Source organism: Pseudoalteromonas sp. P1-25 (assembly GCF_001401805.1).
Taxonomy (GTDB): Bacteria; Pseudomonadota; Gammaproteobacteria; order Enterobacterales; family Alteromonadaceae; genus Pseudoalteromonas.
Window position 1 is genome coordinate 1 of the sequence record NZ_LKDW01000003.1, and the last position, 115,343, is coordinate 115,343.

At 41.3% G+C, this 115,343-nt stretch carries 97 protein-coding genes, 1 tRNA gene and 1 pseudogene (2 of these 99 only partly in view); 64 read left to right on the forward strand and 35 right to left on the reverse strand.

From position 1 onward, the window contains the following. The 9 genes from AN393_RS03175 to AN393_RS03215 form a co-directional block, all read left to right on the forward strand. The coding region (locus tag AN393_RS03175; RefSeq protein WP_055017292.1) for a hypothetical protein at window positions 1–8,844 on the forward strand (8,844 nt) is incomplete at its 5' end. Then, a complete protein-coding gene (locus AN393_RS03180; protein ID WP_055017293.1) occupies window positions 8,841–10,961 on the forward strand; it encodes an ATP-binding cassette domain-containing protein in 2,121 nt (706 codons plus the stop codon). The genes AN393_RS03175 and AN393_RS03180, both read left to right, overlap by 4 nt. Then, the gene (locus AN393_RS03185) at window positions 10,961–12,268 is read left to right on the forward strand and encodes an HlyD family type I secretion periplasmic adaptor subunit (protein WP_055017294.1); all 1,308 of its coding nucleotides are present in this window, start codon (window positions 10,961–10,963) and stop codon (window positions 12,266–12,268) included. The genes AN393_RS03180 and AN393_RS03185 overlap by 1 nt, the downstream gene beginning before the upstream one ends. A 12-nt stretch (window positions 12,269–12,280) precedes the next feature. Further along, the gene (locus tag AN393_RS03190; RefSeq protein ID WP_055017295.1) at window positions 12,281–13,582 is read left to right on the forward strand and encodes a TolC family outer membrane protein; all 1,302 of its coding nucleotides are present in this window, start codon (window positions 12,281–12,283) and stop codon (window positions 13,580–13,582) included. Window positions 13,583–13,584: 2 nt separating this feature from the next. Further along, entirely contained in the window at window positions 13,585–14,163 is a 579-nt protein-coding gene (locus tag AN393_RS03195) for an OmpA family protein (protein ID WP_055017296.1), read from the forward strand. A gap of 118 nt (window positions 14,164–14,281) precedes the next feature. Further along, complete coding sequence (locus AN393_RS03200) at window positions 14,282–14,866, forward strand: YqaA family protein (RefSeq protein ID WP_055017297.1); 585 nt, start codon at window positions 14,282–14,284, stop codon at window positions 14,864–14,866. A gap of 270 nt (window positions 14,867–15,136) precedes the next feature. Beyond that, on the forward strand, window positions 15,137–15,994 hold the full coding sequence (locus AN393_RS03205) for a GGDEF domain-containing protein (protein ID WP_055017392.1): 858 nt from the start codon (window positions 15,137–15,139) through the stop codon (window positions 15,992–15,994). A 153-nt stretch (window positions 15,995–16,147) separates the two neighbouring features. Continuing rightward, on the forward strand, window positions 16,148–17,509 hold the full coding sequence (locus tag AN393_RS03210) for a hypothetical protein (RefSeq protein WP_055017298.1): 1,362 nt from the start codon (window positions 16,148–16,150) through the stop codon (window positions 17,507–17,509). A gap of 131 nt (window positions 17,510–17,640) precedes the next feature. Continuing rightward, on the forward strand, window positions 17,641–20,346 hold the full coding sequence (locus tag AN393_RS03215) for a DUF2339 domain-containing protein (protein WP_055017299.1): 2,706 nt from the start codon (window positions 17,641–17,643) through the stop codon (window positions 20,344–20,346). Window positions 20,347–20,416: 70 nt separating this feature from the next. Here AN393_RS03215 and AN393_RS03220 read toward each other — a convergent pair whose 3' ends face one another. Further along, window positions 20,417–23,857: a PAS-domain containing protein gene (locus AN393_RS03220; RefSeq protein ID WP_055017300.1), complete on the reverse strand. Its 3,441-nt coding sequence runs from the start codon at window positions 23,855–23,857 to the stop codon at window positions 20,417–20,419. A 390-nt stretch (window positions 23,858–24,247) separates the two neighbouring features. Here AN393_RS03220 and AN393_RS03225 point away from each other — a divergent pair, with 390 nt between their 5' ends. From AN393_RS03225 to AN393_RS03280, 12 genes are all read left to right on the forward strand, one after another. After that, window positions 24,248–24,511 (forward strand): DUF4212 domain-containing protein, encoded by a 264-nt coding sequence (locus AN393_RS03225; RefSeq protein WP_004586074.1) that lies wholly within the window; start codon window positions 24,248–24,250, stop codon window positions 24,509–24,511. Between the two features lie 10 nt (window positions 24,512–24,521). Continuing rightward, on the forward strand, window positions 24,522–26,246 hold the full coding sequence (locus AN393_RS03230; RefSeq protein WP_055017301.1) for a sodium:solute symporter family protein: 1,725 nt from the start codon (window positions 24,522–24,524) through the stop codon (window positions 26,244–26,246). A 114-nt stretch (window positions 26,247–26,360) separates the two neighbouring features. Then, entirely contained in the window at window positions 26,361–28,199 is a 1,839-nt protein-coding gene (locus AN393_RS03235) for a DUF294 nucleotidyltransferase-like domain-containing protein (protein ID WP_055017302.1), read from the forward strand. A gap of 15 nt (window positions 28,200–28,214) precedes the next feature. Beyond that, complete coding sequence (locus AN393_RS03240) at window positions 28,215–28,838, forward strand: 3'-5' exonuclease (RefSeq protein ID WP_055017303.1); 624 nt, start codon at window positions 28,215–28,217, stop codon at window positions 28,836–28,838. Window positions 28,839–28,976: 138 nt separating this feature from the next. Continuing rightward, window positions 28,977–29,705 (forward strand): SIMPL domain-containing protein, encoded by a 729-nt coding sequence (locus tag AN393_RS03245; protein WP_055017304.1) that lies wholly within the window; start codon window positions 28,977–28,979, stop codon window positions 29,703–29,705. 78 nt (window positions 29,706–29,783) lie between these two features. Next, window positions 29,784–30,443, forward strand: coding sequence for a peroxiredoxin-like family protein (locus tag AN393_RS03250; protein WP_055017305.1), 660 nt, complete (start codon window positions 29,784–29,786; stop codon window positions 30,441–30,443). A 181-nt stretch (window positions 30,444–30,624) separates the two neighbouring features. Further along, window positions 30,625–31,635: an erythrose-4-phosphate dehydrogenase gene (gene epd / locus AN393_RS03255; protein WP_055015099.1), complete on the forward strand. Its 1,011-nt coding sequence runs from the start codon at window positions 30,625–30,627 to the stop codon at window positions 31,633–31,635. Between the two features lie 63 nt (window positions 31,636–31,698). After that, window positions 31,699–32,874 (forward strand): phosphoglycerate kinase, encoded by a 1,176-nt coding sequence (locus tag AN393_RS03260; protein WP_055017306.1) that lies wholly within the window; start codon window positions 31,699–31,701, stop codon window positions 32,872–32,874. A gap of 208 nt (window positions 32,875–33,082) precedes the next feature. Continuing rightward, window positions 33,083–34,147 carry a class II fructose-bisphosphate aldolase gene (gene fba / locus AN393_RS03265; RefSeq protein ID WP_055015101.1) on the forward strand — a complete coding sequence of 355 codons (1,065 nt, stop codon included), beginning with the start codon at window positions 33,083–33,085 and terminating at the stop codon, window positions 34,145–34,147. A gap of 898 nt (window positions 34,148–35,045) precedes the next feature. Further along, window positions 35,046–35,735, forward strand: coding sequence for a phosphate regulon transcriptional regulator PhoB (phoB, locus tag AN393_RS03270; RefSeq protein WP_004586083.1), 690 nt, complete (start codon window positions 35,046–35,048; stop codon window positions 35,733–35,735). A 58-nt stretch (window positions 35,736–35,793) separates the two neighbouring features. Then, window positions 35,794–37,101 carry a phosphate regulon sensor histidine kinase PhoR gene (gene phoR, locus AN393_RS03275; RefSeq protein ID WP_055017307.1) on the forward strand — a complete coding sequence of 436 codons (1,308 nt, stop codon included), beginning with the start codon at window positions 35,794–35,796 and terminating at the stop codon, window positions 37,099–37,101. A 115-nt stretch (window positions 37,102–37,216) separates the two neighbouring features. Then, window positions 37,217–38,182 carry a PstS family phosphate ABC transporter substrate-binding protein gene (locus tag AN393_RS03280; RefSeq protein WP_055015103.1) on the forward strand — a complete coding sequence of 322 codons (966 nt, stop codon included), beginning with the start codon at window positions 37,217–37,219 and terminating at the stop codon, window positions 38,180–38,182. 91 nt (window positions 38,183–38,273) lie between these two features. Here the strand turns inward: AN393_RS03280 and AN393_RS03285 are convergent, their stop codons facing one another. The 8 genes from AN393_RS03285 to sfsA all read right to left on the reverse strand — a co-directional run bounded on the left by AN393_RS03285 (window position 38,274) and on the right by sfsA (window position 44,616). Next, window positions 38,274–38,510: a hypothetical protein gene (locus AN393_RS03285; RefSeq protein WP_055015104.1), complete on the reverse strand. Its 237-nt coding sequence runs from the start codon at window positions 38,508–38,510 to the stop codon at window positions 38,274–38,276. Window positions 38,511–38,540: 30 nt separating this feature from the next. After that, the gene (gene panC, locus AN393_RS03290) at window positions 38,541–39,389 is read right to left on the reverse strand and encodes a pantoate--beta-alanine ligase (protein WP_055017308.1); all 849 of its coding nucleotides are present in this window, start codon (window positions 39,387–39,389) and stop codon (window positions 38,541–38,543) included. Then, complete coding sequence (gene panB / locus AN393_RS03295; protein WP_055015106.1) at window positions 39,389–40,183, reverse strand: 3-methyl-2-oxobutanoate hydroxymethyltransferase; 795 nt, start codon at window positions 40,181–40,183, stop codon at window positions 39,389–39,391. The genes panC and panB overlap by 1 nt, the downstream gene beginning before the upstream one ends. A gap of 30 nt (window positions 40,184–40,213) precedes the next feature. Continuing rightward, window positions 40,214–40,699 (reverse strand): 2-amino-4-hydroxy-6-hydroxymethyldihydropteridine diphosphokinase, encoded by a 486-nt coding sequence (gene folK / locus AN393_RS03300; protein ID WP_055017309.1) that lies wholly within the window; start codon window positions 40,697–40,699, stop codon window positions 40,214–40,216. 4 nt (window positions 40,700–40,703) lie between these two features. Continuing rightward, entirely contained in the window at window positions 40,704–42,035 is a 1,332-nt protein-coding gene (gene pcnB, locus AN393_RS03305; RefSeq protein ID WP_055015108.1) for a polynucleotide adenylyltransferase PcnB, read from the reverse strand. 234 nt (window positions 42,036–42,269) lie between these two features. Continuing rightward, entirely contained in the window at window positions 42,270–43,214 is a 945-nt protein-coding gene (gene gluQRS / locus AN393_RS03310) for a tRNA glutamyl-Q(34) synthetase GluQRS (protein ID WP_055015109.1), read from the reverse strand. Between the two features lie 16 nt (window positions 43,215–43,230). Beyond that, on the reverse strand, window positions 43,231–43,674 hold the full coding sequence (gene dksA / locus AN393_RS03315; RefSeq protein ID WP_004586092.1) for an RNA polymerase-binding protein DksA: 444 nt from the start codon (window positions 43,672–43,674) through the stop codon (window positions 43,231–43,233). A gap of 225 nt (window positions 43,675–43,899) precedes the next feature. Next, window positions 43,900–44,616: a DNA/RNA nuclease SfsA gene (gene sfsA, locus AN393_RS03320; RefSeq protein ID WP_055017310.1), complete on the reverse strand. Its 717-nt coding sequence runs from the start codon at window positions 44,614–44,616 to the stop codon at window positions 43,900–43,902. Between the two features lie 120 nt (window positions 44,617–44,736). Between sfsA and pepB the strand changes: the two genes are divergently transcribed. Then, the gene (gene pepB / locus AN393_RS03325) at window positions 44,737–46,032 is read left to right on the forward strand and encodes an aminopeptidase PepB (RefSeq protein ID WP_055017311.1); all 1,296 of its coding nucleotides are present in this window, start codon (window positions 44,737–44,739) and stop codon (window positions 46,030–46,032) included. Between the two features lie 182 nt (window positions 46,033–46,214). Beyond that, entirely contained in the window at window positions 46,215–46,781 is a 567-nt protein-coding gene (locus tag AN393_RS03330) for a phosphoribosyltransferase (RefSeq protein WP_055015112.1), read from the forward strand. Window positions 46,782–46,917: 136 nt separating this feature from the next. Here the strand turns inward: AN393_RS03330 and AN393_RS03335 are convergent, their stop codons facing one another. Then, a complete protein-coding gene (locus AN393_RS03335) occupies window positions 46,918–47,574 on the reverse strand; it encodes a Crp/Fnr family transcriptional regulator (RefSeq protein WP_055015113.1) in 657 nt (218 codons plus the stop codon). Between the two features lie 438 nt (window positions 47,575–48,012). Here AN393_RS03335 and AN393_RS03340 point away from each other — a divergent pair, with 438 nt between their 5' ends. After that, on the forward strand, window positions 48,013–48,249 hold the full coding sequence (locus AN393_RS03340) for a YgjV family protein (protein WP_055017312.1): 237 nt from the start codon (window positions 48,013–48,015) through the stop codon (window positions 48,247–48,249). Between the two features lie 43 nt (window positions 48,250–48,292). On the opposite strand, the gene AN393_RS03345 is transcribed toward AN393_RS03340, so the two are convergent. From AN393_RS03345 to AN393_RS03370, 6 genes are all read right to left on the reverse strand, one after another. Further along, window positions 48,293–48,970, reverse strand: a complete 678-nt coding sequence (locus tag AN393_RS03345) for a FlgO family outer membrane protein (protein WP_055017313.1) — start codon at window positions 48,968–48,970, stop codon at window positions 48,293–48,295. 120 nt (window positions 48,971–49,090) lie between these two features. Continuing rightward, the gene (locus AN393_RS03350; RefSeq protein WP_055017314.1) at window positions 49,091–50,746 is read right to left on the reverse strand and encodes an amidohydrolase; all 1,656 of its coding nucleotides are present in this window, start codon (window positions 50,744–50,746) and stop codon (window positions 49,091–49,093) included. A 130-nt stretch (window positions 50,747–50,876) separates the two neighbouring features. Beyond that, window positions 50,877–51,113 (reverse strand): calcium-binding protein, encoded by a 237-nt coding sequence (locus tag AN393_RS03355; protein WP_055017315.1) that lies wholly within the window; start codon window positions 51,111–51,113, stop codon window positions 50,877–50,879. Between the two features lie 11 nt (window positions 51,114–51,124). Next, the gene (locus tag AN393_RS03360) at window positions 51,125–51,361 is read right to left on the reverse strand and encodes a calcium dependent protein (RefSeq protein WP_024033183.1); all 237 of its coding nucleotides are present in this window, start codon (window positions 51,359–51,361) and stop codon (window positions 51,125–51,127) included. 157 nt (window positions 51,362–51,518) lie between these two features. Further along, the gene (locus tag AN393_RS03365) at window positions 51,519–51,746 is read right to left on the reverse strand and encodes a hypothetical protein (protein ID WP_055017316.1); all 228 of its coding nucleotides are present in this window, start codon (window positions 51,744–51,746) and stop codon (window positions 51,519–51,521) included. A 24-nt stretch (window positions 51,747–51,770) separates the two neighbouring features. Continuing rightward, on the reverse strand, window positions 51,771–52,004 hold the full coding sequence (locus tag AN393_RS03370) for a cag pathogenicity island protein Cag25 (RefSeq protein WP_055017317.1): 234 nt from the start codon (window positions 52,002–52,004) through the stop codon (window positions 51,771–51,773). 301 nt (window positions 52,005–52,305) lie between these two features. Between AN393_RS03370 and AN393_RS03375 the strand changes: the two genes are divergently transcribed. From AN393_RS03375 to AN393_RS03390, 4 genes are read left to right on the forward strand one after another with little or no spacing between them, the layout of a single operon-like run. After that, on the forward strand, window positions 52,306–53,757 hold the full coding sequence (locus AN393_RS03375; protein ID WP_055017318.1) for a HAMP domain-containing sensor histidine kinase: 1,452 nt from the start codon (window positions 52,306–52,308) through the stop codon (window positions 53,755–53,757). A gap of 4 nt (window positions 53,758–53,761) precedes the next feature. Beyond that, complete coding sequence (locus AN393_RS03380) at window positions 53,762–54,283, forward strand: hypothetical protein (protein WP_055017319.1); 522 nt, start codon at window positions 53,762–53,764, stop codon at window positions 54,281–54,283. Between the two features lie 2 nt (window positions 54,284–54,285). After that, window positions 54,286–55,635 carry a sigma 54-interacting transcriptional regulator gene (locus AN393_RS03385; RefSeq protein WP_055017320.1) on the forward strand — a complete coding sequence of 450 codons (1,350 nt, stop codon included), beginning with the start codon at window positions 54,286–54,288 and terminating at the stop codon, window positions 55,633–55,635. Window positions 55,636–55,655: 20 nt separating this feature from the next. Next, on the forward strand, window positions 55,656–56,096 hold the full coding sequence (locus AN393_RS03390) for a DUF1543 domain-containing protein (RefSeq protein ID WP_055017321.1): 441 nt from the start codon (window positions 55,656–55,658) through the stop codon (window positions 56,094–56,096). On the opposite strand, the gene AN393_RS03395 is transcribed toward AN393_RS03390, so the two are convergent. After that, on the reverse strand, window positions 56,097–56,324 hold the full coding sequence (locus AN393_RS03395) for a hypothetical protein (RefSeq protein ID WP_055017322.1): 228 nt from the start codon (window positions 56,322–56,324) through the stop codon (window positions 56,097–56,099). It abuts the gene before it with no gap. Between the two features lie 125 nt (window positions 56,325–56,449). Here AN393_RS03395 and AN393_RS03400 point away from each other — a divergent pair, with 125 nt between their 5' ends. Next, on the forward strand, window positions 56,450–57,700 hold the full coding sequence (locus tag AN393_RS03400) for a multifunctional CCA addition/repair protein (protein ID WP_055017323.1): 1,251 nt from the start codon (window positions 56,450–56,452) through the stop codon (window positions 57,698–57,700). A gap of 8 nt (window positions 57,701–57,708) precedes the next feature. On the opposite strand, the gene AN393_RS20410 is transcribed toward AN393_RS03400, so the two are convergent. The 3 genes from AN393_RS20410 to pdsR all read right to left on the reverse strand — a co-directional run bounded on the left by AN393_RS20410 (window position 57,709) and on the right by pdsR (window position 60,839). Next, on the reverse strand, window positions 57,709–57,873 hold the full coding sequence (locus AN393_RS20410; protein ID WP_024033174.1) for a hypothetical protein: 165 nt from the start codon (window positions 57,871–57,873) through the stop codon (window positions 57,709–57,711). Window positions 57,874–58,014: 141 nt separating this feature from the next. Continuing rightward, window positions 58,015–60,150: a proteobacterial dedicated sortase system histidine kinase gene (gene pdsS / locus AN393_RS03405; RefSeq protein ID WP_055017324.1), complete on the reverse strand. Its 2,136-nt coding sequence runs from the start codon at window positions 60,148–60,150 to the stop codon at window positions 58,015–58,017. Next, a complete protein-coding gene (pdsR, locus tag AN393_RS03410) occupies window positions 60,150–60,839 on the reverse strand; it encodes a proteobacterial dedicated sortase system response regulator (RefSeq protein WP_055017325.1) in 690 nt (229 codons plus the stop codon). The genes pdsS and pdsR overlap by 1 nt, the downstream gene beginning before the upstream one ends. A 200-nt stretch (window positions 60,840–61,039) precedes the next feature. Between pdsR and pdsO the strand changes: the two genes are divergently transcribed. From pdsO to AN393_RS03425, 3 genes are read left to right on the forward strand one after another with little or no spacing between them, the layout of a single operon-like run. Continuing rightward, window positions 61,040–61,771 carry a sortase-associated OmpA-like protein PdsO gene (gene pdsO, locus AN393_RS03415; RefSeq protein ID WP_055017326.1) on the forward strand — a complete coding sequence of 244 codons (732 nt, stop codon included), beginning with the start codon at window positions 61,040–61,042 and terminating at the stop codon, window positions 61,769–61,771. Window positions 61,772–61,817: 46 nt separating this feature from the next. Beyond that, complete coding sequence (locus AN393_RS03420) at window positions 61,818–63,821, forward strand: marine proteobacterial sortase target protein (protein WP_055017327.1); 2,004 nt, start codon at window positions 61,818–61,820, stop codon at window positions 63,819–63,821. Beyond that, window positions 63,818–64,417 carry a class GN sortase gene (locus tag AN393_RS03425; RefSeq protein WP_055017328.1) on the forward strand — a complete coding sequence of 200 codons (600 nt, stop codon included), beginning with the start codon at window positions 63,818–63,820 and terminating at the stop codon, window positions 64,415–64,417. Before AN393_RS03420 ends, AN393_RS03425 begins: the two co-directional genes overlap by 4 nt. Here the strand turns inward: AN393_RS03425 and AN393_RS03430 are convergent. Then, on the reverse strand, window positions 64,306–65,271 hold the full coding sequence (locus AN393_RS03430) for a DMT family transporter (protein WP_055017329.1): 966 nt from the start codon (window positions 65,269–65,271) through the stop codon (window positions 64,306–64,308). The two genes, AN393_RS03425 and AN393_RS03430, sit on opposite strands and share 112 nt — an antisense overlap. Before the next feature lie 116 nt (window positions 65,272–65,387). Between AN393_RS03430 and proB the strand changes: the two genes are divergently transcribed. From proB to AN393_RS03455, 5 genes are all read left to right on the forward strand, one after another. Next, window positions 65,388–66,491: a glutamate 5-kinase gene (proB, locus tag AN393_RS03435; RefSeq protein ID WP_055017330.1), complete on the forward strand. Its 1,104-nt coding sequence runs from the start codon at window positions 65,388–65,390 to the stop codon at window positions 66,489–66,491. Window positions 66,492–66,628: 137 nt separating this feature from the next. After that, the gene (locus AN393_RS03440) at window positions 66,629–67,603 is read left to right on the forward strand and encodes a GGDEF domain-containing protein (protein ID WP_055015124.1); all 975 of its coding nucleotides are present in this window, start codon (window positions 66,629–66,631) and stop codon (window positions 67,601–67,603) included. A 54-nt stretch (window positions 67,604–67,657) separates the two neighbouring features. Next, entirely contained in the window at window positions 67,658–68,017 is a 360-nt protein-coding gene (locus AN393_RS03445) for a glutaredoxin domain-containing protein (RefSeq protein WP_004586118.1), read from the forward strand. 45 nt (window positions 68,018–68,062) lie between these two features. After that, window positions 68,063–69,547: a glutamate--tRNA ligase gene (gene gltX / locus AN393_RS03450; protein WP_055017331.1), complete on the forward strand. Its 1,485-nt coding sequence runs from the start codon at window positions 68,063–68,065 to the stop codon at window positions 69,545–69,547. 161 nt (window positions 69,548–69,708) lie between these two features. Continuing rightward, window positions 69,709–70,008 (forward strand): hypothetical protein, encoded by a 300-nt coding sequence (locus AN393_RS03455; RefSeq protein ID WP_055017332.1) that lies wholly within the window; start codon window positions 69,709–69,711, stop codon window positions 70,006–70,008. Between the two features lie 4 nt (window positions 70,009–70,012). Here AN393_RS03455 and AN393_RS03460 read toward each other — a convergent pair whose 3' ends face one another. Continuing rightward, complete coding sequence (locus AN393_RS03460; RefSeq protein WP_055015127.1) at window positions 70,013–70,405, reverse strand: hypothetical protein; 393 nt, start codon at window positions 70,403–70,405, stop codon at window positions 70,013–70,015. Between the two features lie 168 nt (window positions 70,406–70,573). Between AN393_RS03460 and AN393_RS03465 the strand changes: the two genes are divergently transcribed. The 3 genes from AN393_RS03465 to AN393_RS03475 all read left to right on the forward strand — a co-directional run bounded on the left by AN393_RS03465 (window position 70,574) and on the right by AN393_RS03475 (window position 73,652). After that, on the forward strand, window positions 70,574–71,275 hold the full coding sequence (locus tag AN393_RS03465; protein WP_055017333.1) for a DUF3581 domain-containing protein: 702 nt from the start codon (window positions 70,574–70,576) through the stop codon (window positions 71,273–71,275). Window positions 71,276–71,368: 93 nt separating this feature from the next. Continuing rightward, complete coding sequence (locus AN393_RS03470) at window positions 71,369–72,619, forward strand: DEAD/DEAH box helicase (protein ID WP_055017334.1); 1,251 nt, start codon at window positions 71,369–71,371, stop codon at window positions 72,617–72,619. 55 nt (window positions 72,620–72,674) lie between these two features. Then, window positions 72,675–73,652, forward strand: coding sequence for a sensor domain-containing diguanylate cyclase (locus AN393_RS03475; protein WP_055017335.1), 978 nt, complete (start codon window positions 72,675–72,677; stop codon window positions 73,650–73,652). 76 nt (window positions 73,653–73,728) lie between these two features. Here the strand turns inward: AN393_RS03475 and AN393_RS03480 are convergent, their stop codons facing one another. Continuing rightward, window positions 73,729–74,685: a methylenetetrahydrofolate reductase gene (locus tag AN393_RS03480; protein WP_055017336.1), complete on the reverse strand. Its 957-nt coding sequence runs from the start codon at window positions 74,683–74,685 to the stop codon at window positions 73,729–73,731. Window positions 74,686–74,944: 259 nt separating this feature from the next. Between AN393_RS03480 and AN393_RS03485 the strand changes: the two genes are divergently transcribed. Beyond that, entirely contained in the window at window positions 74,945–77,824 is a 2,880-nt protein-coding gene (locus AN393_RS03485) for a pitrilysin family protein (protein WP_055017337.1), read from the forward strand. A gap of 79 nt (window positions 77,825–77,903) precedes the next feature. Here AN393_RS03485 and AN393_RS03490 read toward each other — a convergent pair whose 3' ends face one another. After that, the gene (locus tag AN393_RS03490; protein WP_055015133.1) at window positions 77,904–78,218 is read right to left on the reverse strand and encodes a helix-turn-helix transcriptional regulator; all 315 of its coding nucleotides are present in this window, start codon (window positions 78,216–78,218) and stop codon (window positions 77,904–77,906) included. A gap of 1 nt (window position 78,219) precedes the next feature. Then, the gene (locus AN393_RS03495) at window positions 78,220–78,627 is read right to left on the reverse strand and encodes a hypothetical protein (protein ID WP_055015134.1); all 408 of its coding nucleotides are present in this window, start codon (window positions 78,625–78,627) and stop codon (window positions 78,220–78,222) included. A gap of 305 nt (window positions 78,628–78,932) precedes the next feature. Between AN393_RS03495 and AN393_RS03500 the strand changes: the two genes are divergently transcribed. The 3 genes from AN393_RS03500 to AN393_RS03510 all read left to right on the forward strand — a co-directional run bounded on the left by AN393_RS03500 (window position 78,933) and on the right by AN393_RS03510 (window position 81,525). Next, entirely contained in the window at window positions 78,933–79,862 is a 930-nt protein-coding gene (locus AN393_RS03500; protein WP_055015135.1) for a diguanylate cyclase, read from the forward strand. Window positions 79,863–79,985: 123 nt separating this feature from the next. Continuing rightward, entirely contained in the window at window positions 79,986–80,804 is an 819-nt protein-coding gene (gene cysE / locus AN393_RS03505) for a serine O-acetyltransferase (protein ID WP_055015136.1), read from the forward strand. 40 nt (window positions 80,805–80,844) lie between these two features. Beyond that, window positions 80,845–81,525 (forward strand): hypothetical protein, encoded by a 681-nt coding sequence (locus AN393_RS03510; RefSeq protein ID WP_055015137.1) that lies wholly within the window; start codon window positions 80,845–80,847, stop codon window positions 81,523–81,525. Between the two features lie 11 nt (window positions 81,526–81,536). On the opposite strand, the gene xseA is transcribed toward AN393_RS03510, so the two are convergent. After that, on the reverse strand, window positions 81,537–82,868 hold the full coding sequence (xseA, locus tag AN393_RS03515) for an exodeoxyribonuclease VII large subunit (protein ID WP_055015138.1): 1,332 nt from the start codon (window positions 82,866–82,868) through the stop codon (window positions 81,537–81,539). A gap of 146 nt (window positions 82,869–83,014) precedes the next feature. On the opposite strand from xseA, the gene guaB reads away from it, so the two are divergent. Together guaB and guaA are read left to right on the forward strand one after the other, a co-directional pair. Continuing rightward, a complete protein-coding gene (gene guaB, locus AN393_RS03520; RefSeq protein WP_055015139.1) occupies window positions 83,015–84,484 on the forward strand; it encodes an IMP dehydrogenase in 1,470 nt (489 codons plus the stop codon). Window positions 84,485–84,580: 96 nt separating this feature from the next. Beyond that, entirely contained in the window at window positions 84,581–86,158 is a 1,578-nt protein-coding gene (gene guaA, locus AN393_RS03525) for a glutamine-hydrolyzing GMP synthase (RefSeq protein WP_055015140.1), read from the forward strand. Window positions 86,159–86,258: 100 nt separating this feature from the next. Here the strand turns inward: guaA and AN393_RS03530 are convergent, their stop codons facing one another. Further along, entirely contained in the window at window positions 86,259–87,842 is a 1,584-nt protein-coding gene (locus AN393_RS03530) for a BCCT family transporter (protein WP_055017338.1), read from the reverse strand. Between the two features lie 434 nt (window positions 87,843–88,276). On the opposite strand from AN393_RS03530, the gene AN393_RS03535 reads away from it, so the two are divergent. The 3 genes from AN393_RS03535 (at window position 88,277) to rimI (ending at window position 89,177) form a co-directional block, all read left to right on the forward strand. Continuing rightward, window positions 88,277–88,353: transfer RNA gene (locus AN393_RS03535), tRNA-Trp, on the forward strand. Between the two features lie 64 nt (window positions 88,354–88,417). Then, entirely contained in the window at window positions 88,418–88,723 is a 306-nt protein-coding gene (locus AN393_RS03540; protein WP_055017339.1) for a hypothetical protein, read from the forward strand. Continuing rightward, window positions 88,710–89,177: a ribosomal protein S18-alanine N-acetyltransferase gene (gene rimI / locus AN393_RS03545; RefSeq protein WP_055015143.1), complete on the forward strand. Its 468-nt coding sequence runs from the start codon at window positions 88,710–88,712 to the stop codon at window positions 89,175–89,177. The genes AN393_RS03540 and rimI overlap by 14 nt, the downstream gene beginning before the upstream one ends. Before the next feature lie 3 nt (window positions 89,178–89,180). On the opposite strand, the gene AN393_RS03550 is transcribed toward rimI, so the two are convergent. After that, a complete protein-coding gene (locus AN393_RS03550; RefSeq protein ID WP_055015144.1) occupies window positions 89,181–91,853 on the reverse strand; it encodes an ATP-binding protein in 2,673 nt (890 codons plus the stop codon). 510 nt (window positions 91,854–92,363) lie between these two features. On the opposite strand from AN393_RS03550, the gene prfC reads away from it, so the two are divergent. The 4 genes from prfC (at window position 92,364) to AN393_RS03570 (ending at window position 97,691) form a co-directional block, all read left to right on the forward strand. Further along, window positions 92,364–93,953, forward strand: a complete 1,590-nt coding sequence (prfC, locus tag AN393_RS03555; protein WP_055015145.1) for a peptide chain release factor 3 — start codon at window positions 92,364–92,366, stop codon at window positions 93,951–93,953. A gap of 62 nt (window positions 93,954–94,015) precedes the next feature. After that, window positions 94,016–95,767 (forward strand): arginine--tRNA ligase, encoded by a 1,752-nt coding sequence (gene argS / locus AN393_RS03560; protein WP_055017340.1) that lies wholly within the window; start codon window positions 94,016–94,018, stop codon window positions 95,765–95,767. A 505-nt stretch (window positions 95,768–96,272) separates the two neighbouring features. Then, a complete protein-coding gene (gene pdxH, locus AN393_RS03565; protein ID WP_055015147.1) occupies window positions 96,273–96,911 on the forward strand; it encodes a pyridoxamine 5'-phosphate oxidase in 639 nt (212 codons plus the stop codon). Between the two features lie 12 nt (window positions 96,912–96,923). Then, window positions 96,924–97,691 carry a TatD family hydrolase gene (locus AN393_RS03570; protein WP_055017341.1) on the forward strand — a complete coding sequence of 256 codons (768 nt, stop codon included), beginning with the start codon at window positions 96,924–96,926 and terminating at the stop codon, window positions 97,689–97,691. Here AN393_RS03570 and AN393_RS03575 read toward each other — a convergent pair. Further along, complete coding sequence (locus tag AN393_RS03575; protein WP_055015149.1) at window positions 97,658–98,278, reverse strand: AhpA/YtjB family protein; 621 nt, start codon at window positions 98,276–98,278, stop codon at window positions 97,658–97,660. The genes AN393_RS03570 and AN393_RS03575 overlap by 34 nt on opposite strands. A gap of 151 nt (window positions 98,279–98,429) precedes the next feature. On the opposite strand from AN393_RS03575, the gene serB reads away from it, so the two are divergent. Continuing rightward, window positions 98,430–99,446 carry a phosphoserine phosphatase SerB gene (gene serB / locus AN393_RS03580; RefSeq protein WP_055017342.1) on the forward strand — a complete coding sequence of 339 codons (1,017 nt, stop codon included), beginning with the start codon at window positions 98,430–98,432 and terminating at the stop codon, window positions 99,444–99,446. 21 nt (window positions 99,447–99,467) lie between these two features. Here serB and AN393_RS03585 read toward each other — a convergent pair whose 3' ends face one another. Then, entirely contained in the window at window positions 99,468–101,945 is a 2,478-nt protein-coding gene (locus AN393_RS03585) for a PilZ domain-containing protein (protein WP_055017343.1), read from the reverse strand. A 357-nt stretch (window positions 101,946–102,302) separates the two neighbouring features. Here AN393_RS03585 and radA point away from each other — a divergent pair, with 357 nt between their 5' ends. The 4 genes and pseudogenes from radA to AN393_RS20520 all read left to right on the forward strand — a co-directional run bounded on the left by radA (window position 102,303) and on the right by AN393_RS20520 (window position 105,740). After that, a complete protein-coding gene (radA, locus tag AN393_RS03590) occupies window positions 102,303–103,688 on the forward strand; it encodes a DNA repair protein RadA (RefSeq protein WP_055015152.1) in 1,386 nt (461 codons plus the stop codon). A 75-nt stretch (window positions 103,689–103,763) separates the two neighbouring features. After that, window positions 103,764–104,696, forward strand: coding sequence for a hypothetical protein (locus AN393_RS03595; protein WP_055017344.1), 933 nt, complete (start codon window positions 103,764–103,766; stop codon window positions 104,694–104,696). Between the two features lie 192 nt (window positions 104,697–104,888). Further along, window positions 104,889–105,137, forward strand: a pseudogene (locus AN393_RS20695) (sel1 repeat family protein); the annotation flags it as partial. 51 nt (window positions 105,138–105,188) lie between these two features. Next, complete coding sequence (locus tag AN393_RS20520) at window positions 105,189–105,740, forward strand: tetratricopeptide repeat protein (RefSeq protein WP_235575950.1); 552 nt, start codon at window positions 105,189–105,191, stop codon at window positions 105,738–105,740. Window positions 105,741–105,853: 113 nt separating this feature from the next. Here the strand turns inward: AN393_RS20520 and serA are convergent, their stop codons facing one another. From serA to metK, 5 genes are all read right to left on the reverse strand, one after another. Continuing rightward, window positions 105,854–107,083 (reverse strand): phosphoglycerate dehydrogenase, encoded by a 1,230-nt coding sequence (gene serA / locus AN393_RS03605; RefSeq protein WP_055016904.1) that lies wholly within the window; start codon window positions 107,081–107,083, stop codon window positions 105,854–105,856. A 9-nt stretch (window positions 107,084–107,092) separates the two neighbouring features. Further along, window positions 107,093–107,746, reverse strand: a complete 654-nt coding sequence (gene rpiA, locus AN393_RS03610; RefSeq protein WP_055016905.1) for a ribose-5-phosphate isomerase RpiA — start codon at window positions 107,744–107,746, stop codon at window positions 107,093–107,095. A 37-nt stretch (window positions 107,747–107,783) separates the two neighbouring features. Further along, window positions 107,784–108,380, reverse strand: a complete 597-nt coding sequence (locus tag AN393_RS03615) for a 5-formyltetrahydrofolate cyclo-ligase (RefSeq protein WP_055016906.1) — start codon at window positions 108,378–108,380, stop codon at window positions 107,784–107,786. Window positions 108,381–108,399: 19 nt separating this feature from the next. Next, a complete protein-coding gene (locus AN393_RS03620; RefSeq protein WP_055017346.1) occupies window positions 108,400–108,942 on the reverse strand; it encodes a hypothetical protein in 543 nt (180 codons plus the stop codon). A gap of 147 nt (window positions 108,943–109,089) precedes the next feature. Next, a complete protein-coding gene (gene metK, locus AN393_RS03625) occupies window positions 109,090–110,241 on the reverse strand; it encodes a methionine adenosyltransferase (RefSeq protein ID WP_004586168.1) in 1,152 nt (383 codons plus the stop codon). A gap of 304 nt (window positions 110,242–110,545) precedes the next feature. On the opposite strand from metK, the gene tkt reads away from it, so the two are divergent. Next, on the forward strand, window positions 110,546–112,537 hold the full coding sequence (tkt, locus tag AN393_RS03630; protein WP_055017347.1) for a transketolase: 1,992 nt from the start codon (window positions 110,546–110,548) through the stop codon (window positions 112,535–112,537). A gap of 290 nt (window positions 112,538–112,827) precedes the next feature. After that, complete coding sequence (locus AN393_RS03635) at window positions 112,828–113,142, forward strand: pyrimidine/purine nucleoside phosphorylase (protein ID WP_055016910.1); 315 nt, start codon at window positions 112,828–112,830, stop codon at window positions 113,140–113,142. A gap of 178 nt (window positions 113,143–113,320) precedes the next feature. Beyond that, a complete protein-coding gene (gene hpf, locus AN393_RS03640) occupies window positions 113,321–113,677 on the forward strand; it encodes a ribosome hibernation-promoting factor, HPF/YfiA family (RefSeq protein ID WP_024033129.1) in 357 nt (118 codons plus the stop codon). 142 nt (window positions 113,678–113,819) lie between these two features. Further along, complete coding sequence (locus tag AN393_RS03645; protein ID WP_055017348.1) at window positions 113,820–115,055, forward strand: NRAMP family divalent metal transporter; 1,236 nt, start codon at window positions 113,820–113,822, stop codon at window positions 115,053–115,055. Window positions 115,056–115,156: 101 nt separating this feature from the next. Beyond that, on the forward strand, window positions 115,157–115,343 hold the 5' portion of the coding sequence (locus AN393_RS20700; protein WP_327077722.1) for a hypothetical protein. The gene runs 38 nt beyond the window's last position; the window shows 187 of its 225 coding nt (coding positions 1–187); it begins with the start codon at window positions 115,157–115,159; its stop codon lies off the right edge, out of view. Then, window positions 115,335–115,343: the 5' end (the start) of a GNAT family N-acetyltransferase gene (locus tag AN393_RS20705; protein WP_327077723.1), read on the forward strand. 231 nt of this gene lie beyond the right edge of the window; 9 of the gene's 240 nt are visible here — the first part of the coding sequence; it begins with the start codon at window positions 115,335–115,337; its stop codon lies beyond the right edge, outside the window. Before AN393_RS20700 ends, AN393_RS20705 begins: the two co-directional genes overlap by 47 nt.

The following is a 115,343-nucleotide window of genomic DNA, read 5'->3' on the forward strand; positions in this document are numbered from 1 at the left end:
GATTTAGCGGGTAACCCTGTTACAGCTGAGGATACAGTTGAACTTGATAACACCGCAGCGATCACAACCAGCATTGATAAAACAGCCGATGGCGTGATTAATGGCAATGGTGAAAGCGCCGCCATGGTCGTGCGCGGTACAGTAACCGATGTAGAAGATGGCCAAACCGTGACGGTGACCATCAGCGATGGTACAAACCAAGTTGAAACCACGGCGCTTGTGCAAAACGGCGAATACGTTACCGATCCGATTGATGCCAGTAGCCTAGATGATGGTACGCTCAGCGCTACAGCTACGGTAAGTGATATTGCAGGCAATAATGTAACAGATACAGATACAGTGACACATGATAAAACAGCTGTGACCAGTATTGATGTGGCAACCGGTGATGATTCATTTATTAATACCGCAGAGCAAGAAAGCGTGGTAGTAAGTGGTGTGATAGAAGAAGCTGATGCTAACCAAACAGCCACCGTGGTGTTTACCGATGAGAACGGAGATAAAGTCACAGTTGAAAACGTCGCGATTAATGACGAAGGTGAGTGGGCAATCAACGCCACGGATATTTCAGGCCTTGCTGATGGTGAAATTACAGCGAGTGTTAGCGCATTAGACGTTGAGGGTAATTTAGCCACAAACGAAACCACCTTTACTAAAGACACTACAGTTGCAATAACAGTTGATATTAACGATACAAACGATGGCGTAATTAACGGCAATAGTGAAAATTTAAGTGTTGAAATTACAGGTACAACAACGGGTGTTGAAGACAATCAAACCGTAACAGTGGTAGTAACAGATGAAGCAGGTAATGAGCGCAGCTTTGAAGCCACTGTTATTAATAATGCTTACACAATCACAGGTGCAGATTTATCAGGGCTTAACGATGGTACATTAACCGCCACAGCCACAGTAAGTGATATAGCAGGTAATACGGCAACCGATACAGACACCGCCATTCACGATAAAACGGCGGTAACCAGCATTGATGTAGCAACAGGTGATGATGCCGTTATTAATACTGCAGAGCAAAGTAATGTAGTTGTAAGTGGCGTAATAGAAGAAGCTGATGCTAACCAAACAGCCACTGTTGTATTTACCGATGTAAACGGAGATAAAGTCACGGTTGAAAACGTCGCCATTAATGACGCAGGTGAGTGGGCAATCAACGCCACTGATATTTCGGGCCTTGCTGATGGCGAAATTACAGCAAGTGTTCGCGCATTAGATGTTGAGGGCAATTTAGCCACAAATGAAACCAGCTTCACCAAAGACACCACCATTAATATTGATATTGATACAGGTGAAAACGGCATTAACAGTAGAGCCTTTAAAGCGGGTGAAGTAACCACGCTAAACGGTACAACCGATGCTGAGCTAGGTTCTACCGTTACACTTACCATTTTTGATGGCACAACTAGTGAAATAGTGACTGCCGCAGTCGCAAATGATGGAACTTGGACCGTTAACGGTATAGATGTATCTGAGCTTGTTGATACACAGCAGTGGACTATTACGGCAACTGTTACTGATTCTGCAGGAAACACAGCGCAAGATGTCGCACCAACACTCGATGCGCTTGATAGCCAATCATTAAATGAAAGTAATACTGCAAATGGCGGCACAAGCTCAGCGACTAGTTCGATAGAAATAGATAACGCTGACCTTACATTAAGTACAAACCAATCTGGCCTTGAAGGGTTAACGGTAGATGGCAGCCCTGTTTCGGTTACCTTAGCAAATGATGGTTTATCTTTAGAGGTAAAAGACTCGCAAGGTAACTTAGTGCTAAGTGTGTCGCTTACAGGTGGAGAACTTACTACTACGTTACATGCACCTATTGATCACGAAAGTGAAAGTTTACTTACTGATATTTTTGTTGATGCACTACAAACAGATGCCGATGGCACAACCGAACTAGTCGTTGTACCAACAGGCGTTACTATTACCGACTCTGCCCCACAAAGTAGTGACGACAGCTTTACAGTTACAGAAGCCGACACTGATGCGGGTAGAGTATCAACAGGTAGCTTAGTCACAAACGACAGTGTAGTAGAGGGCGCACCAATCGTTACAAGTGTAACATTTAATGGCACTGATTATGATGTAACAACAAATACACCAGCTACGATAGAAACCGATGAAGGCACATTAACGGTTAACAGCGATGGAAGCTGGAGCTTTAACGCGCTTGATAATCGAGACTCAACTCCTTCACCACAGTTTACGATTGAATACACAATAGAAGATCGCGACGGAGTTGGCAGCTCAACCAGTACAGCCACATTTACAGTACAAGATGGCAGTGCGGGCAGCTTTACAAATCAAGCCGCTACTTATACAGAAAGCGATTATGGTGTTATTACCACGAATAACAAATCCTTTAGTGTTGCTGCAGGTTCTGATGCACTTGTTGCTGATTCAATTACCTTTGATGACACTATTGCAAGCTTAAATTCTTTGAATCTAACTAGTTCTGGTTCTGCTATTAGCTTTGTTTTAAGTGGTGATGGTAAAACAATTATAGGCTCTGCAAATGGCAGCGAAGTAATCCGCTTTAGCGTAAGTGCAACGCAAGATGCCAATGGCAAAGATTTAGATGCTAGGGTTCAAACAACAGTCAGCTTACCGCTTGATAATCCTGATGGAGAAAATATCGATTTTGCGCTTTCTGTTAATGGTGAGGATAGTGATGGTACGGTAATTAGCGGTAATGGCAATGTAACCATAACCCTTGTAGATGGCACAGGACCACAGCTTACCAATATAGACTCAGCAAACCTTGATGAGTCAGGTTTAGCGTCCGGCTCAGATACATTTAGCGGTACATTAGATACTGTTATTGGCAGTGATAGCTTTTCGTCGTTAACCTTTGCTGTTACAGGCTCGCAACCTGCACTAACCTCTGGTGGCGAGGATATTCAATATACTTTAAGTGAGGATGGCTTAACGCTTACAGCACATACAGGTGATATAAATAACCCTGTATTTATTGCTACTTTACCTGAGATCACAAACAGCACAAGCAGCCAAGCAAACTTACAATATACAATTGAGCTTATTCGCCCTATTGATAATAACGGTAATAGTAGCTTTAACCTTGCAATTGAATTGAAAGATCAAGATGGCGATATTGATGAAGAAAATATTACTGTAAACGTTACAGATAGTGCTAATGCAACGCAAACCTCGCCAACGTTCAATGTCGCAGAAACCCCAGAAACAGGCAGTACTGGTCAGTCCGATACACAGAGCATTACTATTACGGCTGGCGGTGAGGCTGTTAAATCACTTGGTATGAATGTAGCTTCAGGTGAGGCGGTACTTGATAGCAATGGCAATGCTCTTACCCAAAACGGTGAGCCGATTACATGGCAAGTTAATGAGGATGGTACCGCAAACGGTGTAGTTAATGGCGTTACTGTATTTACGGTAACTCTTCCAACTGATGTGGATGTAGCTGCAGGCACCTCTGAAAGTTACAACATTGTCTTTGAAATCGTAGGGGCTATTGATCATTTAGATTCACAAGAAACAACGCTTGCTATTAACGTACCTATTATTTCAACCGATGCCGATGGCACTAGAGAACAAAGTGCATTAGCAGTAAACGTAGAAGATGGTCAGTCACCGAGTGTCACAACTTCAGGCGATAGCGCTCCTGTGGTTGACGAAGAAGGCTTGCGTAATAACGACTCAATTAAAACCGAGGGCAATATTAGTGTTACGTCAGGCTCAGATGAAGTTGTTGAAGTGAAACTAGCTGACAACTTTAGTTTTTCTGGTTACACCTCTTCAGGTGAAGACGTTACGCTATCAAATACAGCTGACGATAATGGCTGGTATTTAGCAACAGCACCAATAGGCGAAAGCGGGGCAGCTGAAACAGTTTTCCGCGTTAGGTTTAATGCTGATGGAACCTTTGAGTATGAGCAATTCAAAGCCTTAGACCACGAAGCGGGCAATGGAGAAAATACACTTGATGTAATAATCGATTTAGTAGCGGTAGATGCCGACGGGGATATATCAAATTCACAAAGTGTTGTTGTTGCCACCGTAACTGATGACATCCCAAGCTTACCTGGTGCAAGTAAAGCATTGATTGAAGGTGAAACCGTTACAATCGATTTATTAGCTAACCTTGAAGGGGGAGCTGATGGGGCGACGGTAACAAGCATTACTTATAACGATGTGGTTAGAAATGTGGGCGATACATTCGCTTTAAATGATGGTGATGAAGATTACGGTACTGCTACAATTAATTCAGATGGTAGCGTAACAATTACCACCACTACATTTGGCTCATCAGCTAATGATTTTGTTGACACAATTACTTATGTTGTAACAGATACTGACGGTGATACAGCGACAGCAGATTTATCACTGACTACAAGTGATGACATTGGTGAGATGACCACCACTGCAACAGATGCCAATGAAGATGGCTCTTCTACAATTACTGTTACCGTAAACCCAGGCGATATTGACCAAAATGAAACGGTTACTCAAATACGTATTGAAGAAAGTTCTTTACAAGGTGGAAAGTTATTATTAAATGGCAGTGAGCTAACAGCTACCGATGGTTATTATGTACTAAGTGGCAGCCAGTTAAGTATTGATGCTAATGGCGTAGCAACTATAAACGGCGCTTTAACATTTGAACCGCTTGCCGATAGCTCAAACCAAACTCAAACGGTAAACCTGACTATTGATGCAACAGTAACGACTGATAATGGCAATCGTGAATACAACGCCACTCAAGCAGTAAGTGTTATATCAGAGGCCGACACCCCTGATTGGGATGACACAAACGATTACAGTTACACAACTGCAGAAGATACCGAAGCGGCTATTAATATTGGCGCTACACTGCAAGATACAGATGGCTCAGAAACACTCACTTATATAATCAATAATATACAAGAGGGCCTAATTGTTACTGCCGATGGCCGTACGCTATCAAACGGTGATGAAATAACCGCAGCAGAGGCACAAAGCTTAACTGTAGTTGGCGAAGAGCATGTAGCGGGCACGTTTACTTTTGATATTACTGCTGTAGCAACAGAAGCTGAAAACAACGATAGTGCATCATCAAGTACGCAAACGGTAACGGTTGAAATAACCCCTGTTGCTGATGAGCCTCGCTTATTTGTGCGAAATCAAACCGTAGACGAAGATGCGCTCACCCCTGCTATAGATTTATTTAGTGGTTTACTGATTGACCAAGATGGCTCCGAAACACTTAGTTTTGAAGTTGAATTGCCGGAAGGTTTTGAGCTGGTAGATGAAAATGGAAATGTGCTAACTCAAGATGCAGATGGAAATTGGCTTGTGAGTGATGTAGAGCTGCAAGCAGGGAACATATTCTTAAAACAAAAAGAAGATGCCAGCCGTGCAACCGATGCTACATTTGATATTACGGTTACAGCCATAGCAACAGAAACCAGCACTGGTGAAGAAGCACGTACACAGCCTGATACTTTACAACTTACGGTTATAGGTAAAATAGACCCACCAGAGCTTGATGAAGAAAACAGCAATGATAACTGGACCTTTACTACAGTAGATGAAAACAACTTTACGCTGCAAAATACTCAAGGCATAGAAGATACTAATCTACGTTTAGATTTCTTAATTGTGACCTCTGATGTGGATCAGTCAGAAGCAATTAGTTTAGTTATTTCTGACTTACCAGACTCGGTAATGCTAGTAGATGTAAACGGCGACCCTGCTGATTTACCAATTGTCGGTACTGATGCTAATGGCAAGCCAATGTACAGCTTAACGGCCGCAGAGATGGAAAATTACTATTTAGCGCCAGTAGGTGACTTTAGCGGTGAAGTTAATTTTAATATTAAAGTAGTCCCAACAGAGGCTGATGGTGATACTGCTGATTACAACATTGCTGTAACTACAAACTTTAATCCAACAATCGACAATAATACGCAAAGCCTAGCAACAACGTCTGAAGGCAATGAAGATACACGTATTGCGCTTAACTTTAACCCAGATTTAATCGACAGCGACGGGTCAGAAACAATAACAGGTGCTGTAATTACAGGTATACCAGCAAACACTACCCTGTATGTTGATGGCAGCGAAGTGAGCGTAGGTAGTGGGTTTGATTTAGCTGATTTAATCAATGCCGAATACCCAACTCTAGAGGATGTTTTAGCCAGCGATAGAGTGCGTTTGCTGCCTGATGAGGATTTCTCTGGCACGCTAACTGTTGATGTACTTTACACGGTGACCGATACCTCTAATGTAGGCAGTGTGAGCGAGGATATTAGTAGTCAAGTTACAGTCACTGTTAATGGACAGGTTGATACCCAAAGTAGTGCTGAGCGCGATAACAGTGGTGCTGTTACCCGTCTTGAAGCAACGGATGACACAATAACTAGCTCAAGCAGAACACTAAGCCTATCGGGGGCTGTTAGCTTTACAGAAGAAGATATTGATGGCTCTGAGATTATTACTCACATAGAGATAATACTCCCTGATGGCGTAAATATAGAGGTGCTTCATCCAAATGGTGCGTACCCAGATGGCTCTGGCCGGTGGATTATACCTATTGATGCAGGCACAAGTGACACAGTAACAGACGTAATTAATGACCTACTTGCTGATGTAACCTTAGAAGCACAAAACTCTACAGGTGATATAGAGGTTACTGTTAAAGCGCGCGTAGCCGATGGCAGCCATGCGGTATTACTAAGTGACAACTTTACCGTTAACTTTACTGTTGAAGGAGACGGTAGTACGTCAGAGGCTTCTGAAGTAGGGCAGTTACAAATTTCGGTGGTAGATGCAGTAGAAGATGAAACAGTTGATTTTACAGGGCATATTAATACCAGTTTAACTGACGATGAAAACGATACCGTTACTGTTTATATAAGTGCAGATAACTTACCTGAAGGTCTTATTATTGAAGGTGATGGTGTTATCGCAATTCCAGGTGATGACGGTGAAGTTGCTGAGTATATTATTCCTGAAGGATCACTTGGTAATTTAAGCTTTACCAGTGCAGGTGATGACTATTCAGGGCAGTTAATTATTCCGGTAACGATCATTGCGGTAGATGATGATAGTGGCGATGAATATATTGATGACACGCAATCTTTAGAAATAGATGTGACCCCAGTCGCTGATGGTGGTGAGTTTAGTGCTGCTATTAGCAAAATTAAGGAAGATAATCGTACCACAGCACTTGGCTTAACATTAGCTTTAACCGATTTAAACCAAGTAGATGATGAATCAAACCCAGAGCAAAATGGCGGGGTTGAAGAAGTTGATTTTTCTCAGCCAATTACTATTACCTTACCGGATGGCGTTGGATTGTATGACCCTAATAATATGTTTACCGATAACGGCGATAACACGTACACATATAACGGTACAGAGGCAGAGTTTGCTGCTGCACTGGCAAGTATTGGGGTTGAGCCAATTGAAGACCAATCTGGTACTGACATAGATATTCAAATAACGGCAACCATCGTTGATACTGCACAATTAAGTACAGGTACTGCCACTGATACAACACAAGTTACTAATACAATTAGTATTGCAGTGGAGGCAGTGACTGATGAAGCAGTATTAACAGTAGCAGATGCACAAGGTAGCGAAGATACTGATATAGCATTAACGGGCTTAAGTGCGCTGCTAAAAGATGATGACGGCTCAGAAACTATTTCAATTACTATCTCTGGCGTACCAAAAGATGCCGTATTAAAAGATGCTGATGGTAATTTACTTGTTAATAATGGTAAAGATGGTGGCACCTTTAATGGTGAAGACACCACAAGCTGGACTGTTACTGCTGAGCAATTAGCTGGTTTGATTATTGTACCGCCACTTGATTTTAGTGGTGAATTTGAATTAACCCTAAATGCGCTAACTCAGGATGAATCACCAGGTGAAATAGTACAGACCTCAGCCTCGTTTATGGTTGTTGTAAACCCAGAAGCCGACGCACTGGATTTTTCTAAAAAGCCGTTTGAAAGCTACGGTGGACAAGAAGATGACACCCTAACTATTGACTTAGAGGCCTTTAGTGAAGAAGCGGATGGTACGGAGACAATTCAGTTAACGGTGAATATAGCCGCTGATTCAGATGATTCAGTCTTGCAGTTTGTAGACGGTGAAGCGTTTATCACAGTAGGAAGTGAAACTGTGTTCTTTACTAGCGATGGTAATGGCGGCTTTAGTGCAACAATTACCAGTGACAGTAACTCAATCGAAAACTTTGACTTTAATGCCGGTGGCCTTGCCTTTGGAACATTAAACATGAGTGTTGATGTTGCAACTGTTGATAGCGCACAAATTAATGGTGAAACAGTAACAAGCGTGGGTGAGACACAATCATCAGAATTTATTATTGAGTTAGAACCTCAAGCTGATGCGCCTGTATGGACTGCTGCAAATGATATTACAAGTAATTCAACTAATAATATCGCCTTAAACCTAGATGTAGATTTGCAAAACCCTGCGGCAGATGAAACGGGCTATATTGAAATTACAGGTTTACCAGATGGGTACAGCTTTAATTTTGGTGAAAAAATCGGTGATACATGGACTGTTGATATTACTGATATTGAAGCCTTAGAAATTATTGATGCCGACGCTGGTGATAGCTTCACGCTAACACTTAATGCGTTTTCTACACTTAACGGTGAGACTCAACAAGCTCCCACCGAAGAGGTGGATGTGACAATTTCAGCTTCAGCAAGTAACACTTCAAGCTCAAGCGGCGCTCAAGCTCAATCATATAGTGAGGGCTCAAGTGGCAGCGACACTGCTTTTGCTCAAACTATGAATGAAAGCCTAGACGGCGATCAAAACGTATGAAGTTAAATTTAAAACGAGAACAAATGCAGCTACTTGGCAAGCACATTGCTGATGCACTGCATTTACGCCATCAAAGCGATAACTTGTTACTTGGTTTGCCTAGCAATGAGTTTTCGGCTCATCATTTAGAACAAGCATTGAGTAATATTAATGTGAGCGCTCAGCAGCAAACTGCGCCTAAGCATTATGCTTATCCTGCTTTGGTGCTCGATAAAGATGGCTATTTTTGGTTTTTTGAGAGTAAGGGACAAAGTACATTTAGCTCGCAAGATGGAGCAGAACCAAAGCAGTTAACTGATATTGATAAAGAGTTAATTTGGTATCTCTCTCACGAAGATGTAACCGATGAGCGTTCAGAAAAACTCCATACCCGTATCCCCGGTTGGCTAAGACCTGCCTGGGAGCAGGTAAAACCATTTTATAACTCATTATTATTGGCGTCACTAACGGTAAATATACTCGCATTAGTAGTGCCACTATTTACTATGAATGTGTATGACCGTGTTGTACCCAATGCAGCGTTAGATACCTTATGGGTATTAGCAACGGGTGCCACAATAGCGATTATTTTTGACTGGTTGTTAAAGCAAGCAAGAGGGCATTTAACTGATGCCGCCGGTAGACAAATAGATTTACGTATCAGTAGTATGTTGTACGCTAAGGTGTTGGGTATGAGGCTTGAGCAACGCCCAGCCTCTGCAGGTGCCTACGCCAAACAAGTGCAAGACTTTGACAGTGTAAGGGAGTTTATTACTTCTGCCACATTGGTTTCTGTTATTGATTTACCTTTCACCTTATTGTTTTTAGCATTGATATTTTGGCTTGGGGGGTTGATTGTACTCATCCCTGTTGCTGTGCTCAGCATTGTTATTATTACAAGTATTGTATTACAAGCTAAATTAAATGAAAGCGTAGAGCAAGCCTCTAAGTTATCAACTCAGCGCCAAGCGTATTTAATTGAAAACTTAAACCAACTTGTTGAATTAAAACAGATGAACGGCCAGGCAAATGCGCAGCAAAAGCTTGAGCAAACACTCGCTCAAATGGTTGATTGGCAGAACAAGTCTCGCCATAGTGCTACAACGCTTACACATACCGTGGCAAGCTTAAGTCAATTTACTAGCATAGGCTTAATTGTATTTGGTGTTTACTTAATAAGTAATGGTGACATTAGTATGGGCGCACTGATTGCTATTGTTATGTTAAGTGGTCGAGCATCGGGGTCTATATCTTCGTTGGCTGGGCTTGTTTTAAAGTACAAGCAAACGCAAACAGCTATTGAGTCAGTTAAAAATATAATGGCATTAGAGCAAGAGCAGCAAAGTGGCGAAAGTACAATTGATGCTTCTTTAAATGGCAATATTACAGCGCGTTATTTAAGTTTTCAGTACCATGAGCAAGAACTTGAAGCTATTCACAATATTAATTTTGATATCAAAAAAGGTGAAAAAATTGGTTTGTATGGACGAGCAGGGTCCGGTAAGTCTACCTTACTGGCTATTATTGCAGGTCAATACAGAGCAACGTCTGGGCAACTATTAATAGATGACATTGACATAAAACACTGGTCTTTAAGTGCGTTACGTAGACAAAGCGGCTGGGTAGCACAAAGCCCAAGCCTATTTTATGGCACTGTGCTTGAGAATATCACGTTAGGCGCTCAAAACATCAACCCAACGGAGCTGACAAAAGCGCTTGTGCAATCAGGTGTGAGTCGCTTTATTGATCGCTTAGAGTCGGGACTTGAAACGCAAGTAGGTGAATTCGGCCGATTTTTATCTGGAGGACAGCGACAAGCTGTTTGCATTGCTCGCGCAATATTACAAAGTGATAATTCATTACTCCTATTAGATGAGCCTTCCTCAGCTATGGATGAAGGGCATGAAAAACTATTAATTAAAACTTTAAAAGAGCGTACAGAAACGGTTGTTATTTCTAGCCACCGCAAAGAAATGCTCTCAATATGTGACAGGATTTTTGTTATTGACCATGGTCGATTAAAGAGTATAGAAACCCCCAAATCATTATTTAGCGAAAAAGTATCGGGCGGCGTAAAACTGGTGAGTAAAAAAGTGACGCGAGTAAGTAATGCCAATAGTGGGAGCGTGGCTAAATAATGGCTGATTTATATATGGGGCAGCTGCAAGCTGCAAAGCAAGCTAAGCGGTTGGTTATTATTGTTTTTATTTTGCTATTTTCAGTCGTTTTGTGGGCTAAGTTTGCTAAGCTAGAAGAGGTAATTATTGGACAAGGCACTGTTATTCCTGTTCAGCGTGTACAAACCATAGAAAACCTCGACGGTGGCATATTAAAAGAAGTACTTGTACATGAGGGACAGCTAGTTGAAGTGGGCGACCCATTGCTTTTAATTGATGAAACTCGCTTTGCGGCCGCATTTGCTGAATCAAGCCAAGAGCGAGAGTCTTTACTCGCAAGGCGTAACCGCCTGTTAACAGAGCTTAAAAGTGTTGAACTTGATGATAAAAGTAGTTTTGGAGCCACAATTCAGCGCCTAGAAATACCACGAAAAGGCGTGTCGCCAGAGGTATATAGGCAAGCCTATAACACTTACACATCTCGTTTAACTCAGCTCGAGTCACAATTACAGCAGCGTACGCAAAGCTTATTGCAACAAGAGCAGGCAAGTAATGAACAACTGGCTAATATTTCAGCGTTAAAGCAAAGCTTAAAGCTTACGAGCAGAGAGGTAGAGTTAACGCAAAGCGCAGTAGATGCCGGAGCCGTTGCTGAAATGGAACTGGTTAAATTACAACGCGATGAAATTGCAATGAAAGGTGAACTAAACCAAGCAACGGCACTGCTACAGCAGCTTAGAGCAGCCAAAAGCCAGGTACTTGAAGAACGCAAAGCGATTGTATTTGATTATTTAGCCGATACACAAAATCAGTTAGATGAAGTGAGTAATGAACTGGCCAAAATTTCACAAAGTAGTAAAGCGCTTGAGGACAGGCTGTTAAAAGCACAAGTAAGAGCGCCTGTAAGAGGAACGGTTAAAAATATAGTCTCGCGTTCTATCGGCAGTGTCATCGACCCTGGTGAAGTTATGATGGAGATTGTTCCTCAAAATGATCAGCTCTTAATTGACACTAAAGTACAGCCTAAGGATATTGGCTTTATAAGAGTGGGTATGCCTGCAAAGGTAAAATTTACTGCATATGATTTTGTTATATACGGAGGTTTAGAAGGTGAGGTCACATACATTAGTGCGGATGCGCAATATTTAGAAGATGGCACCGCTTATTACCAAGCTTTTATAAAAACCACCGTAAGTCAGATTGCTCAGCAGCCTATCATACCGGGTATGCAAACTCAGGTAGATATAATTACTGGGAAAAAAACTGTTTTAGATTACTGGTTAAAACCTTTGCTAAGAGCAAAGGCAAATGCCATGCGTGAACCATAATAGGAATATTAAATGCGAATTATAGGATTACTCTCTGTTTTAGCTTTAACACCGGGGTATGCAAGTGCTCTTACGTTAGAGCAATCGGTAGCAGAAACATTAAATACAAACCCTCGCTTAATGCAAAAATATGCGAGCTTTGAGGCTAAGTATCGTGACAAACGTAGTGCATTTAGTGAATATTTACCACAAATACGTTTATATGCAGCCTATGGTTATGAGCACGTTAATTATAAATCTGGTAGCGAATTTGATACTGAGCTCGACCGCCGTGAACTGGGCTTAAAAATAACACAAATGCTGTTCGATGGTTTTAGCACCTCTTCGGAGGTAGCGCGTTTAGATAATGAAGCGCGGGCCGATCAGCTTGGTTTAATTTCTGAGGCAGAAAACATCAGCCTTGAAGTTGTGCAAGTGTATTTAGATTTACTTAAAGCAATTGAATTAATTGAGCTGTCTGAAAAAAATATCGAAATACATAAAAAGATTTTAAGTGATATAGAGCAGCGTCATCAGCGTGGTTTATCAAGTGATGCCGATGTAGCTCAAGTACAATCGCGTTTGGCAACATCACAGTCTGGCTACTTAGCGGCTAAAAACAACTTATTAGACATACAAGCAAATTACTATGATCTAGTCGGCAAGTACCCCGAAAATCTTGTTATTCCTAAAGCAGATGCGCATTTTATACCTAGCTCTTTAGAGGAAGCGATGAGAATTGCAAAAAGTTCTCACCCTGAAATAGCTGCGGCCATTTATGATATTCAAGCGGCGAATAAGCAAATACAACGTGAAAAAAGCGGTTACTGGCCTAAAGTGAGTTTAGAGCTTGATGTTGCAGATAACCGAAATATATCAGGATCGCCTGGGCGAGATGATAATGGCCGTATAATGCTAACAATGAGTTACGATTTATACAGTGGGGGTAAAACAAATGCTGATACTGACGCTGCTAAATGGCGCTATCAAGAAGCTGTAGCAGTAAAAGATTCAACCCACAGACAGGTCAAAGAGGCTACTAGCTTTGCGTGGAATGCTTATGTGTTTTTAGACGAGCAAAAGAAGTTTTATCAGGAAAACGTTGGTTATGCTGAAGTGGCACAACAAGGTTACGAAAGACAATTTGGCTTAGGACGGCGTTCACTATTAGATGTTCTTGATTCGCAAATTGAGTTGTTTACTGCAAGAAGAAACTATATTGAATCAGCGTATGATCAACGTATTGCAAGTTACAGACTAATTAATGCAACGGGTCGTTTAGTGAGTGCCTTAAAAGTAGATAAGCCTGATGCTTGGCAGCTTGGAGATAGATAATAATGAAAAAAATAGCTTTATTAAGTGCCGCTTTACTTTTAACCGCCTGTGCGACAGAGCCAGGGCCGTACGAGCAAAAGTTACAGTCTAATGATTTGCTTGATCAAGACCAAGACGGGGTTATTAACGAGCGCGATAAATGTGTAGATACGCCCCTTAAAGCAGTTACCGATAACGACGGTTGTGCGCTTGAGAAAAACATAAGTACAACACGTGGTGTGGTAATTAACTTTGAATTTGATAAGCATGTACTTACTACTGATGCAAAGCAAAAAGTAGCTGAGTTTGCTCGCTCTATTGAAAACTCACCATTATTGAGTGTTATTTTGATTGGGGATACGAGTAAAAAGGGAGCACTAGAATACAACCGAAAGTTAGCGTTAAAACGTATTGAAACAGTCAAGTCAGCACTGCTTGCGCTTAATGTGAACGAAGATCAAATTTCACAACAAACGTTTATTGAAACTAAAAAAATTCCGCCAGAGCTACAAGGTCGAGAAACCCGTGTTATTGCCTTAGTTGAAGGTGAACAGTCTAGAGTTATGCAAATGCAGTTTGATGTTTACAACTCAACTATTTAATTAACTTTATGCTATTTAAGAAGAGCCCGTTTTTAACGGGCTTTTTTTATACTTAAGCCTACCTTAATATTCTTTACTATACACTCTGAGTAAAGTGGCAACTTATTAAGGGATTTACATGGCTATTCAAAAAAAGCTAAAAGAAAAAACACGACACTTTATTGACTCAAAGCACATGCTTACAGGCATTACGGTGGCGTCGTTTTTAGAGTCCACGATAGTGCCTATCCCGCTTGAGGCTGTGCTTGTTCCGCTTATGCAAGCGCGTCGTGAGAAGCTGTGGTTAATCGCCCTTATGGCGACATTAGGCTGTATTATTGGTGCTTTATTTGGTTATGCACTGGGTTATTATTTATTTGACGCGATAGGTGACTGGGTTATTGAAATGTTTTCGAGCCAAGAGCAGTTTGAAAATGTGAAGCAGCAAATGCAAAATCAAGGGTTTTGGTTTGTAATGACGTTGGGAATTGTGCCTATTCCGTTTCAAATTGCGATGCTCGCTGCAGGCGCTACAAAGTACTCTATAGCTTTGTTTTTATTAGCTTCTGGTACTGCTCGTTCAATTCGCTATTTTGGATTAGCAATAGTGGTGTATTACGCAGGTAATAAAGCTGAGCAAATAATCAGTAAACATAAAACTAAAGCGATGGTTGCTATTACTATTTTAGTATTGGCATTGTGGGGTATAAGCACCTTAATATAGCTTTTAAACTCTAAAGTTAACTACACTACGCCATAACTGCAGCTTGATACCAAAGCTGCAGTTCTATAGTTGAGCTGTGTATTTTTTTGTATTGCTTGGCTTTAGTCTCAGGTCATTTTTATGCTAAAGGACCAAAGCAACAAATACTTTAAGGTACACTTTCATAACGGTTTTTTCTTATATGCTATAGTTTGTTAATAACGTACCAAATAACTACAGCATATGATTGAAACTGTAAAACTTACTGTTAGATTGTCAAACTTTTATAAAATGAGTTGGGTAAATAAGGCGGTAAGTATAGCATTATTGCTTTATATCATTACCTTCTCGCTTTATGCTTTAAATACTTTCCCCCCTTTAAACGTGCAAAACAATGTGTATGGTTTTACTACCGATTTTTGCAATCTCATCGTGCTCGTATTTTTATTTTGGATAGTGCAATGCTCTGAGCTTTCAAAACAAGCGTACGTGTTTTCTACTTTAGGTTTATTGCTATGGAGTATGGGTACAACGGCTGATGTAATGGATGAATTAGTTGTGCAGCCTTATTGGATGAGTGTTTATTTTGAAGACTTATGCAGAACCATGGGAATGCTTTTTACCGCCTATGGGTTATTTAAAACCATGCGTTTTGTACAAAGTATACATAACCGTTTAGCGCACGAGTTGATAACGGACGATCTTACACAAGTACATAATAGACGCTATTTTTATCGGCATGTTAAAACCGCCCCTAGTACGCCTTACGTTATTTTAATTATCGATATTGATCATTTTAAGGCTATTAATGATGAGTTTGGTCATGATGAGGGTGACTTAGTGCTACAGCAGTTAGCTACTAAGTATAATAGTGCATTTGTTAATAATGCAGTATTTGCTCGTTTAGGCGGTGAGGAGTTTGGCGGCTATTTGCCTACCGGTAATATAAGCCAAGCGTCTGAATTTTGTGGGCAACTAATAGACATTGCACACAATATTAAAGTTAAACAGGTCAAACAGCTTACCGTAAGTATTGGTATGGCGCTGCAAAGCGCTAACGAGCCCCTCGACAAGGTAATGAAGCGGGCAGACATGGCTTTATACGTTGCTAAAAATAATGGCCGAGATCAATATAAAATAGCCCCTTAAGCTTTCTACGCAAATATCCTTATTATTTGCACATTTATTACACTTTTAAACGTTTTCGTAAAGAACTGTCAGCGAGGGTAATACTTTGTAAACTATGAAATTAAAATGCAGCAAAGACGTCATAATAGTGATTTTAATAATAAGGAAACTTTAATGACCAACTCTCTGTTGAAAGCTGCTTTACCTCTAAGTTTAATGTCTATTTTAGTTGGTTGTGGCGGCAGCGACGGCTCAAGTGATACAGGCTACGTACAATTATATAACGGCTCATATAACAGCCCATATACGCGTTTATTTGTAGATGAAACAGAGCGCTCGGGCACCGACTTTGCAGATGTAACCACGCGTCATAATTACAGCACCGGTACTTACGATTTAAGTTTTGAATACTTAGATGCAAACGATAGCTATATTACAATTAGCGAACAAGAAGTATCAATCAAAGGTGATAAAACCGAACTTATTGTTATGAGTGGAAACTTTGATGAGCCGACGTTCACAGAGCTAAGTGTACCCATTTCAAGCGATACAGATGAGTTTAACTTAGGTTTTTATAATATTACCAGCGAAGATACCAGCTACGATGTTTACCTAGCAACCGATGACGGTGTATTTGAAAGTGCTGAACTATTTACATCAACACAGTACTTAAGCGAGCTAGATTTACAAACCCTTGATGAGGGCTACTACACAATTTATATCACTGAGGCAGGTAGTACAGATGTAATGTACGAGTCAGAGTCGGTTTATTTTTATGATGAAGAAAGCTACGTAGCCATGATCCGCCCAAGCTATGCAACAGAAGAAAACGGTATCACGCTTGATATTGTGACTGACAATAACTACGTTACAGCACTAAAACATCAATCAGCGCTTGGACAGCTGCGCTTTATAAATACCGTTGACGATTACTCGCCAGTTAGCTTTAGCACAACCCGTGGCACCACAGTTAACAATACAAATACAGTAGCAAGCGATACCTACACCGATTACGTTGAGCTTTCGCCGAATAGTTACAGCGTTGCAATGTATGATCAGGAAGGCACCAAGCTTGCCGATAACTTTTTAATGACCTTAGAGCGCGAGCAAAGTGCGGTAGGCGTTTTTTACAACGACATCGATAATGGTTTACGTATGATGAGCGTTGAGGAAAACCTAACACCGAGTAGCTACAGCCATACAATTTCGGTTATTAACCTAATTGAAAGCTACGCTGGGCAAACCGTAAGTGAAGTTGACGTGTACTTTACCTTAAATGGCGAAACCGTTGATGATGCCACCAATGTAATTGATGGCTTAGATAGATACGACCAAGAAGAAATTGACGTAGATGATGAAGCTTACACTGTGTATGCCGTATATGAAGATAACGGCCAACAAATAGTGTTAATTCAACAAAGTGATATAGATTTTACCGAAGAAGGTAACTACATCTTAATTTTAGAGCACGATGAGACAACAAGCTCTGGCTTTAAAATGAGTGTAACGCGCACAATTACAGACAGTGTAGACTAAGTAACATGTAACACGTTCTAGAAAGTAAAAGCCCTAAGCATTATTGTCTAGGGCTTTTTTTGAACAAAAACTTACGTAAACTTAAAGAGTTTTAGGTACACTCATTACAAAATAAATAAAAAGAGCGTGCCATGGATGAGTTTTTAGGAATAGTAGGTTTATTTGCATTTGCAATAATGGCCGGTGCAGTTTGCGGTATTATAGCAATTGCACAACTAAGTAACTTAAAGCAAGAAATTGCTCAATTAAAAGCAAAAGTACTCAGTTTAGAGCTAGCTAATAACAAGCTAAGCCACAATGAAGGCGCAGATAAAAACGTCGATTACTCCGCAGCCCAACATGCGGACACGGCTCAAGCAAATAGCAATGAGGCGACTTTTAATCAAGTTAGTCCTAATCAACCTAATCAGTCAAATCAGCCTCGTGAGCAGGTAAAAACACCAGCTACATCAATAAAGCCTCCCGCTAATATTTCTAAACGTAAACATAAGCTAGGCGGTAAAAATCACACTCCCTCACTTTTTACTTCTCTTTTTGAAAAATTGCGTAGCGACTTTGAACAAAACTGGATGACCTGGATAGGCGCAATTGCACTGGCGTTAGGCGGTATATTTTTAGCAAAGTACAGTTTAGAAGCTGGGTTGCTCTCTCCTACGATGCGTTTAACCTTGGGCGGATTATTTGGTGGCGGCTTAATTGCAGCCGCGGCTTATATGCATTACAAAAATAGTGTATTCGAAGGGTTTAATAACTATATACCTGCAGCACTTGCCACTGGAGGATTTATTACGTGCTTTGCACTGACCTTATTAGCGTATAGTAGCTATAGTCTCATCAGCCCCTTATCAGCCTTTGTTGTACTAGGGGTTATTGCCATAAGTGCGAGCGCTATGGCAATAATGCTTGGCCCGGTATTAGCCGTACTAGGCATTATTGGTGCTTATTGTGTTCCCGTACTGGTCAATACTGGCAGCAATAATTTATTTGCGCTGTATATGTATATTGGTTTTATTAGCTTATCAGCGGCGTTGGTGGCACATAAAGTACAGCGAGCATGGTTGTGGTATCTGTTGTGGGCGGGGCATTTAGGCTGGTATATTGTTGGCTTTACCATAGCTAACAGCAGTACCATTTGGCTTATGGGCACGTATGGGCTATTAAGTGTTATTGGTTTAATTGCCGTACCGCGCTTAGGGTTAAAACTAGCGGTGGTTGAAACGCGCCCGCATAGTTTAAAACGCCTGATCAACGCACTCCCTAGTCACCCTTTAATGCTTGCCTGTATTGTCCCTTTGCTAATAGCTATGCTTTTTGATAGTGATAACTACCTTCAATGGCAAATAATAAATGCATTGGGCATATTAATCTTATTGTTTTTAGTAATTAAAAATAGCCGCTGGGATTTATGGCTGGGGGCAGCGTTAATTATTGCTGCACTAATACTACTAAGCACGCCGTCATATTATATTGATTTTTCAGACTCTTTATTTATTTTTAAACACCCATATGGGAGCGCTTTATTTTTAGGTTTAGCACTGAGCGCATATGGACTTTATTTTGGTATAAAGTGGGCGCCTAAACGTTTGGCTTTTCATATTACTGCCTCGTTTAGCGTATTTATAATGATTGCCATCTTATACGCTATCATCCCAAACCATGCCTTGGCCGCAGCCTATCCGTTGTGGGCAGTGATACTACTTATAAGTAGCGCCATTTTAATTAAGTGCGCAATGAGTGGCGTAACGCTTTTTCAGCGCTTTTCATATTGGGTGGGAGCAAATGCCAACATCACGCTTGCTATCACTATGTTATTAAATGACAGCGGGTTAACCATTGCATTGGCGATTCAGGTTTTACTTATTAGCGTGTTAATAAACCGCTATCGTGTGCCTATGCCACATTGGCCAATTAAAGCGCTGGTGGCTGCATTATTACTTCGCCTTACACTGTCACCGTGGACCCCAAGTTACGAGGCGCTTAGTGTATTGGGTATGCACTGGAGTTTAGTCGTTTATCCTTTGTGCGTAGTGTTATTTTACGTGGCAGCCAAATGCTTTAGCGCATCCCAGTTAAAAGTTTGGCTAGAAGGCGCAGCGCTGCATTGCTTAGCGTTATTTATTACCACCGAAACCAGCTATCAACTGGTGGGGCATTACCCGCAGTTTGGCTCTTTAAGCTTTTACGAACAAGCTTTACTCACCTGTAATTGGCTTGCACTGGGTTGTGTATATTTACACCGTGCTCGTATTGCTGGTAGCTTAGCTAAATTATACCAAGTGGCAGGTATGGCATTAGCTGGTGCTGCGGGTATTACTACTTTGAGCACCTTACTAAACGCCAACCCATTTTTAAGTGCGATTTATATTGGTGAAATTATTGTATTTAATTGGCTATTTTTACTTTGGTTAGTGCCTGCGGGTTTAGTGCTTTGGCTTTATAGGTTAATTAAACCGCTGTATACAAAAGTAGCGCCATTTATACTTATAGTAGCGGGTGCGTTGAGTGTGCTGGCAATTAATGGCTTTATACGCCAATACTGGCAAGGCCCTTATATTTACATATCAACAGGAGCAAGCAACGCAGAGCTTTATAGCTACTCGGTTATTTGGCTCGTATTAGGGGCTATTACTGTGGTGCTAGGGCATTTAAAAAATCAGCTATTAATCCAAAAAATAGGTTTAGGAGTATTAGCTGCCGTTATTTTAAAAGTGTTCTTGGTGGATATGGCTAATTTAACGGGGCTTTTAAAAGCGCTGTCGTTTATTGGCTTGGGTTTATCACTAGTGGGGCTAAGCTGGTTGTTTCAAAAGCTTAGAAGCCGCGTAAAACAAGCATAATTGTAGCTATAAGCTATAAACATAAGCCCAGCAATTTGTTGGGCTTTTGTTTTACACTTTTGAGCTCAGCCTAAGTACTGTGATTAAGCAGTGCTTTTAGCTTACCTGGCTTAATAGGCTTACTTAAATAATGAATATTAGCGGCTTTCGTTTCTTGTTTAAGCTCCGTATCGCGTACGGCTGTTATAAGTATGGCCGGCACTTCGCTTTGCCATATACCTCGCAGTGTTTTTATAAGCGAAATACCATCGTACTCATTACCTAATTGATAATCCATTAAAATTACATCGGGCGCTGCGTGTTGTTTAGCATGCGATAGTACGTTATCAACATCATCAAACAAGGTGTAATTGGCTTGCCACTTTTTAAGTAGGCTAGCCATTGCAGCTAGGTTTTCGGGGTCATCGTCAACGGCCATAATATTAATTGCAGCGCGGTTCTCTACCAAGCTGTTGGCCTTAACTTTTTGTTGTACAAACTGCGTATCACCATAAGGTACTTCAATACTAAAGCGGCTGCCTTTACCAGGCTCAGAGTGCACATCTAGCTCTAAGCTCAGTAAATCGGCCATACGTTTTACAACGCCTAGCCCTAAACCTACGCCTTTGTTATCACCTGCTTCTATACGGTAAAAGTCGTTAAATATTTTAGCTTGTTCTACTTCGCTAATACCAGGGCCCGTGTCCCATACTTCTATACGTAAATTATGTTTACGGTTTCTGCACGCTATTAAAACTCGCCCTGTTTCGGTGTATTTAACCGCATTAGACACCAAATTTTGTATAATTCGGCGCAAGTAGGTAATGTCGCTATGCACAATTTGTGCATTTGAACGCACCGTAAGCTTTAAGCCTTTATCGCTTGATAAAATAGCGTACTCGCTTTGCAGTGGCATAAGTATATCGTTTATACAAAAGTGGCGTGGGGTAGGGGTCATTGCGCCTTGCTCTAATTTAGCTATTTCTAGTAAAGCCGACATTAAATGCACGGTCGAGTCTAAACTGTGGCCAAGCTTATTAAAACTATTTTGATTAGTGGTATCAAGTTGTGTTTCATCAATGGCTGCAAGGTACAAACGCGCCGCGTTAAGGGGCTGTAAAATATCATGGCTTGCTAATGCTAAAAATCGCGTTTTACTATCGTTAGCCTGCTCTGCTTCGCGCTTAGCTAAAGTAAGTGCTTGCTCTGTTTTTACTCGGCTATCTATTTGGGCTTGTAAGTCTTTATTGATGGTTTGTACTTCTTGAGTTCGCGCTTCAATGCGGTTTTCAAGATCCATATTAATTTCTTCAAGCGCATTTTGCGTACTTATATGGTTTGTAATATCAGAAAAGCTTGTTACAAAACCGCCATCGGGTAGGGGGTTACCTATCATTTCGTACACTTGGCCGTTTCTGCGGTGGCGAATAAAGTGATGCGAGCTGCCATTTTTTAAATGCTGAACGCGTTTTTCTACTTGGCGCTCTATTTCGCCAGGGCCACATTCACCGCGTACTGCGTTGTATCTAATTATATCTTCAATGGGTTGCCCCACTTCTAAAAAGCCATCTGGGTAGCAAAACATTTGGCTGTAGCGTTTATTCCATGCCACCAGTTTTAAGTCTTTATCTACCACCGAAATACCATGGCTTAAATTTTCGAGCGAGGTATACAACAGGTTTTGGTTAAACTGCAGTGCTTGTGTGGTTTCGTCAAAAAAGTTAACCACCTCTTCAAAGGCCATACGCTTACCCGATGAAACCGTACGTATTAGCGCCTGCGCTGAAGATGCCCCTAACACCCCAGTTAACGCACGTTCGCAGTAGGCTATAAATTCGGGTTCGGGGTGGGCATTATTGTCACTTAGCTGGTGCGAAAGTGAAAAGTGCGCCAGTACTTGTTGGCTGCGTTGAATACCTAAAAAGGTTTGCAGCAGTATTTTAAAGTCGTAAACCGTGGCTTTAACATTTTTGTTTAAACGGCGCGATAAAATAGCCTGATCTTTAGGGTTAACAAACGCAGCTGCTTGAATTTTGTCTATCAAGCGCTCCTCTGCCCCTAACGAAAAGCTAATATAACAACCAATGTTAGCAAATAAGGCAATGAGGGTGCCGCGTGTAATAAGTGTTTGCTGAAGCTCGCTATTAAGGGCACTGCCGGCGTCTAAAATTGGTATCATCAAAAACAGTACCCAACAAATAAACCCTGCAAGTAAACCCGCATATACACCATAAGCATGCCCTTTACGCCAATAAAGACCGCCTACAATAGCTGGGAGCAGCTGCGTTACTAACGAAAACGCCACCAGCCCCATACTTGCAAGCGCGCTGCCGTGGCCAAACCATTGCTGATAAAAATAAGCCAATATTAAAATGCCGGCTATGGTAAAGCGCCTGACTAATAAAATTTGCGATTTATAACTGCTGGTAATTAAGTTGCGCTTAAATTTACGGCGTAGCATAAGCGGCAGCACTACATCGTTAGAGATCATGGTGCTAAGGGTAAGTGTAGCTACGACTATCATAGCGGTGGCTGCGCTTAGCCCGCCAATAAACACAAAGGTGCTTAAAAAAGCTTGGTCGTGAATAAGTGGAAGCGCTAATACAAAGCTGTCGGGTGAAAAGCTACTACCAATGCTGGGGTGAATTGCGGCAGTAGCAATAGGAATTATCATTGCGGCGGTGAGTAATAAATACAGCGGAAAAGCCCAGCGAGCGGTAAATAAATGGCGTTTGTCTTGGTTATCTACCACGGTGACATGAAATTGCCGTGGTAAACATATTATGGCCGCGGCAGCCATAAGTGACTGGCCAATAAAGTTAAAACTAAAAAAGTTAAAGTCGCCCCAATGATGCCACATCGACTCTGTGACTTTATCGCCCGTAAGGTTAGGTAAATTAAATAAGGTGTACAGAGCTAATCCAGCAACAGCAACAAGCGCGATGAGTTTGATCATGGACTCAAAGGCAACTGCTAGCATAAGCCCAGAGCGGTATTCGGTAACATCTACCTTACGGGTACCAAAAAATATTGCAAACAGCGCCATAATTAACGTGGCGGTGAGAGTAAGCATTTCGCCAGAGATTTGATTGCTGTTTTGCAAAAGCAAAAAGCTGGTACTGAGTGCTTTTAACTGCAGTGCAATATAGGGAATGGTAGCAAGTAGAGCAATAACAGTGACCAGTATTGCACTGGTTTGGCGCTTACCGTAACGCGCAGAAATAAAGTCGGCAATGGTGGTAATGTTTTGTTTTTTGCTTACTAATACCAGTTTGCGTAAAAAACCTTGGCCAAAAACGAACAACAATGAGGGCCCCAGTAAAATAGGCAAATAGCTCCAACTGCTGGTGGCAGCTGTACCAACCGACCCATAGTACGTCCACGAGGTACAATAAATCCCTAACGATAACGAATACACAAAAGGATGATGGCTAATCCGTTTAGCCAGTGGTGTTGTTTTATCGCCCCAATTAGCAAGCCAAAACAGCACGCCAATATAGCCCAGTGCTACAAAAATTAGTACAGCAGTCATGTTGTTATTAAACCTTATTATTTATACCCATACACAATACCAGAGATAACTTTAAGTGTGCGTGCACAATTTTATTCAAAATTTCAATGCTGATTTTATCTGATTGATTTTAAATGGCTATTTATAGTTTTGTTGATTTATTAGACTAATGTCGCATTTTTACAAAAAAGCACTTAAGTTTTGTGATTAACATCCTTTTTTAAAATTAAGTTATTGAAAAATAGTTATTATTTGGTTTTTAAATACAGCTCAACCTGCAGTTTACGTAAACGTTAATAAGCTGTTACGACTATGGTCTCACTTCACTCTTTACGCCGCGTTGCTAAATTAATAACCGACTATAAAAAACCACTCATTGCAATTATGCAATGCTTAAAGGGGAAAATAAAAATGGCTTTTAAAGATGAAGAACAGGCAAAAGCTTATTGGGCAGAAAACATTTCACTACTGTTTAAGTTACTAGCAGTGTGGTTTGTGGTCTCATTTGGCTTTGGCATATTACTGGTAGATGTACTCAATGAAGTACGTTTTTTTGGGTTTAAACTTGGCTTCTGGTTTTCACAACAGGGCGCTATTTACACCTTTGTAGCTTTGATTTTTGTTTACGTTTTCAAAATGAACACGTTAGATAAAAAATACGGCGTAGACGAATAGGAGCTAGGTAATGGATGTTCAAACACTCACATTTATAATTGTTGGTTTAAGTTTTGCGCTTTATATCGGCATTGCAATTTGGGCGCGTGCAGGCTCTACAAATGAGTTTTACGTGGCAGGGGGCGGCGTACCTCCGCTGGCTAATGGTATGGCAACCGCAGCCGATTGGATGAGCGCAGCGTCGTTTATTTCAATGGCGGGTATTATTTCGTTTGCAGGTTACGATGGCGGTGTTTACTTAATGGGGTGGACTGGCGGCTATGTATTACTCGCTATGTGTTTAGCGCCTTACTTACGTAAATTTGGCAAATTCACTGTACCTGACTTTATAGGCGACCGTTACTACTCACAAACAGCACGTGTTGTTGCTATTTTGTGTGCGATCTTTATTTGTTTTACTTACATTGCTGGGCAAATGCGTGGTGTAGGCGTGGTATTTTCGCGCTTTTTAGAAGTAGAAATTGAAACTGGTGTTTATATTGGAATGGTGATTGTATTCTTTTATGCGGTACTTGGCGGCATGAAAGGCATTACCTACACGCAAGTGGCGCAGTACTGTGTGCTTGTATTTGCCTACCTTGTGCCTGCTATTTTTATTTCAATGATGATGACAGGCCACTTCTTCCCACAAACCGGTTTTGGTGCCACATTAAGTGATGGCTCAGGCATGTATGTACTTGATAAGCTAGACGGTTTAAGCGCAGAGCTGGGCTTTGCACAATACACCGAAGGCTCTAAAAGCATGATTGACGTATTCGCTATTACTGGTGCTTTAATGGTTGGTACTGCCGGTTTACCGCATGTAATTGTACGTTTTTTCACTGTACCTCGCGTTAAAGATACCCGTATTTCTGCAGCCTGGACACTGGTATTTATTGCCATTGTTTATACTACGGCACCTGCAGTTGCTTCGTTTGCACGCGTAAACATGATTGACACCATTAACGGTAAAGATGGTAGCGGCACAGAGTACGCTCAAGCGCCTGCGTGGATCAAAAACTGGGAACGCACAGGCTTAATTACCTTTAATGATAAAAACGGCGACGGCAAAATGTTTTACACCGCCGGTAAAGTAGAAGATCCGACTAGCGCAAACGAAGTAAAAGTAGACCGCGATATTATGGTACTGGCTAACCCTGAAATTGCTGATTTACCAGCATGGGTAATTGCACTCGTTGCGGCCGGTGGTATTGCTGCTGCGCTTTCAACCACAGCAGGTTTATTACTGGTTATTTCGACCTCGGTGTCGCACGACTTACTTAAGCGGACTTTTAAACCCAACATAAGTGATAAACAAGAGCTATTGGCTGCTCGACTAGCCGCGATGATTGCTATTGTAATATCAGCTTACTTTGGAATTAACCCGCCTGGGTTTGTGGCATCGGTAGTGGCATTTGCCTTTGGTTTAGCGGCAGCGAGTTTCTTCCCTGCAATTATTATGGGGATATTCTCTAAAACAATGAACAAAGAAGGCGCCATTGCCGGCATGATAACCGGTATAGGCTTTACCGCTGCGTATATTATCTTCTTTAAATTTGTAAGTCCTGAGCTCAATAGCCCAGAAAATTGGTTCTTAGGTATTTCACCCGAAGGAATCGGTTTAGTGGGGATGGTCATCAACTTTTTGGTTGCCGCAATAGTGCTTAAATTAACAAAATCGACTCCGCTTGAAATACAGCAAATGGTGGAGGGTATTCGTAATCCAAAAGGGTCAGGTGAAGCACACGCACATTAATGTGTTAAGCCTACTTAAAAATAAAGCACCAAAAGCCCGACTTTAGTCGGGCTTTTTATTTGTTTAAATAATGAGTACATTAGGTTTCGTGTATACTTTTTAATGAGTACAACAATGAGTGTAGAGCAGCAGGAAGTTGCCCAGTTTGTGTGTATGCAGGCGCCGTTTAGCATGCTGCACGACAGTGCGTGTGAGTATTTTGTAGGGCATATTGATAGTGTGTATTTAACCCGAGAAAACCAAGCGCAATGGCTGCAAACGCAAAGTCCAAAGCTATTTTTAATTCGCTCAGGCTTATACGACCTTGTCGATGCAAAAGGCGATGTAGTAAAACGTTTAGCCCAAGGTGATTATTTTGGTTACCCCTCTTTGTTAACAGGAGAAGCAATTCAAAATAGGTTGCAGGTACAAAAAGAAGGTATAGTATATATGCTCTCCCAGGAGCACTTTGACTTTTTACGCCGCCAATATAAACCGTTTGAGCAATACTTTGTGCGAGCACACGCTAACCGTTTGCTTTCATCGCATTATAAAAGTAAAAACGATAGTTGGTCTGAGCGAAGAATATCTGAGCTAATGACCCGCACTGCAATTACCCTCGCGCCCGATGCAAGCATAAGGCAAACCGCTAAAAAAATGAAAAAACACGGTGTATCGTCAATTATGATCACCGAACACGCCATTTTGGTAGGCGTAGTCACCGACCGCGATTTACGCAACCGCGTACTGGCCGACGAAGTAGACCCGCAAGATGCAGTGAGCACAATAATGAGTGCTAAGCCTAAATTTATATTTGAAAACAATCGCGTGTTTTCTGCGTTGCATTTAATGCTTAAATATAATATTCATCATTTACCCGTGCTCGACGAAAATCATAAACCATTGGGCATGCTTACTAGTACCGATTTACTGCGCCAGCAAAAAAGTGACCCAGTGCAGCTTATTGGCCGCATTTATAAAGCGCATAGCATTACGGACTTAAAACGTTATGCGGGCGAAATTCCTGAGTTACTGCGCAGCTTTTCATACAACATAGAAGACATATCGTTAATTGGTAAATTACTCAGCGGCTTAACCGATGCGTTAACCTCGCGCCTTATTCACTTATTTCAAGAAGAAAACGGTGCTGCCCCCACCAGTTTTTGTTTTATTTGCTTTGGCTCACAAGCAAGGGAAGAGCAAACCCTACACTCAGATCAAGACAACGGCTTACTACTGCCCGATGACTTAAGCGACGAGCATCAAGCTTACTTTAAACACATGGGGGAGTTTGTTTGTGAACAGCTAGTAGAGTGCGGAATTAGACGTTGCCCAGGTAATATAATGGCCAGCAGTGATGAGTGCAGAATGAGTGTAAGTCAGTGGTGTGAGCGCTTTTTTAAATGGATAAAAAGCCCAACCCCAAGTGCCATGCTTAACTGTAAAATATTTTTTGATTTGCGCTTTATTGAAGGCTCAAACGCTTTGTATAGTGGTTTTTGCGAGCAGCTAAATAGAATATCGCGCGATGAGTTATTTTATGCTGCTATGGCAACCGATATAAGAGCCAGCTCAGTGCCTATAGGTTTATTTAATAAGCTTAAAACGCAAAAAAGCGACAACAACCATAAGTACATAGATTTAAAAAAACGTGGCGTGGTTATTATTAACGACATAGTGCGTTTATATGCGTTAAAAGCCGGTATAAAACGGGCTAACACACAAGAGCGCCTAGATGCTCTACTTAAACATAAACTATTAAATAAAGACGACATATATAACTTAAAAGATTGCTGGCGATTTTTAACTCAGCTACGCTTTAGCACGCAAATAAACGAAGAGGGTTTACCAAGTAACTGCATAAACCCTGATAAACTTACCTCACTTGAACGCCACCAATTAAAAGAAGCCTTTTACTTAGTAAAACAAGCCCAGCAAGCCGCCGCATTTAAATTTGCCCGTGGCAGTTTGTAACAGGAGGTAAGCGCTGTGGTAAAAAAATGGCTCAGTAAGTATATAAAAAGGCGAAATTTATTAAGTCAAAACGCGTTAACGCAACGCTATTTAGTGATTGATTTAGAGCTTACTGGGCTTTATGTAAACCAGCATGAAATTGTATCGGTGGCTTGGGTTAAAATAGACAACCAATGTATAAAAATGAGCGAGTCGCAGCATTTAATAAACAAGGATGTAAAAAGCCTAGATCAAAGCCCTATTTTTCACGGCATTATTGACGACACTGTGGCTAAAGGGCAAAGCTTAGAAAGTATATTAATGCAGTTAAGCCGTCATTTTAGTGACCATATTTTGGTGTTTCATAACGCGATACTCGATTGGGGCTTTTTAAAAGCAGCCCTTAAAAACGCTAATATAAGTGCGCAACCAAAGCTAATACTTGACACCCTACACATAGAAAAAAAACGCCTTATTTGTCAAGGAGCAGAAATAAAACAAGATGATTTAACCCTAAGTGCGTGTCGCAAACGTTATGAGTTACCACGCTATCATTGTCATAACGCACTGACAGACGCACAAGCCACCGCCGAATTATTGCTAGCGCAGTGCTACCAAATAAACCGCGGTAAAGAGCTAAAAATTGGTGAGTTAACGTAGGCTGGCTGTAAGCGCGATTTTATGCCACGCGAGGTAAACTCCTGCCTACAATAATGGGTATTTTTACTTTTATTTTACGTGTATTTTTATAGGTACGGTTACATGAGCATTATTTAACTAATTACCTCAAGGAACGACATGAAACTCATTACCACTGTTTTTTTAACCTTATTCCCTGTTATCGCTTTTGCTAATTCGAGCTTACCTGGCAATCGTCATATCTCAGTGCAAGGCACAGCTGAGGTATTAGTTGAGCCTGACATGGCTAAAATACTATTTAAGGTGAATAGTGTTAAAAATGAGCCAAAAGCCGCCAATAACACCCTTGAGAATAAAGTGAAGTTATTAATAGATGGGCTCAATCAATTTGAAATAAGTGCCGATGACCTAGTTGCCTCAAACCTTAAAATTGAAAAAACAGGGATGGATTATATTGAAACAGGGCATCAGGCCTTTAGCGAATACGCAGCGATAAGAACGTTTGAAGTAACGCTAAACAATATTGAGCGTGTGAGCGATTTAATCAATTTTTTATTGAAGCAAGAAGTAAATGCCATTCAAAATATTGCGTTTTTATCTTCAAAGTCTGAGCAATTACAAGCGCAAGTCACACAGCTAGCAATTGAAGATGCAAAAATAAAAGCGGATTTACTTGCCGATTCATTCAATGCAAAAGTAGGTGAAGTACGCACTATTCGCTCAACTAAAAACAACTATGACAGTGGTTTTAGTACAGCCATAACCAAAATGCACAGGGCGCAGCAAGACAATAATTCTTTTCCTCAAATACGTAGTAACGATTTACAGGCAACAATAAGCTTTAAATCATCTATAAATGTGGTGTTTGATTTAGAAGTAGATGATTAAGTTAAAATTTTCATTCCAAATATATCGTCGTACTGTAAGCTAGCTTTATGTTTTGATTAATTGGAAGGTAGCCATACTATGAGCGATGAAAGCAACACACTAAAAGCACAAACAGAGGCTAAAGTAGCAGCAGGGCGAAAGGGTAATCCTGACTTTATGAAAGGCGTTGATGAAACCATTGCGCAGGCAAAAGCGTTTCAAGAGGGGGCAAATGCACTTAATTTAGACCAAAAAGCCCCACGCTTTGAACTGCCTAACCAACACGGTGAGCAAGTTTTATTAGATGAGCTACTTGCAAAAGGGCCTGTGGTTATCACTTTTTATCGTGGTAGTTGGTGCCCTTATTGTAATTTACAGCTAAAGGCGCTTCAATCACGCTTACCTGAAATTCACGCATTAGGTGCACAGCTGGTGGCTATTAGCCCACAAGCGCCTGATGGATCAATGAGCGAAAACGACATACGTAATATGGATTTTGTTGTGCTGAGTGACCAAAATGCGGATGTTGCAGCAAGCTATGGCGTAGCGTGGCAAGTTCCTGAATTTTTACTTGAGCATATGCGTGTAGACCGCGGTCTTGATTTGGAGTCGCTTAATAACGGCAATGGCAGCATTTTACCGATCCCTGCCACGTTTGTTTTAAATAGCGAAGGTAAAGTGACGTGGCGCTATGTCGATGTTGATTACCGCACACGCTCAGAGCCAGAAGATATAATTAATGCTTTAAAAGCACTGTAGTAAGCAATAAAGTAAGCTTGCTTTATACCCAAAAGTAGCCAAGTTAATTAGCTACTTTTGGGTTAATTTAAAGTTTCTAATCGCTCCCTCTTATAAAAATGTTCAAGGTCGATTACAATACAGCCATCTAAAAGGCATTGATGCCTTTGTCTGCACGTAAAGAGAGTGGATTTTATATTTCATGGCAATCAAACTTGCAATAAATGGTTTTGGTCGTATTGGTCGAAATATTGTCCGCGCGTTGTACGAGTCAGGTTTGAGCGACGAGATAAAAATTGTTGCGATTAACGAACTTGCTGACCCTGAAGCTATTGCTCATTTATTAAAATACGACACATCCCACGGTCGTTTTTCTTTTCCTGTAAAACTTGGTGAAGACACCATTAGCGTTGCAGGCGATACCATTGCACTATTTTGTGAAGAAAACCCAGTAGAATTACCTTGGCAAACCCTAGATGTAGATGTTGTGCTGGAATGTACCGGTGTTTATCACTCGCGCGAGCATGCACAATTACACATTACTGCGGGTGCTAAAAAGGTGTTATTTTCGCACCCAGCTGATAACGATGTAGATGCCACCATTGTGTATGGCATTAACGACGATGAGCTCAAGCGCGAGCACACTATTGTATCTAACGGCTCGTGTACTACAAACTGTGTGGTGCCTGTTATTAAAGTGCTAGATGATGCGTTTGGCATTGAGTCGGGTGCTATTACCACTATTCACGCGTCGATGAACGATCAGCAAGTGATTGATGCGTACCATCATGATTTACGCCGTACCCGCGCTGCAAGTCAGTCTATTATTCCGGTAGATACAAAGCTTGCACGCGGAATAGACCGCATTTTACCCAAATTTGAAGGGCGCTTTGAAGCCATTGCGGTTCGCGTGCCGACAATTAACGTAACGGCAATGGATTTAAGTGTTACAGTAAATGCCGATGTAGATTTAAACGCGGTAAATACGGCTCTTAAAGCCCAAGCAAAAGACCGCTTAGAAGGTATTTTAAGTTACACCGAAGAGCCTTTGGTATCGGTTGATTTTAATCACGACCCACATTCTTGTATTATTGATGGCACGCAGACACGTGTTAGTCACAAACGCCTGATAAAGTTACTTGTCTGGTGTGATAATGAATGGGGTTTTGCCAATCGCATGCTAGATACAGCACGTGCGATGATGGCTAAGTAAGCATTTTATAATAATTTAAAAATTTATTTTTCAGGTTCAAGTATCGTTAACTAAGGAGATGTTATGTCGGTCATAAAAATGGCAGATTTAGATTTAAACGGCAAGCGCGTATTAATTCGTGAAGATTTAAATGTACCAGTTAAAGCAGGTAAAGTGACCTCAGATGCGCGTATTCGTGCTGCACTGCCTACTATTAAGCTAGCCCTAGAAAAAGGCGCTAAAGTAATGGTTATGTCGCACCTTGGCCGTCCAACAGAAGGCGAGTACGATGACGAATTTTCACTTGCCCCTGTAGCCGATTACTTAAACGATGCACTTGAGCAAAATGTACGCCTTGAAAAAGACTACCTAAACGGTGTTGAAGTTGCCGATAACGAAGTGGTTGTATTTGAAAACGTACGATTTAATAAAGGCGAGAAGAAAAACGACGAAGCCTTATCTAAACAACTTGCTGCACTGTGTGATGTGTATGTGATGGATGCATTTGGTACCGCTCACCGTGCGCAGGCCTCTACGCATGGCGTTGGCTTATTTGCCGATGTAGCCTGTGCTGGTCCGTTGTTATCAGCAGAACTTGAAGCACTAGGCAAAGCACTAGATAACCCAGCTCGCCCATTAGTTGCTATTGTTGGTGGCTCTAAAGTATCAACTAAATTAACCGTTTTAGAATCGCTTTCTACAATTGTTGATCAGCTTGTAACTGGTGGCGGCATTGCTAATACCTTTATTGCAGCTGCGGGTCACCCGGTTGGTAAATCACTTTATGAAGTTGATTTAATGGATGAAGCAAACCGCTTGTGTGCAGCAGCTAAAGCAAACGATGGCGAAATTCCGGTACCGACTGATGTTGTAGTAGGTAATGAATTTTCAGACTCTGCAGTTGCTACGCTTAAAGATGTAAGCGAAGTAACCAGCGAAGACATGATTTTTGATATTGGCCCAGACACAGCTAACCAGCTAGCTAAAATTATAGCAAACGCCGGCACTGTAGTTTGGAATGGCCCAGTTGGCGTATTTGAGTTTGATCAGTTTGGTAATGGCACACGTGCTATTGCACAAGCCATTGCTAATTCTAATGCGTTTTCGATTGCAGGCGGTGGTGACACTTTAGCGGCAATTGATAAATACGGCATTGCCGATAAAGTATCTTACATTTCTACCGGTGGTGGTGCGTTCTTAGAGTTTTTAGAAGGCAAAAAACTTCCAGCAGTAGAAATGCTAGAGTCGCGCGCTAAATAAATAATTAATTATTTAGCCGCATTAGGTGAGGGGAAACCCTCACCAACGATTAATTATTAAATACCTCTCACCCTTATTTAATAGTTAATTAAGACGAAACTTTGCAGTTTTAGTTGCGATGGTTCGTGACGCAGTGATTGCGTCAAATTAACACATCCGTTCAAACTAGATGGCAGGAGACTGCTGTCGATAAATTGGAGAATACCCAATGGCTTTAATCAGTATGCGACAACTTTTAGATCATGCAGCTGAACACGGTTACGGCGTTCCAGCCTTTAACGTGAATAACCAAGAGCAAATGCGTGCAATAATGGAAGCGGCTGACAAAACAAACAGCCCAGTAATTGTTCAAGGATCAGCAGGCGCACGTGCTTACGCTGGTGCTCCATTTATCCGTCACATGATTTTAGCAGCCGTTGAAGAATGGCCGCATATTCCAGTCGTAATGCATCAAGATCACGGCACCTCACCCGGTGTTTGCCAACGCTCAATTCAACTTGGCTTTTCATCAGTTATGATGGATGGCTCACTAATGACAGACGGAAAAACCCCATCAAGCTATGAATACAATGTAGATGTAACACGCGAAACCGTAGCTATGGCGCATGCCTGTGGTGTATCGGTTGAAGGCGAGTTAGGTGTACTTGGCTCACTTGAAACCGGAGAAGCGGGCGAAGAAGATGGTGTAGGCGCAGAAGGTAAACTAACTACTGACCAAATGCTTACCGATCCAGAAGAAGCTGCTGACTTTGTAAATAAAACCCATGTTGATGCGCTGGCTATTGCGTGTGGTACATCGCATGGCGCTTATAAATTTACGCGCCCGCCAACAGATGACATTTTAGCAATTGATCGTATTAAAGAAATTCACGCACGTATCCCCAACACGCACTTAGTAATGCACGGATCGTCGTCGGTACCACAAGAGTGGTTAGAGATCATAAATCAATACGGTGGCGAAATTCCTGAAACTTACGGTGTGCCAGTTGAGCAAATTGTAGAAGGGATCAAATACGGTGTACGTAAAGTGAATATTGATACTGACTTACGTTTAGCCTCTACCGGTGCTATTCGTCGTCATTTAGCGCTTAACCCTTCTAACTTCGATCCGCGTAAGTACTTAGCTGAAGCAACCAAGGCGATGACGGAGATTTGTGTAGCACGTTACAATTCATTTGGTACTGCTGGGCAAGCGAGTAAAATTAAGCCAATTTCATTGGACGACATGCACCTTAAATACTTAAGCGGCGAGCTAGACCCAAAAATTAGATAACGATCTTTGACTAAGTCATAGTGTAATAAAAACCAGCTGGCGTGATCTAGCTGGTTTTTTTATACCATAAAGCACGGGATCACTGTTATACCCACACAGTAAAATGGGATCACGGTTTTACTAACCACGCAGTTTTTGGATCATTCATTTACTAACTAGTGCATAGATTTACGCTAACTTTGGCGTTCAGTTAATCAGATCGTATTTTATTTATACAATAGATCAGCTAGTTAGTTATTTGACTAAGTATAACCATGATCCCAAATCCGATCAGCTTAGTAAAAACCTGATCCTTTCTAGGCTACTTAGTAAAAAACAGATCTATTTTTAACCACGCAATGATGTGTCTTAGGGCCTGTTTATCTTTCGAGGTTAAATTTGCAGCAGTCTATTTGGTATTTAGGCAAGGAAGAGCCTGTGTAGTGTGGTTATTCCCCATAAATAGGCGCTAACGTCGTATAAATGCCAAACAGGCGCTGCCCGAAGGGTTCTGCCTAGGGAAAATTTACTCTTTGTTACTCGGTTTTTACTTAGCCCACTAGGTTACAAACCTCGCGCCACGATTAAATAGCCCCTAGATTAAACAAATTATAATCCTGAAAGGTCAACAGGCCCTCGTGTAAACTCAGTTTCGTATGTGGTTTTGCTGCTATGTTAGTAAAGTAATGATCCCGCCATTATTATCTACCCAGTAATAAAACGGTCACTTTTTATAAATATGTTTTGATTAACCGTAATTTGCAAAATAGTTTTAAAAATATGATGTTAATGCGACTTTTCTGTCAGTATTTTGTGTTTTTTTTACCAGGTTTTTAATTTACACGTTACACTTTCATAAAAATGTCATACTTAGTCATAATAATGAAAACTAATTCGATAGCGTAAGAGATAATTTGGAATGTCACGTAAAGTACTAGTCGTAGATGATGAAGCTCCTATCAGAGAGATGTTAGTTTTTGTTTTAGAGCAAAATGGATTTCAAGCAATTGAAGCAGAAGATTACGATTCTGCGATTGCAGCTATGGTTGAACCCTACCCAGATATGGTTTTACTCGATTGGATGTTACCCGGTGGTAGCGGTATTCAAATAGCAAAGCAATTTAAGCAAAGTGAATATACACGCCAAATACCAATTATTATGCTTACAGCCCGCGGCGAAGAAGAAGACAAAGTACGCGGACTAGAAGTGGGTGCAGATGACTATGTCACTAAACCTTTTTCTCCTAAAGAGCTGATGGCACGTATTAAAGCGGTTATTCGCCGCGTATCACCTACCTCATTAGAAGAAGCCATTGAAGTACATGGCTTGCGTTTAGACCCAATATCGCATCGCGTTACCTCAGAGGGAAGCGAGCTTGATATGGGGCCGACCGAATTTAGATTATTACACTTTTTTATGACTCATCCAGAGCGTGTTTATAGTCGCGAGCAGCTGCTAGATCATGTGTGGGGAACAAATGTGTACGTAGAAGATCGCACAGTTGATGTGCATATACGCCGCTTACGCAAGGCGATTGCACCGTTGGGGCACGATCGCTTAGTACAAACAGTACGCGGAGCTGGTTATCGTTTTTCTAGTAAATTATAAGGTAGCGCAGCTAGAGCGAGAGTGCGCATAAATTACTACTCAAAGGTAAAGTGAGTGTATGTATCGAGTTATTAATAAACAGGCGTTAATAAAACGTCTGTTTATCTATTTTTTACCCCTATTACTTGTTGGTGTGCTTGTAGGCGCACCATTTTTGCTTTTATTTTTAGGCACATCTTCTCTTTTAGTTTGGCATTATCATCAACTTTATCGCTTAAGTGATTGGCTTTTAAATCAACGTAGCTTTAACCCGCCAGAGGGCGAAGGTGCGTGGGAACAAGTATTTGAAGGCATTTATCATTTACAGCATCGTAATCGTAAAAAGCGCAATGAACTGGCTGATTTAATTCGTCGCTTTCGCGATGGCGCTGAAGCTGTACCCGATGCCGTAGTGGTGCTGCAAAGTGATTTAAGCATTGTGTGGTGTAACCAACTTGCACTTAAGGTATTGGGGCTGCAATGGCCAACCGATCATGGCCAGCGACTTGATAACCTAATACGCGAACCTAAATTTGCCAAGTACATGTTGCGCGGTGAATTTGAAGAGCCACTTGAGCTTGATAACGGGCATATTGTTGATCAAGTGCTTGAGTTTAGGGTAATGCCGTATGCCAACACACAGCTTATGGTGGTCGTACGTGATGTAACACGCCTAAAACAGCTAGAGCAAATGCGTAAAGACTTTGTTGCTAACGTATCGCATGAGCTGCGTACGCCGCTAACGGTCGTTACTGGCTATCTTGAAATGATGGATGGCGATATGATGCCACCGCCTGCAATGTGGAATAAAGCCCAAAATACCATGCTTGAGCAATGTAAGCGTATGGATAGCTTAGTCAATCAGCTTTTATCTCTTTCGCGTATTGAAGGATCGCGTAGACAAGATAACGATAAAGCCATTAATGTACCGCAAATGCTCAATTATATTAAAACCGAAGCGCAATCCATAAACCAAGATAAAGGCCATGAGCTTATTTTTAATATAGATAATCAGCTTGATATTAAAGGCGCAGAAGATGAACTACGCAGTGCGTTTTCTAATTTAGTGTTTAACGCTATACATTACACTAAAGCAGGCGGAAAAATTATTGTCACCTGGCAGCGCAAAGAAGGGTATGCGCACTTTAGTGTGAATGATAATGGTGATGGCATTGCACCAGAGCATATAAATCGTCTAACCGAGCGCTTTTACCGCGTAGATAAAGCAAGGAGCCGCACAACTGGCGGTTCAGGTTTAGGCTTAGCAATTACAAAACATGTGCTAACACGTCATGATAGTCAATTAAATATAACCAGTGAGCTTGGGAAAGGTTCGTGTTTTTCTTTCGCTTTTTCAAAGGATAAGCTTGTTAAGTTGGCAAGCTAAAAACAATAAAGAGTAAAGTCATAAAAGTGTCATTTAAGGGTAATGTAACTGTCATCTACCCGCTTTACAGTAGATGACAGTTAGGAAATGGGACGAATAAATCGGAGAACCCCGCATGAAATTTAAAAACTTAGTTGCCGCAATGGGTGTGGCTGTTACAACATTAGTATCTGCGCAGGCTGTTGCTCTTGACGAGGCAATGCCTGAATATCAAAAAATTAACGGCGTTTCAGGTAACTTTTCATCTGTAGGTTCTGATACTTTAGCCAACATGATGACTTTTTGGGCTGAAGAGTACAAACGTATTTACCCAAATGTAAATATTCAAATTCAAGCGGCAGGTTCGTCTACTGCGCCACCAGCGCTTACAGAAGGCACCTCTAACATGGGCCCAATGAGCCGTAAAATGAAATCAAAAGAAATCGAAGCGTTCGAAAAACGTTACGGTTATAAGCCTACAGAAGTACGCGTAGCAATTGATGCCTTAGCAGTTTTTGTACACAAAGATAACCCAATCGAAGGCTTACGCATTGACCAAGTAGATGCTATTTTTTCATCTACACGTAAATGTGGTGCATCTGAGCAAGTTAACCGCTGGAGCGATGTTGGCCTAACGGGCGACTGGGCTGCAAAAGACATTCAATTATACGGACGTAACTCTGTGTCAGGTACTTACGGTTACTTTAAAAAGAAAGCACTGTGTAAAGGTGACTTCCGTAACAACGTAAATGAGCAACCTGGTTCTGCCTCTGTTGTACAGTCAATCTCATCTTCATTAAACGCGATTGGTTACTCAGGCATTGGTTACAAAACATCAGGTGTACGTACGGTTCCTTTATCTAAAAAAGGCACTAACTACGTAGATGCAACGCTTGATAATGTTGCTAAAGGTAAATACCCACTTTCTCGTTTCTTATACGTTTACGTGAACAAACACCCTAATAAGCCGCTTTCACCAATTGAAGCTGAGTTCTTAAAAATGGTACTTTCTAAAGACGGTCAAAAAATCGTTGAAAAAGATGGTTACGTACCGCTTTCTGCAAAGTTAGTAGAAGCAGAGCTTAAAAAGTTAGGTTTATAATTTAAACCCAACTACAAAAAAACCGCTCAATGAGCGGTTTTTTTGTGTGTAAAATTTTAAAGCGTAAAAAGACTAATTTATTAAAAAGCGATTATAAATCAGTCAGCTTTTGAGCTTGTTCTTTACACTGATTGTAGCTTTCTACACATTTAGCAGAGCACACTTGCTGTTTTAAACCTTTGTCAATTGATTGCTGATCGCAACTATTTTCGCACTGATAGTTTTGTTGTGCGCATTGGTTTAACTCAGGGTTTTTCACTTGATTTTGGCAAGCTGCTAACAATGAAAATGACAGGGCGAGGGCACTCGTTTTAATAAATGTTTGCATGCTTATCCTTAACGTTGAACTGCGCTTTTGTTAAATCTCAACTTGTAAGTTGTCGATTAATCTAACATTGCCTAAAAAGGCGGCAGCTAAAATAACTAATTGTGTATCATCAAGTGTAGCAGCTTTTAATGTATCTCGTTGAGCTATCTCAAAATAATCAGGCTTTAAGCCGGCTTGCTCTAAACTAAGCTGTGCGCTTTGCTCAAGTGCTTTGTAATCGGTATTGCCTGCTTTGATCTGCTCAGCGCAGCTGTTTAGTGTTTTAAATAATGCGGTAGCCGTGGCTTTTTGCTCTGCAGATAAATAGCCATTTCGCGAGCTCATAGCTAAGCCAGACACTTCACGCATGGTCGGTACACCGACAATTTCAACTGGAATAGATAAATCGCGTACCATGGTTTTAATTACTTGCAGCTGCTGAAAGTCTTTTTCGCCAAAGCAGGCATAATCAGGTTGTACTAAATTAAATAACTTAGTGACTACCGTGGCAACGCCTTTAAAGTGTCCTGGGCGCGTGCCGCCGCAATACCCCATAGATACGCCCGGTACATCTACAAAGCTCTGCTCACCAAGCCCATTTGGGTAAATGGTGTCTACGCTTGGGGTAAACACTATATCTGTGCTTAAGTCGGCTAAGCCTTGTTTGTCTTCGTTTAGCGTACGCGGGTAGCTATCTAAATCTTCGTTGGCACCAAATTGCATTGGGTTAACAAAAATGCTCACAACCACCTTGTCGGCCATTGTTTTTGCCTTTTCAACTAACGAAAAATGACCCTGATGTAAATTGCCCATGGTTGGCACTAAAGCCACGCTTAAGCCTGCTTGGCGCCACGCTTTAATTTGACTACGTAATGATTTAATTTCAGTAATTGACTGCATTATTTAAACTCATGTTCGGCGCTTGGAAATGCGCCACTTTTAACGTCTGTACAATATTTTTTAACTGCATCTGGCATGTTGCCGGTTTCGAGTAAAAAGTTTTTAGAAAATTTAGGAATGTATCCTGCCGAAATACCTACTAAGTCGTGCATTACCAGTATTTGGCCATCCGTTACATTACCTGCGCCAATACCGATAGTAGGGATAGTGACGGCATCGGTAATACGTTTAGCAAGCGCACTTGGGATACACTCAAGCACTAATAATTGGGCGCCTGCCGCTTCTAGGGCTTTTGCATCATCAATCATTTTTTGCGCTTTGTCGTCTTCACGGCCTTGAATTTTAAAGCCACCAAATACGTGCACTGATTGCGGCGTTAATCCTAAATGACCACAAACAGGAATACCTTGCTGCGTTAAACTTTTAATACTGTCGTAAAGCCATTCACCGCCTTCAAGTTTTACCATATTAGCGCCTGCACGCATTAACTCTGCTGCATTTTTACAAGTGTCGCTAACGCTTGAATAGCTCATAAAGGGCATATCGGCTATAACAAAAAGCTCACGGCTGCCACCGCGTACGCAACGGGTATGATAGGCTATATCTTGATTGGTTACGCCAAGGGTATCGTCGCCACCTTGCAGCACCATGCCCAAAGAGTCGCCAACTAAAATAACGTCCACACCGTTATCATGAAATAACTTAGCAAAACTAGCATCGTATGCGGTTAATGCGGTGATTTTGTTATTTTCTGCTTTCATTTTATTTAAAGTAGAAACGGTTATTTTAGACATAATATCCTCGCAGGCATAAGCCTTGGTTAATTACAGAGGTAATTGTTGTAAGTCGTTGAGCGGTAAATCTTGTGCAATAGTTTTTAATGCAATGCCGCTAGGTAAAATCAGTTCTGGGGCAAGTTCTAGTAAAGGGTAAACTACAAACTCACGTTCGCACAGGCCATAATGAGGCACCGTTAAGCGTGGGGTACTAATAATTTGCTGCCCAAACAATAAGGTATCTATATCAAGCGTACGTGGCCCCCAACGTTCGGCTTTTCTTACTCGCCCATGTTCAAGCTCTATGGCTTGTGTTAAATCAAGTAATTGCTCTGGTTCAAGCGCGGTTTTAATACACGCTACGGCATTTACATAATCGGGTTGGTCTAGTGGCCCCATGGGTTTGCTCGCGTAGTAATGCGATACACTTACAAATTCACAATGAGGCAGCTTTTTAAGCGCACAAATGGCGTTATCAAGCTGCTCTTTGGGTGAGTTTAGATTGGCACCTAAACCCAAATATACACACTGCATACAATTACTCAGACGGCTTTTTAGTGGTGCGGCGGCGTGAGCGCTTACGTGGTTTTGGCCCACCTTGATGACCTAGATTCTTGACCATGTCTTTTTGGCCGTTTATATCTTGGCTTAAGTACTGGGTCCACCACTGGGCAAGCTCACTATGTTGTTGCTCACCGGCATCAACGCGTAATAATAAAAAGTCGTAAGCGGCTTTAAAGCGTGGTTGCTGGGTAAGTCTGTAAGCACGTTGGCCGGCACGTTTATCTAGACGTTGCTGTATATGCCAAATGTCGCGAGCGCCTAATGTAAAGCGTTTTGGTACTGCGATATGCTGGGCATTTTCGCTCAGTACTTTATTCATGGCTTGCGCAAAGGCGTCAAAGTAAGACAGCTGTTCTTGTTGTTTAATTTTAGTTGTGCGCTCAAGCAGCGGAAACCACAGTAAAGCAGCAAATATAAACGCAGGGGTGACTTTTTTATCAGCATTAATACGTTTATCAGTGTTTTGAAACATTTGTTGAATAAACGCGGCTTCTAAACCGTCGGGGTTTTTATCTAAAATTTTATCAAGCACTGGAAATAACGACTTAAACAAGCCGTATTGGCGTAGCATTAAATAGTTAGCTTCGGCTTTACCGTTTAAAAACAGCTTTAAAACTTCTTCGAATAAACGCGCTGGCGGAATATTATCAAGTAGGCTGGCAAGCGCGGTAATTGGCTTTTCGCTTTTTGGCGCTATGCTCATATCAAGCTTGGTTGCAAAGCGTACCGCACGCAGCATACGAACAGGGTCTTCGCGGTAGCGTGTTTCGGGATCGCCAATTAACTCAATTTGTTTTGCTTGAATGGCCGCTAAGCCATTGGCGTAATCGTATATACAAAAATCGTTAATCGAGTAGTACAGTGCGTTAATAGAAAAATCACGGCGCTCGGCGTCTTCTTCAATGCTACCAAATACGTTATCACGCAATAACTGTCCATGTTCGCTTGATTGGCTAATTTGGTTTTTGGCTTCTTGCGCTTCGTGGTGCCCACGCATGGTAGCTACTTCTATAATTTCGCGACCAAAAACAATATGTGCTAAGCGAAAGCGGCGGCCAATAAGGCGACAGTTTCTAAATAGTTTTTTAACCTGCTCAGGGGTGGCATTGGTAACTACGTCAAAGTCTTTAGGTTGTTGACCTAACAATATATCGCGAATACAACCACCTACAAGGTAAGCGTCGTAACCACCGTCTTTTAAACGGTAAAGTACTTTGATTGCATTTGGGCTAAATTGTTTACGTGAAATACCATGTTCACCGCGTGTTATAACAACCGGTTCATCACTTGTTTGAGTGCTTTGCACATCGGCATTTGGGCCGATTATTTGCCTGCAAAATTGAAAAAGCTTGGAAATAATAATCTGTCTCCTACAGAAATGATGATTGGCTGGTCATCGCAATAAAAAAGCACCTAAATTAGGTATTATAGTGCGGTGCTTTAAATGTATTGTAAATAGCCTCTATTTAGGCGGCTATCATATACCAGCGCGGTATAAAAATTAAGTTGATGGACTGAAATTAAGCCGTTTTTAAGATTTTTATTTGCTTAAATGCGTAAATTTAGTGCTGTTTGGGTGCTGACCTTGCGAAATTTGAATTTCGGGTATGTTGGGCACTGCAGTTAAGCTAAATTCGTTAATAGCCCATGCAATTAATTGCTCTACAGACAAATCGTGCAATTGGCTATGCACAGGTAAATTTAAAAATTCAAATGCATCAATCAGCGCAGGCTTTGGGTTGTCTGTGCTAATAGCAGGCGCGTAATTTTGTTTAGAGAGTTTAAAGCCAGGCTCGGCTACCGCAAGGGGTAAATGCGCGTATTGGGGAATGGGTGCATTAAGCTGTTTAAATAAACTGATTTGCCGTGCTGTGGGCTCGATTAAATCGGCGCCACGCACTACACGGTTAATACCTTGCTCAATGTCATCAATAACCACCACTAGCTGATAAGCAAATAAACCGTCACTGCGCTTTATTATGTAATCTTCATGGGCTAAGGCACTATTAACAGTAATGCTTCCTTGAATTAAATCATTAAAATGGCATGTTGGATGCTGTTGTCTTAGGCGAAGAGCGCCTTGCTCTGTTGATAAGTTAAGCGCTTTGCAGTGACCTTGGTAAATGCCACCTATAGCTTTTATTTGTTTGCGAGAGCAGCGACAACCATATACACAGTGTTGTTGTATCAGTGAGTTTGTTATCTCTTGATAAAGGGATAGTCGCTGTGTTTGATAAACAACGGTTTCGTCCCAATATAGGCCGTAGGCTTGTAAGGTATTTAGAATATCTGCGTCGGCATTTTTCACCACACGAGTGGTGTCTATATCTTCAATGCGGACTAACCATTTACCCTGATTTACTTTAGCATCAAGGTAGCTGCCCACAGCCGCCACAAGTGAGCCAAAATGAAGTGGCCCAGAAGGAGACGGTGCAAATCGACCGCGATAGTCACGCTTTGGCGTGGTAACGGCTGTAGGAGACATAGTTAACTAATTTTAATTAACCGCGTCCAGCTTGTTTTTCTTTTATTTCTGCAAGGGTTTTACAGTCTACGCATAAATCTGCAGTTGGGCGCGCCTCTAAACGACGAATACCAATCTCGATTCCGCATGACTCACAAAAGCCAAAATCATCTTCTTTAATTAAGATAATTGTTTTTTCAATTTTTTTGATCAGTTTACGTTCGCGGTCGCGAGTACGAAGTTCTAAAGAGAACTCTTCTTCTTGCGCAGCGCGGTCAACTGGATCAGGAAAGTTGGCAGCTTCGTCTTGCATATGCGATTTTGTGCGGTCAACTTCATTACGTAAGTCGTTACGCCACGCTTCTAAAATCGCTTTAAAATGAGCACGTTGTGCTTCATTCATATACTCTTCGCCCGGCTTTTCTTGGTATGGTTCTAAACCGGCTTGAGCCAATAAACCATGTCTTTGTTGGTCTGGCATAACTCTCTCCTAAATCCTTAATTTAATGCCTCAGCATTAGCCGGCGGTATAAATAGCAGAATCTTATACCCTAGGCAAATTTATTTTTTAATTAATCGAATTAGCTTCAACCAGTGTGTTGACTAAAAAGGCTCATATTTTAATTTTGATGCTTTATTAATCGTTATTTCGGTATTTAAACTTGCCTAGTTATATGGGCATAAAGTTTAAAAGCAAGTTAATTTTTTATTTAAAGGCCACTTTCTCACTGAGCGTTACTTCACTTGGCGAAATAGATGCCTTGTAAGCGTATACTTCCACGCCTTTTTTAATCGCCTGGTTTAGTAAATCGCTGTATTTTTTATCTATATGGCTTGCGGCACTCACGGTATTGATACCTTGGTGTAAAACAGCGAACAATAATACTGCTCGGTGGCCTTGTTCGATCATTTCTATTAATTCGCGAATGTGCTTTTGCCCACGCACGGTTTGTGCATCGGGGAAGTAGCCTTGTCCACTGTGGGGATCGGTTTCGCTTAGCAAAGTGACTGACTTTACCTCTACATAGCAAGCGGGTTTATTGTCACTGGTAAGTAAAAAGTCGATACGGCTATTTTCGCTGCCGTATTTTACTTCACTTTGTAGCTGCTCATAGCCGTTAAGCTCTGTAATAACTTGGTTGTTGATAGCCTCTTCAACCACTTTATTTGCCACGGCGGTATTAACACATATTAACTGTGAGAGGATGTTTTGAGTAAGCTCTAATGAATGCGGGTATTTTCGTTTACTGTTATCGCTGGTTGAATAAAACGCATTAAAGCCAGGCTCTGCGCAACCTGTCATTTTACCGGTGTTGGCGCAGTGGGCGGTAAATTCAGTTCCATCGTTAAGTGCTAGGTCGGCTAAAAAGCGTTTATAGCGTTTTAATAACGTGGCGGGCTGTAAAACGGGGGTGTATTTCATTTAAATTCCAATGCTAAACGCGGCTAGCACGCTGGTTTATGTTATTTATCTCAAGCTGTTGGGAACTTGTACTCACTATAGTAAACTCGGTGGCACATTTAAGTGTAAGGGTATTCTAACATGAGTGAAAAATTTGTTGTTCAACTGAGCGAACAAGCAGCACCAAGCCATTGGGGCGAAAACGCGACATTATCTTTTAATGAGCAAGGTGCCACGGTTCATTTATCTGAACAAGAAACATTAAAAAATGTTCAAAAAGCAGCGCGGACAATCGCAAATCAAGGTGTTAAACAGGTTGAGCTTGCGGGCGATACTTGGTGCACTGAAAGCCAATGGGCTTTTTATCAAGGCTTTGTAACACCTAAATCACTAGACGGGGTTAAGTTTGTTGATAACGCACAATCAGATCTAAACGAGCTTGCGCATTTAAAAGCCTCAGCTACGTGGGCAAGAGAAATGGTTAACGGTACTGCCGATGACATTTACCCTGAGAGCCTTGCCGAAAAAGCCGCAGAATTTATACAATCGTTAGCGCCTGAGCACGTAAGTTACCAAATTATTAAAGGTGATGCGTTATTAGAGCAGCAATGGATTGGTATTCATGCAGTAGGCCGTGGTTCTGAGCGTCCACCCGTTTTACTTGAGCTTGATTACAACCCAACAGGCGATGAAAACGCGCCGGTAAGTGCCGCGCTTGTAGGTAAAGGTATCACGTTTGATTCTGGCGGTTACTCAATTAAATCGAGCGAAGGTATGCTAGGCATGAAGTGCGACATGGGCGGCGCGGCAACCGTAACAGCGGGTTTAGCGCTTGCCATTAACCGCGGCATAGAAAAACGTATTAAGCTGTTTTTATGCTGTGCTGAGAACTTAATTTCGGGCCATGCTTACAAACTAGGTGATATTTTAACCTATAAAAATGGTACTACGGTAGAAATTGTTAACACCGATGCTGAAGGGCGCTTAGTACTTGCCGATGGCCTCATGGCTGCGGGCGAAACTGGCGCAGAGCTAATTATTGATGCGGCAACACTAACCGGTGCTGCATTAGTGGCTGTAGGTCAGGAGTACAATGCTTTATTTGCCCTTGATAAAGAGCTGGTTCGCGAAGTAGAAGACTTTGCCTCGCAAGAAATGGAAGCCGCATGGCCTCTACCTCTTGAAAAATGGCACCAGCAAAACTGCCCATCACCATACGCTGATACGGCAAATAGCCGCGCTCAAAAAGGCGGTGGTTACGGCGGCGCTTCAAATGCTGCAGGCTTTTTATCTCGCTTTGTACCAAACGATGGTAAAGGTTGGGTACACATAGATTTAGCTGCTGCATTTAATATGGGTAGCACTAGTCAATGGGCAGCCGGTGCAACAACGCAAGGAATGCGTACAGTAGCTCGTACATTGTTAGAAAAAGCTTAATAGTACGTAACTAAGCGTTTAATACATAAAATAGGCACCCATTGGTGCCTATTTTGCTATTTGCAGGCAAGCAATTTATTTTTATTTACGGTAAAATCCTTCGCCAATACCTGTTTGGGTGTTTAATTATTGGCTAAAGCGTCTACACTCAAATGTTATACTCACCACTGGGGTTCTAAACTATGTCAGATAAGTGCTACATCACAGCTCAACAGCTACTTGAAGATTCATTCCGCGTAGCGGCACAAGTTTATAAAGATGGCTTTCGTCCAGACTTTATTATTGGTATTTGGCGAGGTGGTGCACCTATTGGTATTGCTGTGCAAGAATACTACGATTATAAAGGCATTGAGACGGACCACATTGCGGTGCGTACGTCGTCTTATTACGGTATTGGCAAGCAATCTAAAGAAATAAAAGTACACGGTTTACATTACATTGTAGAAAACGCAAATGCAGGTGACTCACTGCTTATTGTTGATGATGTGTTTGATTCTGGGCGCAGTATTTTTGCATTAAAAGAAAAGCTTTCTGAACTTATGCGTTTAAATCTACCTCGTGATATTCGCGTAGCATGCCCTTACTATAAGCCAAAAAACTCAAAAGTAGACATGGTGCCAGATTACTTTATTCATGAATCAGAAGAGTGGTTAGTGTTCCCGCATGAGTTATCGGGTTTAACGCCAGATGAAATCATTGAAGGTAAATCTGATTTAGTAAACATCCAAGATATTTTATTAGATAAGTAATCGCGACAGGGCTAAGTGGCGAATTAAACTACACTGATGTAAGTATTTTCGGCCAGAGTTAACGCTTAACTAATTAATATTACAAAAAGGCCCTTAGGGCCTTTTTTTCTGATTGATTTTTAAAAGGTTGCGTGTTTTACAGCTGCGCAAAACTGTCTACATAATCACTCAAGCTTTGCGTATCGACCGCTTTTAACCCGTGAGAGCTGCGTTGTACTAAGCCTTTTTCGACCAGTTCAGTCACTACGCGGCGATAAGCTCGCTCAGTGGTTGCAAAGCGCTCAGCCTCGGCGTTAACGGTTGGGTATGCGCGCAATAGCGTAGGATTATTGTTCTCAGCTCGTAATAAGCAGTCTTTAGCAATGTTGTAGCTTAAAGGTAGTAGTAGCTTATCTAAATTAACTTTTTGGTTTTCTTGGAACTTTGCTGCAATAGTCTGCGCTGTATACAAGCTAAGCTCTGGCTTTTCGAGTAGTAAAGCTCGCCAGTGACGAAGCTCTATCAAGTTATAAGTTACATCACTAAAACAGGTCACTGTATAAATACAGGGATTATTGTTAAGCGCTTCTATTTCACCAATTAGCGTATTATTGCAATCTAATTGGCCTAATAATAGGCGGCGTCCGTTACCTACATCATAACTAAATGAAATAGTTCCGCTGCGCACCAACACAAGCTTACTTAGTGGTTGATCTTGGTGGATCAGCACTTCTTTTTTTGATTGTTGGTAACTACTCCCTGCAAAAGTGAGTAGTTGTTCAACAAGATAACTAGAAAAATGGTATTGAAACATCAATATGCTCTTCGGACAATTGTCCTATTTATTACACCTTAATGACGATATTATTAAGGCTCTAAGAATTTACGCTAACTTGCTACTGTATTTAGCCTTGCTAAGTACGTAATACCTTCATTTCCCGTGTAATGATTTAGGAAGCTATTGGCTACAACCAATATACTTTTTAAGGTTTTTAAGCAAGTTAGTTTTTTTATTTTATACCAATGCGCTTAATTATGTGATCTATTTTGAGGTTGGGAGAACGTAGTCTAGCTAGGCAAAAAATTCGCTATTTAGTTGCTCTAAATGAGAATTTTTTAACGCAGGTAGCGACACGTTTAGCCCCGCAAAATGATTGAGTATTATTGCGCATTGGTATTAAACGTTGCAACACTGAGAAGTGCCACAAGTTAGCATTAGTGTAATGCTAACCTAAAGGGTAGGAGAGAACAATTGAGTTGGGAATATTTAGGTTATATTGCATCAGCTTTATTGGTTGCATCGTTAACCATGACCGATGTAGTCAAGCTGCGTTGGTATAATATGTTTGGCTGTATCGTATTTACGGTATATGGTGTAGCTATTGGCGCGGTGCCTGTAGCGCTTACCAATGGCTTATTAGCAGTGGTCAATGTGTATCACCTAATAAAATTGTACCGAGAGCCGAAAGTAAAAGAAGCCAAAAGTTAAAAATTCAAAAAAGGGTTAACGTTTAAGTTAACCCTTTTTTATTTTAAAGCACTGCGTCTAATAAAAGACCATCAGTTCTGCGTGTTGGGTAGAGTGACTCAACGATAAAACTTGGAATAAAGCCTTTCGCAGATGAAACCACCACTTTAGATTTAGCGCCAATAATACGAGCATTAACAATTACACCGCGATTAGTGTAAGTTAAAGTGCCTGTTAAAGTGTATTCGATATTTGGGTAGCCTTTAATTTCTTTACCGTTGCGACTAAACGAGAAGTCACCTAATGGGGTTACATGCACCGCGCCGGTGTGCTTGTAATCAACCACAGACAAACCAAACTCCTGCATTTCAGTAATAAAGCTTTCAGCTAGATGATTACCAAATATATTAGTGGTTTGTAAATTGTCATCTAAATTCACAAAAGATGTAATTGCAACAGGGGTACCACTGTTGATGTAGTTCATATTTTCAATTAGCTTCATTGCCAATTGTTCTGTGTAGTTACTTAGTAATTTGCTGCTGTTAATAGGGCGGTAGTTGTTTTCAGGAAACTGCCAGTTATTTACACGTGGTTGATGAACGTCTGAATAGCGGCTGTGTGCGTTATGGTGGCCAATATTATTATGAGGTGCGTGGCCATTGTAAACTGGGTGAGTAGAGCATGCACAAAGTGATAAAGTAAAAAGAGTCGATAAAGTAAGGGATATTTTTTTAGATAACATGTTTTCTTCCTGAAACATAAGAGGTTTTTAAATTCCCCCAGTTATCGACATACTTTTTAATTACTTTAGTAAATATTCATAATAAATTCATTTATTTTTAAAAAGCGCCTACTTTGTAAGCTATTCTTTTTTAAAGCGTAATTTTCCAGCAATCCAAGTCTGTAAAACCTGCGTTTTATAAATCTCATCGACAGGAACTTTAAAGTAATCTTTGTCTACTAATATGAAGTCTGCCCACTTTGAGTTTTCTAAGCTGCCTATTTTAAACTCTTGGTGCGCTGCATACGCGCCGCCAAGTGTAAATGCTCTTAGGGCTTGTTCGCGGCTAAGCACTTCAGCGGCGCGCCAACCGTTTTCAGGCAACTTATTATGATCCATACGGGTAATAGCAGAATACAAACCATCAAAGGGGTTTGCTAGTTCCACAGGGTAGTCAGAGCCTGCAGCAATCACAGAGCCTTGCTTTAAAAATGTTTGCCATGCATACGCACCTTGTAGCTGATCATCGGTTAAGCGCTGCTCAGCCATATGCATATCGGAGGTAGCATGCACAGGTTGCATAGATGGAATTATTTTTAGTGCTTTAAAACGTGGTATGTCATCAGGGGTGACAATTTGTGCGTGTTCAATACGGTTTCGCAGTAACATACCGCCCGTTTGCTTAAACACATTTTGATAGGCATCCAGCACCACTTTATTGGCTTTATCACCAATTGCATGGGTATTCGCGCTAAAACCATTTTTAAAACTTAAAGTAAATAATTCTTCCAACTTGGCTTGGGTTTCTAGCATCAGGCCGTGGTGGTTTTTTCTATCTGCGTAGTCATCAATTAGTGCAGCCCCGCGCGAGCCTAATGCGCCATCGGCATACACTTTTACACTGCGAATAGACATAAACGACTCAGCGTCTTGGTAGCGTCCCGCTTTAAGCATGTACTCTAAATCGGGGCTGGCAGCACTGAGCATCGCGACAATTCTTAGTGGTAAATCACCTTGCTCGCTGCGCGCTTTATAAACTTCCCAGGTGGTTTTATCAATACCGGCATCGTGAGTAGAGGTAATACCTAAGCTAAGTAAATGGGCGCCTGCGGCATCTAACGAGTCGCTTATAGCTTGTTTTGAAGGGGCGCTCATATGCTGGGTAATTAGCGATTCTGCTTTATCTATAAAAATACCGGTTGGATTACCAAATTCATCTTTAATGATTTCGCCGCCATCAGGCGCTTGAGTGGCTGCGGTAATACCGGCCAGCTCTAAGGCTTTGCTATTAACCCAAATTGCATGGCTGTCAACGCGCGAAAGCACCACTGGGCGGTCATTAACGACCTTATCTAAGTCTTTAGCGGTAGGAAAGCGCGTGTTGCTCCACAGCTCTTGGTTCCAGCCTCGGCCTAATAGCCAGCCTTGTTTATTTTTCGCAAATTGTTCTAACTTTGCGGTTATTTCCTCAACCGACTTAGCACCACGCACATCAAGTTGCGATAGGTTGTCGCCAAGACCGATCACATGGCCGTGGGCGTCAATTAGCCCTGGCAGCAACGTATTGCCTTTGGCATCAATGAGTGTGGCATCTGGAAAGGTGTTTTTAAGCGTATCATCCCCAGTTTTTACGACTTTGCCGTTTTTAATTACTAAAGTGGAAAATGTGTGTATACCGCCTTGATACAAAGGCGTATAGCCATTAGCGTTATAAATAACCTGCGTTTGAGCGATGCTAGTGCAGCTTGCAAATAAACCAGCAAGCAATAGTGGGTTGAAAAGTTTTTTAAGTTGCATAAGTTAGTTATTTTTTATTGTTAGTAAAATAACACTAGCAAACTCACTTTTAGAATACCAATATGTTGAGGTAGATAGCTTAAAAGCGTAAGGGCTGTTAAAAATTTAGCGCTTACGCATATAAAAAGAGTTACTTACTGGCGTATAGGCCATATTCAGAAAGGGTAAGTCTGCCGTCTTTATCTTTATCATAACTTGAAAAACGCGACCATAGAGCGGGGTCAATGGCGGTTTCTGAACGGGTTAAAAAGCCATCTTGGTTACGGTCAAACTTTTCAAATTTATCGGCAATTTCTGTACTTTGGCCAAGGCTTACATCGCTAAAAATGCCCAGCGCAACAAGCGCTAAATAGCTTACGGTCTTCATATTTATACTACTCAGTAAAGGTTATTGGTTAAATAGTCTTTAAACTCAAGAAGCGAGATTTGTTTGTCTTGGTTTTTATCCCAGCGAGTAAAGGTGCTGAGTAGCTGAGGCTGAGGCTCTAACTCGTCTTCAGTTAAAAAGCCGCTTTTATTGGCATCAAGGTGATCAAAACGCTGTTTAACATCTAATGCAACAGCATTAAAACTGATCATGGTAATAGCGATAACACTAAAAAAAACACACTTCATGGTTTTCCTTCCAACATACAGTGTTTGTAGATTAATAAAAAAAGCACTTGCCATAATTTAACTTCCCAACAATAAATCCGTTTACACATTCCCTCAGGGATTATGGCAAATGCTTTTGAAACCTACTTTACTAGGTAAAAGCTTAAGTAAAACTTAATTATGGTTTAAAGTTTTGAAACTCTTCTTTAGAAATTTTCTTGTCTTCATTTTCATCCAAATCAGCAAATTGCCTCATTACTTCTTTATCTTGCTTTGCTTCTGCAAGTGATACTGCTCCATCCATATCTTTGTCTAAATGAGCAAAGCGAATATTTACAGAAGAGGCTAAAGCCGTGGCGCTAATGGCTAAAAACATTAATGCAAATGCTGCGATAAGTTGTTTCATAATCATGTTCCTTATTAAATGAATTTACTGAATAAACTTTTTGAATTCACTTAGCGATAACTGACCATCTTGGTTAGTGTCTATTTGTGAAAAGTTTTCGTGTAGTACGGCATCTTCTCCCGCTTCTGATTCGCTAAGTGTGCCGTTACTGTCTTTATCTAGCTCATTAAATGTAGCTTGAACGTCCATAGCTATTGCATCTGTGCCCATAAACCTAAAAGCCAGCATGGGTAAAATTACTAAAAAGCGGTTGTTCATTTAATTTCCTTATTGATTAAAGTTGCACTCAATATTACAAAAATAGTGCCAATTTAAATAAGTATTTAAAATCAGTGGTTTATGGTTTTTATGAAGCGTTTGTCGGAATTTTTTACTTAAATGTGTGTTATTTTTGCAACAGACGGTACGTACTCTCTGTACTTAACATAGTTATCAATGAGTTAGCATGTTGCAAAATGGCAACAGGTGGATATATTGGGTTAAATATAGAAGTTGATTCAGCGAGAGTATAAGGTAAGTAACTAAAATAGGGCGCTTAAAATAATAAAAGGAAATGATAATGCCTGTAACGTTGGCTAAAAAGTATCGTGCAATGCTCAATTGGCGGCCTAACTTAATAGGTCAGTTTATTATTAGCATGCTGCTGTCGTTACTGCCACTTAGTTTAGTGGTGATTGTTTTTTTAAATGCGTTAAATAAACAGCTCGCTGTTACCCAGCTTATTGTCAGTAATAATTACCAAGTTACTAAGTCGTTCAATTTTTTAAAGCAAGAGCTAAATAGCCTAGAGCGAGCTACTCGCCAAAATTGGGTTTTAAAAAGCGAGTCGCTCGACACGCTAATAAACGAAAAATGGCAATCCTCCTTACAAACAATCGACACGCTCAGCCAAAAAAGTACCTCTCAGCAATACACTATGCAATGGCGCCGCTTAGCAGCAACCTTACGAAGTACTCATCAAGCGCTAATTGAAAACAACCAACAAGATGCAGCATTGTTCGTGCCTATTAGCGATTTAGTAGCAGAGCTTACTGTGTGGTTGCGTGATACAAATGCGGCGCAAATTCAAAATAATCAAAATGAGCTAAGCACTTTGCAAAGCTCGTTTATTAACTGGTTAGTGGCGCTTATTCCGCTTACTTTACTGGTGGGCGGGGGCTTTTTATGGCGCATAAGCAAACGTTTAAAAGGGCTTACGTCGGTAATAGATAAACTAGGGCAAGGCCACTGGCAGCAAAAAATAGCGGTGCAAGGTTCCAGTGAGCTGGTGGAGTTGGGCGAAAAACTACAATGGGTGCAAGAGCAGCTACATATGCTCGAGCAACAAAAAGATACCTTTTTACGTCATGTAACCCATGAGCTTAAAACGCCGTTGGCTTCAATGGTCGAGGGCACCGATTTACTTCGTGATGAAATAGTGGGGCCCATTACAAAAGAGCAGCAAGCTGTGCTTGAGCTTATTAGCCAATCAATGGTGCGCCTGCGCACTATGATTGACAGCTTACTTAGTTATAACGCTATCAGAACCAGTAAAGACAGTGTTAGCGAGGTCGAATTTGGTAATTTAATAAATAAAATAAACAGCCATTTTGAGCACCGTTTAACGGCTAAGCAGCAACGCTTAAATTGGCACAACAGCATAATAAAACAGACACTTGCATTACCCGCAGAGCTAATAGAAATGACCCTTATTCAGCTCATTTCTAATGCGTTAAAGTTTTCAAATACAGGGCAAAGCGTTGATGTAACCTTAGCGCTTGAGCAAAAGCGACTAACAATACAAGTGCGCGATGAAGGCTGTGGTATTAAAGAGCAAGAAAAAACCCAAATATTCAGCGCATTTTACCAAGGTAAGCATAATAAAGATGTTACGCTGCAAGGCAGTGGCCTAGGTTTAACCATAGTAAAAGAGTCGGTTGAGCAGTTACAAGGTCAGCTCAGTGTTGAGCATAACCAGCCCAAAGGCTGCTTATTTACAATAAAAATACCTTTAATTAATCAAGGAGTTTAATAGCATGCGTACGCGTTTAATAGCTATTTTATGTGTGCTCAGTAGTGCGGTTATTTTAGCTGGCTGTGAAATAAATAACACGCAAACAGCAGCTGTGTCACAGGAGGTTGCGCCTGCAAAAAATGCGGTGCCAAATCCTAAAAAGCGTCCTAAAAGTGACCCCGTTTACCCCAGCGCAGCACGTGTTGTTGCATGGCATGCTAATCAATGTGGTGGTTTTAAAGTAAAACCAAGCCTACACACTTATTTAGGTGAAAAAGAGCTAAAACGCTTTTTTAAATATATGTGTATTAATACTTCAAGCGCACCCGAAGAGGTAATGGCACGCTTGCAAAAACTCGATTTAGCCTACTTTTGGCCAGAGCCTATTAAACAATATTTATGGCTTCAAAAGCAGCATGTTACTCGGCAAATCAATGCGCTAAAAGAGCAGCAGGCGTTAAATGACAAAATGCAGCAAACGTTATCGTCTTTAGCCACCATAGAGCAACAGTTATTACTACGCGAAGACACGAAGGAGCAGTAATCATGGCAACACACACAGCACAAGGTGCAAAAGTATTACTTGTTGATGATGATGCAAGTTTACTTAAATTACTCGCGCTAAGAATCGAGTCTAAAGGGTACGAAGTAACTACCTGTGAAAGCGGCATACTTGCATTGCAAGTTCTTAAAAGCCACGTGTTTGATGCAGTTATAACAGACCTGCGTATGGACGAAATGGACGGCATGGCCTTACATCGCCAATTACAAAGCCGCTACCCAGCACTGCCGGTAATAATGATGACAGCGCATGGCTCTATTCCCGATGCGGTTGAGGCGACAAAACAAGGTATTTTTGCGTTTATTACAAAACCGGTAGATAAAGATGAGCTTTTTGATAGCCTAGCCAAAGCCATTGAAATACATGGCGTAAACGCAGAAGAGTCACCTCAAAAAAGTAATATAGTCACGCGCAGTGGCGCTATGTTACACCTGCTCGAGCAAGTTAAATTATTGGGGCCAACCCAAGTAAATGTGCTTATATCTGGTGCTAGCGGTACAGGTAAGGAACTGCTGGCTCAGGCGATTCATCAACACAGCCATGTAAGTGAAGGGCCTTTTGTGGCTATTAACTGTGGTGCAGTGCCAGGGGAGCTTTTAGAGTCAGAATTATTTGGCCATAAAAAAGGCGCATTTACAGGGGCGGTGAAAGATCACCAAGGTTTGTTTCAGCAAGCGCAAGGCGGCACCTTATTTTTAGATGAAATTGGCGATATGCCGCTTAACTTACAGGTTAAGTTACTGCGTGTACTACAAGAAAAAACGATTCGCCCCGTAGGCTTTCAAGACGAAATTCCTATTGATGTGCGTATTGTATCGGCCACGCATAAAAATTTACCCGATGCGATTAGCAATCAACAATTTAGGGAAGATTTATACTACCGACTAAATGTTGTTAATTTAAAATTGCCGCCGCTGTGTGAGCGCCGCGAAGATATAAGCTTGCTTGCCCAACACTTTAGCGCAAGTATTGCTAAACGTATGAACCAAAAAGAAAAGCGCTTTGCAAACGATGCCATGCATGCACTGGTACGTTACGACTGGCCTGGGAATATTCGCCAGTTAGAAAATGTTGTAGAGCAAGTGGTCGCATTAAGCGCCAGCGAGGTAATTTCTGCACACTTAGTGTTAAACGCACTTAACTCAAACGAGGCCAGTGCAGAGCCGCTTTCTTTAAACGATGCCAAAAAAGAGTTTGAGCGCGATTATGTGATAAATACCCTTAAAATGGCCGGTGGTAACGTAGCCGAAGGCGCAAAACTTGCCAAACGTAATCGTTCGGATTTTTATAAATTAATAAAAAAACACAATATTGATGTCGATAATTTAGTGTAATTTAAAAGTAAGGTAATTAAATGCAGTTATTTATGGTGTATTTAGGCGGGCGAATTCAAGGCTGCCACATAGAAATGCACGATATTCGCTTTGTTGTAGGTCAAAGCATTGAGCAAACCTACTCAAAACTAAAAAGCCAATGGGTGGGCGATAAAAACAATGTGCATATGGACAGCTACATGGCAGTTAACCATATAGACGGTTATAAAGTAGAACTCGTTGATACTTACGTTGAGCAACACGACTTTGCCTTGTATGTTGCCGGTAGCCCAGCAGAGGCCAAGCAGCGCGCTAAAAGCGATTTGCTTGCAGGGCTTAGCCATATTCATAAAGATGATTTACATGATGTAGATGACTGCTTTGCTATAGATTTACTCGACAGCCAATTAAATATCAAGCTTACGCCAAGTGGGCATGCTCAGCCAATAAAGCCTGATTGGTTTGGGTATTATATTCTTTAATTAGGAGTCTTGCTCGCTTTGCTCATTGGCTTCGCTTTTAGCCGCCATTTTAAATGCCACAATAACTAGGGTAAACATCGCAAAGGGTAGCGCTGCCAACATGTATTCAACCATGTTGCTATCTTGAAAGTTAGCCTGTAGTAAAAAGTGTCCCGCCACGCACATTACAATAACCACAAGTAATATAGGCAGTAGCATAAGTTCTTTTTTTGATGAATGATTTTTCATTGAGTATAAGGCTGCGGCTTTAAATAAAGCGCTATTGTAATGAGCTTATGTAAGCTTGGCAAACAATGGCTATTTTAATGGTATGATCAATATCAAATAACCACCCAGTGTGATTAGGATAAACAGTGAAACACAACCTTAAGCAAGTTTACCTTGTTGGTGGCGCGGTACGCGACCAGCTCCTTAATATAGCATCAAAAGATAACGATTACGTTGTTATAGGCGAAACACCCCAAACTATGGAGTCGCTTGGTTTTGTGCCTATAGGAAGTGATTTTCCGGTTTATTTACACCCAAAAACAAAAGAAGAATACGCCTTGGGTCGCACTGAGCGAAAAAGTGGTAAAGGCTATACCGGCTTTGTGGTAGACGCCAGTCCTCATGTTACGCTCGAGGAAGACCTTGCAAGGCGCGATTTAACTATAAACTCAATGGCGCTTGATGAAAACGGCACCGTTATTGACCCTTTTAATGGCCAAAGCGATTTACACAATAAAATATTGCGCCATACCACAGAGGCCTTTGTAGAAGACCCTGTAAGGGTATTACGCATAGCGCGTTTTTTGGCGCGTTACGGAAGTGAGTGGCGTATTCACCCAAGTACGTATGCATTAATGCGCGAGCTTAAAAACAAAGGTGAGCTTAATCATTTAGTGCCCGAACGCGTATGGCTTGAAACCGAAAAAGCACTGGGTGAAAAACACCCAGAACTGTATTTTCAAGCACTGCATGGTTTAGGTATTTTCCCTGAAATAGAGCAAATGGACGGTGTACCGCAACCTGCCAATCACCACCCCGAAGGCGATGTGCTTGTTCATACTATGTTGGTACTTAGGCGCGCTGCCGATTTAAACTTTAATTTAGAAACACGGTTTGCGGCACTCACTCATGATTTTGGCAAGGCACTGAGCTATAAAAAACGCGGTAATTTACGCGGCCATGAGCGCGAAGGGGTAGCCGTAGTAGAAAAGTTTTGTGAGCGTTTAAAAGTGCCTAACCGCTTTCGCGATATTGGCGTACTCACCAGCGATAATCACACCTTATGCCATACGCTTGAGCAATTAAGGCCACAAACGATTCATAAATTAATTGTCACTAATTTAAATGCTCTAGTGCACCCTGAGCGCTTTATTTCGTTTACCCAGGCATGCCAATGTGATGCGCAAGGGCGCGGAGAAACGCTCGTAGATAAGCCCTATCCGCAAGGAGCTAAGCTGCGTGCAATTTTTAATGAATTACAAAAATTGGATAAAAAGCAGGTAGTGCAAACTGCACTAAAAAATGGCAAAAAAGGCCCAGAAATAGGCGAAGAGGTAAAGCTGGCAGAAATAAACTGCATCAAAGCGTTTTTACAACACGAGCAAGCAACGCAATAGGCAAAGCCCTAGCTGAGGTATTCAGACACGCCTTCGTTTTTAACTTGTTCTGGCTGTCGTAAGTTTTTATATGTAGAGGTGGCAGGCTCTGAAGGTAAGCTAGGTGCTTGCTCTTGGGGCCTGTATAAATCAAAAATAAATTCGATCTCTTCACGCTCAAGTGGGTTGTTCATGATCTATTCTCCTTAATTAGCGCTCAGGGTATGGCTGTTCGACTGAATTAAAAGTGAATAGTTACATTTTAAGTTGTAGTAAATTGTAATCACTGTGCAAAAAATAAGGGCGACTCAGCAGGGCGCTACTTTATGCACAGCCTAGTTTTGTAAAGGCAGGGTTACTTTAAATACCACGCCATTACCGCGCTGGTTATTTTGCGCAGTGACACTGCCGTTATGGTAATCACATACTAGCCTTACAATATAAAGCCCTAACCCTAAATGTGGTTGTTGCTGCATTTGCTGACTACGCACCGACACCATAGAATCAAAAATATGCTCAGTTAGTCCTTCAGGCAGTACGGGGCCTGTATTACTCACTGTTAATATTGCTTTATTTTCGCTCTGCTTAAGGCCTACATTTATAGCCGTATTGGCTTCACTAAATTCCAGCGCATTATTAATAAGCTTATCTAGTAGCTGAGCTATAAACTCGGGAGCTCCTTGCATAGGTAAAGGGTTTTGGCATACATCAAGCTCAAATAATTGTTCAGGGTAAGTAAGCTGATAGCCTTGCATGCAGCCATTAATGACCTTTTGTAAATCAAACGGCTCGCTCTCGTTGCTTTGAATGCTTTGCTCAAGGCGTGTGGCTTCGCTCATGGTGGTTATTATTTTACCTAAGCGCTCAACCCCTTCACTGGCGCGCTCTAAGTATTTTTGGCTTAGCTCGTTTTGTGGCAGGCTTTGTAAGTTTTCAAGTGATGAGCGCACCACAGCCACCGGCGTGCGTAGTTCGTGCGATAACCGCGATGACATATTTTCTAAATAGTTAGTGTACCCACCTAATCGGCCAACAATATTGGCAAAGCTTCGTGAAAGGTCGCCAATTTCATCGTTTGAGTCGCTGTAATTTATACTGCCGGTAATGCGCCCTTGGGCGTCAATGGCTTGCTCTGCGGTATCACGCAGTCGTCTAATACGGCTCGAAATACGCGAAGCAAAAAAGAACAACGTCACAGTACCAATTAGCATCACCGCTAAAATAACGTTAAAGAGCTTTTCGAGCGATTTATTACGCAGTGTGCGTACACCGTTAGTGGTTTCCTCAGCGATGACTGCGCCAATGACTTTGTCGTCAATCCAAATAGGGTAAGCCGCCGATAAAATAACGGCTTTACTGTCGGGGGTTAACCGCCAAGACGACGCTGGTTGCCCTTTGAGTGCTTTAGCTAAATGCGTACCTTGCATTGAAGCGACATCGTGTAGGGTATCTAAAAATTCGTTTTCGGGGCGAGTTAAAATTTTATAATAAAGCGGGTGTAAATACGTTTGCTCAAAGCGCTGCCAAGCATTTTTAGGCGGCTGGTTTTTAAGCCCGTCGGCCCATACGCCATCGGCATTTTGAATTGTGCCCGACTGCGCTAATACGCGATGATGGTTATCAACCACCCAAATACGGCTGCCGCTGTGGCCCATACCTTTTAAAATTCGATTAATTTCGGGTGAGGGCACCAATACCGAGCCTAAATCGCTGGGGTTATTTAAATTAGAAGTCGACATTGTTTTAGAATCAAACGGCGCTTTTTTTGTGTCGATATCGACCACGGCAAAGCCTAGCTTGTTACCCAGCATATTAATGGGAAAGCGCAGTTCTACGTTATATCCCGATTCAGTACGCATAAAATAGCCCTGAATTTTTGTAAACGGTGTTTTGGTATTCGCATTAAACGCATTTACCCAGCCATCTTGGCGTGGTGCAATAATGTATGTATTAAAATCGCCGCCTGGGCTTTTTAGGCCAATTTTTAAATGGTCGTTATTCGTAATGCTTAAACTATTTTTAGCACGATATACAAGATGATCGTCAGTGACTTTAAACACCGCATATAAATAGTTATCAAATTTGCCAACCATATGATCAAACGATAAATCACTGGCTTGGTGATTGCGCTGCGTTTTTTGTAAATAACGTTTATCGTAATGCCAAAAAAGTGGTTGATAGCTTTGCCAGTCGCTCAGCTTGCCATCAAGTTGAATGGGATTTTTAAGGTTGTACGCATATAAGTCGCGCCCTTTTACTACCTGATCTAAAAAATTGGTTTGCTCATCAAACAGTGCTGGGCGCTCGTGCAAAGCGGTGGCAAGCGCGCGTGTGGTGCCTACGAGGGTTTTTTCTTGGCCTTGGCGTAAAAACTTTTCCATTTCCCATACGTACTCGTAACCAAGCCACGGCAGTAAAAACAAAAAGCACGACAGAAGTATAAATTTACTGCGTAGGCCAAAACGTAACATTAGCGTTGCTCCCACCTGTAGCCCATACCGTACACGGTATCTATGCAGTCAAAGTGGCTATCAAGTGTCATAAACTTTTTACGAATGCGTTTTACATGTGAGGTAATAGTACTGTCGTCTACGTAAATTTTTGCATCGCTCATTAAATCGTTGCGGCTTTTTACATGGCCTGGGCGCTGCGCAAGGGAGTGCAGCATCCAAAATTCGGTCACCGTTAAATCAACCAATTGCTGCTGCCAAAATACCTGCATGCGCTGGGTGTCGAGTTTAAGCGGGCCGCGTGTAATTAATGCATTGGCATCGGCGGGTTGCTCAAGTGCTTCCATGCGTCTAAATAGCGCGCCTATTCTCGCAGCCAAGTGGGCTAAGCTAATATCTTTTGTTAGGTAGTCATCGGCGCCCATACGCAGGCCACATACGGTATCTATTTCGCTATCGCGTGCAGTTAAAAAAATAATAGGCAGTGTTTTAGAAAGCGTACGCAAAGTTTGGCAAAGTAAAAAACCGCCGTCAATTTCGTGGCCTAAACCAATATCAACAATGGCTAAGTCGGGTAGGGCGTCTTTAAATGCGCTCTCTGCGCTGGCGCGATCTGCAAAACCACTTACCTGGTAACCTTGAGCGCTAAGCATTTCAATATAGTTTTCGCGGATGGCGGTTTCATCTTCAATGATGGCTATTTTTTTCATTCTACTCACCCTTATTTATTTTAAAACGCACTATATCGAAGTTTTTCAGCTATGTACGGTTAAAAAGGCAATTGCCATTTTTTTGCCACAATTGCTCAGTACTTTGCCATTTTTGCTCCCCTTTGTTGCCACTTGTAGCTGTTTTAATACAACCATCAAAACAAAACATCGCAAATTAAAACAAGTTTAAGGATTACATCATGAAGAAGACATTAATCGCATTAACGCTAGTAGCCAGTGTGTGTACACCTTCATTTGCGTCAGCCGCTAACACCCCTTCTAAAGAAGCACACAAGGAAACCGCCATTGGCTTAGGTACAGGCGCCATTATTGGTGGTGTCGTTGGTGGGCCAATTGGCGCCTTTATTGGCGCATTTGCCGGGGGCTTAATTGGTGATTCAAAAGTGGCCGATGACAAAATAGCCCAGCAACAGCGCGCGATTACGCTGATGCAGGAAAAAACCAGCGACTACATGCACGTACTTAATCACAACAATAGGCTTGAGCAACAGTTAGAAGTACTCACTAATCAAAATGAGCAGCTAACACAATCGCAAATAAATAACTTACTTGCCATGACAGTACAATTTAAAACAGGCTCAAGTGTTATTGCCCCGCACTTTGCTGCCCAGTTAGACCAGCTTGTGGTGCTGTTAAAAAACCAGCCGCAACTAGCGTTAGATTTAAGTGGTTTTGCCGATCAGCGCGGTGATGAGCAAGCGAATCTTTTATTGTCTAAAAAACGTGTAAACGCAGTGCAAAGTTACCTTATAAAGCACGGTATTAGCCATACACGTTTAAGTGCTCAGGCCTTTGGTGAGCAGCATACATTAGCAAGTAGCAACACAGTTGAAGATAACTTTTTTGATAGACGCGTAACACTGACTACTCGCTCAATAAACCCGGTAAATGGCCAAACGGCAAGTAACTAAAACCATTTTTATTTGAGTAAAGTTAAGCGTTCGATGGAGTGATTTTATGTTGAGTAACCCAACCAAAATGCTTACTAAAGTAAGCATTTTTATTTTCTTAGTGAGTGTGCTTCTGGTTAGTTTTAATAGCCGTGCACAGTCGCCCAAGCTTGAACTTTTTGACAGTGGCGGTGCGCCTTTAGCGCCAGCCATTATTTTAAAAAGTGACGCAAACATGACTTTAACCGGCTTAATTAACCATGTGGTCGTTAAGCAAACTTATCAAAACGATAATCTGTTTGCGGTAAATGCGCGTTATGTGTTTCCGCTGCCTGATGAAAGCGCCGTTCATGCAATGACGATGCGCATAGGTGAGCGGGTCATTAAAGGTCAAATAGATAAAAAAGTGGAGGCCGAAAAAAAATACCAAGCGGCAAAAAAGGCAGGCAAGCAAGCCGCACTTGTGCGCCAGCAGCGCGCGAATATGTTTATTACTAATGTGGCAAATATAGGCCCTGGCGAGCAGGTTATTGTTGAGCTTGAGTATCAAGAAATTATTAATTACAGCAGTGGTACATTTGCGGTTCGTTTTCCTACAACTATTACGCCGCGCTATCATGCAATTAGTGGTGAAGTTGGGCAAAGTAACACCGACAAAACCGTATTAAATCAGGCACCGAGCGGCTGGTTAAACCCTGTTTACAATATACAAAGCTCAGAGCAAAGCCAAGATGATGCACCCGATAGCAAATTTAGCTTAAATATAGACATAGACGTAGGGCTGGAGCTGGTAGAGATAAATTCTAAATTTCATAACGTAGACATTCATAACCCAGCATTTGGCCAATATACGGTTGCTTTAAATGAGCAAAAAGCTATAAATCGCGATTTTGTACTGGAGTTTAAACCGCTACAAAAAGAAAGCGCTCAGGCAGCATTTTTTACTCAGCAGTTTGAAAACGGCGACCGATACGGACTTGCTATGCTAATGCCACCTGCAGATCACTTTACGCAAACGCAGCGCCTACCACGTGAAATGGTGTTTGTTGTAGATACCTCAGGCTCTATGCACGGGCAATCTATGGAGCAAGCTAAAAAGGCGCTGTTTTATGCGCTTTCTTTACTCGATAACGACGACAGCTTTAACATTATTGGCTTTGATAACGTGGTTACCCCCATGAGCGATAACCCCCTCGTTGCCAGCGATTTTAATTTGCGCCGTGCTGAGCGCTTTATTTATAGCTTAGAGGCGGATGGCGGCACCGAAATACAAGGTGCCCTTGATGCTGTCCTTGATGGTAGCCGTTTTGAAGGCTTTGTACGCCAAGTGGTATTTTTAACGGATGGCAGTGTAAGTAATGAAGACGCCTTATTTAAAAATATTCAGCGTAAATTGGGCGATAGCCGTTTATTTACTGTCGGTATTGGTAGTGCACCTAATAGCTTTTTTATGCGCCGCGCTGCAGATATAGGTAAAGGGTCGTTTACGTTTATAGGTAGCACACATGAAGTGCAGCCTAAAATGCAGCAGTTATTTGATAAGCTTGCTCATCCAGCTATCACTAATTTAGCACTGAGCGATGAAAGTGGTAATAGTTTAGATTTTTGGCCTTCCCCCTTGCCCGATTTATATTTTGGCGAGCCAATAATGGTGGCTATAAAGCTAAACGATTCGAGTCGAATTACGCTTAATGGGCAAACCGCTCAAGGCCCCTTGAATATAAAACTAAGCGCACAAAATAGCGCAAACGCAAAAGGGATTGATAAGCTGTGGGCGCGCCAAAAAATTAAATCATTGCTTTTGTATAATGACCGTCAGACAGTTAAAAATGAGGTGCAAGGCCTTGCGCTCACGCATCAATTACTTAGCCCGTTTACGGCCTTTATAGCTATTGAACACACTCAAACTAAAGAGCCTGCAAAGCAAACTGCACTAGCTAAAAACGCAGCGCCACACGGGCTAGCTATGCGTTTACCGCAAACCGATGGACAAAGCCGACTTTACATCCTGCTGGGCTGTATTTTGTTAGCCGGGTTTGGCGCGGTAAAATTAACTCGGGCATTTAAATGAATAAGTGGCTAAGTGCAGGCTTATTAATCGCTGGGTTGGGGTTGTTTTCTCATGGTGCTTATATGCAAGCTAAGGCATGGCTTGCACAAGTATTAATAGAGCAGGCCTGGCAAGAGGCCCTTATTACGCCAAACGCTCGCGTTAAACCGTGGTTTTACGCCGATACCTTTGTTACAGCGCAGCTTAGCTGGCCTAAGTACAGTAAAACGCTTAGCGTTTTAGCTGGGGCAAGTGGCCGTAATTTAGCATTTGCACCAAGCCACTTTTTGCTGGGGGCAAAGCTTGGCGATGCACAAGGCGGTGCGTTAATAGCGGGTCACAACGACACTCACTTTGCATTTTTACAACACATCAAAGTGGGGGAAACGTTTACGCTGCAGTTGCAAAATGGCGTAATTCAGCATTATAAAGTGAAAGGGATTGAGGTTATTCATCAATCCCAACAGGCGTTTTTACAAACGCCTGGGCTTTACTTATTAACCTGTTACCCTTTTGACTCGTTGGCATCGGGCACTGATTTAAGATGGCTTGTATCGGCTGAGTTGATAGGGTCATCACCAGCTTCGTTAAGCGGTATGTCGACCACCAGCTCTTGATGTCGTTGGCTTATCATCACCCCTGCAAACACGATAAATATACTCACCCATTGCCAAAAATCGAGCACTTCACCCAAAATGATGGCTGATAAAATAAGCGTGAAAATAGGAATTAAATTTGAGTAAGCCGCAGCAGTTAACACTGATACTTTGCCAATTGCATAGTTATACATACCATAGCCACCGAGGGTGACGCACGAGCCTAAATACAAAATGCTCATAAGGGCGGCTAGGTCATGCTGGTTTTCGCTTGGTAAGTCGATAAAAAACAAAAACGGTGCAAAAAACACACTACCGCTTATACCTTGTAAAGCAATTAGCGTTAACGGCGAGTAACGATTGGCCAAGTGTTTAATGCTAATGGTGTAAAACGCCGCGCATACCATGGCCATAAGTTCTAAAAAGTTACCCAATAATGGATTAGGGGCTTGATCAGTATTGGGTGAAAGCAAAGTAAGTAAAATACTGCCGCCAATACATAGAGTAAACCCAATCACAATGGCTTTACTGATATACTCTTTAAGCATAAAAAACGCCATCAATGCCACAATAATAGGCAAGCACGAAACAATAACTCCCGCCTGAGAGGCCGAGGTGTATTCCATTGCGTGGCCTTCAAACAAAAAGTACAAGCAAGGCTCAGCCAGCGACATACCTAATAAGTACTTCCAATCGCCTTTTAAATACTCAAACCGAATTACATAACGCCATAAGCAAAGCGATAAAACTAAGGTGGTTAACATGCGTAAGAATATAACTAATGCAGGGTCGTAAACGGCAATAGCATACTTAAGCGCAATAAAGGAGCTGCCCCATAAAAAGGTGGCAATAATTAGGCATAAACTAGCTGGCATAAATGAAATTTTATCAAATTAAATTAACGCCGATCCTAGCATGAATAATTTTAACTTGTTCAAAAATACCGAGCTGGTATAAGTTTATTTATCTTTAATTTTAATAGTAAATAATAATGCGTAGGGAACAGGTAATTGTTGTTAAGCTTGGTACAAGTGTACTAACAGGCGGCACCGATAAGTTAGACAAAGCCCATATGGTTGAGCTGGTTCGCCAATGTAGCGAACTAAAAAAGCAAGGCCACCAAGTTATATTAGTATCAAGTGGCGCAGTTGCTGCGGGGCGCGAACAACTAATTAAACCCTGTGGCCGCGGCCTAATAGATAAGCAAATGTTGGCAGCCGTTGGGCAAGGCCAGCTTATACATATTTGGCAAAGCTTATTTGCCTTGTATGGGATAAACGTAGGGCAAATGTTACTTACCCGTGCCGACGTAGATGACCGCGAACGCTATTTAAATGCGCGCGACACCTTAAATGCGTTATTAAGCCACGATGTGGTGCCTATTATTAATGAGAACGATGCAGTAGCAACAAGCGAGATAAAAGTAGGCGATAATGATAATTTATCGGCGCTTGTGGCTATTTTAGCTAATGCCAACAAGCTATTACTGCTTACCGACCAAGAAGGTTTATTTACCAGCGATCCGCGAACCAATACGGATGCAAAGCTAATTGATGAAGTAACCCATATAAATGATGAATTACGCCAACTGGCTGGTGGTAGCGGTACAAATTTAGGCACCGGCGGTATGGCCACAAAACTACAAGCCGCCGACGTAGCAAGGCGCGCAGGAGTTGAGGTTATTATTGCAAAAGGCGCTGGCAATAATGTTATTTTAAAATGTATGAGCGAGCAATTACCCGGTACGCGGTTTTTAAAGCTTACTGCACCAAAAGATGGCCGTAAAAAGTGGCTAATGGCTGGGCCTAAAAGTACCGGCCAAATTATGATTGATGCAGGCGCTATTGCTGCACTACAAAACAAAGGGGCAAGCCTATTAGCCAAAGGCATAACCAATGCGTTTGGCCGTTTTGAGCGGGGCGACTTAATCGATTTAATAGACGCCAATAACCATGTTATTGCACGAGGGTTAACGCGTTTTAACCAAGTTGAAGTAAATAAAATTAAAGGTGCCCACTCAGAGCAAATAGGCGAGCTACTCGACTTTGATAGTGGTGCTGTGGTGCTACACAGAGACGACTTAGTTTTACTTTAGTTTTTTATAGTGCTTAGTAAAACAAACTTTAATCCACATAGGTGAATGCGCCCTAATTAAAAAGTATTGGTTAATTATTTAGCAAAGTTGATAGTTTTGTCTAAACTGATTGAAGTTAAAACAGTTTAGGTAAACTAATGAAGGCAAACAATTGCGGGCACGAATGGATAATCAATCTAACTCAGCAAGAAGAAGAAAGTGATTTAGATACGTCGTTAGTACAGATTATTGGCGACCTGCTCGAAGTTGAAAATTTTGCTATTTATATTAATAAACACTTTAGTGCGCAATTACCGCCTACGCTTATAAACAGCGACACTCGCCTTGAAGTATTAGAGTCTAACGAAGCGTTAGCGCTGCTTAATAAAGTAACCCAAAACAAAATAAGAGTAAGCCGTGCCTTAGGTGTAGTAACAACGTATGTGCCAGTGTATTACTTTGGAAAAGTAATTGGCATATTACTAATAGAAACCACAACAGAGTTAGCGCAAACCACCACAATGCTCGCCGTACATATTTTAAATATTTATGCCAACCAGCTAGGGCTACTGCATAAATCGCGTTTAGACCCCTTAACTGAGCTTTTAAATAGACAAACCTTTGATAAAAAAGTGATCGAAATTGTCTCAGGCAAAGGCTTTTTATTACCCCGTGATGATACAAATGAAAAGCGACGATGGTATTTAGCCATTGCAGATATCGATCACTTTAAACGCGTAAACGACAATTACGGCCATGTCATAGGGGATGAGGTTATTTTACTTGTGGCGCGCCTGCTAAAAAATAACTTTAGGTTAGAAGACTACGTATTTAGGTATGGTGGCGAGGAGTTTGCGGTACTATTTCAAACCAAAACCGAGGCACAGGCACATATAGCACTTAACCGTTTGCGCTCAAATATTGCTGAGTACCCCTTTCCGCAAGTTGGGCAGCTTACAATTAGCATTGGCTTTTTAGAGTTGGCAAGTATTGATACTGTATCTAGCATAGTGCACCAAGCCGACATGGCGCTGTATCATTCTAAAAATAGCGGCCGTAATAAAGTGACTGCTTATAGCGAGCTTGAGGTAAATGAAGAAGTGACCACCGATAATAGTATTGAGCTTTTTTGATTGTGAATTTGTGCTAAAATCTGGCTCCTTAAATTGTTGTAGGCAGGCACAAACATGAAATTCGTTCGTTGGTTTTTAGGTTGTATAATTTTATTCTTTAATTTTGTATTTACTCCTCGCAGTAAAAAGCGTGCAAGCGATGTGCAAGCGCAGCTTGATCAGCAAACCTCACAATTTAAACTTTATCAATTTAAAGCATGCCCGTTTTGCGTAAAAGTACGCCGTGCAATTAAGCGCGAAGGCTTAAAAATAGAAACGCGTGATGCAAAAAATAATCAACAATTTCGTCAAGAGCTGTTAGAGCAAGGCGGCAAAATTAAAGTGCCATGCCTACGTATAGAAAAAAATGGCCAAGTAGAGTGGCTGTACGAATCTAACGATATTATTGCTTACTTAAATAAAGTAGCGGCTTAAACGACCCCCTTAATTTTTATCTCACTTATTAAAAGAGACATTATCATGACAATCCGTACTCGTGTTGCCCCATCTCCAACAGGTGACCCGCATCTTGGCACCGCTTATATTGCGTTATTTAACTACTGTTTTGCTAAACAACAAGGCGGCGAGTTTGTACTTCGTATTGAAGATACAGACCAGGTTCGTAGCACGCCAGAGTCAGAACAAGCGATTATGGATAGCCTGCGTTGGTTAGGTCTTGAGTGGGATCATGGCCCTGATGTAGGCGGCGAATTTGGCCCTTACCGTCAATCTGAGCGTAGCGATTTATACAAAAAATACGCGCACCAATTAGTTGAGCAAGGTAAAGCGTTTTATTGTTTTGCAACCAGCGAAGAGCTTGACCAAATGCGCGAAGAGCAAATGGCACAAGGTCTGCGCCCTAAATACGACGGTCGTGGTTTAAACCTCACAGAAGATGAAATTAAAGCGAACTTAGCTGCTGGTAAGCCTTACGTTATACGCATGAAAATACCTAGCGAAGGCACCTTTAAGTTTAACGACTACCTACGCGATGAAATTGAAATCCCGTGGGAAAACGTAGACATGCAAGTGCTATTAAAAACCGATGGTTTTCCAACGTACTTTTTAGCAAACGTAGTGGATGACCACCACATGCAAATAAGCCATATTTTCCGTGGCGAAGAGTGGATTAATTCAGCACCTAAACTATTAAAACTTTACCAAGATTTAGGTTGGGAAGCCCCCGTATTAGGCCACTTACCATTATTACGCAATCCAGATAAATCAAAGCTTTCTAAGCGTAAAAACCCAACGTCTATTAATTACTATAAAGAAATGGGTTACCTACCAGAAGCCGTGCTTAACTACTTAGGCCGTATGGGTTGGTCAATGCCAGATGAGCGTGAAAAATTCACCCTTAACGAGATGATTGAACACTTCGACATGAAGCGTGTATCACTGGGCGGCCCAGTATTTGATGTGGAAAAATTAAGCTGGTTAAACGGCATGTGGATCCGCGAAAACCTTACAGATGAAGAACTTGTACAGCGCTTTGTTGATTGGAAGTTTAATGGCGAAATGCTAGCTAAAGTATTACCAGAGGCTAAAACGCGCATTAATACGCTTTCGGATATGGTTGACTTAGCAGGCCACTTTGTAGGCGGCATTCCAACTTACGACCCAGCACTGTTAACAGCGGGCAAAGCTGACGAAAACGTAATACGCCAAGCGCTACAGTTTTTTGTATGGCAGCTTGAAGGTTTACGTAGTTTCGATAAGCCAGCTATTTTTGCCATTGCAAAAGAAGTTGCTACATTCCACGAGCTTAAAATTAAAGACTTTTTAGAGCCAATATTTGTAGCAATCACGGGTAAAACATCATCTACCTCAGTGCTTGATGCAATGGAAATTTTAGGCTCAGACTTATCACGTGCGCGTTTACGTGTTGCACTTGCTCATTTAGGTATTTCTAAAAAGCAGGCTAAAAATATTGAGCGTGCGTACCGCACATACCCAAGTGCATAATCTTTAGTCATACTTTATAAAAAGCCGCGCTTATTAATTAAGCGCGGCTTTTTTGTTTCAGGCTGTTTGGCTATATGTCATCGCGTTTTGATATCGTTTAGCGCAAGCAGTGGCGCTTTAGCAAATGCTACAATGCTGCATGTAAATTAAAAGGAGGCAGCATGATTGCACCTGTAAAAAACAAAGCTTTATTTAGCAGTAATGCCTTTTCAATAAACCTAGTTACTTACCCTACAAACCACAGCGTAATGAGCCATATAGACCCCGTGCAGCAAGGGCGTTACTACAAACTTAATTTTGTACTCGTAAAACCCAAAGCGGGTGGGGTTTTTAAATGCTCAAAATGCATCATTAATTGGTTTAACCGCGTGTATCTATTTAGACCCGACAAGTACGAGCACAGCGTTTCTAAAATTGAGTCAGGAAAGCGCGTACTACTTAGTTTTGCGCTTAATATATAATTTATTAATAGTCGTAGGCCTGTCCGCTGCATAAAACAGACAGGTCACAATACGATACAGATATTTCGCGACAAGAATTTATAGTAAAGGCGTTACCGCCTCTGCGCATTGCATCTGCTTTAAGTAAATCTATAGACTCTGATTTAGAGCGATTGTAGCTTATACTACTGTTGCCTCTACCATCTCCATTGCAGCTTTCGCCTTCAATTCGGCCTAAAAGTGTGGCGCCACTTTCGTGTGCTTCTTGGTCGCTATAAAACTGTTGTAAATCTCGTTTTTTAACGTACGTACCAATTTCCTCAGATAAAACATCGTTATCTATATCGGTATGAAAAGTCACGTTTGAGCATCCAGTTAAAGCAGTGAATACGCTTATTGCTGCAAAAACACGTAACATAATAATTAGTCCCTTATTTAAGTTTGGTACCTAAATTACTAACTAAAACAGGTATGTGCAATATTTACCCTTAAGTTAATTGTATGAATTTGTAAGTGATTCGACCTCTCTTTAAATTTTTTCTGGTAGTATGGGCAGGTTATAAGCAGTTTAAGCAGTGAACAATCTATGTTAAGTCCTTACTTTCAGCAGCATGCTGACTATGTTTCTATCTCTCGTGAGCAAGGGTGTCGTTTCGCAAAGTGCGTTGCCGATGATTACAACCCACTTCATGATAAAGATGCCAAAAAGTTTTGCGCGCCAGGAGACTTACTTTTTTCTTTAGTATTAGACCGCTACGGTATAAGTGAGCGAATGGAATTTACCTTTGCCGGTATGGTTGACGAAAACACTAAACTTAACTTCCCACAAGGGGCTGATGAGTTTGATGTAACCAACGGCGACAAAGTAATTTTAAAGGTAAAACGCGAAGGTCAAACCAGCAAGTGCCCAACACTTACAAATAGCCTAATAAAAAACTATGTTGAGTTTTCTGGTGCTGCATTTCCGCACGTAATTATTCCGCTAATGGGCAAGCAAGATGTAATGATTAATCCAGCGCGCCCTATGGTTATTTACGAGTCGATGATCATTAACCTTGATAACATTAATATTCAAGCACCAACGCTTGAGTTTGCTGAGCCAAGTTTTGAGTACACAGGTAAGCGCGGCAAAATTACCTTGCGCTTTAACCTATTAGAAAACGGCGAAAAAGTCGGTTTTGGTGAAAAACACATGGTAGTGTCGGGTATTCGTGCATACTGCCAAGCAACGGTTGATGACTTAATCGCGTTTTATAATGAGCGAAAAGCCACCTTAAAACCGGCTTAAAGTTTATTTTAAATAAAGGCGCTATTTATAGCGCCTTTTTTATTGCTAAAGCTCAGGTATAATGGTGCTCTTTGTTATTTTAAAGCTAAGCCTATGTCTGCCACATCGTTCTCATCTCTAAAACTCGATTCGTTATTACTAACAGCAATTGAGCAAAATAATTACACCACGCCTACCGCCATTCAGGTTAAAACTATTCCGCACATATTAGCGGGCAGCGATGTAATGGGCAGTGCGCAAACAGGCACAGGTAAAACAGCCGCCTTTGTATTACCACTACTACATAAGCTTTTAAATACACCAAAAAAAGATGAGCCAGGTATAGCCCGAGTAGTTATTTTAACCCCCACACGTGAGCTTGCTCAGCAAGTATTTGCAAGCTTTGAAAAATACGCTCAAGGCAGTAATATTCAAGGCGCTTTAGCGTATGGCGGCGCAAGTATTGGCCCGCAAATTAAAGCACTTAAAACGGCGCAAGTGATAGTCGCAACACCTGGGCGTTTACTTGATCATATCGTTAAAGGCAGTGTGGTGCTTTCAAGTGTTGATTCGTTAGTATTTGATGAAGCCGACCGTATGCTGGATATGGGCTTTATTGATGAAATAAAACGTATTTTGCGCCACATTCCAGGCGATCGCCAAACCTTATTGTTCTCAGCCACATTTGATGACAGCGTGTTTGAGCTGAGTAAAAAACTACTTAAAAACCCCGAGCTGATTGAAGTTGATAAACGTAACTCAGCCGCCGTGGAAGTAGAGCAAGTTATTTACGCAGTTGATGAAGATAGAAAGCGTGAGCTTGTATCACACATGATTGGCATGAAAAATTGGCGCCAAGTACTTATATTCACGCGTACAAAACAAATGGCCGATAAACTTGCCAAAGAAATGTGTAAAGACGGTTTAAAAACTGAGTCTATCCATGGCGATAAATCGCAAGGTGCACGCGACCGTGCATTACAAAACTTTAAAGAAGGCTCAACGCGTGTATTAGTTGCCACTGATGTAGCTGCCCGCGGTTTAGATATTCCCGCGCTTAAATACGTAATAAATTTTGAGCTACCTTACATAGCAGAAGATTACGTACACCGAATTGGCCGTACAGGTCGCGCTGGCGAGCAAGGCCTTGCCATGTCGCTGGTAAGTATTGATGAGCAATGGTTACTGGAAGAAATTGAAGTACTACTTGATACCCGTTTAACACCACAATGGCTAGAAGGTTACGAGCCTGATTTAAACAAGCCCCCTAAAGATAACCGTAAAAACACCAATAAAGCCCGTAAAGATCGCGATAAAAAGCGCATTACGGGGCAAAGAGCACCAAGTAAACGCCGCAGAAAGTAGCCTTAAACATATTTATTTGGCTATACTGAGGCGACTAAATAGCTGAGGTATAGTTATGTTTGAAACAGATAAATGGGCATTTTCTGGTATCGATGGCCAAATATCGTTACATAAATGGCAAAAAACCATTGATCTGATTACGGGGCTTTTTTCAGCTCCTTCCGGCTATATAGTTCAGGCTACTAGTAAAGGCTATCGCGTAGTTATTAGAGCAAATGAAGGCGGCTCACACTTTGAAACCAACCCTATACTCCCTCCAGAAACGCCCTTGTTTTGTAAATATGTAGCCGAAAACAACAAAACCTTATATGTAAATAATGCCAGTAATGATGCGCAGTGGAATACCATGCCAGAGGTGATTGAAGATGATGTTGAATCCTACCTTGGCCTGCCAATTCACTGGCCTGAAGGCGAAGTATTTGGCACCTTGTGTTTAAAAGATTCAAAAAAAACCAGTTACACCGATGAATATTTTGAGCTAATAGAGCAGCTGCGTGATTTAATTGAAGACGATTTAGCCCTTATTTATAGCTTTGAGCAAATGCGCGAAATAGCCATGCTTGACCCGCTTACCAACATTTATAACCGCCGTGCACTAAGCTTACTTGCCCAACACAAACTTAATTTAGCACTGCGTTTGGGTTTTGATGTGTGTTGCTTGTTTATTGATATAAACGACTTTAAAAAACTAAACGACACTTACGGCCATGATATAGGCGATCAGGCGCTAATCATTTTGGCAAATACCCTAAAAGCACATTTAAGAGAGGCTGATATAGTAGGGCGTTTAGGGGGCGATGAATTTGTAGCTGTAATGCAAATTAGTGATAGAAGTAAGCTTAACCATATTATTGATAAAATAAAAATTGAGTATGCAAACGCACTATTAGAAAACAACGTATGCGCGCTGACACTCAGCATAGGCGAAAGTTTTACTAATAAACAAAAGCAACCCTTTGATACGTTATTAAATTTGGCCGATCATCAAATGTATAAAAATAAACAAGCGTACAAATTGGCTAAAAAAGCATAATAATAAAAGCAATACACTTAAACATAGCAACAAAAAGCAAGCCATTAGGCTTGCTATAAACGGGGAGAATGAGGCGTTAAGCGATTTGTTTTTCGGCTAAGTTTAATTCCATCGTGGCTTTTAATAAACGGTATAAGTTTATTGATGCGTCAATTTCTTCTTTACGGTTTGTTAAGCTTTCAATATTTAAGCCCAGTGGCACATCAAGGTGTGCACAGCTTTTGAGTATTAGGTCGAGATTTTCTCGGCAAATACGTACCGATTCACTTAAGGTGTTTTCTGCATCAAGCATGCGCCATTTAGTGGCCTCTGGCACTGAGATACCCAACCATTGCATAAACTCTAAGGTTTTATCGCCACCGCACGGGGTAAACGTTAAAATAATTCGTTTTGGTGTAATACCTTGCGCTTTACAGGTACGCGCATAACTTGTGATTAGCTCTATCGTTGCTTGTGCGTCGTAAACCGCTTGCGATATAAAAAACTGACACCCTTGTGCTGTTTTTTCTATAAGGCGCTCGTGCTCATTTCGCTTACTTGCATGGCGCTCTGCTATGGTAACGCCCCCTAAAAAGAAGTCATCACTTTGCTCTGCAAGCGTTTTATAGGCATTGGGCAAGCTTAGTTTTATATCACCCACCGATGAAGGGCTACCCACTAAAACCACATTTTTTAAATCGTAGTCGTTTTTGGTTTCATCCAACCAGCCTTTAAACTCTTCTACACCACGCTGTGCCACACTTTTGTAAGTAATGACATCCGGAGCAGATAAATTACGTAGTAAGTGGCTGTATTCACGTGGGTCTACAGTTTGTTTAAACGGAAATGGGCGTGCTTTATCTGTACGACTACTTTCATCTTGAATGTCGTAAATTATTACGCCGTCGTATTCAATTTCGTGTAAGCGAGCAAGTAGTTTTTCTGCAATGATTTTTAGTTGCACTTTATCAGTACCAATTTTAGGCGGGGTAGTACCAATAAGATAAACACCTTGATTGGTGTCTTCTATTTTTTCTTGTAGTGATAAAGCCATAATCCTCATTCCAGCTTAGTCCAATGTATGTAATTTAATATAGCAGCCATTTAGACGTCTAGATAGATTTATTTGGTGAAAGTTTTTCAATTAACTTGAGTGTTTTTCATGCTTAAGTGTTTTTAAAATAGGGAATTGACACAGTTGTTTACATTAAAACTGTCGCAAAGCTCTTACAATCATTTGCTTTAGGGCATAATCAACTATGAATTAGCATTAAATCTAATAACAAATTTGCTCAATTTAAAAAGGGACAACAATGAAATTTAAATTACTAGCAACAAGCTTAGCGGTATCGCTGGCGCTAACAGGCTGCGCAACACAGCAAAGCGAAAACACCCAAGCAGCACAGCAACAGCAAACAACAGCCGCTGATGAGCGTGTATTTTCGCAAGAGTACTTAATCGAAGAGCTTGATAACGGCTTACGTGTAATGGTTGTTAAAACCGATTACCCCGATGTAGTGTCGCTGCAAATTCCGGTATCGGTTGGTTCACGAAATGAAGTAAAAGAAGGTAAAACCGGGTTTGCTCACTTTTTTGAGCACATGATGTTTAAAGGTTCTAAAAAATTCCCGCAAGACGAATACACTGCCATTTTTAAAAATGCAGGGGTAGATAACCGTGCTTACACCACTAATGATTACACAAACTACCATTTAAACTTTTCAAAGCAGCACCTTGATAAAGTACTTGAAATTGAAGCCGATATTTTTCAAAACTTAACCTACACCGAAGAGCAATTTAGAACCGAAGCGCTAACGGTTAAAGGGGAGTATTTAAAAAATAACGCCAGCCCAATTCGTAAGTTATTGAGCGCAGTTCGCGAAGAAGCGTTTGATACACACACCTATAAACATACCACCATGGGCTTTTTTGAAGATATTGAAGCCATGCCAGATCAAATGGCGTACGGTAAAGAATTTTTTGATAAGTTTTATAAGCCAGAATATGTATCGCTAGTAATTGTCGGCGATGTAGACCCTAAAGCCACGATGGTGATGGTGAAAAAACATTGGGGTGGCTGGAAAAAAGGCAATTACGTTGCCGATATAAAAGCCGAGCCTGCACAACAAGCGCCTAAATATGTACATGAGAAAAACGAAGGTCTGCCTGGTCATTGGTTGCTTGTATCTTACAAAGGAGCGGCCTGGGAGCCTGCAAAAAAAGATAGAGCCGCGCTTGATTTAATCTCACAACTTTATTTTTCAAATAACTCAGATTTATATCAAGAGCTGGTTGTTGAAAAACAAATAGCGAGTCAAATGTTTACCTATAATCCAGAAACAAAAGATCCTGGTTTATTGCATGTATTTGTAAAAGTAGAAAATGAAGATGATTTAGCAAAAGCACGCGATGCTATTAATCGCACTTACGCAAAAGCACGTACCGAACTTGTTGATGAGCAAAAACTAAGTGATTTAAAATCGAACCTTAAATACAGCTTTATTAACGGCTTAGATTCATCACAAGCAATTGCGTCAACCCTTGCAAGGTACATGCATTTTGAGCGCGATCCAGAGGTAATTAACCAACTTTATAAATCGGCCGACAACATCACAGCACAAGATATTAAAGCCGTGGCTAATAAATACTTTGTAGATGACGCGCGTACAACCGTAACTATGTCGGCACTTGATAAAGCGCCAGGGTTTGAGCAGGAAGCAAGCTTAAACGCGTTAGTTGCAAAGCTTGATAAAGCGCCTGAAGCGCCAGTATTTAAAGTGCTTGATAAAACCAATAGCTCGCCACTGATTGACGTAAACTTTTTATTCAATACAGGGGCTGCCGCAGACCCTAAAGGTAAAAAAGGGGTTGCTGCGCTTACAGCCGCTATGCTTGCTCAAGGTGGCTCGCAAAGTACGAGTTACAAAGAGATACAAAAAGCGCTTTACCCGCTTGCGGGTAGTTTCGGTTATCAAATAGATAAAGAAATGCTGTCGTTCCAAGGGCGTATACATAAAGACAATGCTGAAACATGGTATGCAATTATAAGCGAGCAACTGCTTAACCCAGGTTTTAGAGACGATGACTTTAAACGCCTTAAAAAAGAAATGATCGACGGTATTAAATCGGGCTTAAAAGCCTCTAACGACGAAGAGCTTGGTAAAGAAGTACTCTACAGCACGCTTTATAAAGGCCACCCATACGAAAGCTACAACTACGGCGATATTTCGGATTTAGAAGCGCTAACGCTTGATGATGTAAAAGCATTTTACAACACAGAGCTTACCCAATCTAAACTAACACTGGGTTTAATTGGCGCTGTGCCAAAAGCACTTAAAGCCGAAATTAAGAGCGATTTAGCAACCTTACCTAAAGGCGAGCAAAGCCGTTTAAGTATTCCTGATGCGCCAGAACTTAAAGGTCATCATGCAACAATTGTAGAAAAGTCAGCGCAATCTACCGCGGTATCGTTTGGTTTCCCAATTGATACTATTCGTAGCAGCGAAGATTGGACCGCCCTTTGGCTTGTGCGTTCGTACTTTGGTGAGCATCGTAGTTCTAACTCATACCTGTATGAGCGAATTCGTCAAACACGGGGTATGAACTACGGTGATTACGCCTACATTGAGTACTTCCCGCGTGGTATGTTTCAAACTAAACCTGATGCAAACTTAGGACGCTCTGAGCAAATATTCCAAATCTGGTTACGCCCGCTGCGCTCTAATAACGATGCACACTTTGCAACGCGTACTGCATTGTTTGAGCTGGATAAGCTCATTAAAAATGGTTTAACCGAAAAAGACTTTGAAGCAACACGTAACTTTTTAATTAACTACGTACCGCAGCTTGTCGCAAGTCAAAACCGCCAGTTAGGCTATGCACTTGATAGCGAATTTTATAATACGGAGTCGTTTGTAAAGTACGTGACAAATAAACTTGAAAAGCTAACACTTGCTGATGTTAATCGCGTGATTAAAGATAACCTGCAAACAGACAACGTGCAGTATGTGTTTATTACCGGTGACGGCGAAGACATGAAAAAACGTTTAGTGTCAGAGCAAACATCGCCAATGGTTTACAACACAGAAAAACCAGCAGAACTTGTTGCTGAGGATAAAGTCATTGCCGATTACAAATTAGCAATCCCAGCTAAAAATATTGAAGTAATGGCCGTTGAAAAAGTGTTTCAGTAATTTAAGCGCTTTATTCAATATATAAAAAATGCCCCAGTGCTTATAGCCTGGGGCATTTTTATTTAATTAGCGTAGGGTATTAGTTAGTCGCTAAAAGCACTGAACCTGCGCCTAGAGCAAAGCTTATTAAGGAGCTAATAACAACGCCCGCTAAAAAGCTTTTAGTTGGTGTACTTTTAACGGTGTCATTTACAGGTTCATCAAGTTTAATTAGCTCGCCTTGGCGTACTTCAAGTACCGCGCATAGTGCCATAGTGGTTTCTTTAGAAGCGGCGCCTTGTTTTTCTACTCGTTGAATGGTCCGCAAGCTTACGTCGCAGGCATCTGCAAGCTGCTGCTGTGTCCAATTCAACTTACTTCTAAGCGATTTAATTGTTGTAGGATTTAATTGCACGTTAAAGCTTCCCTACAAATAGTTCAACAATGGTTGCCGTTGTATAGCCAAACACCGCTCCGCCTAATGTGCAGCCAGCAAGAAAAAATGCTGCCTTTTTAGGGTCGTCCGAAAGGCTAGATTGAACTTGTTTTGCAACGATTTTTGCATCTTTACAAAGTGTGCATTCTAGGCGCCCTGTGAATATGTTAAGCATGTCAAACTTTACTTGATACTGTGAGCCCTCAAAATCAAAAGAATGTGTGCTCGCACAATTAATAGTGCGTTTTTTACTGAATAAATCATCGTTTATGTACACTTCTTCTTTACCAGTAAAGTAACTACCAAAGCAGGCTATTTGGTTGTCGCCATCTTGAAAGTAGAATTTATAACCAAGTCGTTTTGTATTTAATATATCGTTTTTCATCATCGTTATCCTTGTTGAGTTGATGATGCTAATTTAGCGTTTGTTTTTATTTTTTACGCCGTCAGTAGTATGTCAGTAGCTAGTTTGGCACATGACAGCAGCCCTGTCATGCTTCATTAGTACTTGATTATTAATATAAAAATAAATTTTATGAATTTTTATAGTTCACTTAACTGTCATATAGTGTATTACTTAACATTAATAAATTAAGTAACTAGCGTTTAGATAAATCAAGTAAAGTAAGAATATTTTGTTAAAAAATTGTTAGTGATTATACTGGTGAACAACAAAGCTAAAATGGAAAGCTCGTGATTGACGATAAAGCGTTTTTTAAGTTGGTATTAGATACCACGCCCGACCAAGTAGTGGTTATTAATTCTGCTGGCGATATAGTATACGTCAATAGAAGCTGGCAAAACTTTGGTGAACAAAACGACTGTGCCTGCTGTGATATGTGGGAGCAACAAAATTACTTAACTGAGTGTGAGAAAGCAGCGCAAAAAGGAGACAGCTTTGGTTTAAAAGCATTTAACGGTATTAAATCAGTTATTTCAGGTGCTAATGGCGACTTCTATCTAGAATATCCGTGTCATAGCGAAGATGAAAAACGTTGGTTTATGATGCGTGTGGTCTCGTTTAACCATATAGATAATGCGTATTACGCTATTAGTCATCAAAATATTACCGAGCGAAAATTAGCAGAAGAGCAAGTACAAAAACTTGCCGCTATTGATGGCTTAACAGATATTGCTAACCGAGGCTTTTTTGATACCTTTTTAGAGCAAGAGTGGAATCGCTGTCAGCGTTTAAGTATGCCGCTTTCACTGGCTATAATTGATATTGATGATTTTAAATTACTTAATGATACCTACGGCCACCAACAAGGCGATACATGTTTAAAAATGGTGGCTAAAGTACTTAATGAACACACTAAACGGCCCAGTGATTTATGCGCGCGTTTTGGTGGTGAAGAATTTGTACTAGTTTATGGAAATACAAACTCAGATCAGGCTTTGTTAGTATTGAACGATATTTTAGAAAACCTAAAACAGTTAAACATTGAAAATAAACATTCATTACCCAGCAGAACCCTCACTGTTAGTGTAGGGTTGACTACTATTACACCAAGTAGTGATTTTACAGCGGCGTATTTAATCAAAGAAGCAGACGATTTACTTTATAAAGCAAAAGATAAAGGAAAAGATGCTTTATGTGTGAGTGATTTAGCACTCGTATAATTTTTTACCCTTAGTTATACCTAATAACCAGAACAAATAACTAAGGCGTTAACACCTTAGGCTTTAAATCCGTTAAACTTGGGAAAAAGCTCTTTTTATATCAATTTAAGGCAGTGTAGTATTATGCGTCATGAAATTTGGCAACAGCTTCGTAGTGAAGCTAATGAAGTTGTAACTCGCGAACCACTTTTAGCAAGTCATGTGTATTCATGCATTTTAAATCATGAGTGTTTGGGTTCAGCGTTAAGCTTTATTGTTGCTAATAAATTGGCAGATGCTGTGGTATCGGCTTTTACAATACGTGAGTTGTTCGACCAAGCGTTTGTAAAATGCGACCGCATGCTTACCTATGTTGCCGAAGACATTAAAGCCGTTAAAGACAGAGACCCAGCAGCTGAAACCTACCTTACGGTTATTTTAAACTTAAAAGGGTTTCATGCTATTCAGGCGCATCGCTTGGCTAACTGTTTGTGGCAGCAAAACCGTAAAGAGCTTGCTCGTTTTATTCAAAGCCGTACCTCAGAAGTGTTTGGGGTTGATATTCACCCTGCGTGTCAGGTTGGTAAAGGGATAATGTTTGACCACGCTACCGGTATTGTTATTGGTGAAACCGCAGTGATTGAAGATAACGTATCAATACTGCAATCGGTCACGCTTGGCGGTACGGGTAACGAGCAAGGCGACCGCCATCCTAAAATTAGAGCCGGTGTGCTTATTGGCGCAGGTGCTAAAGTGCTGGGTAATATTGAAGTAGGCGAGGGCGCACGTATTGGCGCAGGTTCTGTGGTACTTACAGCGGTACCGCCACATACCACTGCGGTAGGCGTACCAGCTAAAATTATTGGCAGACCGGATTGCCCCTGTCCGGCGCAAAGTATGAATCAAAACTTTTTATCCACTCAAGAACCTGAGAACGAATCACACACCAGCGCTATGTTGTAATATTAACTTGTACAAATAAAAAATTTTAAAAGGGATTAAAATGAGCAAAAATAGCTTATTAACACTAGGGATAGGATTTATTGCGGGTGTAGGTTTAACCTGGAGCTACTTTAATTTGGTTTCAAGTGACGCAAACCCCGCTAAGTTACAACATGCAAATACAAAGCAGCAGGTCCCTGTTGTTCAGCCACCTAAAAGTAGTGACGCAACAACAAGACCTGTTGTGCCAGCTGCCCCTGAGCAAAGCACTGCTTTAGTGCAAAAAGATAATCCGCCTAACCTAGGCCCACAACCGCTTGATGAGCTTCCTCTAGAAGAGCAAGTTGCTCAGCTTAAGCAGCAATTAGCAGCGCAAAAAACCTTGATGAAAAACGCGGCGCAACAATTGCGCGACCCCTCTGATGCACAAGCCGTTTTGCAAGCGCAATTTGATGAGCAAACACGCAACGAAGAGTGGGCCTATCAAACAGAAACAGCACTGCAAGATTTTTTACTTACCTCTGATTTAAGTGCTATCCCTGAGATTGTCAGCGCAGCGTGTAAAACCACAGTATGTAAATTTGAACTTGCCGCACCAACTGATAACGATTCGTTTGATCACACCCAATGGCGAGAGCTAAACGATAAGTTAATGAAGCAAGAGTTTTGGTTGCAATTTAAAAGAACAACCTCAACGTCAAGCGACACCGAACTCACTTTATTTATGGCCACAGAGCTTTAATCAAGAGGGCTTTACAACGCGGTCGATTTTATAGCGCCATCGACCAGCTCTGTGATTAGCACGTCACCTTTTTTAATGTGTGCAACCGATTTAACCACTTTGCCTTGTTGAGATTTGGTGATGCTGTAACCGCGCGCTAAAACATTAAGTGGGCTTACCGAGTCGAGCCTACTCGCTTGCAGCGCTAAGCTATTTTGCGCGTGTTGCAACTTGTGCTGCATTGCTTGCTCAAGTCGGGTTTGTATCTGCATAAGCTGATGACTGGCCTGCGATAACTTTTTATCAGGCGATTGACGCATTAAACGCGGGATCAAATTATTAAGCGTGCGCTCTTGTTGGTATAGGCGATTACGCATGCCTTGTTGTAAGGCTATAGTTAGCTCATCTAATCGCTGCGCTTTTTGGTTTAGTTGATTGCGCGGATGACACAAATTAAGCCGATGCTGTAACTGTGTTGCTAGTGCGCGTTTATCGGCCATATTGTGTTTAAAGGCATTATTTAACCGGTTAATGAGCTCAACCACCTTATTATGTAGCTCTTGCGTGTTAGGGCTAACAAGTTCAGCCGCTGCAGAAGGCGTTGCTGCACGAACATCAGCGACGTAGTCGCTTATAGTTGTATCTATTTCGTGGCCTACTGCGCTCACTATAGGTAATTCACTTTGGTAAATAGCGCGGGCAAGCAGTTCATGGTTAAAGCACCATAAATCTTCTAGTGAGCCACCGCCTCGCCCTAAAATAAGTACGTCTACCTCATTGCGTGCATTGGCTAACTGTATTTGGTTAACTAAATGCACATGGGCTTCTTTGCCTTGCACCATGGCTGGGTAAATAATGACGTCTAATTGTGGTGCGCGGCGTTTAAGTACGGTTAATATATCTTTTATAGCAGCGCCCGTTGCTGAGGTTATAACACCTACACGGTTTATATTTTGCGGCAGTGGTTTTTTATAGGCCGAACTAAACAAGCCCTCTGCGGCTAAGCGCATTTTTAATGCATCAAATTCTTGCTTAAGCTGGCCTTCACCTGCAGGTTCCATATGTTCAACAATAAGCTGATAATCGCCGCGTGGTTCGTAAAGTGAAACTCGGGCTCTAACTGTTACTTGAGCGCCGTTTTCGGGGCGATAACTTTGACTGCGGTTATTGCCGCGCCACATAGCTGCTTTAATTTGTGCTTTTTCATCTTTTAACGAAAAGTACCAGTGCCCAGAAGCAGGGGTAATAAAGTTGGAAATTTCGCCGGTTAGAACAAGCGATGCAAAGCCCTGCTCAAGAACTGCACGAATCTCTTTGTTAAGGCGCGACACGGTGTATACCGTTTGCGAAGGCTTCGAAAACATATAAAACAACCTAAAACTATTATGAGGTAAGTTATGAGATAAGTTTATCATAAATATTTGCGAAATATTATTTACGAATGCGCGCAACGCTGTTAAAATTTGGCCGCAATTCCTTATCTTAGATCCACATGTGAGAAGTTGCCAAAATGCTTAGAATCGCTAAAGAAGCTCTTACCTTTGATGACGTACTTTTAGTACCTGGTCATTCTACTGTTTTGCCACACACGGCAAATATTTCAACTCGCTTAACGCGTGGTATCAAACTTAACTTGCCGCTTATTTCAGCATCTATGGATACTGTTACAGAAGCTCGTTTAGCTATTGCCCTCGCGCAGGAAGGTGGTCTTGGTTTTATCCATAAAAACATGACTATTGAAGAACAAGCGAGAAACGTACGTAAAGTTAAAACCTACGAAGCAGGTATTGTGTCATTTCCTGTTACTGTGTCTGCCGATTTAACCATTGCAGATGCAACGCTTCTTTCGCAAGAAAAAGGGTTCTCGGGTTTCCCGGTGACTGATAGCGAAAATAACCTGCTAGGCATTGTTACCGGTCGTGACATGCGTTTTGAAACTAAGCTTGAACAGCCTGTTTCTAGCGTTATGACTAAAAAAGACAAACTAGTAACAGTTAAAGAAGGCGCGTCGCGCGAAGAAATTTTGGGTTTAATGCACGAACACCGCATTGAAAAAATCTTAGTGGTTGATGATGCATTTAAGCTAAAAGGCATGATCACCGTAAAAGATTACCAAAAGGCGCAAGACAAACCCAATGCGTGTAAAGACGAGCTAGGGCGTTTACGTGTGGGCGCTGCTGTTGGTGTTGGTGCAGGTACTGATGAGCGAATTGCTGCATTAGTAGAGGCGGGTGTTGATGTTTTACTCATCGATACGTCACACGGCCACTCGCAAGGGGTTATTGACCGTGTTTCTCAAACTCGCGAAACGTACCCAGATTTACAAATTATTGCCGGTAACGTTGCCACTGCCGAAGGCGCTATTGCTCTTGCTGATGCCGGTGTTGATGCGGTTAAAGTAGGTATTGGCCCAGGTTCAATTTGTACTACGCGTATTGTTACAGGTTGTGGTGTACCACAAATTACGGCTATTTCTGATGCGGTAGATGGCTTACAAGGGCGTGACATTCCTGTCATTGCTGATGGCGGTATTCGTTTTTCTGGCGATATTGTTAAAGCATTGGTTGCGGGTGCATCGTGTGTAATGGTGGGCTCAATGCTTGCGGGTACTGAAGAAGCGCCAGGCGAAGTTGAACTTTACCAAGGCCGTTACTACAAATCGTACCGTGGTATGGGCTCGTTAGGTGCGATGGATCAAAAAGAAGGTTCGTCGGATCGTTACTTCCAAAAATCTAACCAAGCTGACAAATTAGTACCTGAAGGTATTGAAGGTCGCGTCGCTTATAAAGGCCCAATTGCAACGATTATTCATCAGCAAGTGGGTGGCCTTCGTAGCGCAATGGGATTAACGGGTTGTGCCACCATTGAAGAGCTAAATACAAAACCTCAGTTTGTACGTGTTACATCTGCAGGTATGGGTGAGTCGCACGTTCACGATGTGCAAATCACTAAAGAAGCGCCTAACTACCGCTTAGGTTAAACAACACGTTTAAATTACGGGGCTGGAATTACCAGCCCTCTTTTATAGCCACTAAGTAAATTAGTGGAATCTAGCATCTACTTTACGAGATCCTTCATGAGCAAAGATATTCACGATTCACGAATTCTAATTTTAGATTTTGGTTCGCAGTACACTCAATTAATCGCGCGTCGTATCCGCGAAATTGGTGTTTATTGTGAACTGTGGGCATGGGATGTGACCGAAGAGCAAATTCGCGAGTTTAATCCACAAGGTATTATTTTATCTGGTGGCCCTGAGTCAACCACACTAGAGAACAGCCCGCGTGCACCTGAATATGTGTTTAACGCTGGCGTGCCAGTACTGGGCATTTGTTACGGCATGCAAACCATGGCAGCTCAACTTGGCGGTAGTGTACATAGCTCTGATAAAAAAGAGTTTGGTTATGCACAGGTAGAAAAAGTGGGTAACTGTGCATTATTTGATGCAATTGAAGATCATATTACTGATGGCGGCAACGGCGTTTTAGATGTGTGGATGAGCCACGGCGACAAAGTAATGGAAGTGCCGGCAAGTTTTAGCACCACAGCTAAAACACCAACGTGTCCGCATGCAGCTATGTCTAATGAAGAAAAGCGTTTTTACGGTGTACAATTTCACCCAGAAGTAACGCACACACATCAAGGACAACGTTTATTAGAGCGTTTTGCAATTGATATTTGTGGCTGTGAAAAATTATGGACACCTGCCAAAATTATTGATGATGCCATTGAGCGTATCAAAGAAACCGTTGGCGATGACGAAGTGATATTAGGCTTATCAGGCGGTGTTGATTCATCTGTTGTGGCTATGCTTATTCACCGTGCCATTGGCGATAAGCTAACATGTGTATTTGTTGATAATGGTTTACTTCGTTTAAACGAAGGTCAGCAAGTGATGGATATGTTTGGCAATAAGTTTGGCTTAAATATTGTTAAAGTAGACGCTGAAGATCAATTTTTAGCTGACCTAGCTGGTAAATCAGACCCAGAAGAAAAACGCAAAGCCATAGGCCATACGTTTATCAATGTATTTGATGAGCAAGCTAAAAAGCTTAAAAATGCCAAATGGTTAGGCCAGGGTACTATTTACCCAGACGTCATTGAATCTGCAGCATCAGCTACAGGTAAAGCACACGTAATTAAATCTCACCACAATGTGGGCGGCTTACCTGATGACATGAAAATGGGCTTAGTTGAACCATTGCGTGAATTATTTAAAGATGAAGTACGTAAAATAGGCTTAGAACTTGGTTTACCGTACGACATGCTTTATCGCCACCCATTCCCAGGACCAGGTTTAGGTGTACGTGTACTAGGTGAAATTAAAAAAGAATACTGTGATTTACTACGCCGTGCTGATGCTATTTTCATTGAAGAGCTACACAAAGCCGAGCTTTACCATAAAGTAAGCCAAGCGTTTACTGTATTCTTACCTGTTAAGTCGGTAGGGGTTATGGGCGATGCGCGTAAATACGACTGGGTGGTATCACTGCGTTGTGTTGAAACGATTGACTTTATGACGGCACGTTGGTCACATTTACCGTATGAGTTTTTAGGTGTGGTTTCTAACCGTATCATTAACGAAATTGATGGTATTTCACGCGTTGTTTACGATATTTCTGGTAAACCACCTGCCACCATAGAGTGGGAATAATACCAAATAAGTAAGCTTAATTTACTGAGCTGATTATTGCACATTAAAAAGCCCGTTTAATAAACGGGCTTTTTTATGCACTAACTTTAAGGCTAAGCTTTTAAGTTTTAGGGGGTAACTCAGTTAGCATGCCTTTTACTAAACTCACGCTGCCAAGCAGTAAAATAAACGTAAAAGGTAAGGCGGCGATAATAGTAATGTATTGCAACGCTTGAATTGAGTCGGTGCCGCCAATCCACAGCATTAACATAGCAATAATACTGGCAATAACGGCCCATACTAACTTTTGCTTTATAGGTACTTCTAGTTTGCCGCCTGATGTAAGGCTATCTATTACAATAGAGCCAGAGTCGAGGGTGGTGACAAAAAAGATAATTATTAACGCCACAGCTAAAAGCGAAAGCAGCGTACCAAACGAATAAGCATCTAGCATATAAAACAAACTAAGCGTTACATCTGTAATGCCTTGATTCGCCCCTAGTACCCCAACTTTATTTATAATTTGATCAATTGCTACACCACCAAAAACCGACATCCACGCGGTAGTTACGAGAGTAGGAATAAGTAATACGTACACTAAAAACTCACGTATGGTACGCCCTTTTGAAATACGCGCTACAAACATACCAAAGCAAGGTGCGTATGCAACCCACCACGCCCAATAGAATACGGTCCAGCCATGTAGCCACTGCGTATCTTCTCGGCCTGTGCTGTAGCTTAGTGGCATGATATTTTTAATATAGCCGAGTACGGCCGTGTAGGCAGAATCAAGTACGGTGGTAAAGTTTAAAATAAACACTAACCCCAAAAACACGAAGGCGATGCCCATATTTATATTACTTAGGAGTTTTACGCCACCATTCATACCACGCACAATAGAGAGGATAGCCAAGCTCATAATTAATAAAATAATGCCTTGTTGTAATAATAAGGAGCTTTCAAAGCCCAGTACGTGGCTAATACCACTGGCGGCTTGTGCTCCGCCTAAACCTAACGAGGTCGCAAGACCAAAAAGGGTTACTAATACCGCCATTACATCGATAACATCACCTAACCTGCCCCAAACTCGGTCTCCTAAAAGCGGATAAAATACAGAGCGCATAGAAAGCGGTAAGCCTTTGTTATAAACAAAATAGGCTAAACATAAAGCGGTCATACCGTAAATTGCCCAAGCGTGCAGCCCCCAATGGAATACTGTAGCCCCTAAAGCCATTTCGCGGCCTTGTGTGCTAAAGGGTTCTGCATTGAGTGGGGTGCCAAACCAGTCGGTGTAAAACGCAGTCGGTTCTGCCACGCCCCAAAAAATAAGGCCAATACCCATACCCGCAGCAAAGAGCATAGATACCCACGATAAGGTTGAATAGTCTGTCGTTGCTTTATCGCCGCCAAGGCGAATTTTACCCAGTGGTGAAGCGGCAATGCCTACTGCAAACAGCAGTAATATATTGGCACCCCACATAAATACGTAGTCAAAATTAGTTAGTGCGGCATTTTTTATTGAGTTAATTGCCTCTTTTGCTTCGTTAGGTGATAGGGCAAGCAGGGTAATTATAAAAAGTAGAGATAGACCAATAGAAACAGAAAATACATTAGTATGAATATCCATGCCCCATTTGCTAACGTTGTCTTGTCCTACTTGGTAATCGGTTGAATCGATACTGTATTTTTTTGATTTAAACTTCATATAACACGGCGTGAACTACTAGCAACGGCTAATAGTAAAGCTCCTCCATATTTGCATTGTTAATGATCCGCGTATGTAAGATACATGATGAAATATGCAATTAGGTGGTAAGGCGCGGATCCCCTAGGCGCTAAACTGTATCATAAATGCTGCTAATGTTATTGATTTGTTTATGCACTCAAATGCTGCATTAGGGCGGGAGGAGGCGCCATAAATAGTGAGGGCGGATGAAATACGTGATGCTCGGCTCTAAATTATTATCCGTGAGAGTATTTACAGCATAACATCTAGGCTCTGCTGGGCTGGTAAAGTGTTTTTATAACGCTATTTAGCTTGCTAATTCAGCGTTTTGTATAATTTAAAGGCAGTTGAACTAAAAAGTTAATTTTTTACTTTACCTTTTCTAAAAGGTCTCTATAATTCGTCGACATTGCAGGGGCGTAGTTCCAATTGGTAGAACAGCGGTCTCCAAAACCGACGGTTGGGAGTTCGAATCTCTCCGCCCCTGCCATTTCTTCTTTACATCGTTTTTATTACTTCATATATTGTTCCCGTGTTTAATTTACTGAGTTGTTATGCATCCACGTTACGCAGCTATTTTTGGTATAGAAAACCTTGAACTAAATCGGCACTATCGCCCAAAAAATAGTGACTCTTCTTCAGACGTTTCGCAAAGCACCGCCGCTGAACGTTTAACGCTGAGTGAGCCGTTATTAAGTGATATACGGTTAAGCGTACCTTCTTTAACAATTAATCATGTTTTTAAAGGCGCTGGTATAGAGTTAACCGACGATAAGCTTACACTACCATCTTCACAGCTCAGTGCTTCTGATAAGCGCGCTCTATGGGCTTTAATGAGTACACACCTTGATAAACTTTAAGCCTGTAAACGAAAATGCCATAGCTCAATTAATGGCTATTGAAACCGCTTGTCACTCTCATCCTTGGTCTCTTAAAACAATGAGCTCTTGCATGGGCGGTCGTTACTTTAATTTAGCGGCGTTTGATGAAAACACCCTAGTAGGTTTTTATATTGGTGAAAAGGCTGGGCCTGACTTTACCCTTATGGATATATGTGTAACACCCAGTGAGCAAGGTAAAGGCATTGCAAGGCAGTTACTTAGCCAGTTTATTGAATATGGCGAGCAGGAAAATGCTGAAAACCTGTTTTTAGAAGTGCGCGAGTCAAACGCGCGTGCAATAAAGCTTTACGAACATGCTGGCTTTACGCAAATGTCGGTACGTAAAAATTATTACCCGAGCGATGATGTGACTAAAAATGGTTATGAGGACGCCATACTAATGGGTATGGCGCTTAACTTAGGCTTTTTGTAAGCTTTAAGCTGTTTCTTTACTTTTAGCGATAGTTTGCTCTATTGCATTGATTAAATTAATGATCAAAGTAGGGCGCTGTGTTTGATCGTTACTTAGTAAGTTCTCTTCTAATAAAGCAGCACTGTGGTAAATATCATCAAAATTGAAGCACCCCGCACTGCCTTTTAGGCTATGGGCTACGCTTCTAAGTGCTTCTGCATCGTTACTCGCCTTTAAGCTGTTTACCTTTTGCAGGTAACTTGGCAGGTTAGCCACGTAGTTGTCATTAATTTGCTGAAACTTTTCACTTTTTAGTAAGCTATCCCACTTATTTTGATTATCTTTTTCAAGATTTAAGTAGCTTACCAGTACGTTTTCAAGCGCGTCCTTATCGATTGGTTTTGCGAGTGCTTTATCGCAACCCGCTTCTATATAGGTGTCTATATCATGGTTCATTACATTGGCGGTAAGCGCAATTATAGGCCCATCGTAGGCGGCATGGCGTAGCATTTTAGTTGCTTCAAGGCCACCCATTACAGGCATTTGCATATCCATAATAATAAGCTGGTAGTCATTTACTAGCGCCATTTCTACCGCTTGAGCACCGTTATTAGCCATATCAGGCTCAAGCCCCCAGGTTTGTAATAAAAGCTTTATAAGAAGCTGGTTATCTGGATTATCTTCGGCCACCAATATGTTGGCATCAAAACTAGAAGTAGCAAACGACAAGAAAGGGTCTTTTTCTGGAATAAGCTGTGCTTTCTCAGTTAAAAGCTCTAATGATTGTTTAGGCTCGTTAATATGGCAATCAACGGTAATAGCAAAGCGACTGCCTATACCAATTTCGCTTTTTAAAGTGACATCGCCACCTAATAACTGTGCTAAGTTTTTAGATATACACAAACCTAAGCCTGTGCCTCCAAAACGTCGCGTTGTGGTGGCATCAGCTTGTTCAAAAGGCTTAAATATACGCTCTATTTGGTGCTCAGACATACCAATACCTGTGTCTTTAACCACAAACTCAAGCTGTTGCTTACTTTGTAAGTAATGCACACAAATAGACACTTTACCTTGTTCGGTAAATTTAACGGCGTTACTGGCGATATTTATTAAGATTTGTTTTAAACGCGTCATATCACTATAAATAGTGCGTGGTAATGGCAGCTCGTAATGAATGCTGAACGCGAGCTGCTTTTCTCGTGCTAGCGGTTCAATAATTGATTCAATATCGTGAACTAGTTGGACTACATTGAGTGGCGCCTGCTCTACTGCAAGCTTTTCTGCTTCTATTTTAGATAAATCGAGTATGTTGTTTATTAGCTCTAATAAGTGTTTAGAGTTTCTTAAAATAGTGTTTAAATGCTGCTTATCGTTAACCACTTTATCGTTAATTAGTAACTGCTCGGTAAAACCCATAATGGCAGTAAGTGGAGTGCGTATCTCATGGCTCATATTTGCTAAAAAGCGACTTTTAAGCTGGTTGGCTTGCTCAGCTTGAGCTATCGCAAGTTCAAGTTGGCTATTCATCGCTTCAAGCGCTTTAGTGCGGCTTTCTACTTTATCTTCTAGGTGGTGTTTATATTCTTCAAGCTGCTCTTGGTAGTGTCTAATTTGGTTGATCATGTGGTTAAAATCGTTAAACAATACCCCAACTTCATCATTGGTATGAGCCGGTAAATTTACCGATAAATCACCATCACCAACACGATGGCTAGCCGCCCCTAAAAGCTCAATGGGGTTAAGTAGTAAGTTGCGAACAACCACAAAAATAAGAATAGGCAGGGTGATCACCGAAATAATCACAATTAAGCCTGTAATTAAGCTAATAGCCTTACCCGATTGATAAAGCACGCCCTTTGGAATGGTTGATACAAAATAATAACCGCCACTCATTTGTACGGCAAAAATCATTCTTTCTATTTTGTCTATGCTCGAAAGCTCAATAGTCGAAAGGGTGCCTACATCAGCTAAATTATGCACTTGTTCAAGCTCGTGCTCGGTAATGTATTGCCCGCGTAAACTGTAGTCTGAGCTAAATAAAATTTGCCCATCGTTTGTAAGCAATAAATTTAAAGTGTTGTTGTAAGGCGCTTCTAAAATACTGGTATTTAATATAGAAGGTTCGACTTGTAATACTATAAAGCCAAGTTGTTGTGGGCGCTTTAAATAGTAATCTACACTTTGAACGCGTTGTACAAAAAATAAATTTGTGGTGCCGTCGCTGTTTTGCACCATAAATTGTTGCTGGCGCAAATTACTCTGCAGTACTTGCTTAAAAAATGGGTATGACTGCGGTGCAGTTGTTAGGTTGTTAGAGTAATACGCGTCACTTTTACCACTGGCCGACACTAAATTAATACTAATTATATCTGGGTAGGCTTCGCTATAACTGGCAAAAACATCCATTAGTGCCCCTAAACGGCGAGTATAGCTGCCATCAGCGTGAATGTCGTTTGATAAAAAATCACTTAAAACCGGTGAGGTTGACAGTAGTTTTGCTGTGGAATGAAACGAGTCTATGTAGTTAAAAACCTTTTGTTGCTGTTGCTCAACAAAGCGGCTCATTATAAGGTCGGCTTGTTTTTGGGTCGAATTGGTTACATTAGTTAGGGTAAAGCCACCTAAAAATAGCAAAGGTAATATCACCAAAGGAGTTATATACCATAATAATCGAATGCTTAACTTACTGGTTTTCATGACCAAACTACTTATCCTCCGTGCAATCTATCAATGATATGCGTTACAGGTTTAATTCTCAAGAAGCTAAGGTCGATTAGCGTTAATTTAGAGTAAAAATATAATGTTTTAATACATGGGTCGTTAATAAGTTATTGCTAAGGAGGCTTTTATATTCTTGGCACTTTAAGTTTATCTGTTAAGTTTTAAAAAATTACCCTATGTATTGTGCTTTAAGTGAAAACATCATTGTTAAAATTTAATGTATCTACCGATTAAATTACAGTTAGATGGCCCCCTAAAATAGTGATTAGACAAAGCCAAGATATTTTTAAGTTAGATAGCACACTTTTATACCGACTCCTGTTACAATTGCCACTATTAAAAAATTAGCTATATGGCGTTAATTGTTGTCAATTTATTCACACTAAATTGCTCAAAGCCCAGTTAATAACGATCAACTTAACGGGTTGCCTTGCATACACTCAATGTTATGCATGTAACTTGGCATCAAACTAAAAGAACTTATTAATGGCAGACCAGAATATTATCAACGAAATTAGCAAGCGAAGGACTTTTGCAATTATATCGCACCCGGATGCTGGTAAAACCACCATCACCGAAAAAGTACTTTTGTTCGGACAAGCGATTCAAAAAGCCGGTACTGTAAAAGGCCGTGGCTCTAATCAGCATGCAAAGTCTGACTGGATGGAAATGGAAAAGGAGCGTGGTATATCAGTTACTACCTCTGTCATGCAGTTTCCATATAACAATGCGCTAGTTAATTTACTTGATACTCCTGGACACGAAGACTTCTCAGAAGATACTTACCGTACTTTAACTGCGGTAGATTCGTGTTTAATGGTTATTGATGCCGCAAAAGGTGTAGAAGAACGTACCCGTAAACTTATGGAAGTTACGCGCTTGCGTACTACCCCAATCGTTACCTTTATGAATAAGTGTGACCGTGATATTCGTGACCCAATGGAGCTACTTGATGAAGTAGAAACAGAGCTAAACATTGCCTGTGCGCCTATTACGTGGCCAATTGGTTGTGGTAAAGAGTTTAAAGGTGTTTATCACATTCATAACGACGAGGCAGTTTTATACAAAACAGGCCAAGGTCATACGATTCAAGAAGTACGCACTGTAAAAGGCCTTGATAACCCAGAGCTTGATACCGCCATTGGTGAAGAGCTTGCCGAGCAATTACGTGAAGAACTAGAACTGGTAATTGGCGCCTCTAACGAGTTTGACCTTGAGCTGTTTTTAGCGGGTGAGCTTTCGCCTGTTTACTTTGGTACAGCCCTTGGTAACTTTGGTGTAGACCATGTACTTGATGGTTTAACACAGTGGGCACCAACACCATTGCCGCGTGAAACAGAAGACCGCCAAGTTGTTGCAACTGAAGAAAACTTTACCGGCTTTGTATTTAAAATTCAGGCTAACATGGACCCTAAACACCGTGACCGTATAGCCTTTATGCGTATTGTATCGGGTAAATACAGCCAAGGCATGAAAATGAACCACGTGCGTATTGGTAAACAAATAAGTATTTCCGATGCGGTAACCTTTATGGCGGGCGATCGTGAGCGCGCAGCAGATGCATTCGCAGGCGACATTATTGGTTTGCATAACCACGGCACTATTCAGATTGGCGATACTTTTACGCAAGGCGAAAAGCTTAAATTTAGTGGCATTCCTAACTTTGCCCCTGAATTGTTCCGCCGTATTCGATTAAAAGATCCGCTTAAGCAAAAGCAGCTACTAAAGGGCTTAGTACAGTTATCTGAAGAAGGTGCAGTACAAGTATTTAGACCGCTTATTAATAACGATTTGATTGTAGGCGCAGTAGGTGTGCTGCAGTTTGATGTTGTTGTTGCGCGTTTAAAAGCAGAATACAACGTAGATGCTATTTACGAAGGTGTTAACGTAAATACTGCGCGCTGGGTACATTGTGACGACGTTAAAAAGTTTGAAGAGTTTAAGCGTAAGTGCGAAAGCAACTTAGCGCTTGATGGTGGCGATAACTTAACTTACATAGCACCAAGTCGCGTAAACCTAAATTTATCGGTAGAGCGTTACCCAGACGTAACCTTTAGCCACACGCGCGAAAATTAGAACTGACTGACTAAAGTTAACTGAAAGCCTGCTATGGCGGGCTTACATAGGTAAATAATATAATGAACATTCGTACTATTTTAGTAGAAAAAGCCATTGCCGCCATGACCGCTGCAGGCCTACCAGAAGATACCAATCCAGCAGTTACACAAAGCACACGCCCGCAATTTGGTGATTACCAAATTAATGGTGCAATGGGTGCCGCTAAAAAAATGAAAAGCAACCCACGCGAGCTTGCGCAAAAAATTATTGATAATTTAGATGTAAATGATATTGCTGAAAAAACAGAAATTGCCGGCCCAGGTTTTATTAACATCCACTTAAAGCCTGAGTTTTTAGCAAACAGTGTAAAAGCAGCAAACAGCGATGCAAAACTGGCTGTGAATGAGCACACTAACCCACAAACTGTGGTAGTAGATTACTCATCACCAAACCTTGCAAAAGAAATGCACGTAGGCCATTTACGTTCAACCATTATTGGTGATGCGATTGTACGTGCCCTTGAGTTTAGAGGCGATAAAGTTATTCGCCAAAACCATATGGGCGATTGGGGCACACAGTTTGGTATGCTAATTGCGCATTTAGAAGATCAAATTAGCCAAGGCGTAGACTTAGAGTCGGTAGCGCTTGCTGATTTAGAAACGTTTTACCGCGACGCTAAAAAACGTTTTGACGATGAAGAAGGCTTTGCCGATAAAGCCCGTGATTACGTGGTTAAACTACAAGGCGGCGATGCGCACTGTGAAAAGCTATGGAAGTTATTTATAGCAACCTCAGTTAAGCACTCTGAAGAAGTATATAAACGTCTAAATGTAACGCTTACTCAAGACGATATTATGGCTGAAAGTGCATACAACAGCGAACTTAACGATATTATTAGCCTTTTAAAAGATAAAAATATTGCTGTAGAGTCGCAAGGCGCACAAGTGGTGTTTTTAGATGAGCTTGCCAACAAAGATGGTGAGCCATCAGCGTTTATCGTGCAGAAATCTGGCGGTGGCTTTTTATATGCAACCACCGATTTAGCCGCATGTAATTACCGCTCAAACACTTTAGGCGCTGAACGTATTTTAATATTTGTTGATGCGCGTCAAAGCCTTCACTTTAATCAAGTGGAGCTTACAGCACGAAAAGCAGGCCTTTTACGTGATGAGACAAGCTATGAGTTTTGCCCGTTTGGCACCATGATGGGCGCCGATGGTAAACCATTTAAAACTCGCACCGGTGGCACTGTTAAACTTGCCGACTTACTTGAAGAGTCAATTAGCCGTGCAGCAACAAAACTTGCTGAGCGTGAATCTGATTTATCGGATCATGATCGCAGCGAAATTGCGCGTAAAGTCGGTATTGGCGCGGTTAAGTACGCTGACCTTTCTAAGCACCGTACCAGCGATTACATCTTCAACTGGGACACCATGTTAAGCTTTGAAGGCGCTACAGCACCTTACCTACAATATGCTTATACGCGTGTGCGTAGTATCTTCCGTAAATCAGATTTAAGTGCCGAAGCGCTAACTCTTCTTGGTGTTAATGTTGAAATAGTTGCGCCGCAAGAAAAAGCACTCGCACTTAAACTGCTACAGCTTGAAGAAGTGCTTGATTTAATGATCTCTGAGGCTACTCCGCACGTATTATGTAGCTACTTATACGAGCTAGCTAGCTTATACATGACATTCTACGAAGCCTGCCCAGTACTAAAAGAAGGCGTAGAGCCAAGCGTACGTGACAGCCGTTTAGTGCTGTGTAATTTAGTGGCAGATACGCTGAAAACTGGATTGGACTTACTTGGCATTGAAGTCATGGAGCAAATGTAATCACCGTCGTACTTTAACCTAATACTGCGTTATCCACCCCGACTTACCCTAATCACATACAAACCGTATGCTCATAGGGATAAGTCGGGTTGGATGCCTTGTCTTAGGCTAAACTACTTAGGTGAACGTCTGCTTCGTGTAGTTCGCTTTAGCTGCGTTGGTAAAACTATTTAGCCTAAGTCACATACAAACCGTATGCTCCTTGGCATAAATAGTTTTACCGCCTTGCTAGCACTCCTACACTTGCAGATGATTTTAGGCTTTACTTGACGAACTTTTGTAAGTTAATCAATTTTGTAGCTGATAGCTGATAGCTGATAGCTGATAGCTGATAGCTGATAGCTGATAGCTGATAGCTGATAGCACCGTAGGTTGGGTTTAGTGAAACGAAACCCAACACTAAACTAACATTAAACAAAACATTTTTATTTTTGCTCTTATAACGATTAACAGCCTGACCTTAACTTACCCACATACGCTTTAATAAACAGAGAAGGATTTGTTTATGAAACTCGAAGATATCCGCCGTGAATACCTGCAAGACGCGCTAAGCGAAGATAACTTGCAAGATGATCCATTCAAACAATTTGAAACGTGGCTTGAGCATGCTGTTGGCAGTAATATTCCAGACCCAACGGCGATGGTTGTAGCAACAGTTGATGAAACTGGGCAACCTTCACAGCGTATTGTACTGTTAAAGCATTTAGATGATAACGGGTTTGTATTTTTTACTAATACCGGCTCTCGTAAAGCACAAGAGCTAAAAGGTAATAATAAAATATCGCTGCATTTTCCATGGCACCATATGGAGCGCCAAGTGATTGTATACGGCGAGGCAAAACCATTACCAACATCAGCGGTGGCAAAATATTTTTTATCTCGCCCTAAAGAAAGTCAATTAGCCGCATGGGCATCAGCGCAAAGCCGTCCGGTGTCCTCGCGAAAAGCGCTAATGGAAACCTTTGCCAATATGAAGAGTAAATTTGCTAACGGCGAAATTCCACTGCCAGATTTTTGGGGCGGATATTGCGTAGTGCCTTCTAAAATTGAGTTTTGGCAAGGTGGCGCGCATCGATTGCACGACCGTTTTATATATCAGCGTCAAGCCGATAATAGCTGGCAAATAACACGTTTAAACCCTTAATCGGTTTACGCTGTGAAGTTTATAGACTCGCATTGCCATCTTGATTTTAGCGAATTTGATGCAAATCGCGAATCACTCATAACAGAGTGTATTGCTAAAGGTGTTGAGCGCCTTGTTGTGCCAGGTATCAGCTTGGTGCAATCAAAGCAGCTAATTGAATTTAAAGCTAAATACCCACAAGTACATATTGCCGCAGGGCTTCACCCTTATTTTTTAGGTGATCATAAAGATGCTCACTTAGTGCAGCTATTCGACTTTGCAAAGGTGAACAATAAACAACTGGTAGCAATAGGTGAGTGTGGACTTGATAGAAGTATTGAAGACCTTGAAAAGCAAACAAGATTGTTTGAGCAGCAAATAACGATTGCTAACGAACTGAACCTACCGCTTATTGTGCACCACAGGCAAAGCCATGACTTAATTGCGCAATCGTTTAAACGTTGTAAGCCAAAATGTGGTGGGGTGATACATGCGTTTTCGGGATCACTTCAGCAAGCCCAGTATTATATCAAACAGGGCTTTAAATTAGGGGTAGGTGGGGTTATTACCTATGAACGGGCTGCTAAAACCCGTAATGTTATTGCTCAAATTGAGCCACAACATTTAGTGCTCGAAACCGACTCGCCTTCAATGCCACTTAGCGGTCATCAAGGTGAAATTAATACGCCATTACACATTCCAAATGTGTTCAATGTATTATGTAGTTTAAAGCAAAGTAGCGATAAAGAGGCGCTTGCGAAGCAGCTTTATGACTCTTGCTCTGAGGTTTTTTGCATATAGCGGTTTACCTGCCAACGTTTTAGTCCCCGCCCTAACTGCCACGTAAAAATACACGCAATAACTAGCATTAACAAAACTTGCCTGCCTAAATCATGAAAATGATTGTGACTATCTGATATCGCAGCACGTGTTAAATAGGTAATAGAGACAAAGCCAAGAGGCTTATCTATGTCGCTTACAACAGGCTCGACAAACGGGGTTTTTAGTTTACTTATTCCAGGGGTCGACTCTGGTAATTGGCCAAATACATGATGTGACTGCCAATGATCGCTGCTTGCTATAAGCACGCCTTGCTGATCGTATATTGTGGCTGAAAGTACAAACTCGTCTTTACTTATATCGTTGCATAGCGCAGTAAGTTGTGGCTTATTTTTAGCAAGTAATGGCTCTTTAGCATTCAGTGCCATAAATCGGGCTAAGCTTTTGGCAGTGTTATCGGCACTATTATAAAGCAGTTGGTGGCTTTCAAAGCTGCTGTTAACACCTACAAAACTCAGTAATACAAAACAGCCCGCAGCCAATAATAAACGAATAATTCGCTTTCTTTGTGATGCAGATAAAGGGCTTTTTATATGGTTATTTTTCATAGTCACCGTATATGCTACTGACAGCATTTTGATTTGATGTTACAACTACAGTAACTATAACCTTAAATCTACCTCAATGGCGAATTTAGCGTTATGAATCCTCTAAAAGATACGCAAAATTAAAAAAACAAATAACAAACACGGAGACCCCATGTCGCAAACGAACATGGCACAGCCAGCTGCTGAGCAAGCATTACACACTTTAACGCTAAACACATGGTTTAATTATAATGATGGGCAGTTTACTACTGCTCAAACACAACCAGATAAAACCGTTGGGTTATTTAGTATTGCGTTTGCAGGCGATTTTGAACTAAAGCACGTAACTAGCATTATCGAATTTTTAAAAAAGCACGAACTCAATGTAACGGCTGTATGTCACTATCAACCCGACTTAGGGTTAGCCCCAGCTTTGTGTTTTTATAGCCCAGAGTCAGAGCAAAAAATTAATCCGCTTGTGCTAGGGGAGTTTGCAAATTCGCTTGATTGTCAGCTAGTGCAAGTTGCCACACCGCCAAACTTATATGAACCAGGCTTATTGGTTATGGATATGGACTCCACCGCCATCACCATAGAATGCATTGATGAAATTGCGCGTTTAGCAGATGTATATGACGATGTGGCTTCTGTAACCGCACTTGCAATGGCTGGCAAGTTAGATTTTAGCGAAAGTTTAAATCAACGTGTAGCAAAGTTAGCTGGCATAGAGCAAAGCTTAATAGATGAGTTAAAAAATACTTTACCATTAATGCCAGGTATTAAAGCCTTATGCCAAATATTAAAGCAGCATAATTGGTATCTTGCTATCGCATCAGGCGGGTTTGTACCCTTTGCAGAGCGTGTGCAACAGCTTATTAATTTAGATGAAGTACATGCTAATGTGCTTGAGTTTGCAAACGACAAGCTCACAGGTAAGGTCTCTGGTACTATAGTTGATGCGCAGCAAAAAGCGGTTGTTTTAGAAACACTGCAACAAAAGTTGGGCTTAGCAAATACGCAAACGGTAGCCATTGGCGATGGTGCAAACGATTTGTTAATGATGGAAAAAGCAGGGTTAGGCGTTGCCGTACATGGTAAACCAAAAGTGGTGGAGCAAGCTCAAGCAGCTATATGTAAGGGGTCGTTATTACAGTTACTGTACATGCTGGCAATTCCTTTACATAAATAACCACAGCATAAGTTAAACCGCTTAGCGCAAGCGGTTTAACCACAACAGTTTTCTTCGGCCCATTTGGGCTACTTGCTTTTGATCTAATTGTAAATGGCTAAGGGCTTCGTCGGTTATATCTACAATATCACCCACGCCAGATACTGCCCATAGCGCTTCTTCTATATCCTTTGCTTTGTGCATTGCATATTGGCTTACATACTTTAGCTCATTTGATAGATAGTCTGTATCTGGGCGCCCAGTACGCGATAAATATAAGCGCATTACAAATACCAGTTCAGATTTAACGCCTGCACTAATTTGCTCGCTAAAGCTTGAATAGTTTTCACCTAGTACGCATTGGCTTGTGACAGCCTTTTCAATAGTCTCCTGCTTAGGGTCAAAATTAATCACAAGAGTAAACGGTAAAGGCGGGTCTTGTCGGCTACGGTCTTTGATGCTTGGGGTGATCACATCAATAATTTGTTGTTGCGTTAAAATATGGCTCAGATCAGTTTTGTTATTTAATAAGCCAAAATTTTGTAAAATAACGTGGATAGGGCTGGCATATAAACCAAAACCTATGGCACCTGAAATAAAGTGGCTTGCTTCTTTATGTAAATAAAGCGGGAATTGACACACACTTTTGGTCACCATATTTCTAAGTGCAGTAGAAAGGCCTTCTATTTTCGGGGCTTCTTCAGATACTTTTAGTTTATCTTTATTACTTTCAATTAATTGGGTAAAAAAGTTAACACCTGCATGTGGTAAGTCAGCCACTCTGTTCGCTTTTAAATTAATGGTTGTTAATGACTTACTAATCGCCATTACTTCGTATTTAAGCTCACTTAAGTTATGTTTTTTAGTTATTTTTTGTAAATCGGGGAAAGATAGTAAAACAATATCACCCTTTTTAAAGCTAACCGGTACGGATGACTCTAATTGCAAACCCATCACCGAAAAATCCCGAGAATGAGCCTGATATTGCTTACCCTCAAACGTAAGTAATGCGGGTGTTTTATATAAGTAGCGTTTATGAGAGCGCAAATTTACATACTCTAACGCAACAATATCTAAATAAGGTGGTTTGTTATGCTTAGCATGGCCAAAATGCTTAAGTTGGTTCACTATCGCCTTATCAAACGGTAATTTTTTATAATTTGCTTGTTCTTCGCTATTGCCAATGGCAGTTAAAACCGCAATGTATTTCACATCTTTTATAAGGCCTGACACACGTGGCGATGGCGGTTTATTTAGCTTTTCTATGTTTTTACCCGCCGAGTTTGGTAGCGATAACGGAATAAACGAATCATCAGGGTGGCTTGGCATAACTTGTAGCTTAAAACATTGCCAACTATCTTTTTGACTGCCGAATCCTAAAAATAGATTTTTTAATTTAGGGTTGTTATTAAGCTCTGTACGCGTGGCTGAGTAGTAATAGATTTTTCCCGCAGACACATGTGTAAATGTATATAGATACTCTTCTTTTACGGCGGTTACTTGGCTAAGCATTTGACTAATGCGTTGGTTATTCAAAACGCTATATAAGCAGGGCACTTTTCTTTCATCAGTAAAATAGCGCTGAATAAAAATGTTATTTTCAGTTGTCAGGCTCAAGCTTGGGACTATATGGTCGCCTTTTTTACTTAAAAATACGTATAAAGAGGTAACACGGGGGATATAATATTGCTCATAACCTTTGGAAACAACTGCATCAAGGGTGTTATCTAAATTCACTTTATAGCGGCGTTTATTGCCATGAATAAAGCTTTCTAAAAACTCATCAAACTTTTCATTGTTTTCTATATAAGTGCGCTTTAAACGAATGTGGTTATATTCGCGTGATATGTTATCAACTGCTACGACTTCATATTGAATACCGTTTTTAAGGCCTAACTCAAAATCTTGTTCAAGCCCAACCAGGCGCATGGCAATGAGTTGCCCTTTTTTAATAACTTGCCGAGTAGAAAGTTTAATTTTACAGCCACTTAAAGAAATGTCTGACGTGCTAGCGGCAATATTTTTATGATCATTGTACTCAATTTTAACTTTAATTGAGTAGTTCATCCGCTCTTCAGAGCGACTTTCGTATGAGGCAAATTTTATTACGCTGGTAGTTAGGGTATCGTTTTCGGCTTGCGCATCACTTTGCTCTTGCGCTTGCTTTTGCAGTACGCGATGGTTGTTTTCGGTATTCATTACTGCTTCGTATACTGCTAACGTATAGCCGCCGTGTTGCTTAAGAGCTGCTTCAAAAACCTCTATGGCAGTATCATCCATAAAATGTTGTTTGCCATTATGCTCATATGGGCGCACTTGCCCGGTAACTAAGCCCCGTAGGTCTACAAAGCGGGCTACTGGCTGAGATAGGCGCGACATTTCCATTTTCATCAAAAATTGCTCAGGCTTTGTTAAACCGGCCGTTTTAGATTTGAAAATTTGGTCGAACTTTGCGTTACCTAAATAGGTTTTTAACTCATTTACGAGACTTTCGTGTTTGAGCAGTATGTCTTCAGCCATTTATAAATCGTCACCGTCTAATTGAAAAGTAGGTATACTGTAAAGTCCATTTATTTGAAAATTCAATAAACGTAACATCGCACCACAGTGTTGATATAGGTACGGTTTTTCGTGTAAGTACAGTTTAACTCTTGTTATTATGTGTTAAATGCCAAATTATTGGCAAGTTACTTCAAAGCATATAAAAGCAATAAGTATGCCCTAAATTAGGGCAAAATAAAAAGTAGTATGTATTTGTATTTAAAGTAGAAACAAACTACGTGTAACGAATGCTACACTGCAAGCACATTGCTTCAATGGTAATATCTATTCTTAATAGTAAACGCTCAAATTAAACAATAGTAGGTAAGGTTATAAATGGCTAAAGCGGCAAAAGTAGAATTTGTTTGTACAGAATGTGGTATGAACTATCAACGTTGGCAAGGTCAGTGTCGCTGTGGTGCATGGAACACGTTGGCAGAATTTAAACCCTCAGCAGGACAAAGTAAAAAAGCGGCTGCGCGCGCAACGGTAGGTGGCTATGCCGGTGGTGTTGGCGGCGGCTCTAAAAAAATTGACGATGTAGCCACCACAGAAGCCGAAAAGCAACTAACCGAAATAGGTGAACTTGACCGTGTACTAAGCGGCGGGGTAACCACAGGCTCGGTTAATATTATTTCGGGCGACCCTGGTGCGGGTAAAACAACGCTATTATCTGACTTAGTAGCCAGAATGTCGCAGCGTATGCCATCGCTTTATTGTACCGCTGAGGAGTCGCTGTCGCAGTTTAAAAACCGTGTAAACAGACTAAAGCTTAATTACAACGCCGATGAGCTTTATTTACTTTCCGAAACCAGCGTAGAAACCATTATTGAAGAGCTTGATAAAAATAAAATTAAGTTTGCTGTCATCGACTCTATTCAAGCGGTTGTAACCGATACAGCGAATGGTAGCCCTGGTTCGCCTTCGCAAGTAAAAAGTGCTGCGCAAGCGCTTACCCAGTATTGTAAGCAAAACGATGTCACCATGTTTATTATTGCCCATGTAAATAAAAACAACGAAATTGCAGGGCCGCAAACATTAGTGCATATAGTGGATGCTTTATTGCATATTGACACGAATGATGGACAAGTACGTACGCTTAGAGCTAATAAAAACCGTTTTGGTGATATTGATACCGTAGGCATTTTTAAAATGTGCGAGCGCGGCATGCTGAGCGTTGATAACCCCAGTGAGATTTTTTTATCGGGATCAAGTACTGAATCACCGGGCTCTACTATTACGTGTATCCGAAAAGGTAACCGGAACTTATTACTCGAAATACAATGTTTAACCACCGAAACCGAAGCTGAATTCCCACAGCGAGTATGTGTAGGTTTAAACATGAACCGAATAAAAATGCTTACTGGTATTTTACGTAAACACACCAAAACTAAAATATTTCACGATACGTTTTTTAATATTGTGGGCGGCTTACGAATTGATGAAACCGAAACCTGTATTGATTTAGCGTTAGTGACTGCGCTTTTAAGTAGCTTAAACGAATTTGTAGTACCGCGTACAACCTGCATTATGGGTGAACTTAGCTTAAACGGCGACGTACGCCCAATCGACAGCGGTGTACCGCGAGTTAAAGAAGCGGCGCAGCATGGTTTTACCGAAATATTTATTCCATTTCGTAATTACCATAAATCTATGGAAGGCTTAGGCGCTAAAATTACGCCTGTAAAAACAGTGCATGAGCTGCTTAGTTTGATTAATTAACGCTTACAGGGATTGCCATGCAATGTTACTCTTGAGCTAATATAACTTACACAAAGAACAGAATAAGGAAATAACATGAAAAAACTCGTAATAGCCATAGCCATTGTTGCAGCAGGTGTGGGTGGCATTAGCTACGCAAACTATGTAGCAACCCAAGAAGTTCGTACTGAAGTAGACAAGCAGCTTGCTTTAGTAAGCGATCAAACTGGTGCAACGTTTAAATATGCGGGTTTATCGGCAAGTGTTATTTCTAAAAGTGTTGAAATTACTAACATGGAAGTAATAAGCCCTGAAGGTGAAAACGTAGCGCATATTCAAAGTATTGAAGTAATCGGTTACGAAACCGATAAAATATCGCCACATACATCGTTTACAGTAAAAAGCTTCCAGTTCGATAAAGACTTTGTAGCAAAACTACCTGCTGATACAAACGAAATGCTCGCCTCAGCAAGCTACGACTTAAGCTCATCGCTTGATTACAATGAGGAGTCTGGCGACAGCGACGTAGTTTTAAAGCTCGATGCAAAAGATATTGTTAGTTTTAATATGGATGTAGGCCTTGCCAATGCTAAAGCATTAATGGACGCATCCCTTGCTATAAGCAAAGCGCAGCAAGAAGCAGGGGACACGCCACTTACGTATGAGCAAGAGTTACAACAGCAAACCTTAGTGATGCAAGCTATGAGCAAGCTTGAGCCACGTAATATTAATTTAGTACTTAATAACCAAGGTAAATTAAAAGAGCTGTTTGTGAGTGAGCTTGAAAAACAAGGTATGACGCTTGAGCAAATGCAAATGACGCTACAGCAACAGTTACAGCAAGCCCCCGTAACTGAAGAAATAGCACAATCGCTTACTGACTTTGCCAAAGGCCTAAACTCTTTAAGCATATCGGCAAAATTGCCTGAAGGTAAAACCATGATGGAAGTAAACCAGCAAATAATGATGTTAGCTGGCCAGCCAGAAGAGCTAGTTAAATTCGTTAATTTAGAAGTTAAAGGCGAATAAAGTCGTTTTAGCTTTGTAGTTGCCTATATGGTTGGCTGCAAACACTGAAGTTGTTAGAGCGTGAGTATATCTCACGCTTTTTTGTGCAATATAATAATCTGTTTTTAAATGCTTTTGCATTGGTTGAGCTGCTTGTTTTTCAGTCTCTGTTTGGCTAGTGTATTAGTTATACATACGGAAATGGACCTAATTATGCGCTTATTTTTAATTCTTACCCAAGTAATAACCTTATCGCTTTCGCCAACCATATCAGCAAAAACTAATTTTGAGCACAATATCAAGGTGGAGTCATGCTCTTCAGAAAAATGTAAGGAAGAGTTTAAAAAGCTAAAGCAATACTCACGTCAACAGATCCCACTTGCTCAAGAGATGTTGGGCACTTTTTATTATAATGGTTATGGTGTAGAGCAAGATTTAAAAAAAGCAAGAAGGTACTTTTATGAAGCCGCTCGTTGGGGGCTGCCTAATAGCCAGTTTAAACTTGGCATAATGATGATTGAAGGCCAAGGTGGTGAAGTTAATAAAAGCCTTGGCTTTACAAACTTACGACATGCCGCTAAAAAGTTACCTAAAGCAAATTATTATATTGCAGCATATACGCTAGCTAATAACCCGACAAAAGATGATGCTTTAGAAGCAAAAGAAAAGCTAGAACTGGCAGCAAATAAGGGCTATGTGAGGGCTAATTTTTTACTAGCTAAAGTGTATGAATCAGCAATTTTAGGTCAATCCAATAAAGAAAAAGCAGTTAAGCATTATAAAAAGGCGGCTATAAAAGACCCAAGGGCAAAACTAAAGCTTGCCGCTTTAGGCATTGATTTACCAAGAGAGCCTGAAAATAAAGATATTGAGCGAATAACCGTTGTTAGAGAAAAGCAAACAATGGGTAATTTTATAACTAATATAAAAAATATGCCTAGTATGCGAACCGCCGTATCGAGTCGTATTAAAGGAGGTAAATGCGAGGATAGCATCAGCTGTGAAAGTATAAGTGGTTATGAAAATTTGAAACTGTTTAAGCAAGGCGCTACTCAAGGTTTATAATGGGCACCTAGGTAAATACGTTGAAATGAGAGCCTAAAGTTAAGTTAGCTTTAAAATAAAAACACCGTATTTATTTTAAACACGGTGTTTATTTATTTTTTACACTTCACCTTTTAGTGAAGAATACGCGCTCTAATTGTACCTTCTACTGCACTTAGCTCTTTAAGCGCAACTTCTGATTGATCGGTATCTACGTCAATAACTACATAACCAATTGATTCATCAGTTTGTAAGTACTGAGCGGCAATATTAATACCGTGCTGGGCAAACGCTTGGTTAATTTGCGTAAGTACACCTGGGCGGTTGTGGTGTACATGCAATAAGCGGCTACGGTTAGCAAGCTCTGGCAGCGAAACCTCAGGGAAGTTAACAGCCGTAATAGTTGAGCCATTATCTGAGTATTTAGCTAATTTACCGGCTACTTCAATACCAATGTTTTCTTGCGCTTCTTGGGTTGAACCACCAATGTGCGGCGTTAATATAACGTTGTCGAATTCGCGCAGTGGCGATACAAATTCTTCTTCGTTAGATTTTGGCTCAACAGGGAATACATCAATAGCAGCGCCGCTTAGCTTTTTCTCGCTAAGTGCTTCGGCAAGTGCATCAATATCCACTACAGTACCGCGTGAAGCGTTAATTAGTATTGAGCCCTGCTTCATTACGGCAAGCTCAGCAGTGCCAATCAGGTTTTTAGTTTGCGGTGTTTCTGGTACGTGTAAACTAATAATATCAGCGCGCTGTAAAAGCTGTGTTAGGTTATGAATTTGCGTGGCATTACCTAAAGATAGCTTATCTTCAATATCGTAATATTCTACGGTCATACCAATGTTTTCAGCCATAATACCAAGCTGCGTACCAATGTGGCCGTAGCCAATAATCCCGAGTGTTTTACCGCGAGCTTCAAATGAGCCGGTTGCCGTTTTTAACCAGCCGCCACGGTGTGCTGCTGCATTACGCTGTGGAATACCACGTAATAACAAGAGTATTTCGCCAAGTACCAGCTCTGCGACAGAGCGTGTGTTTGAAAACGGTGCGTTAAATACCGCAATACCGCGCTCGCGCGCTGCGTTTAAGTCAACTTGGTTAGTACCAATACAAAAGCAGCCAATGGCTACTAGCTTTTCAGCTGAGTCTAAAACGGCTTGATTAATATGAGTACGAGAACGAAGCCCTACAAAGTGCACATCTTTAATACGCTCTTTAAGTTCGTCCTCAGGTAGCGATGTTTTTACGTAATCGATGTTGCTGTAACCATTACGTTTAAGCGTTTCTACAGCGCTTTGGTGAACACCTTCAAGCAAGAGAATTTTAATTTTGTCTTTTGCTAACGATACCTTACTCATAACCTCATCCTATTTAATTTGTGGCCCATTTTTAGTGCCGATAATTACTTTATCAGCACCGCGCATCGCAAATAGGCCGTTGGTAACTACGCCAACAATTGAATTAATTTGTGTTTCAAGTTGTTTGGCATTACTAATACTTAAATTGTGTACATCTAAAATAACGTTACCGTTATCGGTTACTACGCCTTGGCGGTAAACAGGGTCGCCACCAAGTTTTAATAATTCACGCGCTACGTAGCTGCGTGCCATGGGTATAACTTCTACCGGAAGTGGGAAGTCGCCCAATGTATCTACTAATTTTGTGTCATCAACAATACACACAAACTGTTTTGCAACGGCTGCGACTATTTTTTCGCGGGTAAGTGCTGCGCCGCCGCCTTTGATCATTTCGTTATGGGCATTAATTTCATCTGCACCGTCTACGTATACATCAAGCGCATCTACATCGTTTAGCTCAAACACTTCAATACCTAATGCTTGTAGGCGCGCTGTTGAAGCCTCAGAGCTAGATACCGCCCCCGTTATGGTGTCTTTTACTGTGCCTAGGGCATCAATAAAATGATTTACGGTAGAGCCTGTGCCTACACCAACAATGGTGTTTTCTTTTACAAACTCGAGTGCAGCCCACGCAGCTGCTTTTTTTAATTCGTCTTGCGTCATTGTCATGCTCATATTTCAAATGTGTAGTGGGTGTATATTACCAGTGATAAATTTTATCAGGAGTAATAATGGTTTTAAGTGGAACATCCCACGATTCAATTGGCAGTGCATCTACTTTTTGGCAGCTGTGTGCTAGGCCAATAAGTTGCGGTTTTTGCCAATTGTATGCGTGTAATTGCGCCAGTGTTTTATCGTAAAATCCACCCCCCATTCCTAATCGGTTACCTTGATTATCAAATGCAACAAGTGGCATCAGTAAGTAATCTAAATCAGTTAATGGGCATATTTGAGAGCAGTTCAGCTTAGGCTCCAAGATACCATAGCGATTTGCTCTCATGGGTGAGTTTTTTTCATAGCGTTGAAATAGCAAAGTAGCCCCATTAAATGGGTGTATAACGGGTAAATAAAGAGCATGGCCTTGTCGCCATAACTCATTAATTAACAGCGATGTATCTAACTCTCCATCGTTACTAAAGTAAATGGCTATCTGTTTTTTCGAGGCTGTTTTCTCGCTATTTAGCTGTTGAGTAAAATTCAACTTTAGCTGTGCAGCGGCTTTTTCTTGCTGTTTTTTTGATAGATTATTGCGTAATTGGCGAATAGATTGGCGTATGTGTGTACGTTTATTGCTCATTGTAATTACGCACCTTCGATTAAATAGACACTAAATCAGGAAAAGCTAAGTAAACAGCAAGCACAATCAGTAGTAAAACGGCGGTGGCAATCAGTGAATATAACAAAATATTGCTACGCGCTTTAACAGGTTCATCGAGCTGCTCGTCAAGCATTAGATCATCTTCTTGCCACTCATCGCTTTCGTCTGCAGGGCTTTTTAGCTCATTGGTTGGAAGCCTTTGCTCTAGCTCTTCTAGCTTTTCTTCTAGGCGGATCAGGCTGCTTGTTATGTAATCGAGGGCATCAAAAATCCGTTCATCACGCTGACTAGCTGCACTAGGGTTTTGAGGAGGCTGCTCACCTGTGGCTTGTAACTTACTTTTAATGCCTAAACTTGCGAGTAATTTGGCTTGCTTTAGGGCTTTGTCTTTATTGCTTGGTGCAAAGAGTGGTTTGCCGTTAAAAAACTGAGTTACTTTATCTTCAGACGTTTTTAGTTTATTTGCTAAATTAACGCAGGCAGTTTTAGTCTCAGTGCCCTCAGCGAGCCCTACAAACATAACGCGAAAATTATTGGCCATTTACTTATCCCTTAAGCTTTTATTATGCAAAGAGTATATACCTAAAACAGTAAGTAATTCGAGGGCTCGCTAAAACTCATTATTAACTTTTGCTTTAGATATAAAAACGGCCCTTAAAAGGGCCGTTTTTAATTAATGTGTTTTGGCTTAAAGGCCTGCAGCTGCGCGAAGTGCGTCTGCTTTATCTGTGCGTTCCCATGGGAATTCGTCACGACCAAAGTGACCGTATGCCGCTGTTGGTTGGTAAATTGGGCGCTCTAAATCAAGCATTTGAATTAAGCCGTAAGGGCGTAGGTCAAAGTGCTCGCGAATCAGTTCGATTAAGCGACCTTCTTCAAGCTTGCTTGTACCAAAGGTTTCAACGCTGATAGAAGTAGGCTCTGCAACACCAATTGCGTAAGATACTTGCAGCTCACACTTATCAGCAAGGCCTGCAGCCACTACGTTTTTAGCTACGTAGCGTGCAGCATATGCTGCTGAGCGGTCAACTTTTGATGGATCTTTACCAGAGAAAGCACCACCACCGTGACGTGCCATACCGCCGTATGTATCTACAATGATTTTACGACCTGTTAAACCACAGTCGCCCATAGGCCCGCCAATTACAAAACGACCCGTTGGGTTAATGAAAAATTTAGTCGCGCTTGTAATAAGCTCGGCAGGAAGTACCGGCTTAATGATGGTTTCCATCACGGCTTCTACTAAATCATTTTGCGAGATTTCTTCAGCGTGCTGAGTAGAAAGTACAACTGCATCAATACCTACTGGCTTGCCGTTTTCGTATGCAAAAGTTACTTGCGATTTTGCATCTGGGCGTAACCAATTAAGCTCGCCGCTTTTACGTACTTGGGCTTGGCGCTGTACTAAACGGTGTGAGTAAGTAATTGGCGCAGGCATCAGTACTTCTGTTTCGTTACATGCGTAACCAAACATTAGGCCTTGGTCGCCAGCACCTTGTTCTTCAGGGCTAGTACGGTCAACACCTTGGTTAATATCAGGAGACTGCTTACCAATGGTGTTTAAAATAGCACACGAGTCTGCATCGAAACCCATGTCTGAATGCGTGTAGCCAATTTCACGTACTGTTTTACGTGTGATTTCTTCAATATCAACCCATGCGCTAGTAGTGATTTCACCACCAACCATAACCATACCGGTTTTTACGTAAGTTTCGCACGCAACACGGGCATGAGAGTCTTGCTCTAGGATAGCATCAAGTACCGCATCAGAGATTTGATCGGCGATTTTATCCGGATGACCTTCAGAAACAGATTCAGAAGTAAATAAATGTTTTGCCATTGTATTTCTGCTCACAAATATTGCGCTTCACAAACGTCGGTATTAGCGCTAAAAAATTAAGGGGCGTATTTTATCTAAAACGAAACTGCTTGCATAGTGTTTTTACGCCTAGACGTCTAAATAAAATGAGTAATCACTTTTTGGTCTTAAAAAATATTCATAATAGCCCATTTTTATGGGGTTTTTAATTGCACACAGCACCCACATTAAGTAAGAATGGTTGCTATAACAGCTCTTAATTTACTTAAGGGTAAAAACGAGCACATTAGTACCCGCGCAAATACACATAAAGGTAGGAGAATTCATGCCATCTCGCAAAGAACTTGCAAATGCTATTCGCGTCTTGTCAATGGACGCAGTACAAAAGGCCAAATCTGGTCACCCTGGAGCCCCTATGGGCATGGCCGATATCGCAGAAGTATTATGGCGCGATTATCTAAAGCATAATCCAACTAATCCAGAGTGGGCTGACCGTGACAGATTTATTCTTTCAAACGGCCACGGTTCAATGCTTATTTATTCTCTGCTGCACCTAAGTGGTTACGACTTACCAATTGATGAAATTAAAAACTTCCGTCAAATGCATTCAAAAACACCTGGCCACCCAGAGTACGGTTACGCGCCAGGTATCGAAACCACTACGGGCCCATTAGGTCAGGGGATCACAAACGCGGTTGGTATGGCACTTGCTGAAAAAGCATTGGCTGCACAATTTAACCGTGAAGGTCACGACATTGTTGATCATTACACCTATGCATTTATGGGTGATGGTTGTTTAATGGAAGGTATTTCTCATGAAGCATGTTCACTTGCGGGCACCTTAGGCCTAGGCAAGTTAGTTGCTTTTTGGGATGACAATGGCATTTCAATCGATGGTGAAGTAGAAGGTTGGTTTAGCGACGATACACCAGCACGTTTTAAAGCGTATGGCTGGCACGTAATTAGTGGCGTAGATGGCCACGATAGCGACGCAATCAGTGCTGCAATAGCTGAAGCTAAAAGTGTTACCGATAAACCAACGCTTATTTGTTGTAAAACAGTGATTGGTTATGGCTCGCCTAACAAGTCGGGTAGCCACGATTGTCACGGCGCACCTTTAGGTGATGACGAAATTACAGCATCTCGCGAATTTTTAGGTTGGACTGGCGAGGCATTCGAAATTCCTGAAGATATTTACGCACAGTGGGATGGAAAAGCTAAAGGGCAACAGCTTGAATCAAGCTGGGACGAAAAGTTTGCAGCGTACGCAGATGCGTACCCAGAGCTAGCAGCAGAATTTAAACGTCGTACAGCTGGCGATTTACCTGCTGATTGGGCACAAAAATCACAAGAGTACATAGAGCAGTTACAAGCAAACCCTGCAAATCCAGCATCGCGTAAAGCATCACAAAATGCATTAAACGCCTTTGGCCCAATTTTACCAGAATTCATGGGTGGCTCAGCCGACTTAGCTGGCTCAAATTTAACAATTTGGGATGGCTCTAAAGGATTAACTGCAGACGATGCAAGTGGTAACTACGTTTATTACGGTGTACGTGAGTTTGGTATGTCGGCAATTATGAACGGTATTGCCCTTCATAAAGGCTTTATTCCTTACGGTGCTACTTTCTTAATGTTTATGGAATATGCGCGTAACGCTGTACGTATGGCTGCACTAATGAAGCAACCAAGCATTTTTGTATACACACATGATTCAATCGGTTTAGGTGAAGACGGTCCAACTCACCAACCGGTAGAGCAAATTGCTAGCATGCGTTTAACGCCAAACTTATACAACTGGCGCCCGTGTGACCAAGTTGAGTCGGCAATTGCATGGCAACAAGCTATAGAGCGTAAAGATGGCCCTACATCACTTATCTTTACTCGCCAAGGCCTTGAGCAACAATCGCGTGACGCTCAGCAATTAGCAGATGTTAAAAAGGGCGGGTACATCCTTAGCTGTGACGGCAACCCTGAGCTAATTATTATTGCTACAGGTTCTGAGGTACAACTAGCGCAAGACTCAGCAAAAGAACTACGCAGCCAAGGTAAAAAGGTACGTGTTGTCTCTATGCCGTGTACTGATGCGTTTGAAGAGCAAAGCGCCGAATACAAAGAAAGCGTACTACCGTCAGCCGTTACACGCCGCTTAGCAGTAGAAGCAGGTATTGCTGATTACTGGTACAAGTACGTAGGCCTAAATGGCGCAGTAGTAGGTATGACGACCTTTGGTGAGTCTGCACCAGCAAATGAGCTGTTTGAGTTCTTTGGCTTTACAGTAGAAAACATTGTAAATAAAGCAAACGCCTTGTTTTAATCAATTGATTTAATATTTAAAAGCCCGCCCTGTGTAAATCAGGGCGGGCTTTTTTGTTTGATCAAATATGAAGAGGTGCTGCTAAAAATGCAAGCAGCCTAACACCTACTTTGGAAGCTCATATTCAAACTTTTGCTATAAGTTGCCACGTAAAAAGCGCAGCGGCTGGTATCTAAAAACGCAGCTTTAAAACCGCAAATGAGTAACTTTCAATGTACATTCCTTGCAAGGCTAAGGCCTATCAGGCAAGGTGGTGGCCGATTAAATAAAATAATACAACAGGAGTGAGGATGTCTCAGTTTGAAAATGTAAGCGTAATTAAAAAAGCGAACGTGTATTTTGACGGCAAAGTATCAAGCCGTACCGTGGTATTTAACGATGGCACAACTAAAACGCTAGGTTTTATGCAACCGGGCGAATTTGTATTTGATACCAGTAAAAAAGAATTAATGGAGCTTTTAGGTGGCCAGTGGGAGATTTTATTACCAGGCGAGAGTGAGTGGAAAACATTTACCGCGGGTGAATCATTTAACGTTGATGCCAATGTTAGCTTTAAAGTAAAAGTAAGTGAGTTTGCTGACTATTGCTGTTCGTACACAGACTAAACGCTTAAGGCTAGACGTCTGAAAGCCCATAGTTTATGGGCTTTGCATAAACTTTGCACAATGTATGATTTAAATCAGTTTGAGTAACAAATTAATTTTAAAAAACAGTGCTTTTTCCTTGTGTTAATCTAAATAGCCCCCAATACTATTTATGAGGTAACAAATAAAAGGATACCCTATGAAAATTAATCTTTCTGGTCACCATGTAGACGTTACTAACTCTATTAGAGAGCATATCAACGAAAAATTTTCAAAAATCGAGAGCCACTTTCCATCACTTATTGCACTCGACATTATATTGTCTAAAGAGCATCACAAAATCCAAGCAGAAATTAGCACAAATTACGAAGGTGCGCGTATATCGGTAAAAGGGGAAAACGAAGTTATGTACCCTGCGATTGCCAGCGCAGCTAAAAAACTCGATGCAGCACTAAAACATCGAAAAGGGCAAATAAAAGCAAATTTACACGAAAAGCCTGTAAGCACAACGCCAGAAATAGCGCATGAGATCATCCAAGAGATGGAGCTAAAATAACCTTTAGTCCCAAAGTACTATAAAAAAGAGCCTTATGGCTCTTTTTTATTGCCTTGATTTTAGGTAAGTTGTTCTCTCTTTATGTTTTTTAATTATAAAACTTAATCTTTTGTATATATAACACACACATATTGAGAAATTAATGCAGCAAACACACACTTCTTGGAAATCTCGATTGGGCGCCTTAGGCCCTGGTATCTTAATGGCAACCGCCGCAATAGGTGGCTCCCATTTGGTTGCATCCACTCAAGCTGGCGCATTATTTGGCTGGCAACTATTTTGGCTTATATTGGCGGTTAACGTATTAAAATACCCATTTTTCCGTTTTGGTATGGAATACACATTAGTAACTAAAAACAGCTTAGTAGAAGGCTATAAAAATAAAGGCCCTGTCTATTTTTATAGTTTTATAGCGCTAAACATACTTGCTGCCATAGTAAATACTGCTGGTGTATTGCTGCTCACAGCAAGTTTACTGCATTATGCATTGCCTGTAGTGATAGAGGTAACCCTGCTGTGTTGGATATTGCTCGGTGTGTGCTTAGCTATATTATTGTTAGGGCACTTTAAAGCGCTCGACAGCGTTGCTAAAGGCATTATGGGGCTATTAACGCTTGCTACTGTTATTGCGCTGGTTATTGCGTTTAGTAATGGCCCAATGGCGCCCGCTGACTATGTGGGTCCTTCACCATACGAGCTGGCTATGCTGAGCTTTATGGTCGCGTTAATGGGCTGGATGCCGGCACCAATAGAAATATCAGCGCTTAGCTCGCTATGGCTTAAAGAAAAACAAGCTCAGCAAACAGTGACTAAAAGCCAAGGTTTATTCGATTTTAACGTAGGGTATTGGTTAACAGCGTGCTTAGCATTAGTATTTTTTAGCTTAGGAGTGCTGGTGCAATATGGGCAAAGCAGCAATATAGAGCTTGGCGGTGTTGCCTTTGCTAAGCAGCTTATTGATATGTACGCACTGACTATTGGCGAGTGGGCAAGGCCGCTTGTATCGGCTATTGCCTTTTTGTGTATGTTTGGCACAACACTTACTGTACTTGACGGCTACGCACGCACTCTTAACGAATCACATAAATTACTTGGTTTTAAGCAATCTAAACACAGTTTAAATAGTTGGCTTGTACTGCAAGCACTAGCAGGCATGGCCGTTATTTTATTTTTTAAATCGGCCCTTGGCCCCATGCTTACCTTTGCCATGACACTAGCCTTTGTAACCACCCCCGTTTTTGCATGGCTTAACTTTAGCCTTGTACGCTCAGAACCCACTATTAAGCACAGCGTATTACTACGCAGCTTAACGTGGCTAGGGCTAGTGTATTTAGTGGGTTTTGCTGTTGCGTTTGTAGTGTGGAAACTAGCAGCATAGATTAAATTGACAGTTGGTAAGGAAGCTTTCACTCCCTTACTAAATTTGAAGACGTTGATTCACACAGCTGGGTGGCGCTTTAAAAGTAATTAAGGATAATAATGGTTTATAAAGTTGAATTTAAAGCCCCAGCACTGGATGAATTTGCTAACTTACGCACACAAGTAAAGTGGCAAAATCCTAACGATGAAGTATTAAAAGCAAGCATAGAAAACTCACTGTTTTGGATCACTGTATACGACACTTATAAGTTGATAGGCACTGGGAGAGTGATTGGTGATGGCGCAA

Excerpts from the sequence above, each read along its gene's own strand:
- AN393_RS03180 (WP_055017293.1), top strand. The coding sequence starts at position 8,841 with ATGAAGTTAAATTTAAAACGAGAACAAATGCAGCTACTTGGCAAGCAC.
- AN393_RS03185 (WP_055017294.1), top strand. The coding sequence starts at position 10,961 with ATGGCTGATTTATATATGGGGCAGCTGCAAGCTGCAAAGCAAGCTAAG.
- AN393_RS03190 (WP_055017295.1), top strand. The coding sequence starts at position 12,281 with ATGCGAATTATAGGATTACTCTCTGTTTTAGCTTTAACACCGGGGTAT.
- AN393_RS03195 (WP_055017296.1), top strand. The coding sequence starts at position 13,585 with ATGAAAAAAATAGCTTTATTAAGTGCCGCTTTACTTTTAACCGCCTGT.
- AN393_RS03200 (WP_055017297.1), top strand. The coding sequence starts at position 14,282 with ATGGCTATTCAAAAAAAGCTAAAAGAAAAAACACGACACTTTATTGAC.
- AN393_RS03205 (WP_055017392.1), top strand. The coding sequence starts at position 15,137 with ATGAGTTGGGTAAATAAGGCGGTAAGTATAGCATTATTGCTTTATATC.
- AN393_RS03210 (WP_055017298.1), top strand. The coding sequence starts at position 16,148 with ATGACCAACTCTCTGTTGAAAGCTGCTTTACCTCTAAGTTTAATGTCT.
- AN393_RS03215 (WP_055017299.1), top strand. The coding sequence starts at position 17,641 with ATGGATGAGTTTTTAGGAATAGTAGGTTTATTTGCATTTGCAATAATG.
- AN393_RS03220 (WP_055017300.1), bottom strand. The coding sequence starts at position 23,857 with ATGACTGCTGTACTAATTTTTGTAGCACTGGGCTATATTGGCGTGCTG.
- AN393_RS03225 (WP_004586074.1), top strand. The coding sequence starts at position 24,248 with ATGGCTTTTAAAGATGAAGAACAGGCAAAAGCTTATTGGGCAGAAAAC.
- AN393_RS03230 (WP_055017301.1), top strand. The coding sequence starts at position 24,522 with ATGGATGTTCAAACACTCACATTTATAATTGTTGGTTTAAGTTTTGCG.
- AN393_RS03235 (WP_055017302.1), top strand. The coding sequence starts at position 26,361 with ATGAGTGTAGAGCAGCAGGAAGTTGCCCAGTTTGTGTGTATGCAGGCG.
- AN393_RS03245 (WP_055017304.1), top strand. The coding sequence starts at position 28,977 with ATGAAACTCATTACCACTGTTTTTTTAACCTTATTCCCTGTTATCGCT.
- AN393_RS03250 (WP_055017305.1), top strand. The coding sequence starts at position 29,784 with ATGAGCGATGAAAGCAACACACTAAAAGCACAAACAGAGGCTAAAGTA.
- epd (WP_055015099.1), top strand. The coding sequence starts at position 30,625 with ATGGCAATCAAACTTGCAATAAATGGTTTTGGTCGTATTGGTCGAAAT.
- AN393_RS03260 (WP_055017306.1), top strand. The coding sequence starts at position 31,699 with ATGTCGGTCATAAAAATGGCAGATTTAGATTTAAACGGCAAGCGCGTA.
- fba (WP_055015101.1), top strand. The coding sequence starts at position 33,083 with ATGGCTTTAATCAGTATGCGACAACTTTTAGATCATGCAGCTGAACAC.
- phoB (WP_004586083.1), top strand. The coding sequence starts at position 35,046 with ATGTCACGTAAAGTACTAGTCGTAGATGATGAAGCTCCTATCAGAGAG.
- phoR (WP_055017307.1), top strand. The coding sequence starts at position 35,794 with ATGTATCGAGTTATTAATAAACAGGCGTTAATAAAACGTCTGTTTATC.
- AN393_RS03280 (WP_055015103.1), top strand. The coding sequence starts at position 37,217 with ATGAAATTTAAAAACTTAGTTGCCGCAATGGGTGTGGCTGTTACAACA.
- AN393_RS03285 (WP_055015104.1), bottom strand. The coding sequence starts at position 38,510 with ATGCAAACATTTATTAAAACGAGTGCCCTCGCCCTGTCATTTTCATTG.
- panC (WP_055017308.1), bottom strand. The coding sequence starts at position 39,389 with ATGCAGTCAATTACTGAAATTAAATCATTACGTAGTCAAATTAAAGCG.
- panB (WP_055015106.1), bottom strand. The coding sequence starts at position 40,183 with ATGTCTAAAATAACCGTTTCTACTTTAAATAAAATGAAAGCAGAAAAT.
- folK (WP_055017309.1), bottom strand. The coding sequence starts at position 40,699 with ATGCAGTGTGTATATTTGGGTTTAGGTGCCAATCTAAACTCACCCAAA.
- gluQRS (WP_055015109.1), bottom strand. The coding sequence starts at position 43,214 with ATGTCTCCTACAGCCGTTACCACGCCAAAGCGTGACTATCGCGGTCGA.
- dksA (WP_004586092.1), bottom strand. The coding sequence starts at position 43,674 with ATGCCAGACCAACAAAGACATGGTTTATTGGCTCAAGCCGGTTTAGAA.
- sfsA (WP_055017310.1), bottom strand. The coding sequence starts at position 44,616 with ATGAAATACACCCCCGTTTTACAGCCCGCCACGTTATTAAAACGCTAT.
- pepB (WP_055017311.1), top strand. The coding sequence starts at position 44,737 with ATGAGTGAAAAATTTGTTGTTCAACTGAGCGAACAAGCAGCACCAAGC.
- AN393_RS03330 (WP_055015112.1), top strand. The coding sequence starts at position 46,215 with ATGTCAGATAAGTGCTACATCACAGCTCAACAGCTACTTGAAGATTCA.
- AN393_RS03335 (WP_055015113.1), bottom strand. The coding sequence starts at position 47,574 with ATGTTTCAATACCATTTTTCTAGTTATCTTGTTGAACAACTACTCACT.
- AN393_RS03345 (WP_055017313.1), bottom strand. The coding sequence starts at position 48,970 with ATGTTATCTAAAAAAATATCCCTTACTTTATCGACTCTTTTTACTTTA.
- AN393_RS03350 (WP_055017314.1), bottom strand. The coding sequence starts at position 50,746 with ATGCAACTTAAAAAACTTTTCAACCCACTATTGCTTGCTGGTTTATTT.
- AN393_RS03355 (WP_055017315.1), bottom strand. The coding sequence starts at position 51,113 with ATGAAGACCGTAAGCTATTTAGCGCTTGTTGCGCTGGGCATTTTTAGC.
- AN393_RS03360 (WP_024033183.1), bottom strand. The coding sequence starts at position 51,361 with ATGAAGTGTGTTTTTTTTAGTGTTATCGCTATTACCATGATCAGTTTT.
- AN393_RS03365 (WP_055017316.1), bottom strand. The coding sequence starts at position 51,746 with ATGAAACAACTTATCGCAGCATTTGCATTAATGTTTTTAGCCATTAGC.
- AN393_RS03370 (WP_055017317.1), bottom strand. The coding sequence starts at position 52,004 with ATGAACAACCGCTTTTTAGTAATTTTACCCATGCTGGCTTTTAGGTTT.
- AN393_RS03375 (WP_055017318.1), top strand. The coding sequence starts at position 52,306 with ATGCCTGTAACGTTGGCTAAAAAGTATCGTGCAATGCTCAATTGGCGG.
- AN393_RS03380 (WP_055017319.1), top strand. The coding sequence starts at position 53,762 with ATGCGTACGCGTTTAATAGCTATTTTATGTGTGCTCAGTAGTGCGGTT.
- AN393_RS03385 (WP_055017320.1), top strand. The coding sequence starts at position 54,286 with ATGGCAACACACACAGCACAAGGTGCAAAAGTATTACTTGTTGATGAT.
- AN393_RS03390 (WP_055017321.1), top strand. The coding sequence starts at position 55,656 with ATGCAGTTATTTATGGTGTATTTAGGCGGGCGAATTCAAGGCTGCCAC.
- AN393_RS03395 (WP_055017322.1), bottom strand. The coding sequence starts at position 56,324 with ATGAAAAATCATTCATCAAAAAAAGAACTTATGCTACTGCCTATATTA.
- AN393_RS20410 (WP_024033174.1), bottom strand. The coding sequence starts at position 57,873 with ATGAACAACCCACTTGAGCGTGAAGAGATCGAATTTATTTTTGATTTA.
- pdsS (WP_055017324.1), bottom strand. The coding sequence starts at position 60,150 with ATGTTACGTTTTGGCCTACGCAGTAAATTTATACTTCTGTCGTGCTTT.
- pdsR (WP_055017325.1), bottom strand. The coding sequence starts at position 60,839 with ATGAAAAAAATAGCCATCATTGAAGATGAAACCGCCATCCGCGAAAAC.
- pdsO (WP_055017326.1), top strand. The coding sequence starts at position 61,040 with ATGAAGAAGACATTAATCGCATTAACGCTAGTAGCCAGTGTGTGTACA.
- AN393_RS03420 (WP_055017327.1), top strand. The coding sequence starts at position 61,818 with ATGTTGAGTAACCCAACCAAAATGCTTACTAAAGTAAGCATTTTTATT.
- AN393_RS03425 (WP_055017328.1), top strand. The coding sequence starts at position 63,818 with ATGAATAAGTGGCTAAGTGCAGGCTTATTAATCGCTGGGTTGGGGTTG.
- AN393_RS03430 (WP_055017329.1), bottom strand. The coding sequence starts at position 65,271 with ATGCCAGCTAGTTTATGCCTAATTATTGCCACCTTTTTATGGGGCAGC.
- proB (WP_055017330.1), top strand. The coding sequence starts at position 65,388 with ATGCGTAGGGAACAGGTAATTGTTGTTAAGCTTGGTACAAGTGTACTA.
- AN393_RS03440 (WP_055015124.1), top strand. The coding sequence starts at position 66,629 with ATGAAGGCAAACAATTGCGGGCACGAATGGATAATCAATCTAACTCAG.
- AN393_RS03445 (WP_004586118.1), top strand. The coding sequence starts at position 67,658 with ATGAAATTCGTTCGTTGGTTTTTAGGTTGTATAATTTTATTCTTTAAT.
- gltX (WP_055017331.1), top strand. The coding sequence starts at position 68,063 with ATGACAATCCGTACTCGTGTTGCCCCATCTCCAACAGGTGACCCGCAT.
- AN393_RS03455 (WP_055017332.1), top strand. The coding sequence starts at position 69,709 with ATGATTGCACCTGTAAAAAACAAAGCTTTATTTAGCAGTAATGCCTTT.
- AN393_RS03460 (WP_055015127.1), bottom strand. The coding sequence starts at position 70,405 with ATGTTACGTGTTTTTGCAGCAATAAGCGTATTCACTGCTTTAACTGGA.
- AN393_RS03465 (WP_055017333.1), top strand. The coding sequence starts at position 70,574 with ATGTTAAGTCCTTACTTTCAGCAGCATGCTGACTATGTTTCTATCTCT.
- AN393_RS03470 (WP_055017334.1), top strand. The coding sequence starts at position 71,369 with ATGTCTGCCACATCGTTCTCATCTCTAAAACTCGATTCGTTATTACTA.
- AN393_RS03475 (WP_055017335.1), top strand. The coding sequence starts at position 72,675 with ATGTTTGAAACAGATAAATGGGCATTTTCTGGTATCGATGGCCAAATA.
- AN393_RS03480 (WP_055017336.1), bottom strand. The coding sequence starts at position 74,685 with ATGGCTTTATCACTACAAGAAAAAATAGAAGACACCAATCAAGGTGTT.
- AN393_RS03485 (WP_055017337.1), top strand. The coding sequence starts at position 74,945 with ATGAAATTTAAATTACTAGCAACAAGCTTAGCGGTATCGCTGGCGCTA.
- AN393_RS03495 (WP_055015134.1), bottom strand. The coding sequence starts at position 78,627 with ATGATGAAAAACGATATATTAAATACAAAACGACTTGGTTATAAATTC.
- cysE (WP_055015136.1), top strand. The coding sequence starts at position 79,986 with ATGCGTCATGAAATTTGGCAACAGCTTCGTAGTGAAGCTAATGAAGTT.
- AN393_RS03510 (WP_055015137.1), top strand. The coding sequence starts at position 80,845 with ATGAGCAAAAATAGCTTATTAACACTAGGGATAGGATTTATTGCGGGT.
- xseA (WP_055015138.1), bottom strand. The coding sequence starts at position 82,868 with ATGTTTTCGAAGCCTTCGCAAACGGTATACACCGTGTCGCGCCTTAAC.
- guaB (WP_055015139.1), top strand. The coding sequence starts at position 83,015 with ATGCTTAGAATCGCTAAAGAAGCTCTTACCTTTGATGACGTACTTTTA.
- guaA (WP_055015140.1), top strand. The coding sequence starts at position 84,581 with ATGAGCAAAGATATTCACGATTCACGAATTCTAATTTTAGATTTTGGT.
- AN393_RS03530 (WP_055017338.1), bottom strand. The coding sequence starts at position 87,842 with ATGAAGTTTAAATCAAAAAAATACAGTATCGATTCAACCGATTACCAA.
- AN393_RS03540 (WP_055017339.1), top strand. The coding sequence starts at position 88,418 with ATGCATCCACGTTACGCAGCTATTTTTGGTATAGAAAACCTTGAACTA.
- AN393_RS03550 (WP_055015144.1), bottom strand. The coding sequence starts at position 91,853 with ATGAAAACCAGTAAGTTAAGCATTCGATTATTATGGTATATAACTCCT.
- prfC (WP_055015145.1), top strand. The coding sequence starts at position 92,364 with ATGGCAGACCAGAATATTATCAACGAAATTAGCAAGCGAAGGACTTTT.
- argS (WP_055017340.1), top strand. The coding sequence starts at position 94,016 with ATGAACATTCGTACTATTTTAGTAGAAAAAGCCATTGCCGCCATGACC.
- pdxH (WP_055015147.1), top strand. The coding sequence starts at position 96,273 with ATGAAACTCGAAGATATCCGCCGTGAATACCTGCAAGACGCGCTAAGC.
- AN393_RS03575 (WP_055015149.1), bottom strand. The coding sequence starts at position 98,278 with ATGAAAAATAACCATATAAAAAGCCCTTTATCTGCATCACAAAGAAAG.
- serB (WP_055017342.1), top strand. The coding sequence starts at position 98,430 with ATGTCGCAAACGAACATGGCACAGCCAGCTGCTGAGCAAGCATTACAC.
- AN393_RS03585 (WP_055017343.1), bottom strand. The coding sequence starts at position 101,945 with ATGGCTGAAGACATACTGCTCAAACACGAAAGTCTCGTAAATGAGTTA.
- radA (WP_055015152.1), top strand. The coding sequence starts at position 102,303 with ATGGCTAAAGCGGCAAAAGTAGAATTTGTTTGTACAGAATGTGGTATG.
- AN393_RS03595 (WP_055017344.1), top strand. The coding sequence starts at position 103,764 with ATGAAAAAACTCGTAATAGCCATAGCCATTGTTGCAGCAGGTGTGGGT.
- AN393_RS20520 (WP_235575950.1), top strand. The coding sequence starts at position 105,189 with ATGATTGAAGGCCAAGGTGGTGAAGTTAATAAAAGCCTTGGCTTTACA.
- serA (WP_055016904.1), bottom strand. The coding sequence starts at position 107,083 with ATGAGTAAGGTATCGTTAGCAAAAGACAAAATTAAAATTCTCTTGCTT.
- rpiA (WP_055016905.1), bottom strand. The coding sequence starts at position 107,746 with ATGACGCAAGACGAATTAAAAAAAGCAGCTGCGTGGGCTGCACTCGAG.
- AN393_RS03615 (WP_055016906.1), bottom strand. The coding sequence starts at position 108,380 with ATGAGCAATAAACGTACACACATACGCCAATCTATTCGCCAATTACGC.
- AN393_RS03620 (WP_055017346.1), bottom strand. The coding sequence starts at position 108,942 with ATGGCCAATAATTTTCGCGTTATGTTTGTAGGGCTCGCTGAGGGCACT.
- metK (WP_004586168.1), bottom strand. The coding sequence starts at position 110,241 with ATGGCAAAACATTTATTTACTTCTGAATCTGTTTCTGAAGGTCATCCG.
- tkt (WP_055017347.1), top strand. The coding sequence starts at position 110,546 with ATGCCATCTCGCAAAGAACTTGCAAATGCTATTCGCGTCTTGTCAATG.
- AN393_RS03635 (WP_055016910.1), top strand. The coding sequence starts at position 112,828 with ATGTCTCAGTTTGAAAATGTAAGCGTAATTAAAAAAGCGAACGTGTAT.
- hpf (WP_024033129.1), top strand. The coding sequence starts at position 113,321 with ATGAAAATTAATCTTTCTGGTCACCATGTAGACGTTACTAACTCTATT.
- AN393_RS03645 (WP_055017348.1), top strand. The coding sequence starts at position 113,820 with ATGCAGCAAACACACACTTCTTGGAAATCTCGATTGGGCGCCTTAGGC.